Below are 115,343 nucleotides of genomic sequence, written 5' to 3'. Positions count from 1 at the left end.
AATGGGAACCGCTCCTGGATCGAAATTGAAGCGGGACAGCCCATTGAATTAACGGGGCAGCCGCCGCAGCTTATGAAGCTAAGCGGTGACCGCAAGCAATTAACGCTGGACAGCTTTCATTTCTCGGAGCCGCAGGTGTTGTCCCTCTCCATCGGCGGGAAGCTGTTCCAGCTTATTCTGGTGAACGGAGATATGGCCGACTCTGCTTGGCGGTTCGCCGGGCCGTCTGGGACAAGATGGGCGCTCGGCTACCCGGATATGGATGTCACTCGCGAAGGGCAAATTATGGCGGCGGTAAGCCGGAGAGAGCATGGGGTGCTACTTCTAGGCAACTGGGAGAATGCCACTGCTCCGCTGGACGAATCGCCTTATGTACATCTTGAGAAACCTGAATTAAGCCTAGTCGCTACATCGTCCGTTGCCTTAGCGCCTTCGGAAGACCATGTGTACTCCGGGGTTCCGCTGGATTTCTCCAGTATGGAGGTGCCGTATGGCTATCTTCTATATACCTGTGATTTCGAGCAAGGGCCGGGTGAAGTGAGAACGGTGGTTATTCCTAAAGTCCAGGATACGTTCAGAGTGTATGTCAATGGTGAGGCGTCCCAATTGGTCCGCCAGGTTGGAGCATCATCCCTGGAGCTTAAGCTGAAGCCTAATGAGACCAACCGGCTGCAATTGCTTGTGCAGAATATGGGCCGTTTGAATTTCTCCCCGTTTCTCGGCGAGTTCAAAGGGATTCAAGGTCCGGTATTTCTGGATGGCAATTCAGTTGACATGCGCGATCAGTGGCAGCATGGAGCGCAGTCGCTGCATCTTGGACAGGTCTGCAGCGTAGAGCCGGGCACTGTACTGCAACGGACCTTCACCATTCAGGGTCAGGACCGGGCCATTCTGGTAGGCGCGATGAGCGGAGAGCTTACCATTAATGGTCAGGCCATTGATATTACCGGGTATAAGGATTGGTTCATGTTCCACACGCTGGACATCTCCGCCTATATCCGTGAGGGACTTAACACCATCGAAATGAAATATATCAAATCGCCGATAGACCGGCTGGAGCTGATCAGCTACCATTCGCAGAATGAGCTGAACGGCTGGTCCATTCAAGATGCCAATCTGCTTGAGCATAGCGCAGTTCAAGACCAGCAGTCCGGCAATGGACCGGTGCGCCACTCTTTTCATTTCAATAGACCGGAATGCCCGGAAGCGGTCCATGCCAGGCTGAAGCTGCGGCTGACCGGAATGAGCAAAGGTTATGTGAAGCTGAACGGAACGGATATTGGCCGTTATTGGGGCATTGGCCCGCAGGAGGATTACAAGCTTCCGATGGCTTGGCTGAAGGAGACGAATGTACTGGAAATATTTGATGAAGAGGGAAGATCGGCAGCCGGTGTGAAGCTGATCTTCGATGAGCACTCCAGTATGAGGTGGGTAACGCTGGGATAAGACAGTGATTCTGGTGTGGGAAGTCTCCTGTTCGAGCCATAACATTTTGGAGAAGAAAGTGGGACGGACCGTAAAGTCTTTATTTTCCTAAAAGGATACATTTAGCCGGGGTAACGGACTGTAAAGCGCCTATCGCCTCTTCGTCAGGTATAATCTAGGGTGAATGTCTACCCTTAACGGCTCTGAAGTCCGTTCACTTGCGGAAAAATGACTTCCAGCGGAAATAAGAGCGGCTCGGTCCGTTACAAACAGGCAGACTCTTCCGATTAGGAGATGATTCTTGTTCACGGGGTCTGATACGCCTGACAGCGTGATTTCCACGCCTTACTCCGTTTGGCGGAGTATCGTTTAAACGCCAACATTTATAGTCTGAAGATCTACTAGAGGTGTCCTGAGCCATTCATCGTGGCCTATGGGCACCTTTTTCATTGTGCAAACCCAGACTTGCTGGAATTGCCGTGCAGAATAAAAGCTTCGTCTTCTTGAGATATTAAACAACATATCCCAAATCGCTTAAATAAAGGTTCGGCGTGAGGAGGACGGGGGATGATATCGAAATGCTTGGCCGAAAATGTGCAGCAGATTAAGATTACCTTTTCCGATTGCACCGATCTCACGCTCATTCCCTGGAGCTACGGTCCGGAGCTTGCGCATGGGGCCTGTTCTGTCTATTTTGAAACACTGGTTCCGCATGATCATTTGAATTATATGAAATCAGCGATGCAGGATCTGGTCACACATGAGGTGGGCACGGCGGAATCGGTCACTCCTGAGGAGGTAATCCGCTATTTCGGGAAGCATGGCGTAACCGCCTATTCCGCCAAGGTATTGAATACAGTGGATCAAATATATGACCAGATATTAAGCGGAGCTTTGGTGATTCTATTCGATCATTGGGAGCAAGCGATCAGCTATGCAACGAATGGGCTTCCCTACCGGCAAATCAGCGAGCCCATCACAGAACCGGTTGTCCAAGGTCCGCATAACAGCACAATTGAAGAATTGAACATCAACATCGGCCTGATTCGCGGTTTGCTGAAGTCACCGAAGCTGAAATTCGAGTACTTCACAGCGGGAGAGGTGAGCCAGAGGCAAATAGCCTACGGTTATCTGGATGGAGCCGTCAATCCTGAATCACTGTCGGAATTCAAGCGGCGCATTGCGGACATCGACACAGAAGAGATTCTGGAAACCTCTTATTTGGAGGAATGGATCAGGGACTCCGCCTATTCGCCTTTTCCTCAAGTGCGCTATACGGAACGGCCGGACACGGCGGTAGCTGCCCTGCTGGATGGAAAGATTATCGTAATGGTGAACGGAACGCCGACCATATTAATCTGTCCGGGCTTGTTTTTTGAATTTCTGGTGTCCAGCGAGGACTACTATCAACAAACGGCCTTTACTTCATTGATTCGGATACTCAGATTTGCCGCATTTGTCATTGCCCTCCTGCTCCCGAGTCTGTACATCGCGTTGTCTACCTTCCATTCCGAGATGATACCGACCGTTCTGCTGCTGGCTATTCTCGATACGAGGGAAGGCATTCCTTTTCCAGCGTTTGTGGAGGCTCTGATCATGGAGATTTTTTTCGAGTTCCTCAGGGAAGCCGGAATCAGATTGCCCCGTCCGGTAGGCTCTGCCGTCAGCATTGTCGGTGCGCTCGTCATCGGCCAGGCTGCGATTCAAGCCAAAATTGCTTCCCCGGTGATGGTTATTGTCGTGGCCCTTACGGGCATTGCATCGTTTGTGCTGCCTCAGTACAGCATGGCTATCACCATCCGTATTTTGCGCTTCCCCCTGATGATTCTCGCCAGCACATTAGGCGGGCTTGGCATTATGTTCGGACTGCTCATGACACTTCTGCATCTGGTCTGCCTGCGCTCATTGGGCCAACCCTACCTGGCGACCCTGGCGCCGCTTAATATTACCCAATTACGGGATGTGTTCATTGTGGTCCCGCGGCAAATGCTGCTTCATCACCCGCGAAACCGGCATTTGCATAAGAGGAGAGGAGCGAAATAACTATGTTACCGCGGCGCATCGCTATTATTTTCTCCATTGCTGCGGTCTTTCTGCTGACAGGCTGCTGGGACAAGGCGGAGCTGGTGGAATACGGGTATGCGCAAGCGGTAGCGGTTGACCTTGGCGAGGGCGGGGAATTGAACCTGACTACCCTTTTTTACAATCCATCGGGATCAGGGGAGACGCCAGGAGCCGCGAAGCCGCCGCCCAAAGGGATTACTATCCGAACCAAAGGCAAGAGCTTGAATGAAGCAATAGAAGATATCCCCATTCATTTCGGAAGAAAAGCTAAATTGGATCATATGCGTGTGCTTATCTTGGGGGAAGAGCTGACCCGGCAGCAAGGGGTAGAGGACCTGCTCGATTTTTTGATGCGGGATAATGAGATTAGAAAAACCATACTTGTGCTGATTGCAGAGGGAAAGGCCGGCGAATATTTAGAAATCAAACCATTCATTGAGAATACCATTGGCCAGCAGTTGAGAAGAATGGAAGAAGCGAGCGCAAAATTTTCCTCCAAAACCTCAAAAGTTCCTCTGCTCGATCTGGCGCTTCAATTAAAAAGCGAAACGAAAGTTACGACGGTTCCTTATGTATTCAAAGACAAGGATTCCGATGAAATCTCTACTGCCGGAGTGGCTCTGCTTAAGGAAGGGAAGATGGTAGACGCCATCATGCAGCCGGTTGACACCCAGGCGTTATTAATGCTGCTTGGAAAATACAGCAAAGGCGTTGTTGAAATTGCGGATAAGGAAAGCTTTCAGGTTCTCTCCGCAAAAACAAAGATAACAACCCGTAGCTCAGGCGACGATGTTGTTGCCAGCATACATATCAAGATCACAGGCGCAATCAGCGAGCTTCACCGTTCTTCCGTCACCACCAGAGCGGAGCAAAATAAATTTACAGGAAAAGCCCAAGACAAGCTTCAGGCCGATCTGCGGAAGACGATCACCTATCTTCAGAAGGAGCAATTGGATGCGCTTGGCATCGGGAACCGGGTTTATCAACAAAATCCGGCATTATGGAAACGCTGGAAGGGGACCTGGGGCGGGCAGTTTGCCCAGGCTGAATTTATAATCGCAGTTGAGATTGATATTGTGAATACAGGAATGCAGGCGGGTGCGCCGCTATAGATAAAGGAGATAACCATGCTTGCGAAATTGATATTCTTCATAAGCTGCAATACGGTAATGCTGGCTATGGATCTTCCCAAGTGGAAAAGGATCAGCCGCAGAGCACGTATCCTGTACCTGCTGCTTATGCTGCCTATCGTGTATCTGGGGTTAATATACGCAGCAGATCTCCCCTGGCCAAATCTTGACGAGCTAATTGATTTCTTTCTGCTCACTCCGTCCAGAAGACTCGCCGCCTGGTTCAGACCTCCGGGCTGAACCAGGTTCATTCATAACCGTGGAGGAACCCATGAAAAACCAAGAAAGCATCAGTGCGCTCCAGCTTGCCGTTCTGTTTCTTTCCGGAATGACCGGATCGTCGATTATTCTGATTCCTTCCCCGCTGATTAATGCCGCCAAAAACGGAGCCTGGCTCTCCTTCTCCATCGCTTGGGTTATGGGATTCCTTCTGCTGTGCTGCATGCTGTACTTGCATAAGCAATATCCGGGCATGACCTTTGTGGAATACAGCAATCAGGCGCTGGGAAAATGGCTGACCTGCTTGCTGATGATCCCTTTTGCCTGTGCGCTGTTCTGGCAGAACACCGCTATCGTGATTGAAATTAGCGGGTTCTTCAACAGTACAATAATGACCAACACGCCCGTCACTGTAATCAATACCTTGTTTTTTGTATCGGCCGCCGTAACCGCCCGGGCCGGAATTGAAGTGATGGCCCGGATGTTTTTCATTTTATTGATTATGATGTATGGGTTTGTTATTTTGGTTGTGGTCTTGGCCTCCGGCAACTACCATCCTGAATTTCTGCAGCCGGTTATGGCAGACGGGTTCAGACCGATTCTGCACGGAGCCTATATCATATACGGTTTTCCGTTTACAGAGGTTGTGCTGTACGCTTCAGTTCTTCCGTTTGTCCGTAAGGACGAGGAGCGGGTTCTCGGTAAATATATGTTCATTGCGCTTGTTATTAACGGAGTTATATTAATGATCTCTGTCCTTTGCACCATTTTGGCTCTAGGGCCTTTAGCGGGCGAGATGAGTTATTCGCTGTATCAGTTGGCCAGGCTCATCTATGTTCAGGAGATTATTGAAAGGGTCGAGCCGATCATCGGCTTCTCATTAATCGCCGGCTCGTATATGAAAACCTCGATTATGATATTTATTTTGACAAATGTATTGTCGCAAGTATTTAAAGTAAAGGATTACCGCGTGGTAACCTTCCCCGTGACGCTTCTCTGCCTGCTGCTCTCTATTACCATGTATCACGACCAGGCTTCCTTCAACGAGGATGGATATATGGTGTGGACCCTATTCGATAATCTGGCTTATGTGCTTCCAATGATATTGATCGCAGCCGTTACCCTGCTCAAAAACCGCAGCAGCAGCACTGGATGAACGTGGCGTTTCCCTTGATATGGAGTGCAAGATTTGACAAGGGAAAATATACTCTGTATTCTGGTACTATAAAAACTATTTCAGTACCGAATTACAAAGGAGGCGTTCATCAATGGACAATATCTCAATCATACATGGCAAAATCGACTCGGCGGCCGGAGGCAGACTGAACAGCATGGCGCTGGACTATATGGCGTATCCCCTTGTCGGCTCTAAGGACTCAAGCCTGGTGGAGAGCACCCTGCAGAAATTATGGAGGCTCGGGTTCAACCGTTTCAGCCACCGGTATGCTTTTGAAGCGCAGATCAACCAGAAAACACTCGGGCTGGTCACCTGCTTTCCGGTTTCCGTTATGAATAAGCTGGCCTGGCCCACTACCCGGGAGTTAATTAAGCTGCGTAAATGGAAGCTGGTCAAGCACTCGCTTTTAAATTGGCGGGAATTGTGGTTCATGTTATCCTTGAAGGAGGGAAGATTGGATGAATACCATATCGGAAGCCTGGCTACATTGCCGGAAAGCCGGGGAACGGGCATCGGCTCGAAATTAATTCATTTTGCAGAGGAGAAGGCCAGGCTGAGCAACTATGATAAGCTCTCGTTAACCGTGAGGCAAGAGAACAGCGGGGCGGTTAATCTGTACGAGAAGCTGGGCTTCAAGATTACGGATGCCATAGATAAACAGCCGTATCATCTGTATCGTATGGTGAAACCACTTCCACGTCTGTTGACTTGAGGTGCTTGGCTATGGATAACAACGTATATTTGAAGATTTTGAAATTATTCGGGTCCAAGGGCCCGCGGTTTACAACGGAGGATCTGGCAAGAGAACTGGGGACGAGCAAACGTACTGTATATGCTTATTTTTCGAGCAAAGATGAGATGATAGAGAAGGCAATAGATTTTGTGTTTACAGAAATCATTAAGTCGGATACGGATATCCTGGAGAATCAGGAGCTTTCGACGCATGAGAAAATAAAGCAGTATTTTCAGAACATTCCCGACGCTTATTCCATTGGCACCATTATCCGTCATATGGAGGATCTTCAGCGGCACTATCCTAATCTGCACGAGAAGGTGAATCATCATCTGAATACCATCTGGGATGACGTTATTCAGTTGGTTGAAGAGGGGATACAGAAGCAAGAACTGAAAGCAGTGGACACGGTAGTGCTCAAGCTAATGCTGAATGAAACCCTGAGAAAGCTGCTGGATTATGAATTCATTGCGAGGAATCAGGTCAGCTTTGAATCGGGAATAAAAGCGATGAGCGATATTATATTGTATGGTTTGATGAATTACGACCAGACCCAAAGATGAAGACTATTGTGCAACTGACATAGCCCCCGGATAGGCAGGTCAAATACTTGTCCCGGGGGCTAGAAATCTGTCCGGTAAGTACGTATAATTAGTTAATAAAATTAACTAACTATAACAAAGAGGATGATCATGAAATCACAATCTGCAGGTACGCCCAGAGCTATGCGCAGTTTGAATGAAGCGCTGATTCTGGACAAGATTATTACCGGCGGGCCGCAATCGCGGGCGGATCTCAGCCGTCAGATCGGGTTAAGCAAACCGACGGTTTCATCGGCCATCGCTCACTTAATCGGGCGCGGACTGGTCAGGGAGACGGGGAGGGGAGATAACACCCAGGGACGAAAAGCAACCTTGCTTGAGTTCAACACCAAATGCTTCTATGTCATCGGCGTTGACCTGGGAGCTACCCGGATCAGGATCGCGCTGGCAGACATGGGGGGACAGATTTGCCATTATAAGCAGCTTGCAGTGCCGAAAGACAGCATGGCGGATATGGAGTTTGAAGCTTTGCTTGTGCAGGGGATTGCAGAGCTGCTTGAGGAATCCGGGGTTGCATGGGAGAACATCAAAGCCGGAGCGGTTGGAATTCCGGGTATCGTTGATCCTGCAAGCGGCGAAGTATCTCAACTGGTAACACCGCTTAAGGGTCTGGAAAATACGCTGTCACGCACAAGCCTGGCGCGCCTGTTCCCGGTGCCGGTCATGACCGAGAATGATGTGAATCTGGCTGCGCTGGCTGAGCATTCCAGCTCCGGTGAGACCGGGAGTTCCTCACTCTTATATTTCTCCATAGGAGAGGGGACCGGAGGGGGCATTATTCTAGGCGGTCAAATCTTTCGCGGCCTGGGCGGCGGGGCTGGCGAGCTTGCCGATATGAAGCTCGGCGGCGAGCGGCTGGAGGATGTTCTGTCCGCCAGCGGACTGCTGCGGCTCGCCTCCCGAATGGCCGGGGAGCAGGGCGTGGATCAGCATCACTTGCCGGCTGAATTCTCAGGGTCTCCTGAGACCTTGTTCGAAGCGGTCCGAAGCGGGGATTCCTGGGCACAGTCCGTCATCGAAGCTTACTGCGCAAGGCTGGCAGAAGCGTTGACCACTATCTGCGCTGTGCTTGCGCCTGAAACGATAATCCTCGGCGGCGGACTCGGCGGGAACGGAGATGTTCTGCTCCACCGGCTGGAGTCCGGAATAAGCGGCCTGAACCGCAAGCCGCGGCTGCTTGTTTCGCGGCACCGGGAAAAGGATGTCGTTCTCGGAGCCATACAAATTGCGGCTCAGGCGGCGTTCCGCCACATTCGCGAAGCTTAAGGCTGCATTTTATCATATTGGTGAGAAAACGGGAGGTTAGCATGTATGAACATTTATATCGCAGGCATTGATGTTGGCGGAACCAAGACGCTGATTTGCCTTGCTGACGAAGGCGGTACAATTCTTGCGCAGCATAAGCTAGAGACGCGGCTTACACGTGATCCGCAGGTGTTTTTCCAATGGTTATTTGGCGAATTGGAGCAAATCTGCAGGATGAACGGCGGCTCGTTGTCCTCGTTACGCGGCATTGGGCTCGGGTTCCCCGGCGTAATGAATGAATCCACAGGAATTCTTTCCAGCGCCCCTGCCTTGAATTGGCCTCTGGTGGATATCCGCCCTGACATCGCAGCCCATTATTCCGGGATTGTAGTGCTTGACAATGATGTGAACATGGCTGCGCTTGGAGAATATTGTGCCGGAGCCGGGGCCAACGCTGAGAGCTTAATGATGGTGACTGTTGGAACGGGGATCGGCGGCGCTTTAATTCTGAACGGAAGGCTGTACAGAGGCGCAAGCTTTGCGGCCGGGGAGATCGGTTATCTGATTCTTGAGCCGGGCGCTGGGCGTTCATCTGTCCTTTCGGAGAACAGTGAATTCGGACCTTTTGAAATGGAGGTGTCCGGAACGGGGATTGGGCAGAAGGCTGCGGATTATCTGCTTGAGGACAGCAGCGATTCTATGATGCGGCAAATGGCGGACGGCGGGCAGGTCCGGGCGGAGCATGTTTTTGCTGCGGCGGCTGAGGGGGATGCAGCAGCAGTGCAGATTCTGAAGCAATCCTATGAGCATATGGCCGTTGTGATCAAGAATATTTCGATTACCCTTGATCTTGAACGGATCATTCTTGGCGGTGGAGTTGTCGAGAAGAATCCGGGATATGTAGATGAAATCTCAAGCCGGGTGAGCCGTTACGCTCCCCATACGCCGCTGGTGATCAGACAGGCTGAGCTGGGCAATCAGGCCGGAGCGATTGGGGCCATGGCGGCAGTAAGAGACAGGCTCACTGCAAGTAAATAAACCTATTGAAAGCGGGGTTTTCTAAAATGGAATTCACATCTAAAGAACAGTACTCCTTCTCGACCTGCTGGAATATCAAACGCCATGAATCCGGCGATTCGATGATTCACGAAATCAAGTCACTCGGATTTGGCAGAGTTGAGCTTAACTACAACGTGACTTATGACATGCTGAAGACGATAGAGCCGCTTATCGAGCGCGGGGAAATCGGTATCTCCAGTGTGCATAATACGTTTCCGCATGTACCTGATCCTGACTATGGTACGGATTCCGTTCTGCTTGGCTTTGAAGATAAGGAGCGGAGGAACAGAGCAATTGAGCTGCTGGTTCAGTCGGCGGAGTATGCCCACCGCTACGGGGCGGAAGCCGTTGTGGTACACCCGGGAGAGGTCCCTTTTGACTGGGACATTGATCATCACCTTAAGGAAATTTACAACGCTGAGGGTCGTGAATCTTCCGCTTATCAGACGCTCTGGTCTGAAATGCTCCAGCGCCGGGAAGCCTTGAGTGACGTTTATCTCCGGCGTATCCGCGATAGTCTCGAAGAGGTCTGCGAGCAGTCCGCAAGACGGGGCTATGACGTCAAATTCGGGATTGAGACCCGCTCGCGCTGCAATCAGATGCCAACGCTCGCGGAGGCAAGAAAGATCATATCGGGCCTAAGCGGAGCGCCGGTCGGGTTGTGGTACGATATCGGCCACGGCATGATGATGGGACGGATGGGACTCTACGACAATGTGAACGAAGCAAATGCAATGATCAAGGATATTGTAGGGGTTCACATCCATGAAACCATTGGTCTGTCGGATCATTGGTGTCCATATGTGCACAGCGGGGATGCAGAAGGCTTCGATTCCTTCCTGGATATTATTGCACAGGCTCCGGTTAAGGTGTATGAGCTTAAGGCCGTCTGCACTCCAGAGAATATTGAGCAGAGCCACCAGACGATTATTTCTAAAATTGCCCAGCGCGCTGTGAAAGCTTAGGCGCGGGAAGACGGAGGGAACTGTAGCAGATGTTCAAGAGAATAAGCGCTATCAATGATAAGTGGACCGATGAATCGCTTCAGCGTCAAATCACGGACCGGAGCAACCGCTATTTCGGCGGTGTGCGTGATCCATATACCGGTGTTGCCTGGCCGAGTCACACCGGTACGGCCCAGTTTATTGCCGTATGGGCCGCTTCCCTGGTTAATCCTGTGTCGCAGTATCATCACGATGAAGCTCTGCTGGAGAAGCTTCAGGAGGGGATGGATTTCATGCTGCGGTTCCAGCATGAGGACGGCACGATCTCACCGGGCTGGACCAACTATCATTCCCCGCCGGATACGGCGTTCGTGGTGGTTGGCTTAGCCAACGTGCTTACGCTATTGGAGCAGCAGACTTGGGAGCCTCTGGCCGCTGTCACCGAGCAGATCCGGTTATTTCTTCAGCGGACGGTTCCGGCGATGCTGACCGGAGGCGTTCATACCCCGAACCACCGCTGGGTGCTTACCGCTGCTCTCGGCTCCTTGTACCGCATTTTCGCACTGGAGGGCTTGAAGCAGCGGGCGGAGAAGTGGCTTCAGGAGGGAATGGACATTACGCCGGATGGCGAGTGGACCGAACGGAGCAACGGAATCTACAACACAGTCAGTGACATTATGCTCTACTACGCGGCGCAGGATTTGGAGCGTCCCGAATTGCTGGAGCCGGTACGCCGGAATCTGCGAATGATGAAATATCTGGTGCACCCCGATGGTGAAGTGGTCACGGATTATTCGGGACGCCAGGATTTCGGCAGCGTCTTCTCGCTGGCGGATTATTATCTGTGCTACAAGCTGATGGCGGAGCATGACCGTGATCCCGAGTTCGCGGCGCTTGCCGAGCTTGCCGGCAGCGCCGTTACCCATCCGGGTTCGCTGCCGAACAATATCATGCTCGGATTTCTGCTGTATCCGCAAATGCAGGCAGCCGCCGTGCAGCCGGAGGAACTGCCTGTACATTACCGCAAGGTAATCAATGGAGCCTTCAACCGGGAGGAGCTGCTGGGCAAAATCGGGAAAGCCGGCTACGGCGGACCCGTCCGCCACAGCAAGCAGCATACCGAATTCGGCGCTCCGGTTGCCCGCATTCGGAGCGGGGCCACAAGTGCAACGGTAATGACCGAGGCTTCCTCGCATTTCTCACTGCGGCACGGCAAGGCCCGGCTGCTCGGAGTTCAGCTCGCTTCAAGCTTCGAGCCTGGCTTGATTACCATGCAGTCGCTGGAAGAAACGGCTTCGGGCTTCCGCTTAAGCTCCACCGCGGAGAAGGGCTATTATGGACCCGTGCCGGGAGACAAGCTGCCGTCACTGTCCGGCTTCCCCGCCAGTCCCTGGTATCTGCTGCCTCACGGGGAACGGCCGCTCACCCATTCCCAGCCCAGCAAGGTCACGGTTCAAGTGACCGATCACAGCGGGGGATGGGATGTGCACTTTGCCCAGCAAGCGCCGTCGGATGTGCTGACGCAGATTGTGCTGCTGTTCGGCAAGGAAGGCAGCCTGGAGGGAACCGGCATCGTGCCTGTGCCGGAGATGAGAGACACTTCGTTCTGGGCATCCGGCACGATCCGTTATACCGCCGGGGAAGATTGGATGGAGCTGGAGCAGGGGGCTCATGAGCATGAATTGGCGGATATCCGGGGAATGACCTACCCGGATGGCTGTCTGAAGGTCATCGTGACCCTGATTACACCGCTGGATTATACGCTGCGAATCCGCCTTTCCTAAGGGAGAGCGGCGAATAGATGACATGGACATGCAACCCGGAGGCATCCGGTGTGCATGTCTTTTTTGGATAAACGAGGAACTAAGCAGGGAAGCAGCAGAGGGAATTCTCAATGCTCCTTCAAGCGGTTGTAGGATTCTGCACCGTGAATATCCGCATGAACAGGAACCGGGTGAGCGGACCTACTACAATTAATTGCAGCGGCAATGCACAGATGAAATTGAGTCCCGCCGTAGAAAAGTAATGGGCGAGGAAGTTGCCGCTAAATCCGTAGTGTGTTAGTGTCCCGTATAGGGACATGCACAGCACCATTCCGCATACCATGAAGAAGGAGATCGTTAGTATTTTTTTGACCACCGGATCAGTTGGCTTGAGAAGTCTGAGAGCAATTCCTTTGGCTAATCTGCTGACCACGACCACATCCAGAAGCAGGCCGACAAGTAATGCCGGCACAAAGCCGGTCGCCACCTCAATAATGACTCTGCTTGACCAGCCTGAGAATAGCACCACATTGTAAATGCTCATGCCGAGCACCATCAACGTGCACATAATGGCTGTAAAGATAAAAGCTTCTTTTTTATTCTTGCCCATTGCTCAAGCTCCCTTGAAATTTAATTTTGTGACTGCGATGATCATACTAACAGACAATCGAATTATCGTCAACCAAGTTGACAAAAGTCTTTCTGGCAGAAATAAACTACAATGATCTTTATAATTGGAGGCTTTTGTGATGAAGAATTACATACTGGACCTGAATTTAATTGATCTCGTCAGTGAGAAGCATAAGGCTTTGCGGGAAGAGGTGAACAGACGGAACAGCCATCCGTTGAATCAGACGGAGACTCATATTCTGGCTAAGCTTGAGCTTCATAGCATGCTGTCAATTTCGGAAATCAGCAGATTAATCAACATTTCCCGCCAGGGCGCACAGAAATGCATCAACGGCCTGCTTGCCGAAGACTATGTCGAGAGTGTTCAGGTAGAGGGGAATACACGGGATAAGAACATAACGCTGACCGGAAAAGGGGCTGAGGCATGCCGGAGCATGCTGCAGATTAAGCTGGATATGGAGCAGCAGATCGCAAACAGATTAGGACCTGAGCAGGTGGAGCTGCTAAAGACGCTTTTGACGGAGGACTGGCTCTAAGCCGCCCGTTGAACACTGTGAATAATGTGATAGCTGTGGAGGATATGACCGCAAATTTGACTATTGCCGGAAGGACAATTATTATATAATTATGATAGTATATTCTATCAAATGATTGTTTCATCAATCATAAATTGACTTAATATGATCCATAGAGGAGCCGCTGATGAAAAAAGAAATGACGGCAGTCAAACAAACAAGACTTCATTCCATACTGGATGCGGCGACGAATTTACTGATCGAGAAACCGGGTGCGTCCATGAATGAAATTGCCGAGGCGGCAGGAATCGGGATTGCGACATTGCACCGTTACGTGGACAGCAGAGAGCAACTGATGGTTCACCTGGGATTTCGGGCCATTGAGGTGGTAAGCGAGACGATGCGAAGCGTTGCACTTAATGAAGCCAACAGTGAAGCTTACATCCCGGAGCTGATAGAAGCGCTGATTCCACTGGGGGATAAAATATATTTTCTCGCCCATGATGCCTCGGTTAACTATAACCCGGAAATTGATGCCGCGGACCAGAAGCTGAGAGAACCGGTCATGCATGTGATTGACCAGTTGCAGCAGCAGGGTTTTTTACGCTCCGATATGGATAAAGAATGGATCATGAACGTCCTGTACTCGTTGCTATTTTTAACCTGGCAGCAGGTGAAAAGCGGGCACATTGCAGTGAAATCCGCGGCGGCGCTGGTAGTAGACACTTTTTACAAGGGTGTTCAGACGAAGTCAGTTCAAGAGGCCAAGCGATAAACAGGAGGGGATTGTCATGTTGATTCAAAATATGCTGGGGAGCATCACCATTTCCAAAGAGGCGGTAACCAACATCATCGGCAAGGCAGCAGCAGGCACCGGCGGGATTGCTTCCATGTCCACAGGCATGGTCGAAGAAATTACCAGAAAGCTGAGCGGAACAGCCCTTCAAAGCGGCATTGAGCTTAGCGCTACAGAATCGGGACTCGATATTAATCTGAGAATTGTCGTGCAGTATGGCGTAAGAATGAATGAGGTGTGCAAGGAATTGCAGATGAATGTCCGGGAAGACGTTGAGAAGCTCGCCGGACTGTCCGCCCGGAGTGTAAATGTGAAAGTAGAGAAATGCATCGTATGAATATCCTGGTCACCTTAAATGCCGGTTACCTCAAGCCGCTGAAGGTGATGCTGAAAATCCATGATCGTGAATAATCCCGGTGAGGATTTTGCCATTTATCTGATGCATTCCAGCATGGGACCGGAGAAGCTTGAGTCCACTAGATCAGCATCAGAGCCTGTGGGCGAAATTATACATACAGGGGTGGGTGAAGAGAAACCGCAGCAGCGAAGTCGGCTCCATACGGACCGGAGAGCCGTTATTTTCAAGCAAACGCCACTTTTTGCGACTTAACGGACCGAGGGGACCTTATGGTCACTCCAAGGAATGTTTAGGCGCGGAATATTTCATCATAAGGTCCGTGGTGTCCGTAACTTATCCAAGCCGTGACTCTCATCCGAATGAAGCGCACCTCAGTCCGTAACGCCAGCTCGATTATTCATTGTTGGGGCTTTTTTGTCATGCCGCATTTTCCTGCTTGACCTTAGGTCTGACCTAAGGTGTATCTTGGAGTTAGGGCAGTTGCAGCGAAGGAGTGGGAAGAATGAAAAGTGAGATCACAATCAGTGAGCTAGCCAAGCTAATGAATGTGTCTGTGCATCAGATCCGTTATTTCGAGGAAAAAGAAGTGCTGATGCCTTCCTATACGGGCGATAATCAGTATCGAATGTACGGCATCGAGCAAATCTATCAACTGGCGCATATTCTGTTATTGCGTAAGCTGGGCCTGTCCGTGCAGTCGATCAAAGAATGCATGACGAGCTTTGGGCCGGAGCAGGTCCGGCAGGTGCTTCAGACCTCTTTGGCCGAAACGAATGCGGAAATCCTCCGGCTGCAGTCGCTTCAACGGTTTATCAGCAAGGTCCTTCATGAACACAAGGACTTCAGCCAAGAGAACACCGCTTACCAGGTGAAGTGGCGGGAACCGGTGAACTTGATGTTCTGGTTCGAGATGAGCTCACAATCTACGCTGCATGCCAGAGAGCTGGCGGGACAAGCCGGGCAGATTGCCAATCTGTTCGAAACGGACATTCACTTTGTATACGATGGTGCGGGCAACGTTTCACTGTATACGGAGGTCCGGGAGCAGGGCAGCCGGGTCTTGCCTGCGGGAGAGTATCTCATCTCCCAATTCGCAATTGAGCATGAAGCTGAGCTTGACCGGCAGATTGCGCGGTTCTATGACTATGCAGCAGCGCAATCCTATGCTGTGACAGGGCCGCTTGTTCTGATCGAGAAATCGTATCTCTCCCTGTTCAGTCAGGATAAGCTTCATTACGAGCTGCTGCTGCAGCTTGAAGCGGGCGTACCTGCCGAAGAGGGGAGTGCACCGTGACGAGCGCTCCTATCACCATTGAACCGATGGAGGCCAAATATAACCGGGAGGTCAGCTACCTGATTGCGGACGGGTTCAGCAGCAAGTTTGGCCGCTTGTCGAGGCTTGCCCATAACGAGCTGGCGCTATTTTTCGAAAGGCTGCTGGATGTCTTCCCGGAAGAAACCGCCAGTCAAAGAATGGTGGCGCTTCAGGAAGGAACGGTCATTGGAACCTTGTCCATCCAGTGGCAGCCGGGAGCAGGTGCGGGTGATGCTGCGGCCCGTTCTCTCACCAAATTTCAGCTAACAGAGGAAATGAATCAGTTCGGAAAATGGAAGGTGCTGAAGCTGGCAGCCGCTTTGTATTTCCTGAACCATAAGCCGCAGGCCGGAGAATGTTATATTGCCGATCTTTCCGTTCATACCTGGCATCGCGGGAAAGGGGTAGGCAAGCTGCTGCTGCAATGGGCGCACCAATACGCTGTGGGACAGCCATTGCTCAATTATCTGAGCCTGCACGTTTCCGGCAGCAATCAAGGCGCCAAACGCCTGTATGAGCAGCAATCCTTCCGCACCCATGAGAAGGAGATCAGCCTGCTGAGTTACGTTCTTTTTCATGAATGGAAGTGGGACTATATGATTTTGAAATTTTAGCTATAAGTTGAACTTGAAAAATCATAAAAAAGGTAGGCATGCGGAGGGGAAGTTTGGATACTTATGGGGCGTCAGCGTCCGCCTGAGAGCTTTCCGTAGGAAAGCTGGCCGTATGATTAGGCTATGTTTGGATTTCTACCGCGTCAGCGGTTTCAATCAGGAAATCCAAGCACAACAGCGGCCGGAAGTCCTAACATTCCCCGCAGTCATGACCAGCCCCCAATATATAAATACATGGTTCAACTTATACAGCATGAACTTTATTCTTGGAGGAAGCATCTATGAAAAGAAAAATTGGCATAACGCTCATCGGTATGATGTTGATATGTATAGGGGCAGTGCTCTACATACTGAAGCAAAACAGCTTTGACATGGTGGAGGAATCCATTGAGATCCCCTCCCCTCAGGGTAAATTGACAGGTACGCTTGTCCTGCCCAAGAAGGAGTCCGGCAAGCTGGGATTGGTGCTGTTCATTCATGGCGACGGTCCAATCAATGCTTCGCATGAGGAAGGGTATAAGCCGCTATGGGAGAAGCTTGCTTTCCAAGGGTATGCTTCCCTGTCTCTGAACAAGCGGGGCATTGACGGCTCTGAAGGGAACTGGCTCGATCAGAGCATTGACGACCGTGTAGAGGAAGCCCGCCAGGCGCTGGCCTGGGCCAGAATGCAGCCGATGATTGACGATACGCGTATCGGTGTATGGGGAGCAAGTCAAGCGGGATGGGTCATTCCGAAGCTTGCGGGGAAAGAACCGCTTGCCTTCAGCATTCTGGTATCCCCTGCCATCAACTGGCTGACCCAGGGCGAATATAACACCCGCGGGCAAATGGCAAAGGACGGACACTCTGAGGCGGAAATTTCCAAGCAAATCGCGTATGAACGGCAATTGAAGGAGCTTTTGAAGAAGGGCGCATCCTATGAAGAATATGCAGCCGCAGCGCATAAGGATGATGTGATGTCCAACGAACGCTGGACCTTTGTCAGCAAGAACTTCAGGGCCGATGCAACCGCCGATCTGCATAACTTCAATTCTCCCGTGCTCCTCCTCCTGGGGGATAAGGATATCAATGTGGATTGGAAGGAGACGGAACAGGTGTACCGGAAAGAGGTGAACCCTTCATCCTTGCTGTCGGTCAAGGTGTTTGCAGATACAGAGCATTCCATGCTGACGACCCAGACCGCAAATTCCGAATTCCGCGCCTTGCTCATCAGCCTGTTCGCGCCGAGAAAAATTACAGTGAACGGCTACATGGAGCAAATTGCACAGTTTCTGAAGGCGCTGCCTTGAAAAGCTTTAATTTCTAAAATACAACGATACATGCAAATAAAAATATCCCCTTCAAGTAGACGCTCTAAAAAACTTGTGTGGTACCATGAGGAGACGAGTGAACTTGGAGGGGAGTTCCATTTTGTCATAATATTAATATCTTAATTTACTAAAGCATTGGGACAATACCATAATTAAGGTTTGATGGTCATACTTTTGTCTCCGTAAATTGCCCTCCAGAATTTTGTGAGCCCATACTAAGCATTTATTGTAGTGCTCGGGTTCATACACACGTATTCTAAAATGGCAAAAATCCAAGTGAATCTGGTACTCCTCAGCCGAGGGTTCAATGCCGAGCAGACGTAATTGATCTCTGCGAATGGTTTCGGTTTGTATTTCTTGTGCATATCGGTGAATACTTGATATCTGATTGGGATGCTGTCTGTATATGTGCAACACATCAGGAAGATTCACTAACTGCGTAACTTCCGCTAGGCGATTCCATATTTCATAATCCTCGGCATGATAATAATACAAATACCTGATCCCGTGGTTCTCCAGTACGGATTTTCGGATCATAACGGTTGGATGAACGATTGAACAGTGGAATAACTGCCAGCATCTGATCTCCTCATGGTTCAAAGGCTTAGTGGTAACACCATCTATTCCCAGGAAACGAACCTGAGAACCGCAAACCCCGCAATGCTGATGAATGTCCATAAATGTCACTTGACGTTCTAAACGGTGGGGCAGAGCGATATCATCACCATCCATTCGGGCAATATACTCACCCGTGCATAAGTCAATGCCTTGATTTAAGGACTCAATTAATCCCAGGTTTATCGGATGCTCAATCACTCTTATCCGGCTGTCATTGAATTTTCTGATAATATCCAAGGTTCCATCCATTGATCCGTCATCAATAATAAGAAATTCGAAATCCTGATAGGTTTGCGTTAATATACTGCAGATTGCTTCTTCAATATACGGAGCCATATTATAAACCGGCATGAGAACTGATATTTTGGCCAATACCCTCACCGCCCATCTGTCTATTCAGAATTATTGTATGTGAGATACGTGCTCTATGAACTGTATACTTGTCTATTTAGCTGAATATAGTCCTGATTGTTTCATTTTTTCTTCCCATTCTGATATCCATCTGGGGTCAGGCTCGCAGGGGGGGCTTGACAATGGTGTGTTATAGTTATTATAGGAAGCACAACTGAGCTGCAGCTTTGTGGCGCTTTTATATCATCATATTGATAGTGTTATTGCGATGGTAATGATACGGACAATAAGAGTGGGGGTCAGCAAATGTTAGAATCTGGAGCCAAGGTGTTTTATCCGTTACAGGGGGCGGGCTGTGTAAGCTCCGTTGAGACGCAGCAGTTCATGGGTTGTCCAAGAGAGTACTATACAATCCACTTGCAGTTGAACAGCCTGATTGCGTATGTTCCGACAGACAATGCCGAGAAGATGGGTCTTCGCCGGCTGGCATCGCCAGATCAACTGGAGGAAGCGAGAAAGCTCTTTTTCTCCAAATCCGTCAAAATGCCTGACAATAACACGGACCGGAAACTCCTGCTGAAAAAGAAGCTGAATGCGGGGAGAATCTCTGATTTGTACCAGATTATACGAGATGTAAGCTGCTGTAAGGCGCATGGGATAAGAGTGAACTCGGATGACAAGTACATTATGGAGCAGACGATTCTGCTGCTGGAAAGCGAGCTGATGCTGATCAAGAAGGTTACTGCGGAAGAAGCAGGACTGCTGGTACGGGAAGATATCCGGCAGAGGGAAGCGGCTCTCGCAGACTAGACGCATAGTAACATTTGATAGTTCTACTCAAAATAATTCTCAATAGAATAACAATATATGGTAAAAAGACTTGACATGCATATGATAAAATTAATTTATGAAGAGTGAGACGCTGCTTGACCCGAGCTGATATCAGGAGGAGTTACGAATGCAGAAATATATAAGTGTCAGCGGAGCAAGGGAAAATAATCTGAAAGATGTTAGCCTTAGCATCCCCCGCAACCAATTTGTAGTTTTCACAGGCGTCAGCGGGTCGGGAAAATCGAGCTTGGCTTTTGATACGTTATATGCGGAAGGGCAAATGCGGTATGTGGAATCCCTCTCTTCATATGCCAGACAATTTCTGGGGCTGATGGGTAAGCCGGATGTGGATGCGATTGACGGCCTCTCCCCTGCGATAGCGATTGAACAAAAAACAACCTCCAACAATCCGCGCTCAACCGTAGGTACGGTAACGGAGATTTATGATTATTTACGTCTGCTGTGGTCCAAGATCGGAACGCCTCATTGCCCGTCCTGCGGGCGGATGATCAAACGCCAGTCCGTTGATGAGATTATGGAGCAGATCGGCAGATTGCCGACCGGAACGAAATACGAAATCCTGGCTCCTGTGATCCGGGGCAAAAAGGGCGGGCATCAGAAGGTATTCGAACAGGCCAAGCTGAGCGGGTATGCCCGCGTAAGGGTGGACGGTGAGGTTCATGATCTAATGAGTGAAATCCGCCTGGACAAGAATAAGCAGCATAATATCGAAATCGTTATTGACCGTCTGATTGTAAAAGAGGTGGATTATCAAAGACTTGCCGACTCGCTTGAGACAGCATTCGCCTTATCGGGAGACCTGGTGATCATCCATCAGACGGCCAGCGGTGAAGCGACGATGTTCTCCCAGAATTACGCCTGCCCTTACTGTACAGTCTCATTGCCGGAGCTATCTCCGCGATTGTTCTCCTTTAACAACCATGAAGGTGCATGTCCGGCCTGTTCCGGCCTCGGTTCACAGTTGAAGGTAGACCCGGGCAAGGTCATTCCCGACCTCAGCCGCTCGATCAATTCGGGCGCGATTGCGGCCAATGGCTGGAACAATGTGAAGACGAATTCTTTTTGCAAAATGTACTATGAAGCGCTGGGGAAAAAGTATGGCTTCGACTTCGATACCCCGCTGGAGCAGCTCTCCCAGGAAGCAATGAACGCCCTTCTGTATGGGACGGGTGGAGAGAAGCTTGAAGTATTCCATCCCAGTGAAGCTCTGAGAAAATATATTAAAGAATCCTTTGAGGGCATAGTCGTTAATCTGGAGCGGCGTTACCGGGAGACACAATCAGAAGAGATGCATAATGAGCTGGAAGAATACATGTCGGTTTTGCCTTGTCCGGCTTGTCACGGTGACCGGCTGTCGCCTGTAGTGCTTGCGGTCAGGATTGACGGGCTGAATATATCGGAATTCTGCAAATTATCTATAGATGCTGCTGTACAGTTTATTGGGAGCTTGAGCTTGTCTAAGGAGCATTCAGATATCGCCGATTCGATTGTGCAGGAAATAGATTCAAGATTCCAGTTCCTGAGGAACGTAGGGCTTAACTATCTGACACTTGCAAGAGCTTCGGGAACCTTATCCGGCGGCGAGAGCCAGCGCATTCTTCTGGCAACACAGCTCGGCTCCGGGCTTATGGGTGTGCTGTATATTCTGGATGAGCCTTCGATTGGCCTGCATCAGCGTGACAATGACCGTTTGCTTGCGGCTTTGGGAAAAATGCGTGATCTCGGCAATACCTTGATCGTAGTGGAGCATGATGAAGATACCATACGTCAAGCGGACTGGATCGTGGATATTGGCCCTTATGCGGGAACGAACGGAGGAGAGATCATTGCACAGGGCGCTGTGCAGGACATTATGGCTGAACCCCGGTCAATCACCGGTCAGTATCTCGCACATAAAATGCATATCCCGGTGCCGGAAACACGGCGCGCCGGAACCGGTAACAAGCTGACTATCGTAGGCGCAGCCGCCAACAATCTGAAGGGATTGGATGTGTCCATTCCGCTCGGGACCTTCACTTGTGTAACAGGCGTATCAGGGTCCGGGAAATCCAGTCTGATCAACGAAATCTTATATAAGAAGCTGGCTGCTGCCCTGAACAGAGCGCATACTGTTGCCGGAGCCCATTCGGGAATAGAGGGGCTTGAGCATCTCGATAAAATCATTAATATCGACCAGAATCCGATCGGACGCACACCGCGCTCCAATCCGGCGACCTACACCGGTGTCTTTGACAATATCCGTACGCTGTTCTCACTGACGAATGAAGCCAAGCTTCGGGCGTATGGCCCGGGCCGGTTCTCCTTCAATATTAAAGGCGGGCGCTGTGAAGCTTGTGCGGGCGAAGGGCTGGTCAGGGTAGAGATGCATTTTCTGCCCGATGTGCATGTGCCCTGCAGTGTGTGCAAAGGCCGGAGATACGGCCGTGAGACGCTTGAAGTCCGCTATAAAGGCAAAAGCATTGCTGACGTGCTGGATATGACGGCTCAGGAGGCTGTTGCTTTCTTCGGGAACATCCCCAGAATCCGTAAAAAGATCGAGGCGCTCTGCAATGTTGGGCTGGGATACATCAAGCTCGGCCAATCCGCGACCACCTTGTCCGGCGGTGAAGCGCAGCGGGTAAAGCTGGCGACAGAGCTGCTCAAGCCGGCGACCGGGTCCACGATTTATGTCATGGATGAGCCGACCACCGGACTGCATTTTGCCGATGTGCATCAATTAATTCATGTTCTGCATTCGCTGACCGATGCCGGCAATACCGTGGTGGTTATCGAGCATAACCTGGAGCTGATCAAGAATGCGGACTACATTATTGATCTCGGCCCCGAAGGGGGAGCCGGGGGCGGCGAGGTGGTCTGCACAGGTACTCCTGAAGAGGTGGCGCGGCATGAACGGAGCTACACGGGCCGGTATTTGCGAAAAGAGCTGGAAAAGGAGTATTAAGGCAATGAATCTGATAAAAAAGCAGGTTTCTCATGTCCGTTTTGGTTCTGGGACCGTATCAAGTAATGACGGCGGGCGGATAACGGTTGTGTTTTCTGGAGGGGCAGGGGAGAAAAGCTTCCTGTACCCGGAGGCCTTTGAGCATCATCTGAGTATTTCTGACCCGAACCTTCATGAGGAGATCATGAAGGATTTGCAAATGAAATCCGAGCAGGCTGCCGCCGAGAAGCTTCGTCAGGAGCAGCATTATATAGAAGAAATGAACAGGCTGGCGGAGGAGAAGCTTGCCTCCAAAAAACCCCCCCGCCGCAAAAAGCGGTAATCCCCCCCTGTAAGGGGCGAAGTAGCGGAGGGGAAGTTTGGATACTTACGGAGCGGAGCGGCCGGAAGTCCAAACATTCCCCGCAGTTACGTCCAGCCCCAAAAATAATAGCTTATATAGAGACGGCGATCTTTTCCCGGGTTACAATTGGAGAAGGTCGCTAAGTTTATGATAGGAGGCAGAATAATGTATCAATACAAGGATCGGGAATTTACAGAAATCCGTTTTGACGGGCAGGACTTGCGTTATGGGGAGCTTGTCCGCTGCACGTTTACAAAGTGTACCTTTATGAATACTTCTATGGACGAAATTGATACCAGCCATTGCCGGTTTATTGAATGTGATTTTAAAGGCGCTGCCTTAAATGCGTCCATCCACACCGAATCGGCCTTCGAGAATTGTAAGTTCACCGGCGCAAATCTGTTTGTGACCAAATTCATTACCTGTAAAATGACCGGATCGGACTTCGCGGGCGCTCAGATGGACGGCATTACGCTGAGCGGAGGCGACTGGTCCTACACGAATCTGAGGCACACTAAGCTGGGCAAGCAGGATTTGCGGGGGATTCGTTTTTTTGAGGCAGATCTGTCGGAAAGTGATCTATCAAAGGCGGACTTAAGAGACTGCGACCTGACAAGAGTTATGCTGGGTAAAGCCACGCTGACGGGAGCAGACCTGCGGGAGGCCAAGCTGGAAGGCATTGATCTAAAGGCACTGAATGTCAAAGGTGTACGGATGGACAGGGAGCAGGCGGTTCTGTTCTTACGTTCCTATGGCGCGAAGGTAGATTAAATACATAGTTGCTTCTACAAGAGAGGTGTTCCAAGCCATTCATCATTCCGGCTTTGGGACACCTTCTTTTTTTTATGGACACATAATGAACAAACCGATCAGTTATAATAGATAAATAGAGCTGACATGCAAGGAGATCCTATGAAAAATAGAAGCATTACGTTCAAGCTGTTTATGATCACGGTTTTGTTTTTTGCATTTTTTTATATGATGATTATTCTATCTCAACTGCTGCTGTTTAATAACTTTTACGAGAATCATAAATTGAACAAGGTGGAGCAGCGTCTGAAGAAGTTCGCCACCGATTATTCCCGCAAGGACTGGAGCTCAAGCCAGCTCACACGTGAAATGCTCAAATTCATGACCAGCAACAGAAGCCAGTTGGCGATTATGGATATAGATGGCAAGATGATGGTGGATGATCCTTACCATATGGTTGTAAAGCAGGATGACGGCCAGAAGATTCTTGTATCGTTATCGCTCTTTATGACCCTGTATGGGGATGAGTTCAGAGCTGCAAACATTCAGAAGGGAGACCGGATAACGCTTTTGGGAGATATTGAGCAACGGGGGAAAGAGAATGCCGGTGTGCTGTACCCCGAGAAGATTTTTCTGTCAAAATCAAAAGCGATTGGCCAGTACGAAGGAGAAGTCTCCTCCCGGCTCTCAGGAATTGTAACCGATATTGAAATGCCTTACTTCAAAATCTGGAATCAGCGTCAAGGTCTGCTCATGCTGGCGTTGTCCGAGACCTTCCCGTTATCCGGCGAATTAAAGAAGCGGCTGAATAATATGGAGACGCAGGAGCTGCCGTGGTTTGAATCCTGGAGCGGAACGAACAATGTAATTATTCTGCAGCCTGTACTGAAGAATAATGGGGACATGGAAATACTGTTCTCGGTTACCTCTATTCAGGAGATTGGCGATGCCAATGATGCGCTGCGCGAGTTCTTTATCTATTTGGGAATCGGAGGGTTCTTCCTTATTCTCATTCTTTCCTTATTCTTCTCCAAAATCGTGACCAAACCGCTGATTGCCTTGAATCAAATGGCCAAGCGGATGCTTAACTTCGACTTTTCGGCCGTCTCGCCAATACGCCAGAATGACGAGCTAGGCAGTCTGTCGGGCAGTATGCTGGAGATGTCCCAGAAGCTGGACAAGGCGCTTAGTGACTTGAAAGAAGCCAACGCCAAATTGCAGGAGGATATTGAGCAAAAACAGAAACTTGAAGTGCTCCAACAGAGCTTCTTCGCCAACGCTTCGCATGAACTAAAGACGCCGCTGAGTATTGTCAAAAGCTTCGCGGAAGGCTTGCAGGATGGTGTGAATGTTAATAAACGCGAGCACTATACTTCCGTTATTATCGAAGAAGCTGGCAAGATGGAAATGTTAATTAAGGACATGCTCGATTTGGCGAGGCTGGAGTCAGGGACCATTGAGCTGAGAAAAAGGATGTTTCTGCTCAGTGAGCGGGTTGAGAAGGTTGCTGACAAGCTGGTGTATCTGCTCAAGGAGAAGGAACTGGAGATTATCGTTGTGCCTGTGAATGAACAGCAGGTGCTGGCTGATCCGGAATGGATTGAGCAGGTCATTGTCAACCTGATTATGAATGCCATTCGCCATGCGGAAGAAGGAAGTGTCATTACAATTGAAATTCACAGCGACACCAGTACTATTCTCTACGTAGATAATATAGGTGAGGGCATACCGGAAGATCAGCTCGATCTGATTTGGGACCGGTTTTATCGGGGAGAGCCTTCACGCAGCCGCAAAACCGGCGGCACAGGGCTGGGTCTGTCGATCGCCCAGCAGATTCTCGAGATGCACGGCTTTGACTATGCGGCGGAAAATTTGCAGAACGGAGTCCGGTTCATTATTCATTTCAGCAACTGAACTCCAGTCTGAAGATTGAAAGAAGGGAACGTAGTGCCTAAGAAAGTGCTTATTGTTGAAGATGAGACCCGAATCCGGGAAATTATATCCGATTATTTCATTCAGGACGGCTGGGAGGTCATTGAGGCCGAGAACGGGATGGATGCGCTGGACGATTTCGAAACGTTATACCCGGATTTATTGATTCTCGATGTGATGATGCCCAAGATGGACGGGTTCGAGGTATGCCGGAAAGTACGCAGCCGTTCAGGAGTACCAATCATTATTCTCACAGCCAAGTCGGCGGATCATGACAAGGTGTACGGCTTTGAGCTTGGGGCGGATGATTATGTGACCAAGCCGTTCAGTCCCAAGGTGCTGATTGCCAGAGCCAACTCGCTGATGAAGCGCGTGATTGAAAATTATAAGCCCCAGGGGCATATGCTGGAATTCGGGTCTGCGGTGCTGAACACGTTGGCCCACAAGCTGGAAGTGGATGGCAGAGAGGTCGAGCTGACACCGAAGGAATATGAGCTGTTATTGCTGCTCATCAGTAATGAGAATGTAGTGATTTCGCGTGAGGCAATCATTAACCGGGTGTGGGGCATGGATTTTGACGGAGATCACCGGGTTGTAGATTCACATATTAAGAAGCTGAGAGCGAAGCTTGGATATGAGTCGAGCTTTATCCGCACGGTGATCGGGGCGGGATATAAGTTCCACCAAGAGATTAGGGATTAGCAAGGGTTCAGGAAGGAGAAGACATACATGATTTTGAAATATATTCCAACTATCTGCACTGTATTCAATTTAGGATCTGGAGCGGCTTCACTGATTTTTACGATCGAAGGATATTATAAGACAGCTTTCATTTTAATTTTAATCGCGGCTTTTTTTGATGTGCTGGACGGACTGCTAGCCAGATTAATGAACTGTACGAGTGAATTCGGCAAACAGCTCGATTCTCTGGCAGATCTGATTTCATTTGGCGCAGCGCCTGTTTTTCTGATTCTGCTGCATCATTTGGGGAGCTTACACGGAATAGAAGCCGTTGCAGCCATTGTATTTATAATATGCGGCGCTCTGCGGTTAGCACGGTTCAATATATCGGCATCCAGTACGGAATTTACGGGTATGCCGATTACAGCGGCGGGAGTCATTCTATCTTTCTTTTCTCTGACCAAACTGCGTATGGAACCGGCTGCAATCCTCGCCTTAATTGGCGCCCTTTCCTTTTTAATGGTTAGCCGAATCCGATTCCCATCATTGAAGAAGATATCTATCAGGAAGTGACAATCATGGAAATGGCTATACAATTCATCTCGCAATACGGTTATGCGGCAATTGTAGCCTTACTCGCTCTTGGTATTATAGGTCTTCCTATACCGGATGAGACACTAATGGTGTTTGTTGGATATTTAAGTTCTCTGCATGTGCTGAATTACTTGCTTGTGTTACTGTTTAGTTTCATAGGATCAGTAGCAGGGATGACGATCAGTTATACCATTGGAAGAAAGCTCGGCTACAGTATTATTCACAAATGCGGGAAATGGGTAGGCTTGACGCCTAAACGATATAGAAAGGTCAGAAAATGGTTTGCAAAATATGGAGTTTGGACGGTCTTTCTTTCTTATTTTATTCCCGGAGTCAGACACGCAGCAGGATACATATCAGGAATTACGGTGATGCCGTTTAAAAAATATATTTTGCTCTGCTGCATCGGCGCGGCTGTCTGGACTGTTTTGTTTGTGTCTATCGGTTATTTTGTGGGGAATAAGTTTTCCTTCTAAGGGGTAATGTCCACGATCTTCCAAATGATATTGAATATACATATATTCAATACTTGCATGGGAGAGGTGGTCCGTGATGAAAAAGCAGGTGAAGCCTGGCCGCAGACAAAGTCTTCCCCTCAGCACTGGACGGAAACGCAGCTTTAAGCCTATTGTGAAGGTTCAGCAGGATATCCATTTTGCGGTTATAGGCGACAGTCATGTGGGGTATGGGAACAGCTCGAGTATTTTCAAGAATCTTTTGCCGAAGGCTGTGAGCAGCGGGAATAAGAGGTTTGTTATTTTTGGCGGAGATAATGCGCAGGCGGGGGCCGATCATGGCAATCATGCGGATGAGTACTACAAGGATTTCAAAGATACGGTTACGGGCACACTTGGAACGATTCCTTACAAAGCGTCGATTGGTAATTGGGAGGCGAGCACCCGATCATTGTTCACCAAATATCTGGGGGCTGCTGCCGGACAAATGAACTTTCCGGGGACGCAGACCAAAGTGAAGTATGTTTGGCTTGATTGTGCTCTGGGTGTATTCAGTCCGGCCAGTATTAGATTGCTCAAAAATTTGGACGACAAGCATTATTACATTATTGATTTTCATTGGCCCCTGAAGATCGCCGGAATCACTGTAGATCCCAGCCATGTGTTAAGCGGGACGGAAACAAGCAAATTTTTTAATGCAATCCCATTAAAAGCAAGAGACAGGGTCCTGGCAATTTTCACTCATCACGGACATTTATTTTACCGGAAGCTTAACAATATTTACCCGGGTTACACCAAGACCAAATTTTTCGTCTGCGGCTGCTCGGGGGATTATAAATGCAAGCCGAACGGTGACAGGGGATACTACGATGCGGTTTTGACCATCAATGGGAGTAACTACAGCGTTAATGCCTTCCGGGTAAGTGTGACATAATAAACTAAAATCCATTTAGAGACTAATTATGTGTTAGTTAATATAACATAAGGTATAAATTACAGGCGTTTCTGGTATTCCGGGAGCGTCTTTTTGATGTGTTATGATGTTCTGATACGGAAGCCAGCGGAAATGGATTAGGGGGAATTACACGGATAAACCACCCAATCCGGGATCAAAATAAGATTAAACCCAGGCACAACGGGCATTTGTGCCCTATGTGGAAAGCAGTTTATTGTGGCGATAATTGTTTATTGCCCTCTCTGAAAATGATTTTGTCTTTCTGAAAATGGTTTATTGTGCAGTTTCATATTTACATGTAATACTTGGTGACATCGAAGGCGTCATGAACATCCGGCGAAGCATTCGATGGAACGTTAAGTAACATTATAAGGGGAAAGGTGATGAGAGAATGACAAAAGGTTGGTCAAAAAAATGGGCAAGCCCCGCATTGGCAGTCGTATTAATCTCCTCAATGCTGTTATCCGCATGTTCTTCCAAGGAGGATGCTTCCAGCGGGAATGCAGCGTCAGATTCCTCAAAGCCTACTACATTAAAGGTGGAGCTGTTTGACCGGGGGAATTCACCTGCCGGTTATACCATCACCGACAGTTATTTGACGAGACTTGTGCAGGAGCGCTTCGGCAAGCCGAACAATATTAATGTACAGTTCGTACCGGTGCCGCGTTCTGAAGAAATTCAGAAGCTGAACGTCCTGATGGCCAGCCAAAGTGAAGTGCCGGACATCGTGTTCACTTACGATTCGGGGACCTTTAACCGGTATGCAGAGCAGGGCGGTCTGACGGATCTTACAGATTTGCTGGATAAGGATGCACCTAATCTTAAGAAATTTCTGGGCGAAGATACTCTAGCCTACGGACAATATAAAGGAAAGCAATTCGCACTTCCAGGCAGAAGACTTGTGCTTGGGAAATATGCCGGCTACATCCGTCAAGATTGGCTGGACAAGCTGGGCCTGCCGGTGCCGCAGACAACAGATGAGCTGTACACTGCGCTGAAGGCATTTAAGGATAAAGACCCGGGCAATACCGGCGGCAAGGTTATTCCGTTCGGCGTGAGCCTGGCATCGGCCCAATATGAGCCGCTTCTCTGGTCCTTCATCCAGCCGCTCACCGATGAGCAGCGGTACACGCTCACCCAGCAGCTTGGCTCCAATGATTATCCAACCTTGCTTCCCGGCTTCAAGGATGGTCTGAAATTCATGAACAAGCTGTACAATGAAGGCCTCATGAGCAAAGACTTCGGCCTGGATAAAGACAAGAAGCAGCTATGGCAGAATCTGCAGAACGGTCTGCTCGGCTTTTATACCGAGGATGCCGGAGAGCTGTACTTCAGCGCAAATGGCGGCTATGAGAACCTGCAGGCCAATGTTCCCGGCGCTGTAATTACTCCGGTCGATGCCTTCACGAACTCGGAAGGCAAGCATGCCAAGCCGGCTTATGCGCCGAACGCGATGTATGTCATGATTCCGAAATCCAGCAAAAACGCCGAAGCGGCGCTGAAATATCTTGATTGGATGGCTTCCGGCACGAACCTGTTCGATATGCAGTTTGGGGTGGAGAACGAGAACTACACGCTGGTAAACGGAGTGCCTGTAGTGAAGCCTGATGCAACCCAGGAAGCGATGGACCGGATTTACAACTTCGGTGACCTTGCTGTCATCGTTAATGGTAAATATGCCGGAGACGATGCCAAGAATGAAGCGGCGTACATTGCACAGACACCAGAGAAATATCAGGCAGACATGCGCAAATCGGTAGAAATCTCCAATACGGACAACATTCAGCCGGTACGGTTCGACCATCCGATTGAAGCGGAAGCGAAATACGGCACGGCGCTGGCCGACAAGTTCCAGGAAATCATCGTTAAGCTGACTATGATCAAGCCGGATCAGTTCGACAGCACTTATGATTCGATGATGAAAGACTATATGGCCAGCGGCGGCCAGGCGATTCTGGACGAACGCACCGAAGCATACAAGGCAATGGGCTCCAAATAAAAAAAGCTGAATGACGGCGGGATTAAGGTGGAGAGGGAGCCGGGGCCGGCTCCCTGCCATCCGCTGCCGCAGGGCGGACGAGGAGAGTGAAGGCAGTGAAGAATTCCGTTTACTTACGCAGACACTGGCAGTTGTATGCAATACTGATGCTGCCGGTCATTTACTTCATTATTTTTAAATACGGACCCATGTACGGGGTGCAGATTGCCTTCAAGGATTTTAACTTTTTCCAGGGGATTGGCGGCAGTGAGTGGGTCGGGCTGGATGTCTTCCGGGAAGTGTTCCAGAACAACAATTTCTTCGTTGCACTGCGCAACACACTGATGCTGAATTTGCTGGACCTGATCGTATCTTTTCCCGCACCGCTGATTCTCGCCATTATGCTCTACGAGCTGAGAATTACCTGGTTCAAAAAATTCGCCCAGACGATTCTGTACATCCCCCATTTTATTTCATGGGTCATTATCGGCGGCATTGTGCTGCAGGTATTCGGAACCCAGTCGGGATTCATTAATAACCTGCTGACCGGCATGGGGCTGGAGGCCATTCCTTTTCTCTCCGATAAAAATTACTGGCTCATCACCTATCTTCTGATTGGCGTATGGCAAAGTGCAGGCTGGGGAACGATTCTGTACCTGGCGGCGCTGACCGGGATCAACAAAGAGCTGTTCGAGGCAGCGGAGGTGGATGGGGCAGGCCGGTTCAAGAAGATTCTGCATATCTCTTTGCCGGGTATTAAAACTACCATCGCCACACTGCTTATCATCAACCTGGGCAATATGATCTCCATCGGCTTCGACCGCCCGTTCATTATCGGCAACGTCGCAGTGCGGGAATATTCGGAAGTGCTGAGCACCTTTGTATACCGCATCGGCATTGAGTCCGGGCAAATTTCACTGGCAACGGCTGTAGGGCTGTTCCAAGCGCTGGTAGGACTGGTCTTCCTGCTCGGCTCAAACTATGCATCCAAGAAGCTGGCGGATGAGAGCATACTCTAGTCAAAGCGCCGGAACAAACAGAGAATGAGGGGGAAACTAAATGAGTGAGCGCGCAACCAACCGGGTATTCGATATGGTTAATATCCTGTTAATTACTTTCGTTGTTATCCTGTGCCTAATGCCTTTTATTCACATTATTGCGATATCCTTAAGCTCCAGCCGTCCGATTATGGCGGGACTGGTCAGCTTTTTCCCCAGAGAAATCAGCTTTGAAGCGTACACTCAGGTGTTCTCCGATATGTCCATGATCCGTTCTCTTGGCTTCACGATCTTTCTGACTATTCTGGCTACAGTGCTGTCTATGGCCATGACGATAGCCGTTGCGTTCTCGCTCTCCAAAAAGGATCTGCGGGGACGAAAATGGTTCATGCTGATTATTGTGATTACGATGTTCTTCAGCGGCGGGATTATTCCCGATTACATCCTCGTCCGCAATCTCCATCTGCTCGATTCGGTCTGGGCGCTGGTGCTGCCCGGGCTGATCAGCCCCTTCTATATGATTATCCTGATCTCTTTCCTGAACAGTATTCCCAAAGGTCTGGAAGAAGCGGCCGAAATTGACGGGGCCACCCATCTGGGTACCTTGTTCCGCATTATTCTCCCGTTGTCGCTCCCTGCGCTGGCTACGCTCAGCCTGTTCTACGCCGTGGGCCGCTGGAACGGATTCCAGGACGCTCTGATGTATATCAACAACACAGATTTATATCCGCTGCAGCTCAAGCTGTACCAGATGATCCAGAACAATCAGGTCAGCGATTTGATGCAGCAGGAGGGTCTTGGCATGAACAAGCTGATGCCGGAGAGCCTGAAGGCAGCCAGTGTTATTTTCACAACACTCCCGATTCTGATTGTATATCCGTTCTTGCAGCGTTACTTCATCAGCGGTATGATGGTGGGCGCGGTTAAGGGTTAAGACAATAGGAGGGGATACACATAATGACCCGTACAATGCTTGATCGGCTTACAGAACAACAGCGTTACTTGATTGTTCAATCCTTAGAGATGATGGACCCGCTCTATGATGAAGATATGGAGCTGCTCAAAGACGAAGAAGAGACAGGACACCACAATACCCGCAGCAGCGCACATTATGCGCTGGCTCTGCTGATCCGGAATAGCCCTGGCGATGTGCAGCGGGCCTGCAGTCTGCTGGACAAGGTGATGGACCTGCAGTATAACTGCCCGGACGAGATTTATCACGGCACCTTCCGCACCTCGCCGCAGGCGGTCTACCCTCCAGCGGGCAATTACGACTGGAAGAAGTTCGCGCCGGGGTTTGCCTTCTTCCTGAACGAGACGGTGGATAAGGTCGGCAAGGAATTAACGGGGCAGCTAGCCGGGCAAGCGGATTTGGCGGCGGCCGGTCTGGATGACAAGGCCATCAGACAATCCCTGCAGAATGCGGTGGATAAGGTGCTGCCTCCAGTATGGAAAAGCTACGATCCGAACTGGCGTGAGTTCATTGCCTGTACCTTTGCCGTGATCCTCGATGAATTCGAAGGCTCGATGCCGCAGGAGCTGGTTCGCCGGATGGACGAAGCCATGCTTGCTGCTGTCGGGGCTTCGATTGACCGGCGTCTGTCCGATGCCATCCCGATGAACTCGAATATCATCCTGATGCATATCTTTATTGTCCACTATTACGGGCAGCGGTTTGCGGACAGCGGCTGGACTGCACATGCGGACCGGGAGGCAGCGGAGGCTCTTGCCGCATACGAAGAATTCGGTTCCTTGGCCGAATTCAATACGACTACCTATTACGGTGTGGATCTGACTGTGCTGGGCATGTGGAGAGTGTACGGCAAGTCTTCGGCTATCCGCGAAACCGGAGGCAAGCTGGAGCAAGGACTGTGGGAGAATATCGCCCAGTTCTACAATCCGAATCTGGAAAATCTGTCGGGGCCGTTCTCCCGTGCCTACGAAATGGAGATGACCGGCCACAGTTCTATCGGTGTTTTTCTCTATCTGGCGCTGGGAGCAGGCTATGAACATTTGACCGCCGTTAACTGCGAAACCAGCCATGATCCGCTGATTGCGCTGGTGGGGGCAGACCTTCCTGAAGTGCTGCTTCAGCAGTTCAGGGAGCATAGCGGAGACCGCAGAACGGAGAAGCAGTTCCGCGAGCTGTGTGAGCGGGATAATCCTGAAGCGAACCGTAATCTGTGCACCGCAGCCGCCTGGATCGGGCGGGAGCGGATGCTTGGCGCCATGTCGGGCAGCCGGAACACGAACGGCCAGATGCATCCGGCGACGATCCACTGGAAGAATGCCGAAGGAGAGAAATGCTACCTGCGGCTGCTCCGCCGGGAGAAGGGCAAGGACTGGAACAGCCATTTGCGGGGAATTATTTTCGAGGCTGCCGTGGAGAAGGATCTGCTGACGGTGGAGGTAGAGCTGGACACGGATACGGAAATCGAAGTGTATTTTGAAGTCAGCGGCCCCGGACTGATCTTCGCTGAAGTGACTCCTCAACGCTGGAAGCTGCCAAATCTGGACTGTAAGGTTTCTGCTGTGGCCCCTGAGCCGGCTGTTATCTGGAACGAAGCGGACAAGCTGCTGGAAATTATCTATGCGTACCATCCGAAGGACGGAAATGTGAAGATGAATTTCACCTTACAGCTCGACCCGCTGACTCCATAGCACGGAGGAGCAGGCAACGGATGGCCTGAGCTTGCTTGAAAAAGCCGCCTGAGATAGACCTCAAGCCTGTTGTGGCGGGGTCTATCTTTTTAGGTGACTATCTTGTGATGAAGGAAGAATGCAACATGGAAAATGCGGCGATAATACCCATACAAGCCAAAATGGAGCTGCTGAAGCTCCGCTTGCTATATTTGATCACAGGTTTGGCGGGTGGACTGTTCAATCCTTATTTGACTACCTTGTTTGTTCACCAGGGTCTTGGGGCAGATATTGTGGGAGTGCTGATGTCAGTTGGCACGCTGCTGTCCATTCTGGTACAGCCGGTATGGGGGCTACTAGTGGACCGGTACCGTCAGACGAAGCTGGTGCTTATTCTGAGCATCTCCATACCCGCAATCCTTTCTTATTTGTACAGCTTGAAATTGTTCATTGTGATTGTGGTGGTGTATATCGTCTCCATTGTTTTCCAGGCCACTCAAAGCCCGATTGCCGATTCCTATGCGGTCTCTGCGGCGCGGAAGGGCCGCACCTCCTATGGAACCATCCGCAGTCTGGGCAGCCTGGGGACAGCGCTTGGAGGTTATGCCGGCGGCTTCTATCTGTCGGGCTTCGGAATTACTGAGCTGTGGATTCCTTTTCTGGCGCTTAGCCTTGCAGGAGCTGCGACAGTACTCAGCTTGTCCCGCAGCACGGAGCGGAATGCTGCCGCGCTCTCTTTGTCACAGGGCTTCAAGGAGCTGCTGGGCAACCGCATGTTCGTGATGTTTCTCGTTGCCTGTTTTTTCGTGAATCAGACGCTTACGGCATATAATTCCTTCTTCGTGCTTGCCTTTCAGGATGCCGGGGGCAGCTATTCTCTGGTAGGGACCGCCCTGCTGCTGGCCTCCTTGACCAATATCCCTTCCATGCTGCTGGCGGCCAGAATTCTCCGCAGAATCGGCCATGAACGCACGCTGCTGCTGGCGGCCTTTTTCTATGCGATGCGGTGGGGCATTCAATGGCTGTTTCCGGTTCCGGCAGTGATGGTCGGGGTTCAGGTGCTGCACGGCCTGTCCTTCGGCCTGTTCTATGTGGCTGCGGTAGAGTATGTCGCCAACGCTTCCGGCAAAAAAATGCAGGCGACCGGTCAAAGCATATTTAATATGGTATTCTCCGGCCTTGGGGGCATCGTGGGCAATCTGCTGAACGGCTATTTGTATCATGCGGGCGGCGCGCAGGTGATGTATCTTGCCTGCACGGTCAGTGCACTAATCGGAGCCGGCATGTTATATTGGATAAACAGAATTGCGAAGTTGTCTCCGAGGTTGTGACTTTATAAGCTGACTTAAGATAAAAGGACGGAAGTGATGGAGGGGAGGTTTGGATACTTACGGAGCGTCAGCGGCCGGAAGTCCAAACATTCCCCGCAGTTACGACCAGACCCATAACGGCTTATTTAACAAAGTCTAGGGGCAGGTCGCGGGTTCAAGTCAAGAGGGTGGGGGAGTTCATATGAAGCGGAATTGGTCCAGCAGAATGATGTTGTCCTACTTTCCTATTTTTCTGCTGACTGTGTCGATTCTCATCTTTCTCTCCTTTCTCATTGTAGGCGAGCTGTCGCGCAGTGAGACCAATAAGGCCAACCGGATCTCTACCGGCTTTGTGGTGGATTCCGTGCAGAATGCCCTGAGTGAAGTGGAGCTGGCTGTGCTGCAGGAGATGGAGACCAATCATGATTACAGTGATTATCTAAGCGGGCTGAGCGACCGGGGCGACCGTACCAAGCTGTACAGCACGGTGAAGGATATGAGGGGGATTCTGTACCGCAATCAGTTGATTGACTCCATCTACATCTACCGCAAGCTCGATGGGAAGGTGCTGACTCTGAACGGACTTATGGACAGCGATAGTTTTGCCGACCGGGATTATCTCAAGCAGGCGCTGACCGGGACAGATACAGGACAATGGAGTGAGGTCCGCAGGCTCCGGATGTTCAGCTCCGACCCGACCTCACGAGTGATCAGCATGTATAAGCGGCTGCCGCTGCCGTTCGGCTCCGAGGGGATGATTGTGGTCAATCTCAGCATGTACCGGATCGAACGGATGATTGCTGACATGACGAGCGGTCAGGTTTCCTTCATGCAGGTGGTTAATGATCAGGGAGAACTGGTCTATGCGGCTCACGGGGAGCAGGAAATTCCGCAGGGAAGTGTGCTCACCCGTATCCGTGTTAACAATGTGGGCTGGACCTTCGAGAGCGGCATCCGTGCGGGTGAGCTGTTCGCCTGGATGTCCGTGGTTTCTTATATCTGGATTATTATCGGGATTCTGACCGTGATTCTGGGCACATTGTACATCCTGTACATCACCCGCAAAAATTACCGGCCGATCAAAGCGATGATGAACCGGATTCAGGCGCTGCAGTTCCGTGAGGAGAGCCTGGATGTCACCTCAAGGAATGAGCTTGTCCTGATCGACCAGGCGCTCGAAACCCTGATTAATCAAACCATGGATTATCAAAAGCAGTATGATGAGAATCTGCTGGTGCAGCGCCGCCAGTTGTTCCTGGATCTTCTGGAAGGGGAAAGAATCACCTCTCTTGCGGACAGGCCGGAGCGCTTCACTCCGTTCACCGGGGATTCGGTGCAATTTGCCTATATTGCAGCCGAAATTAACCACTACGAGGAATTCCGCAGGAAATATCCGACGAAGGATCAGAATCTGCTCAAGCTGACGCTTATGAATTTGTTCCAGGAGCTGGCGGGTGAGGAGGGTCTTCAGGGCTGGGCGGAATGGGTGAGCGGCAACCGGATCGGACTGATTGTCAGCTCTGGAGAGAGCCTCAGCGCGAACAAGCAAGCTCTTCGCATATTGGCGGAGCGCTGCTTGAGGTGGGTCAGTGACAATCTGGGATTGTCGCTGGCTATTGGCGTAGGACCGGTTGTTGACGGGCTGGAAGCTGTTCCTGAATCCCGCTCGGCGGCGGATATGGCCCTGCAGCATAAGCTGTCGCTGGGCAGAGGCATGGTTGTGCTGAGCGACAGCCTGCCGGACAGAGCCTCGCTGCAGTCCTACAAATATCTGCAAATGCTCGGTGAAATTGTGCGGGAATTCCGTATTGCGGACGAGAACTGGCGGCGGAGGCTGGACGAGCTGTTCCTCTGGTTCAGCGAGGATCAGGTGAAGGATGAGGAGATTCACATGATGCTCCACACCCTGATTCAGATGCTGGACCGTGAGCTGGGACAACTGTCGGACAGCCTGAAGAGAATCTTCAGCGAGCCGAGCCTGCGGGGCTATTACAGCGAGATCGAAGCGGAAGCGACTTTGACGCAGGTGCAAGCCGTCATGCTGAAATGGCTCGCGGAAATTTACCGGATTTATGTGTCCGTCAATGAGTCCAAAAGCTACCGCGCGATGATCAGCGAGATGAAGATATATATTGAAGAAAATTTTGCCAACCCTGATTTGTCGCTCAAGCATCTAAGCGACCGGTTCCAGATTTCGGGCAAATATGCCAGCCATCTCTTCAAAGAGGAATTTGATATGAAGTTCGTGGATTTCCTGACCCAACTGCGGATGCAGCGGGCGGAATATCTGCTTGCAACAACCAGCGATAATCTGCAGGATATCGCGCAGCAGCTCGGTTATGCCAACTCCATCACCTTCGGGCGGGTATTCAAGCGGGTAGTCGGGGTCACGCCGGGCGATTACCGCAAGCTGAAGCTGAATCCGGGAGAGCCGGAGGAGAGCGAATAGAGCACTGAGAACTGTGCGAACGCTGCATTTGCTGGAATAGGGCAGCTCACCGCTGCTCCATATATGCAAAGAATGGTTTGGCCGCTGCCGGAAGGCAGCGGTCTTTTCGCCATTTCAGGCAATTTCCCATTCCCAGATTTCCTCAGTGATCGGAATCCAGGCGAGTCCCTGGTATAAGGAGCTATTCACTCATTCAATAATTCAGCCGATGATATACTTGGAATATACTGGTTGTCCAAGGCTGTTATTGAGAAGGCTCTGAAAGTAGGGAAGTAGTATGAAACGATTAGATAAGGTTATTTTAGGCGGTATTCTTATTATTCTTTGCATAATTTGCTATGGAGTAGGCCTTGCCGTTTTTAAAAAATTTGATGGGGAGATATTCAGCCATTCTAATGTGCCTGTAAGTGTTTCGATTATGTTTGTTATTTTGTTAATTGGGATTGGAATAACTCTGGGATTGTTGTTAGAGAGTTCAGGCAGAATCAGTACTGTAATCATGACGTGGCCGGGGGGCCAGCTTATTGCCATGGTTGTATTATATATCCTTGGAGTAGTATGGAGTCCCCTTTATGGGGTGGGAATGGCGCCTCTTATTTTGTTGCCGATAAATTTGATTGGCGGAGGGATATCCATAGGGTTTCTGATCACCAGATTGTTTATTAGGAAAGACGCAGCAATGGGCTTCCTTGTTGTAGTGATTATCAATTTAATCATTATCAGCCTTGTTGTTTTTGAAATATCCAGTGAGAGTTTGGCAGAGTTCATTATGTAAGCAAGTCAAAAAACAAGCGTCCATCCGGCTTTTCCGATAACGGACGCTTGTTTTTTTTACCCATGATTTCATTGCAAATCTCCGCTGTTATGTGATGCTGGCAGAGTGGCCTGCCTGTTCTGCGGGTGAACGCCGGGGGATTGCCAGCAAACCCAGAGCGACAACAATCAGCAGCAGGCAGCCCCAATAGGCGTTACGGTATCCGAACCACTGTGCCGCTGCCCCTCCCAGCAGGCTGCCTGCCAGCCGTCCGATGGTGGTCGAGTTAGAATATAGCGTTGAAGCGTATCCGGGCATTTCCGGCAGCAAATCCTGAATATAACTGATACCGATCGCAGAAATGACGGCTACAAAAAAGGCCAGCAGCACCTGCCCGGCGATAATCTGCCATAGAGCTGCTGAGGAAAGTACTACTATGTAATAGACGCTTCCCAGCGCGATTCCCCAGATCATAAGCAGGCGGGCGGAATATTTGGCGGATAACAGCCCCAATACAAGCATCAACGGAATCTCAAGCAATGCACATATACTGGATAATGTGGCAACATCCTGTGTGTTGCCTCCGAGAGTGTTGGTGATGAACAGCGAAATATTTAAATTGTTCATCCAGTGCCCGGAGTATAACAGCGTCAGCACCAGAAAAGGGACAAGCACCCCGGTGCTCTGATGCAGCTTGACCGGCTGGCGCGGGCTGCTGGCTGTTTGCTGCTGAACGGCGGCAGGGTTTTTTATAAAGCTAAGCATCAAAAGGGCATTTAGAAGAAAGACCAGCGTGGTGCTCATGAAGATGCCCTGAAACCCGAAATGGGCAATAAGAACTGAGCCGACCAGCGGACCGGCAATAAAACCTAAGGAAAACATCGAGCGAAGAAATGAATTGGCAAAGGCATGATCGGCGGACCGGCTGGCATTGACTGCCTCACGCGCACTGGCAAAAAGCTGCGGCATAGCCGGAGCACCGATGGCTGTGAATACGGTCATATAAAGCAGCAGCCAATAAAAATCATGAATAAACAGGTAACCGGCAAAAGCCAGCGCATTAAAAAGCATGGAGGCAACCATTAATTTTTTGCGGTTCAGACCGCTGTCGGAGCGCTTGGCAATCGCCATACTGAGCCAGACGCCGCTTACAATAGTCACTGCGGTGAAGATGCCAAATGTTCCGGCGGAGACACCCAGCTTTGTGGTGAAATACACTGCTAAAAAAGGTGCGCTAATGGAGATCGCCATACCCTGCAGCAGCATGCAAATCATAAAGACGGAATAGCTTGGAATCAGTAGAAGATTGCGGGTTCGATTCAACATAAACGTGAGAAGCTCCTTCAGGTACAGCTTGCAGCTATATCTTTTATTTGATTATAGTATAGTTAAATATCGGTGTTTACAGAATATTTTATCTGCTTGAATACCTCTACTATTTGGCTGGATGGTGATAAGCTTGGACTTGAGGCTGCATGCCTGCGCGTATTCCTTTCATACTCTTCCGTTTAAAACTTCCTTTAAGCCGCCTCCCTTTTTTCTGCTCCGGCTGCAGGTGGTGGGCAGTTGCCAGGCGCTGGTGAACGGCAAAATGAAGCTCATTGAACCAGGTGATTTGCTGATTTACCGCCCCGGGGAGCCTTATCATTTAGAGGTGGGGGCTATGGACGGGAAAACTGAGAGCGGCGATTATTTTATGCTCTGCGAAGGCTCATGGATTGAAGAATGGTGGAAGGAGAAGACCCGGCCGATTCAGCAAAAAATTCATCTGGATGCCGGCATGCTGTCTTTATGGCAGCAGCTCAATATCGAGCATCACCGGCGTGTGCAGGATAATTCCGAGCTGATCCGTCATCTGCTTTGCGCTTTATGCTTGTCGCTTGACCGTCTGCCGGTGGATTCCGGCTCCCGTGAGGATGACCAGGGCCATTCTAATGAAATAGTGATGCTGATGCGGCGGTATATCAATGAGCATGCGCTGCGCCCGCTGCGGGTAATGGATGTTGCCGAGGCAGCAGGACTTAGCGTGTCCCGGGCGGTGCATCTTTTTAAGGAGCTGACGGGTTATACTATTATTCAATATGCGCAGGAAATCCGGTTGTCGAATGCCCTGGAGCAGATTCGCTATACCGACCTTGGACTGGAAAACATCGCCGGGAGCTGCGGGTTCGGCACGTATTCCTATTTTCACAAGGTGTTCAAGGCCAGGTACGGGTTATCTCCCAGCGAGGTCCGCAACCGTCCGCTTGAGCCTGGTCTGGAGGGGGTTTTTGCCACTGCCGGCACAGTGAACGGTGCCAACCTATCGCCGGATGCACGGAGGTTTTTGACGAGTTGAGGCGCGGCTGGACTGAACCCTCTACGTGAGACAAACAATCCAGGATAAGCGTAAAACTAATGCGCCGTTTCAAAAGGAGGGTGAGGAATTCATTGACATCCGCTGCCCGTTGACCCTATACTAATTCCCAAATAGGACGAAGCACGTCCCGTACTCATGCTACATGGGTGCGGGATTTTTTTGTGTCTAAGGGAAGGGGATTATCTGTTATGGGATTTCAAGAAGAGTATAGCGGATGGCTTGAGTATCATACGAAGCGAAGAAAGGGCGAACGCAAGGATAGGCTGGAACGGGGACATGGTCACGGAGAGCGAATGTTTTTGGAGCAGGTATGGTGGCCGATGATGGGTTCTTTGCGGGATTTGCATCCTGAATATGAGGTGGCGGACTGGCGGGGGAGACCTTATTTTGTTGATCTTGTCTGGAAGCCGGGACAGGTGAAGTTTGCATTTGAAGTGAAGGGCTATGGACCTCATGTGCAAAATATGGATCGCCGTCGTTACCGGCAGGAGCTAAACCGGGAAACCTTTCTTCAAATTGCCGGATTTAGGGTAGTAGCAATTCCTTATGATGACCTTGAAGACAGTCCGCAGCTTACGATTTCGCTGATGAGGTCGCTATTGGCCCCGTTTCTAAGCGGGAAGCACACGGTAGAGCCATTTACTCGTCTGGAACGCGAGATCATCCGGCTTGCGGTCTCCAGAGATGGAGTAATCCGCCCCGTTGATCTGGTCAAGGAGCTTGGAGTCAACCTGCGGACGGTTCGAAATGCGCTGCAGGCGCTGTCTGCAAAAGGCAGGCTCCGGCCTGTGCCAACGAATAGCGGCAGGAGAGTCTGCCGTTATGAGGTGATTCACTCATTCTCGGACGACCAGTTGTGGTGAGTGAGGGCCGGGTGGTCACATTTGGCTCCAACAACGGCAAAAATGCCGTTGTTGGAGCCGCCGTGGGCGATAGGCTTGTGAACAAAGGCAGAAATGCCGTTGTTGAAGCCGCTGCAGGCGATAAGCCCGTGAACAAAGGCAGAAATGCCGTTGTTGAAGCCGCTGTGGGCGAGTGGCGCGTGAACAACGGCAAAACTGCCGTTGTTGGAGCCGCCGCGGGCGATAGGCCTGTGAACAAAGGCAGAAATGCCGTTGTTGGAGCCGCCGTGGGCGATAAGCCTGTGAACAAAGGCAGAAATGCCGTTGTTGAAGCCGCTGTGGGCGAGTGGCGCGTGAACAAAGGCAAAACTGCCGTTGTTGGAGCCGCCGCGGGCGATAGGCCTCTGAACAAAGGCAAAACTGCCGTTGTTGGAGCGGCCCCTGCCGGGCTTCGTCCTCAGACGCAGCTACCCGCCCAAATCTCTAATTGTGAACTGATTTTTCTGTCAATTGTGCTGGTGTCGCTCCCTGGGGGAATCTTTTATGATGGAAAAGATATCTGAAACCGTTATCATAGAGATCAAAAGGAGTGTCTACTAGAATGGAAACAGCAATATATCCTTTTCAACAAATTGAGCTGCAACTGAATGAACGCGTTCAGGACCTGCTGTCCAGATTAACGCTGGATGAGAAGGTAAGCCTAATGCCACAATATCAAGCAGCCATCGAGCGTCTTGGAATCGGCGGCTACAAGCACGGTACGGAGGGGGCGCATGGCATTTCCTGGCTGGGCAAAGCGACCTCTTTTCCACAGCCCAGCGGACTGGCCTGCACATGGAACACCGAGCTGCTGCATAAGATTGGTGCGGCAATCGGCGATGAGGCCAGAGCGTTTTACCGGAAAAACCCCACAGTTAACGGCCTCACTCTCTGGGCGCCTACAGTAGATATGGAGCGTGATCCGCGCTGGGGCAGAACGGAAGAAGCTTACGGCGAAGACCCTGCATTAACCGGCCGCCTCAGCACTGCGCTGGTCAAGGGGATTCAAGGCGATCATCCCAAATACTTGAAAGCGGTAGCAACACTGAAACATTTCCTCGGAAATAATAATGAGATTAACCGTGGAGTGGATTCATCCAGCATTGATCCGCGCAATATGCGCGAGTATTATCTTGAGGCGTTCAAGCCTGCCTTCAAGGAAGGCGGCGCGCAGTCTATGATGACCGCCTACAACTCGGTGAACGGTGTGCCGGTAATCCTGCATCCTGCGGTCATGGAGATTGTGAAGGGCGAATGGGAAATGGATGTCTTTATTGTAAGCGATGCCGGAGATTTGTTCGGGATTGTGAAGGACCATAAGTATTATGAATCGTTTGCCCAGTCTATGGCTGAATCTATCCAGAACGGTATCGACAGTGTGACGGAAGAGACGGAAGAGACCATTAAGGTTATTCATGAGGCGCTGAATGAAGGTTATCTTACCGAAGCGGATCTCGACCGTGCGCTCTTTAATACCTTCCGGGTCCGTTTCCGTCTGGGCGAGTTCGATCCGGAGGAAGGCAACCCGTATGCAGCTATCGACGATTCCGTAATTCTCAGCAAGGAGCACAGTGAGCTGTCGCTGGAAGCGGCGAAGCAGTCCATTGTTCTGCTGAAGAATGACAATGCCGCCCTTCCACTCTGCAAAACAAAGCTGTCCAAAGTGGCGCTCATCGGACCGCTGGCAGATGAAGCCTTCCGGGACTGGTATTCCGGCACTTTGGCATATGGCGTTACGCCTTTGCAGGGGGTGAGCAAGAAGCTTGCCGGGAAGCAGGTTGCTTTTGAGAGCGGCGATGACCGGATTATCCTGACATCGGCGGCAAACGGTAGAGCCGTGGGAATGACCGGCGAGGATGGCAGGCTGGCTGTGCTGTATGATGCACCGGAGCGCGGGGAGATGTTCCGCCATACGGCCTGGGGCTGGACAGCCCATACGCTGAAGGCGACCAGCCGGGGACAGTATGTCACGCTGACAGACGCCGACACCCTGACTGCTTCTTCTGAGGAAATTTACGGCTGGTACGTGAAGGAAACGCTGAACCTGGTGCCGGAAGCCGACGGCGCTGTAAGTCTGCGGACCTGGAATGACAAGCGGATCTCTATTGATACTGAGGACGGGACACTGAGGGTTGGCGCAGAGGATGCCAGCGCAGAGGAACGTACCTTCCGCAAAAATATAGTCGTGAACGGCATCGAAGCTGCGGTTGCTGCCGCTAAGGCTGCTGAAGTTGCGGTCGTGTTCGTCGGCAACCATCCGCTGGTGAACGGCAAGGAGGAAATCGACAGACCGGATATTGTACTGCCGGAAGAGCAGGAGCGTCTGGTCAAAGCTGTACACGCAGCCAATCCCAATACGGTAGTAGTAATTGTAGGCAGCTATCCGATTTCTTCCACCTGGATTGATGAGAATATTCCGGCGGTGCTGTATACCTCCCACAGCGGACAGGAGCTGGGCAACGCGGTTGCGGATGTGCTGTTCGGCGACTATAGCCCGTCAGGCAAGCTGAATATGACCTGGTACCGTTCCGTGGACCAGCTTCCCGCCCTGATGGATTACGATATTATCAAAGGCAAACGGACTTACATGTATTTTGACGGCGAGCCGCTGTATCCGTTCGGTCATGGCCTGAGCTATACGCAGGTTGCCTACAGCAGTCTGTCACTGGAAGCCAAGGAGCTGGAGCAGGTTGGCCAGATTAAGCTGTCGGTCCAGGTTGAAAATACCGGCGGGACCGCCGGGGATGAAGTCGTTCAGCTCTATGTGCATGCCTTGTCCTCGCGGGTTAAACGTCCGCTGAAGCAACTGAAGGGCTTTGAAAAAATTCATCTCGCCGCAGGTCAAAAGCAGACAGTTTCCTTTACCCTGCCGGTGGCCGAACTGGCCTTCTGGGATGTAACGCGGGAGCAATATTGTGTGGAGACCGGCGAGTATGAGCTGATGATCGGCCGCTCCTCAGGCGACATTCAACTGACCGGCAAAATATATGTTCATGGAGAGACGGTTCCTCCGCGCAATCTCTATCAAGAGGTCAAAGCAGAGAACTATGACGATTATGAAAAAGTATATCTGGATGAATGCAAGGCGGGCGGCGCAGCCATTCATCCGTTAGCGGACGGGGCCTGGATCGCCTTCAAGGATGTGCAGTTTGACAAGGGCGCGACAGTGTTCCGGGGGCTTGTGTCCTCCGTGAAAGGCGGCAGCATAGAGATCAGAACCGGAGGTCCATCAGGAAAGTTGGCGGGTTCGCTTGAGATTCCGTCAGGAGGCGGGCTGCAGGAGTGGAAGAGTCTGAACGTTCTTGTGGGCATCGAAGACGGGAATACGGACGTCTATCTGAGCTTTACCGGCGAGGTTCTGCTTAGCCGCTTCAATTTCAGCGTGTAGAATAACTTTTCGTATCATAAAAGTGCCCCGTACCCTCAGATTATTCAGAGAATACGGGGCATTTTGCTGCGGATTTAATCTCCGCCTCCGCCGCCCCCGCCGGAATCCCCGCCGCCAGAACCGCCCCCATCATGACCCCCGCCGCCAAAGCCGCCGCTGTCATGACCGCCGTGGCTGTGACCGCCGTGACCGCTGCCCCAACTGCTGCCGCCACTGCTGTGGCCGTGATGCCCGTTGTTTCCATCATGATGATGATTGCCGGAGTGCGGCTTGTGGTTGTCGTCCGGAGTGAAATCCATTCCGGCACCGGTATAGAAAAAACTGTCTGCGGAATCATTCCTGTACCTTCCGTTTCTGCGTTTTTTGTTGCCGTTATCTTTTACAACAGCTTGAACGACGATGTAGACAATCACTCCAATAAAAATGATGCCAATGCCCAATAGTATCACTCCTAAAAGTTTATCTTCTTCGAATTACACCGTATAAAGCTCTCATCCGTTCTATAGAATTGTACCATATTATTGAAGCCTTGGGGCATTCTGAGCTGCTGCTCCTTAGAAGGTGATGCTCCGGTCCTGCCGGAACTCTTTTGGCGTCCTGCCGGTATATTTTTTGAACACTTTGGTAAAATAGCTCTGGTCGTTGAAGTGGAGCCGGGTGGCGATATCCGACAGAGTGATGCCCGGCAGCTCCATCAGGCGTTTGGCCTCCTCAATCCGTTCCCGCTGAATGTAATCGCTGACAGCAATGCCGTTCTCCTTCTTGAACTGCTGGGACAGATAGCTGGCGTTAAGTCCGGCGACTCCGGCGAGCGTGCTCAGCGTAAGCTCCTCATACAGATGGTTAAAAATATAATTCTGGCACAGCGCGGATGTGCGGGAGAGCTTGGAGCTGCGGTTATTCTTCACATGATCGGCAAAATCGCAGAGTGCGGCAAGCTGGGCACGGTCCACAGCCGGAATATCTGTCAGCTCCTCGATGTGCTGGATATGGAAGTCACTCAGTGTATAGGCAATTTCCCAGAACAGCCCTCCTTCAATCGCCGCGCGGGTTGCAAGCGTAATGGAGGAGACGGCGAGGTTCTTTTTGCTGCGAAGCTGGCTTTTCTTGGAGAGCCGTCCGAACTTCTCTTCGGAAAAGGTAGCCTGGGTCCGCAGCAGTTCATCTTTATTTCCATTACGGATGTGCCGGAACAGCTCACGCTCCAGCATCGGGTCATGGTGCAGCCAGGTGTTTTCGCGCCGGTAAGACAGATTAAGATCACTTCCTTCCTCCGGAAGCGGCAAGGGCGGAGAGGCCTGGTCTTGCAGCAGCTCGCTGAGGGACAAGGCTTGGCCTGTAACTAGCGTATGCAGCAGCATCGCGGCATGATAGAGCCGCATCCGGTCTATCACGGGCAGCCCTTGGTAATAACGCAGCCAGCCTTCCTGCCTTCCCGCCGGAAGGTTATGGTCGTGCAGCAGGCTTGCCGCGCTTTCACCGGTGAAGGGGGCGAACAATGAAGGCCCGACGATGATGGCCCCGGACTGCTTCAGCTCACCGGCAAGCGGGAGTACGATGAAATTTTCCAGGTAAGCTGTAGTGTGGATCAGTGGAAGGGCTGCTCCCGGTTCATGGTTGCTGATAGGGTTGGCTTGAAGGAGCTCCGTTATTTCGGCAAGCAGCCCTTTGCCGCCTTCAGCCGGAGGCCGGTCCTCGAACGGCTGCGGCAGCAATCCCTTGACTTCGCCCTCTGCATCCAGCCAAACCGCCGGAACCCGGCAGGACTCGAGTATTAGTCTGCAGATATACGGTATTCTTTCCTTTTTCGCTATATTATCAAGCATTGGTTCTGTAGCTCCCATCCAATGAAAATACCAAATATACAATGATAATGCCATAAATCTCTGGAGAAGTATATTAGAATGAAGAAAAGTAAGCACTTCCAAGGAGGACCATGATGACAACTGACATTCACAACCTGATTTCGCAAATGACGCTTGAAGAGAAAGCCGGGCTCTGCTCCGGGCTGGATTTCTGGCATACCAAAGGCATAGAACGGCTGGGTATTCCCTCGCTGATGGTCACGGACGGTCCGCATGGCCTGCGCAAGCAGGCAGAGAGCGCAGACCATCTTGGACTCCATAACAGTGTGCCGGCTACCTGTTTTCCCTCTGCGGCAGGACTGGCTTCTACCTGGAACCGGGAGCTGATCGGCCGGGTAGGCGAAGCGCTGGGCAGAGAATGCCAGGCAGAGAATGTGTCGATTCTGCTTGGACCAGGCGCAAACATCAAGCGCTCACCGCTGAACGGGCGCAATTTCGAATATTTTTCCGAAGATCCTTATTTGTCCTCTGAAATGGCCGCGAATCATATCAAGGGTGTGCAGAGCCAGGGCGTGGGTACGTCGCTGAAGCATTTTGCCGCCAATAACCAGGAGCACCGCCGCATGTCTACGGACGCTGTCATTGATGAACGCACGCTGCGGGAAATTTATCTGGCGAGCTTTGAAGGGGCTGTGAAGATGAGTCAGCCGTGGAGTGTCATGTGCTCTTACAACCGTGTTAATGGCGAATACGCTTCGGAGAGCGAAACACTGCTGACCCGGATTCTCCGCGATGAATGGGGTTTTGAAGGTTTCGTGGTATCTGACTGGGGGGCGGTCAATGAGCGGGTAAAGGCGCTGCAGGCCGGACTGGAGCTGGAAATGCCGTCCAGCGGCGGCATCGGCGACGCCAAGATCGTAGCTGCGGTGAACAGCGGCGAGCTGTCCATGGAAACGCTGGACCTGGCTGTTGAGCGGGTGTTGTCCTATGTTTTCAAGAGTGTGGAGCACCGCCGGGAGCAGGCAGCCGTTGATCTTGAGCAGCATCACCGTCTGGCCCGCGAAGTGGCCCGGGAGAGCATGGTGCTGCTTAAGAACGAGGACCATATCCTGCCGCTTGCCAAAGCAGGCACGCTGGCTGTCATCGGTGAGTTCGCCAAAAAGCCGCGTTATCAGGGCGGGGGCAGCTCGCACGTCAATCCAACCAAGCTGGATGATGCTTTTGCCGAGCTGCAAGCGGTGGCGGGAGATGCTGCAAGCTTCCTGTACGCGCAGGGCTATGAGCTTGACAGCGATGGGATCAATGAGGCGCTGCTGCAGGAAGCGCGGGAAACAGCGGCCAAAGCGGATGCGGCCATACTGTTCCTCGGCCTGCCGGACCGCTATGAGTCGGAGGGCTATGACCGCAGCCATTTGTCGCTGCCGGAGAGCCATATCGCACTGATCGGCGCGGTTGCTGAGGTTCAGGAGAAGGTTATCGTCGTGCTGAGCAACGGCTCTCCCGTGATTATGCCCTGGATCGGCAAGACCCAAGCGATTCTGGAGGGCTATCTGGGCGGTCAGGCCTTCGGCGGCGCGGTTGCCGATCTGCTCTTCGGCGAGGTGAGTCCAAGCGGCAAGCTGGCTGAGACATTCCCGGTGAAGCTGAGCGATAATCCGTCATTCCTGAATTTCCCGGGCGAAGGCGACAAGGTAGAGTACAAGGAAGGCTTGTTCGTGGGCTACCGCTATTATGATAAAAAAGAAATAGAGCCGCTGTTCCCGTTCGGCTTCGGTCTGAGCTACACGGAGTTCGAGTACAGCGGGCTGAAGCTGGATACAACCAGCATCAACGATTCGGAATCCGTGAATGTCAGCGTAACCGTGAAGAATACCGGCAGCCGGACCGGCCGGGAAATCGTACAGCTCTATGTCAGCGATGTAGAGAGCAGTGTCATCCGTCCGCTGCAGGAGCTGAAGGGCTTCCAGAAGGTGGAGCTGCAGCCGGGGGAAGCACGCGAGGTTTCTTTTACACTTGATAAACGGTCCTTTGCTTATTACAACGTGGAGCTTGGCGATTGGCATGTGGAGAGCGGAGGCTTCCAGCTTTCTGTCGGGTCCTCTTCACGCGATATCCGGCTGAGCGCTTCGCTTGAGGTGAGCTCCAGCACTGAAATTGCAGTGCACTTCCACCGCAACACAACAGTCGGCGACCTGCTGGACAACCCGCTTACGGCAGAGAAGGCGAAGAAATACAGCAGCATTTTTGGGCTGGAGGGTGCTATGGAGGACAACCCGGACATGTTCATTGCGATGATGAAATACATGCCGCTGCGTGCGATGATCGGCTTTGGACAGGGCAAATATACCGAGGCGGATTTGGCTCAGGATCTGCGGGAGATGAACGCGCTGGTAGCGAAGTGAATTTTCCTATAAAATTGGCCGTATTTTCTGATTAGTTAATGCAAAAGCAGCGATTCCCATTTGCGGATTGCTGCTTTTGTTTTTATTCGCCGATGTACAAGGTTAAAATAGTCCAATCCCTAATTGCCGGATTGTCCAATTCACCTGATCTCAATCTCAAGTTATAATGAAAGCGCAACCATTCGGCATTTGTTTTCATATCAATTGATGGAGCAATACAATTATAAAAAAACACAGCAATGGAGGTTTCAGATTATGTCTAATCTTAAGCTTAAATGGTTCTCCAGCACGGAGCAGGCGCCCTGGACTGAACGTGAAGTGCCGGAGCCGCAAGCTGCCGGAGCAGAGAACACTGCGGCGGCGAATCTGACGTTTACAGGCGATACTTATCAAACGCTGGAAGGCTTTGGCGGGTGCTTCAATGAACTTGGGTTTGCCGCGCTGGGTCATCTGCCGGATGATGAACGGGCCAAAGTGATGTATAGCTTGTTCCATCCCGAGGGAGAGCAGCGGTTCAGCATTTGCCGTCTGCCCATTGGAGCCAGCGATTACGCGCTGGACTGGTATAGCTTGAACGAAACGGATGGCGATTACGCCATGGAGCATTTCTCTATTGAACGTGACCGGAAGCTGCTGATTCCTTATATCAAGGAAGCTCTGGCGCTGAACCCGGAGCTTAGATTATTCGCATCTCCCTGGAGCCCTCCGACGTGGATGAAGTTTCCAAAGGCTTATAATTACGGAACGCTCCGCTGGGAGCCGGAGATTCTTGCCGCTTACGCGCTGTACTTCGTGAAGTTCGTGGAGGCCTACCGGGCAGAGGGGATCACCATTCACCAGGTGCATGTACAGAATGAAGTGGTTGCCGATCAGAAATTCCCGTCCTGTGTGTGGACCGGTGAGCAGCTAAAGATTTTTATCCGCGATTATCTTGGACCGGCCTTTGAAGAGCATGGACTGGAGACGGAAATCTGGCTGGGTACGATCAACGCCCCGGAGCCGTGGGATGAATGGCTGAAGAAGAAATCGAGCGATCATGATGCTTTTGCCGGGGTGGTGCTGGGTGATCCCGGGGCCTACAAGTACGTCAAGGGCGTTGGGTATCAGTGGGCCGGCAAGCATGCGATCCAGCGGACGGTGCAGAGCTATCCCGAGCTGCGGTACATGCAGACGGAGAATGAATGCGGCGACGGCGAGAACACCTGGTTTTACGCCAAGTATATTTTTGGTCTGTATCAGCATTATTTCATGAACGGCGTAAATGCCTATATCTACTGGAATATGGCACTTGAGCCGAAAGGGCGAAGCACCTGGGGCTGGGAGCAGAACTCCATGCTGACCATCGACCCCTCAGCGAAGCAAGTCATTCACAATCCAGAGTACTATGTAATGAAGCATTTCTCCCGTTTCGCTTCTCCGGGTTCGGTAAGAGCGGGAATACGGGGGCCGTGGAGCGGACATGCCGTAGCGTTCCGCACGCCGGAGGGCGAAAGGGTGCTCGTTATTTCCAATCCTTACAAAGAAGTCCGGATGCTGCATTTAGGCAGCGGATCAGATCAGTATTCCCTTCCGCTTGAAGCGGAATCGTTCCACACCTTTGTGCTTGGTGAATAGACAATTTTCTCATAGAACTAACGTCCGGTTTGCGGGGCGTTAGTTTTTTACTGCAAATATGCTGCACGCTGCAAGCTATCCTTCTATACTTAGCAAAAGGAAACGGTTTCTTTCGAAGGAAGGCGTGACCGGTTCTGTCTATATTAATCTGATCTGCCTTGGGTAAACTACGGCATGAGGAACAAGGAGGCTGGGGCGTGTTATGTATGCCAAATGGATGATGAAGCTGTCCGGTCCTTTCCGGCGCAGTATCCGCAATAAGCTCATTCTGACGATGATTCTGCTGGCCACCCTGCCTATTGTGGCGATAACGGGGCTTGCCGCCGAGAACAGCCGCCGCTCCATGGAGACCGAAGTCATTAATACGAATCTTTCCAATATGAAATGGACAGGCGTTTATTTGGGCGACCAGTTCGCCCAGCTTAATAATCTGATCTACACGGTAATGATCAGTCCGCACCTAAGCGATTATCTGGCAAGCGCGGGAGAGACTAATCTGTCCAGCCAGTTCACTGCACAGCGGAATATTATCGACACCTTGACGAATCTGTTCTACTCCGCCGGGAATCATGTGGTCGGAGTGGAGCTGTATTTGAAGGATTACAATAAGCTGTTCACGGTCAACGCCTCAAGGAGTGATATCCGGTCACCGGCAGTTGTTCCGGCTCCCTACAAGCAGTTGTTCGATCAGGACAAGGATTTCATGATCACCACGGACAGCAGGGATGGAAGCAAGTTTCAGCTTATCCGCAGCATTAACCGTTTTGAGAATCAGGAGAAGCTCGGCGGCATTTCGCTGGCAATCCGCTGGGGGATGCTTGATCAGACGCTGAACCTCCTGGGCAGGGGGAACGATCATACGGTATTTATTGCGGGAGCTGACGGCAAGGTGCTGTACCAGCCCTGGGGCAGCGATCCCGCTTCCGGGACCTTGTCCCGAATCGCTGACACCGGTGAGAGCCAGGGGTATTTTCGCAGCGACCATGAATATGTGTTCTACAATACCATTGATCCCGTGGGACTCAAGCTGGTCACCGTTATCCCTGACAGCTTCATTAACCAAAGTGCAATGGCGACCATGAACTTCGGTTTGATCGTAGGCGCTGTCTCTATAGGTGTGGCGGTCCTGCTTGCCGTCATTCTCGCCTGGCGGCTGGCTACGCCAATCGTTAGTCTTGCCCGCTCCATTCAGGGCTTCGGCATGATGAAGGAGCGGGGGGTGCGTCATAGCAACCGTGTGGATGAGATCGGCCTCTTGGAGACAAAGCTGGACCAAATGTCGCACCGCATCCGTGAGCATATCCGCACCGAGTATATGATCAGTCTTGAAAAGAAGAGCAGCGAGCTTAAGGCGCTACAGGCGCAGATTAACCCGCATTTTCTGCAAAATACGCTCCAGATGATTGGCAGCATGCTGTTCAAGAACAGTCCGGCGGAAAGCTACGGCGTGCTGCGCTCGCTAAGCGATATGTTCCGTTATATCATCCGTGAGCCGGAGGATCTTGCGCCGCTGCGGGCGGAGCTGAACCATTTGAACAACTACATGCAAATTCAGCAGCAGCGCTTCGCTGCCCGGCTGGACTATGCGCTCCAGGTGGATGAAGGAACGCTGAACAGCTTAATTCCGAAGCTTAGCCTGCAGCCTATTGTGGAGAATGCTTTTTTTCATGGCCTGGAGCGTAAGGAAGGCCCGTGGGAGCTGGAGGTCCAAGTGAGCCGCGACGGTGAGGACACGGTCATTGTCATCCATGACAACGGCGTGGGTATTGAGCCGGACAAGCTTGCCGAGCTGCAACGCAGGCTTAAGAAACGCAGCGGAGATTTGTGGACGCATGGCGAGCGGATCGGGCTGAGCAATGTCGCATCGCGGATTCATCTGCATTTCGGCGGCAGCTACGGCATCTCCGCCGAGAGCAGTGAAGGCCGGGGAACCACGGTCACTGTTAGAATTCCCTATAGTTGAGATTGTGGATTTTAAATACGGGGAGAGTGTCGGAGTGGAAGTTTGGAACTGGAAGAGCGAACGCGTCCGCCTTTAGGGTTGGATTTCTACCGCGAATAGCGGTTTAAAATCAGGAAATCCAACCATAACAGCGGCCGGAAGTCCAAACATTCCACGCAGTCACGACCGTACCCATTATAAATAACAAACCAAAAATTGAGATTGTGGATTTTTAAATACGGGGAGAGTGTCGGAGTGGAAGTTTGGAACTGGAGGAGCGAACGCGACCGCCTTTAGGGTTGGATTTCTACCGCGAATAGCGGTTCAAATCAGGAAATCCAACCATAACAGCGGCCGGAAGTCCAAACATTCCACGCAGTCACGACCGTACCCATTATAAATAACAAACCAAAAATTGAGATTGTGGATTTTTAAATACGGGGAGAGTGGCGGAGTGGAAGTTTGGAACTGGAGGAGCGAACGCGACCGCCTTTAGGGTTGGATTTCTACCGCGAATAGCGGTTCAAATCAGGAAATCCAACCATAACAGCGGCCGGAAGTCCAAACATTCCACGCAGACCCGACCGCACCCATTATAAATAACAAACCAAAATTGAGATTGTGGATCTATAAATACGGGGAGAGTGGCGGAGTGGAAGTTTGGAACTGGAGGAGCGAACGCGTCCGCCTTTAGGGTTGGATTTCTACCGCGAATAGCGGCTTAAAATCAGGAAATCCAACCATAACAGCGGCCGGAAGTCCAAACATTCCACGCAGTCCCGACCGTACCCATTATAAATAACAAACCAAAAATTGAGATTGTGGATTTTTAAATACGGGGAGAGTGGCGGAGTGGAAGTTTGGAACTGGAGGAGCGAACGCGACCGCCTTTAGGGTTGGATTTCTACCGCGAATAGCGGTTTAAAATCAGGAAATCCAACCATAACAGCGGCCGGAAGTCCAAACATTCCACGTAGTCACGACCGCACCCGTAATAGAGAACTCCCAATCTCAATCCACATACCCCCGAAAGGATGATCGCCATGATAAAAGTGCTGCTGGTGGATGATGAGAGCTGGAACCGGGATATAGTGCGGACGTTCGGCTCCTGGGAGGAGCATGGGATGGAGATTGCCGGCGAAGCCGAGGACGGACGGGAGGCGCTGCGCCTGACAGAGGAGCTGTCCCCGCAGATCGTTATTACCGACATGCGCATGCCCGGCGCGGATGGCGTCATGCTGATGAACAATCTTCATGCGGAATACCCTGAGATCAAGGTCATCGTGGTCAGCGGTTATGATGATTTCAATTATGCCCAGAATGCCATCCGGTACGGTGCGGTGGATTATTTGCTGAAGCCGATTGACCCTAAGGAGCTGAACGCTGTGCTGGATAAATGCCGGAGAGAGCTGGAGGAGGCGGAGCGGGGACAACGTGCATACGCGCTGGATATTGAGGTGTCGCTGTGCCTCTCCTCCTACAAGCAGTTGATGCGGGTGCACTTCAATGAATTGAACACCGAGGGGGTTAATTTGGTTCTGGCAGGGATACGCAGAGAGCTGGAGCTTGGGGGAGCCAAAGGATCTGCGGCATTCCGGCAGGCGGCCAGCGAGATGCTGCTGCTGTTGAAGGAGCTAATGCGGGGGAACCGGCTGGAGGATGAGCTGCTGAAGGCCGAAATATCTCATGATGCACTGGCTTCAGCAGCGGATGTCGAGGCGTATCTGAAGGCACTCTATGGGGGCAGTCTTGAACTGCTGATCGGGCAGCGCAAGTTCAAGAATAAGCTGAACCTTGATGAGGTGAGGCAGTATATCGACGGACATTTTGCCGAGGCGGTGACGCTGGAGGGGCTGGCCCGGGCTTTTTTTGTCAGCAAGGAATATCTAAGCAAGGTGTTCAAGCTGGAATACGGCTGCAACGTTACGGACTACATTCTCGGGTTGCGTATGGATAAGGCAAAGGAATGGCTGGCCGATGAGAATATTCCAATCAAGACGGTTGCCGAGCTTGCCGGGTACGAGGATGTAGGATATTTCTACAGAGTATTCAAAAAGCATTACGGCGTCGCTCCGGGTGAAATGCGCAAGCAGAATGCCAGTTTAAAAATGTCCAACTCCGAAGGGTAATTCCGTCCAATTAAACGCTTTCATAATCAAGGTACAATGAAAGCGTAAACAAAACATAGACATTGGGAGGTCTTACATCATGAAAAAGATGAATAAAGGTCTACTCTGCACGTTCCTCGCCGCTACTCTGCTTGCAGGCTGCAGCAGCAACAGCGGCAGTAACGGAGCTGCTCCAACCGGAGAAAGTACAGGCAGCGGCAGCGCTGCCGCCAAAAGTGTAACACTCAAAATGTTCATCGCACAGCCCCGCTTCAAGGAGCAATACGATAACTATATTGCCGAGTTTGTGAAGAAGGAAAAAGCGGACAAGAACATCGACGTCTCCGTGCAGCTCGAAATGCCTACGGCGGACAACGCCTCACAGATTCTGAAGACACGGCTTGCTTCCAATGATGCGCCTGATATTTTTGCCATTCATGCCGTTAACGAAATCCCATCCTACTATAAAGCCGGATATTTGGAGGATCTGAGCAGCCAGCCGTTTGTCGGCAAGCTCCTTGAGAGCGTTAAGCCTTCAGTGACCACTACAGACGGCAAGGTTGTAGCGCTGCCGCTGGAAACTCTGTCCTGGGGATATCTGTACAACAAGAAAATTTTCAGCGAGCAGGGACTGACTCCGCCGACAACGCTGACAGAGATGAAGACGGTCATCGAGAAGCTCAAGGCCAAAAAGATCACCCCATTCGTGCTCTCCTATAAAGAGTCCTGGATTCCGCAGCTCGTGCTGCCGCTTGCCGTGGGCGGGATGATGAAAACCAAAGATCCTGATTTCGTGAACAAAATGAACAAGGATGAAGGCTCCTTTACAGAGATGAAATCGGCAATCTTCGACGTGTTCGATCTGATCAACGCGAACGGTACGGAAAAAGCCACCGAGGTCGGCGGCGATGATGGCGCGGCAGCCTTTGCAGCAGGCAAGGGAGCTATGTGGCTGATGGGTCCTTGGTATGCTGAAACGATCCTGAAATCGAATCCTGATCTGGACTTCGGCGTAGCTCCGCTGCCAATCAACGATGATGCCAATGCGACCTTGATCAATCTCAGCGCTTCGACTTCGCTAGCCGTATCGCCAACCAGCAAGAACAAAGAAGTTGCGCTTGATTTCCTGAACTATGTGCTGGACGACCAGGCCTCCAATGCCTTTTTCCAAGCGCTCAAATTCAACCCGGTATCCACCGTTCACACCTATGAAAGCTATCCTTGGATCACTGAGGCTACCACTTATGTAAAAGCGGGCAAATCCGTGCAGGACCCGGCAATTCCGCAATCGGTCAAGGATGAAGTGGGCAAGGGACTGCAGGCGTATTATGCCGGACAAATGTCGCAGGATGACGTTCTGAAGGCGCTCGACAAAGCCTGGAAGTCCTACAACAAAGTTAACAAATAAGCTGCGGCAGGCTGCCAGGGATGGAAGAACAGTGGGATACCCCAGCTTCATCCATCCCTGTTTGCTGCTGCCCACATCATAGAGGGAGAGGAGCGGTTACTGTGCCGATTAAGAGATACAAAAATGTTCTTTCACTGCTTGCTTTCGTCGCGCCCGCATTTATCATCTACTTATTGTTTCTGCTGATTCCGACAGTTGGCGGTATGTATTACAGCTTTACAGACTGGAATGGACTGAATCCCAACTATTCCTTCATTGGCCTCGGCAACTTCATTGAAGCGCTGCGTGATGACCCGGATTTCGTCAATTCTCTGTTGTTTACGCTGAAATATGTGTTATTCATGATCGTTCTGCAAAATGTATTCGCGCTTGTGCTTGCTGTGTTCATTGAGACGAAGACCCGGACCAAAGGGTTCTTCCGTACCATTTTCTTCATGCCAAATATGATCAGTACCATTATCAGCGCCTTCATGTGGACCTTCGTGTTCTCTCAAGTGCTGCCGCAAATTGCCGAAAAAACAGCCATGTCCTTCCTGGATCAACTGTGGATCGGAGATCCTAAGGTATCCTTCTATTCGATCATAATCGTATCGCTGTGGAATGGTGTCGGCTATATGATGATTATATATCTGGCCGCCTTGCAGGGTGTGCCGCAAAGTCTTAAGGAAGCCGCTGTCATTGACGGCGCAAGCCCGTTCCAGACCTTCCGCAAGGTGACGCTGCCGATGATTACGCATGCGGTGACCATCTGCTTCTTCCTTACGCTTAACGGAGCGTTCAAGGTGTTCGAGGCGGTGTATGGCTTGACCGGCGGCGGTCCGGGACGCAGCACGCAGGTAATCACAATGAATATTTATGAAGAGGCGTTCTCCAACAACTTCCGTTACGGCTATGCCAGCGCCAAATCGGTTATTCTGTTCGTGATTATCCTGCTCTTCACCTTCATCCAGATTGGTGTCATGAAACGAAAAGAGGTGGAAGCATGAGACTAAGAAAAGGGGCTTCGCTATTCATCACGCTGTTTCTCTGTATCGGCGCGGTCATCTCCTTTTTCCCGATCTATCTGGCGATCATTAATTCTGTGAAAACCCAAGGCGAGATGTTCACCTCCTTCATGGCGCTGCCAACCAAGCTGCATTTTGAGAACTACAGCCAGGCCTTTGACAAAATCAACCTGCTGCACAGCACGTTGAACTCCGTGATTGTATCCGTGATCGGCATCGGCGGCATCATCTTCTGCGCGGCCCTGGCCGGCTACAAGCTGTCCCGGACCTCCGGCAAGCTGAGTGCTGCAATCTTCTCGCTGTTCATCGCTTCGATGCTGGTGCCGTTCCATTCGATCATGATTCCGCTGACCCGGATGGCCAAAACGCTGCATGTCAGCGGCAGCACCTACGGCTTGGCCCTGATCTATATCGGCCTTGGTGTGAATATGGCGATATTCCTGTATCATGGATTTGTGAAATCCATTCCCCGCGAGCTGGAGGAAGCGGCGCGCATTGACGGCTGCGGCGAGTTCCAGACTTTTTTCCGGATTATCTTCCCGCTGCTGGTGCCGATTACGGTCACGATTGCGATTCTTGATTTTCTGTGGATCTGGAATGACTTCCTGCTGCCGCTGCTGATGCTTACAGATTCCAACAAATACACTCTGATTCTATCGACGAACACACTCTTCGGGGAGTATAACAAGGAATGGTCGCTTATTCTGGCGGCATTGGTGCTGACGGCGCTTCCTGTAATTATCATCTACGGCTTCTTCCAGAAGTTTATTATGCAGGGGATTGCTGAGGGCGCAATTAAAGGTTGAGTTATAAGATAAACTTCAAAAGATTATGAATAGGGTTGAGTCGTACTGCGGGGACTGTTTGGACTTTCGGCCGCTGTTATGTTTGGATTTCCTGATTGTAACCGCGATTTGCGGTAGAAATCGAAACATAAAGGCGGACGCTACGCTCCTACAGTTCCAAACGTCCCCTCCGTACTTCTACCCTATTTTTTTATTTTAAAGTTCGCCTTATATGGGTGGGTGAGAATTATAATGACAAGAACAAAGATAAGAACAATGATAAGAGAATACACAAGGGAGGAAAAGAAAAAAGATGACTACACTTCGCTACGGCGTAGCATATTACGACGAATATATGCCTTACGAGAGGCTGGACGAGGATATCGCCATGATGAAGGCGGCGGGCATCAATACGGTCCGCATTGCCGAATCCACCTGGAGCACGCATGAGCCGCAGAATGGCGTATTCGACTTTACCTCCGTTGACCGGGTGCTGGATGCAATGCACGCTGCGGGGATTGCGGTGATTGTGGGAACACCGACTTATGCGGTTCCCACCTGGCTGGTCAAGGAGTACCCGGATGTTCTGGCTGTAACGCCAAAGGGACCGGGGAAGTACGGTGCGCGGCAGATTATGGACATTACGAGTGGAGCCTACCTGTTCCATGCGGAGCGGATTATCCGCAAGCTGATCGGCCGGGTCTGCAAGCATCCGGCGGTGATCGGCTATCAGACGGACAACGAGACCAAGCATTACGACACGGCCGGAGATAATGTACAGCTTCTGTTCGTCAAATATATGCGGGAGACCTTCGGAACGCTGGAGGAGATCAACAGCCGCTTCGGGCTGGATTACTGGAGCAACCGGATCAATAGCTGGGAGGATTTCCCTTCGGTAGTAGGCACCATTAACGGCAGCCTGGGGGCGGAGTTCGCCCGCTTTCAGCGTAAGCTGGTGACGGATTTTCTCGCGTGGCAGGTTGCGCTGGTGAACGAGTACAAGCAGCCGGGACAGTTCGTCACGCAGAATTTTGATTTTGAATGGCGCGGGCATTCATTTGGGGTACAGCCGTCCGTGGACCACTTTGCCGCGGCCCAGGCTTTTGATATTGCCGGTGTAGATATTTACCATCCCTCACAGCATGAGCTGACCGGTACGGAAATCGCCTTCGGCGGCGATATGACCCGCTCCCTGAAGCGCAGCAACTATCTGGTGCTGGAGACACAGGCCCAGGCTTTTCCCAACTGGACGCCTTATCCGGGCCAACTGCGGCTGCAGGCCTTCAGCCATCTCGCTTCTGGCGCGAACATGGTCGCCTACTGGCATTGGCACTCCATCCACAATTCGATAGAGACGTATTGGAAAGGGCTGCTCAGCCATGATTTCCAGCCCAATCCGGTGTATAACGAAGCGATCACCGTTGGCCGCGATTTTGCGCGTTTAACTGGGCAGCTTTATGGCCTGCGCAAGCCGAACAAGGTGGCGGTGATGGTCAGCAATGAAGCTCTGACAGCCCTAGAGTGGTTCAAGCTGCCGGACGGGCGGAGCTATAATGATGTCGTGCGCTGGCTGTATGACGGATTGTACCGGATGAACATTGAATGCGATTTTATTCAGCCGGATGATCCCGGTCTGTCCGCATACAGTCTGATCATCGTTCCGGCACTGTATGCGGTCAAGGGCGAGGCCCTGGAGCGGCTGAACGAATACGTGAGACGGGGCGGACATGCCGTGTACACCTTCAAAAGCGGATTCGCAGACGAAGTCATCAAGGTGCGCACAACGGTCCAGCCGGGCATCATCAGCGAGGCCTGCGGCATCGGCTACAGCATGTTCGTAACGCCGCATGAGGTGCGGCTGAAGAGTGAGCACGCCGCGGTCAGCGCAGAAGACAATCATGTGGAGTCGTGGATGGAGCTGATTACGCCGACGACGGCGGAGGTGCTGCTCCGCTACGATCACCCGCACTGGGGCGAGTACGCCGCAGTTACGCGTAACCGTTACGGACAGGGAACTGCGACCTATATCGGCTGCATGACGGGCAGAAAGATGGCGGACAGCATCCTGAAGTCGGCTGTGCAGGAGGCCGGATTATGGGGAGCCGACCAGGAGCTGGCTTTTCCGCTGATCGTCAAGACAGGCATTAATCAGCAGAACCGGAAGGTGCGTTACTACTTCAATTACTCTGACGCGCCGCAATCCCTTGTGTATCCGCATGGTCCTGCGGAAGAGCTGTTATCGGGACGGACAGTCGCGCCGAGGGACGAGCTTGAACTACCGGCTTGGGGACTAGTGATTCTGGAAGAACATGCGGCAACAGAGGGCGCTGATGAATAAGCTTTGGACATGTTAATGAATAAGCTCCGGATGCGCCCGAACCACAAAAGGGTTGCCTTTCGTTCCGTAATTTGCTAACATACGATGTAACATAATAATTGTTTTAAGTTTTCTAGGGTTCCGCAGCACTTTCAGGCTGGCAGGTCCGAGGGAAAACGCACGGAGTCAATATTCCGTGTCTACACGGAGGGATAAAAGCCCGGGAGGTATCGTCATTAGACGATGGCCTTCCGGGCTTATTTGTTTGCACAAGAGGAGGAGATTTGCAGATGAAGAACAACAGTACATGGATGAAAATCGCAGGGGCCGCCTGCCTGGAGGTTGCGTGGGTAACCGGATTGAAGCATGCTTCCGCTCCCTGGGAGTGGATCATCACGGAGCTGGCGCTTGTAATCAGCTTCTATACCATCTTCGTTGCCAGCTCCAGGCTGCCTGTAGGTACAGTGTATTCGGTATTTGTCGGACTCGGCACTGCGGGTACTGTCCTTGTAGATATGCTGTGGTTCGGCGAACCGTTCAAGCTGACTAAGCTGGTGCTAATATTGGTGCTCCTGACTGGGGTTATTGGCCTCAAGCTTATTACCGGAGATTCCCGGATGAAGGAGGTGTCATAACATGGCTTGGCTAATGCTGATCGCCGCAGGCTGCTTCGAGATGTTCGGGGTGGCTATGCTCGGCAAGCTGAATAGCGGGCGCACTTGGAAGACCTTCAGTTTGTTCTTGCTGGGCTTCGGAGGCAGTCTGCTGCTGCTGTCACAAGCGATGAAAAGTCTGCCGATGGGGACAGCTTATGCGGTATGGACAGGAATCGGCGCTTCCGGGGGAGCGGTGCTGGGCATGCTGCTGTATGGAGAAGGGCGTGACATACGGCGGATTATTTGTATCGTAATGATTCTCGGATCGGCTGTGGGCCTCAAGATATTAGGGTGAACATCTATGAACAGGTATAGCCCCGGACTAGTCTCTGGACAGTTGATCAATAGTTGAAATATGTACTGTTCGCCTGCGGCAGAAGCCTGATGCTCGGAACGCTGTCCATGAGTATTGCTGCGAACAAGGTCCAAAGACTTGGGAATAAGTGATCACAATTAAATTAAAAAAATGGACACTTGTACGATGTTTCGGAGGAGGCAACATGGTAAGTATATATGGTAGGTATATTAAGTTACCCAATCCATCGTAGAAGGAGACTTTCGCCAATGAATGCCAGTATATCTGATGCTACCCGCTTGCCGGATGGAACCTCTGTGCCGAGACTCGGGCAGGGAACCTGGAATATGGGTGACAGCGATGCCAGCCGGACCGAAGAAATCGCCGCGCTCAGATTGGGTGTGGAATTAGGATTGCAACTGATTGATACCGCCGAAATGTATGGGGAAGGGCGCTCCGAGGAGCTGGTCGGTGAGGCCATCCGGGGAATCCGCAACGAGGTGTTTCTCGTCTCCAAGGTATATCCGCATAATGCGGGAAAAGAACGGCTCACCCGTAGCTGTGAAGCAAGCCTGAAGCGGCTCGGCACGGATTATCTGGATCTCTACCTGCTGCACTGGCGGGGGAACGTTCCTCTTGAAGAGACGGTAGAGGGCATGGAGCAACTGGTAGCCTCCGGTAAAATCGCCCGCTGGGGCGTATCCAACCTGGATACGGAGGATATGCGGGAGCTGATGCACATCCCTGGCGGTGACCATTGCGCCACGAATCAGGTCCTCTATCACCTGGGCTCAAGAGGCATTGAGCATGAGCTGCTCCCTTGGCAGCGCAGCCACAACATTCCCGTTATGGCCTATTCTCCGCTGGCACAGGCCGGGACGCTCCGCAAAGGGCTTGCCGAGAATGAAACGGTGCAGGAGATTGCCCGGAACCACGGAGCGACTCCGCTGCAGGTTATGCTGGCCTGGAGTATCCGTGAAGGCAATATGATTGCCATTCCCAAAGCCTCCACCCGCCGGCATGTTGCGGAGAACGCGGCTGCGGCGAAGATCCGGCTTAGCAATGAGGAATGCTGGAGGCTCGATGATGCTTTTCCGCAGCCTTCCTGGAAGGTGCCGCTGGATATGCTTTGAGATTGGTTTGGGTAGAAGGGGCTGTCCCATCGCGGGGGCGGCCCTTTTATTTTGGTCCGGAACGGCCGCGGAGTGATAAACATCAGCATTCCTGCTGATCCGTTATGGACATGCCAATAATGTTAGATTAAGTTTGATTTTATAACTAAAAATAAAATAACAAAATAAATTAAGTATCCAAGTCCCATCTTGCAATTTATAATATAGTAATTGTTGTATAACATGTTTGTAGGCTTGCAGCAGCAGCGGAAGCTCTCCACTTCATGCTAACAAGAATAACAAGATTAACAGGAGGTTACTGATTGTATGACCAAGATTCAATTTCCGCAGGATTTCACTTGGGGGGCCGCCACAGCCGCCTATCAAATTGAGGGTGCCTACCAGGAGGACGGACGCGGGCTTTCGATCTGGGATACCTTTTCCCGCATTCCGGGCAAGGTTGTTAACGCCGACAATGGCGATACCGCTTGCGACAGCTATCACCGCTATCCTGAAGATATTGCGCTGATGAAAGAGCTGGGCATCAAGGCATACCGGTTCTCCATCGCCTGGCCGCGTATTTTTCCGCAGGGAACGGGCGAGGTGAATCCGAAGGGTCTGGCGTATTATGAGGATTTCGTCAATATGCTGCTGGAGAATGGCATTGAGCCTGTCTGCACGCTCTACCATTGGGATTTGCCGCAGGCGCTGGAGGATCAGGGCGGCTGGAGCAACCGCAGCACCATTGATGCTTTTGAAGGATATTGCGAGACGGTGTTCAGAGCCTTTCATGGCAAAATCAAACAATGGTACACGATAAACGAGCCTTGGTGCGCGTCTTTTCTCTCTTACTACTACGGCGAACATGCCCCGGGCAAAAAAGATTTGCAGACTGCCCTCGACGTAGCGCATCACCTGATGGTGGCCCACGGCAGAGCGGTACGAAAATTCAGAGAGCTGGGGATTGACGGCGTAATCGGCTACGCGCCGAATGTGACCTGGATGGAGCCATACAGCACCCGCCAGGAGGATATCGAAGCCTGCAGACGGCAGACCGGCTGGTTCCTGGAATGGTTCATGGACCCGGTATTCAAAGGCGAATACCCGTCCTTCCTGGTGGAATGGTTCGAGGCGGCCGGAGCGAAGCTGCATATAGAGGAAGGCGACATGGCGCTGATCAGCGAGCCGATTGATATTCTGGGCATCAACTACTATAACGGAACTGTGGCCCGCCACGACAGCGAAGCCGGATTGATGCAGCTTAGCACAGTTGACGTGGGGTACGAGCATACGGACATTGGCTGGCCGATCTACCCGCAGGGCTTCTACACTGTTCTCAGCCGCATTCATGAATTGTATGGAGATATCCCGATTTATATTACGGAGAATGGCGCCTGCTATAATGACGGACCGGTGGACGGTGTGGTGGCGGACCAGAAGCGGATTGATTTTATTCATAAGCATCTGATTCAACTGGAGCGCTGCATAACTTCGGGCATTCCGGTCAAAGGCTATTATTCCTGGTCGCTGATGGATAATTTTGAATGGGCTTATGGCTACACCATGCGTTTCGGTCTGATTCATGTGGATTATACTACGCTGGCAAGAACGAAGAAAGACAGCTTCTATTGGTATCAGGATACGATTCAGAACAACGGCGTTCATATTTAAAAAGAAGCAGGGACTACAAACACAATAAAAAACGGGCGGACCGGGAAGTATATTCCTGATCCGCCCGTTTTTCTTCCAAAGAGTACAGCAGCCGGGTCTAGCTGTTCTCCAGTATCGTCTGCAGGGTGGTGCGGTCCAGCCCTTCCACCAGCTTGATCAGCAGCTCCTTCGCAGCGGCATAATCATCGCTGTGGATGATGGAGGTGGCTGTATGGATGTAGCGCGAGCAGATGCCGATCACTGCGGACGGCACGCCGATACCGCTGACATGCACGGCGGCGGCATCCGTCCCGCCCTGGGAGACGAAATACTGATATTTGATCTTGTGGGTCTCTGCCGTATCCTGCACATATTCGATCAGTCCCCGGTGAGTGATCATCGTCGGATCGAAGATGCGCAGCAGAGCACCCTGACCGAGATGGCCGAAGGCCTGGCGGTCACCGGTCATGTCGGCGGCGGCGCTGGCATCAAGGCCGAAGAAAATATCCGGCTGCAGCAGATTTGCCGACGTCTTCGCGCCGCGTGTTCCTACTTCCTCCTGCACGGTAGCCCCGGCGAAGACGGTGTTCGGCAATTTTTTGCCGTGCAGCGCCTTAACCAGCTCAATGGCGAGTCCAACGCCATAGCGGTTGTCCCAGGCCTTGGCCATAATCTTCTTCGGATTGGCCAGCGGGGTGAACGGGCAGATCGGCACAATCTGCTGCCCCGGAGCCACACCGAAGCTTTGCGCTTCTTCACGGCTGTCCGCACCGATGTCAATGTACATTTTGCGGATGTCGCTTGGCTGTTTCCGCTCTTCGTCGCTCATCAGATGAATGGGGGTGCTGCCGACAACGCCGGTGAGCGTTCCTTTGGGCGTGATGATCTGCAGCCGTTGTGAGGCAACGGCTGCCCCAAGCCAGCCGCCCAGCGGCTGGAACCGGATCATGCCAGTGTCCGTAATGCCGGTAACCATAAATCCGACTTCATCAAAATGTCCGGCTACCATAATCTTCGGTCCATTGTCTTCACCGCGCAGCACGCCGAACAGGCTGCCCAGCCGGTCTTGTACGAATTCATCGGTGTAAGGGGACAAGGCATCCTTGAAGTATGCACGCAATTCGCGCTCGAAGCCAGGGGCTGAGGGGAATTCAGTCAATGTTTTGAACAGGTCGAGTGTTTCTGGATTCATTTACATATCTCTCCTTTACTAACAACTAGTATGAACATTGTCGCCCTGCTTGTCCATGATTCCGGTGCAAAATGAACACTGGGCACTACCTCTGCGAATACTATGCAATAGTGGCCCTGCTTGCAGGGGCTCTGGAAAGGAAGCGAAGCGAATGAGGGGAGCAGAAAGCATGCCCAAGACGGGAATACACGGCTTCTCCAGAAGTGTGCATGTCCGCAGAATGCAGAGATACCGCCGCCGGTACAGCCGGGAGCAGGAAGCTGTGCTTATTATCGTTCTGTTCTTGCTGCTGATCTTTGTACTGCTGTATTTTTCCTGAGCTGGGGGAGACATAACACGGCGGCATACGGCAAACAATAAGATTAACTTTTAACAAAGTAATCCGAAAGGGAACCAATCTGTGCTGAAGCACAGGCTTGAGGCTCTTTCCCATCCTGTTCAGGAGGTGTTCCCGTTTGCCGTCAAAAACTAAAAAGTCGGGTGTCAAGCTTCGGCTTGACACCTTGACTCCGAAGGATTATGAAGATTTGTCCAAGCCTTACGTCCCTTCCCGCCCTGTATTCAAGAACTGTGTCCGGGCTTTTCTGTCGGGCGGTCTGATCTGTGTGATCGGACAAGGTGTCCAGGAGGCCTTTATGGCAATTTTTAATATGACCTCCAAACAAGCTGCAAGCCCGACGGTTGCCGTGATGATCCTGATTTCCGTGATCCTGACCAGCTTTGGCGTATACGACAAAATCGCTCAATGGTGCGGTGCAGGCACTGCGGTTCCCGTTACGGGCTTTGCCAACAGCATGTGCTCCGCAGCGCTCGAACACCGTGCGGAAGGGCTGGTGCTCGGAGTCGGCGGGAATATGTTCAAGCTGGCCGGCTCTGTTATTGTATTCGGGGTGGTTGCCGCTTTTGTCGTTGGCGTTGTGTCTGCCATCATGGGCTGGGGAGGTGCGCATTAAATTATGAAGCAGCTTGGCAGCCAGACCTGGCAGTACACGACCCGCCCTGTTATTCTCGGCTCATCTGCGGTTGTAGGGCCGGAGGAGGGGGAAGGGCCCCTGACCTCCGATTTTGATTTTATTTACGATTCATTGAAAATGGATGAGAAGACGTGGGAGAAGGCTGAGCGCGCTCTTTTCGAAAAAGCCGCAAAGCTCGCGCTGATCAATGCGGCGGTGGAGGAGGAGAATCTGGAGTTTTTTGTCGGCGGTGATTTGATGAACCAGATTATCAGCAGCTCCTTCGCCGCCAGACAATTGGGTGTGCCTTATTTGGGGGTATTCGGAGCCTGCTCCACTTCGATGGAGAGTCTTGCTATCGCTTCGATGATCGTGGATTCCGGCGGCGGCAAATATGTGCTTGCGGGAACGTCCAGCCATAACTGTACGGTAGAGAAGCAGTTTCGCTATCCAACCGAATATGGCTCCCAGAAGCCTCCAACCGCCCAATATACTGTGACCGGCTCGGGATGCGCCGTGGTCGGACGTAATGACGGCTCCTCGGAGGGACCGCATGTTGTCATGGCGACAATGGGCCGAATTATGGATCTTGGGCTTAAAGACCCTTTTAACATGGGTGCTGCAATGGCTCCGGCGGCTGCGGATACCATAACCGCTCATTTCCGCGATACGGGCTTATCTCCCGGATATTACGATTTAATTGTAACCGGAGACCTTGCTTCTGTGGGCCTGCCGATTGCCAAGGAGCTGTTAGCTAAGGAAGGCATTCCGATGGAGCAGACAACGTTCCATGACTGCGGTCTGCTGATCTATGATCTTAATAAGCAGAAGTTCGTAATCGCCGGAGGGAGCGGCTGCGGCTGCTCTGCGACAGTGACGTACGGGCATATTCTCAAGCGGATGAAGAAAGGTGAACTGAAGCGGGTGCTGGTGGTCGCCACCGGAGCTTTGCTGTCACCCTTGTCTTACCAGCAGGGGGAGACCATTCCGTGCGTGGCTCACGCCGTGGCCCTGGAGATGGGAGGTGAGGGGGCATGATTTATTTATGGGCCTTTCTGGTCGGGGGGGCCATATGTGTCATCGGCCAGTTGATGTTTGATGTGCTGGCGCTGACACCCGCCCATACCATGAGTACGCTTGTAGTGCTGGGAGCGATTGCCGACGCTTTCGGGCTATATGATCCGCTGGTGAAATTTGCCGGCGCCGGCGCCAGCATCCCGATTACGAGCTTCGGGAATTCCCTCGTGCACGGAGCGCTGACCGAACTGCAGCGTGACGGCTGGATTGGAGTAGTCACAGGGATTTTTGACGTGACCAGTGCGGGAATTTCGTCCGCTATTGTGTTCTCGTTCCTGGCGGCACTCGTTGTGCGTCCCAAGGGCTAGAAGCAGCGGTCCCGCTGCGCTGTATGTTTCATTAAGAAGGCCGCCGTCAGGCGGCTTTTTTTAAAATATAAGGATTTATCTGTTTTACGCCATAAATCATCCCTTTATTTCTCGTTGAAATATTAGGTTTAAAAATAAAATAAACTTAATTATTGTTAAAAACCTGTCGAATAATGACGATATAGAAGTGAGAAAATAGGTTTCATATACTATGACGGGGGAAGTGCGAGAGTGCAAAATCAAAGACTGACAGAAATTATTTGGATGCGAAACAAGATTATTATCAGCGTCTTCTGGGCTGTGGCCGCGATTGGCGTGATACTGGCCTTTCAAGAACCGGATTTGTGGACAACCAGTGCGGTTGCAATTCCGCTTAACGCTGTTTTAACTGTGCTTAACCTGAAGAAGAAGGGAGTCCGTGTCATTCCGTGGGTGTTCACCGGCATTCTTACATTATTATCGGTTTATTTGAACTTGGAGACTGTTAGTATTCCAGTAGCGGTCCTGCTCTGCTCGATACTGCTTTTTTACCCGAGCTATGAATATTTTGCGGCCGCGGCTGTTGCGAATGCTATCAATATATTTGTTCAGCTTCAAATGGGGCATTCGGGAACCGGCGCTGCTTCAACCTTGTTGGACTATGTAGATTTACTGGTCGTGTTTGTTATGATCAGCGCCGTATTGCTGGGTGTATCCTTGCTGAACCGCAAATTGTTTCTTCAAATTGAGCAGCATCGCAATAAGGTGGAGGCTTCCGGCGAGCAGGTCGAGTATCTTTTGAACCGTGTAAAAACGGCAGTGGACGGCCTGTTTGCCTTTACGGGCAATTTCAAAGAAGAAGTAGAGATGGTGGAAGCCATCACAAGTGAAGTAGTCATCGGCTTCCAGGAGGTGTCCAAAGGCATTGAATACCAGGCAAGCAGCATTGCGGACATTACGGAATCAATCTCGGTATCGGATCAGCACATCCGGGATGTGGCGGGCTATTCGCAGGAGATGAAGCTGTTGTCTGCGGAAACGGCGGGAGCCAGCGAAGCGGGAAGCGGGAATATCTCCATACTGACGGGGCAATTTGCCGAGCTGCAGGAAGTGATGGACAGCACCTCGCAGCAGATGCAGGAGTTCTCTAAGCGCAGTCGTGATATGCATGAAATGCTGGAGGGAATTACACAAATCTCGCGGCAGACCAATCTGCTGGCATTGAATGCTTCTATTGAAGCGGCCCGCGCTGGAGAGCATGGCAGAGGGTTTGCCGTCGTAGCGGGAGAGGTCCGCAAGCTTGCCGAGAACTCCGGGCAGACGGCCGACTCGATCAGTGAGGTGCTGGGCAGTCTGCAGCAGGAGACAGAAAAAATCATTGCGCAGTTTGAACACAGCCGTGACATTCTTCAGATCGGTACCGAATCTGTGCAAAATACTGAGCAAACGTTCAAGTCCATCCAGTCCAATGCCCACAAGGTGCTGGCGCAGGCCGGGGATGTGGAGCAAAGCTCATCGGGTATGAAGCATTTCTCCGAGAAAATCGTTACCGAAATCACGGAATTCTCCAGTGTTACGGAGCAATCCAGCGCCGCCACGGAAGAGATTCTGGCTGGTGTGGAGGAGCAGCGCCATATGACCCATCATATGGTGGAGAGCTTCAAGCAGCTTGAAAGCCTGATTGTCAGCTTGAACGAGCTTGTCTCTGAAAAAGCAAAGTAAACCTATTTAAGCTGAACTTAAAAACATCATAAAAAAGGTAGGAGTGCGGCCGGAAGTCCAAACATTTCCCGCAGTTACGGCCAGACCCCAATATGAAAATCCTAAGTTCAACTTAAATAGAAGAAAACTCCAGATAAGCCGGATGCTGCTTGGATTAAGGCTGTGCTAATGCGCGGATGGTCTTGATCACCAGCTCCGGCTCATCATGAATAACCATGTGGCCGCTTTGCTTCGCGACAATCAGCTCGCTGTTGCTTGAAATCTTAAGCATCTCTCTTTGGCCGGCCTGCCAGATGGCCTCCAGCTTGCTGCCGCTTTCGGCGGAGATGCCTACGGATGGATAGTCCTGAGAAAGTCCGCGGGCAATAACTTTTACGGGAAGATCGCCTAAATGTTGACCGCGGATGGCATCCTCTGTCGATGAGGCCAGCTTGGCTTCTTCTTCTTTCGCTGTAAAAAAGCTTGATTTGGCAATAACATTGATAAATTCCTCGCGGTCCTCCTTGGCCACTAGCCCTTCCAGAAGCTGATTGCGGAACAGCCTTAAAGCGCCTGAGTTCTTCAGCAGACTCAGCAGAGCTGCGGGCGGATTGCCGCTGAATTTCTCCTGCTCCAGAATTTCCTTCGTGTCCCGTTCATCATTTTCCGGTCTTGCGTCAATCAGAACAAGTCCGCTCACCTCATCGGGGTAGGTCTGTGCGAACAACCGGACGTACATTCCGCCGAGAGAATGGCCTACCAGCAGATAAGGACCTTTAATTCCTTCATGTTCAAGTGCAGCATGCAGCTCGTTCACAATATTGCTTCCCGTTCTTTCCACGGTGGCTGCCTCGCTCCAGGCATAACCTGCCCGGTCATAGCTGACTACCGTGGCGAATTTGGCCAGCTCCTGCGGGATGTCACGCCAGGAGAGGCTGGTCTCCCCGCTGCCCGCTTCAAGAATAATGGCAGGTGAACCGGTACCCGCCTGATTGATATGGAGCCGGTAACCGCCCACATCCACCAGCTTGCCGGGAGGCGGATAATCCTGAGCGGCTTGCTTGGAGGCAATCCATTCATAGAAGAAGCCGGAAGTGAGAATGAGGGCAATTGCGAACAGCAGGGTGAGTAAGATCCGTTGAATCTTTCTTTTGACGGGGGAAGCTTGTTTCCTTGGCACTTCTGGGTACGCTGCATTCATTGTTGTCTAATCTCCTTCTTTATTTGGTACATTGTATTATAAAAATCATTATAGCACGATGTATTATAAAAATAAAATCAGGTATAATGGAACCATGCCAAAAATTGTTGATCATGATAAACAGAGACTTATCGTCGCGGAAGCCGCACTGCGGATCATTCAGGAATCCGGTCTTGAACAGGCTACTGTCCGCAATATCGCCAAGGAGACCGGGCTGTCTGTCGGCTCCATGCGTCATTATTTCAGCTCGCAGGTGGAGCTGTTTGCCTTCTGTATGAATCTGTACGTGGAGCGTATAGAGCAGCGGGTTCAGGAAATGACCTTCGAGGGGCCTTTGCTGGAGGATTTAAAGAACGCATTATTGCAGTTTTTGCCGGTTAATGAGGACAGAATCAAAGAAATGGAGGTCTGGTTTGCCTTTAACTCCAAAGCGTTAGTCCATCCGGAGCTACAGCAGCTATCCAGTGAAATGCAAAAGAAGCTGTATAAGGCCTCGCGGGATGTTGTTCAGACACTGATCGACAGCGGCCTGGCCAGAGCGGGAATAAAGGCGGAGCTGGAAGCGGAGAAGCTGTATGCCCTGGTAGACGGACTTGCTTATCATCAGCTTATGCAGCCGGGCCGGCTCTCTCCGGAGCAGCTTGAGGAGATCGTTGAGCAGCAGTTGGGCACATTGTGCCACAAGTCTGAATGATTCGGGGGAAAAGCCATTTATGGCTTTTTTTGCTTTTAAATAGTTTCAGAGGAAGTTGACTTCCATAAAAATGTACTTTGGGGTCTCTGATCATGTAAAATATAATTATTCTGCTTATTCTGACATAGGAGGTTCACCCTATATGCCCGTACGTCAAGAATCCATGCAAATTATGAACGCTGTCCGCAATAATCTTGAATCCTGCATTCTAGGTAAAACATTTGAAATAGAGCTGCTCCTTACCGCTCTCCTTGCCGGCGGTCATGTCCTGATTGAGGATGTGCCGGGGACGGGCAAAACCCAACTGATACGGGCGCTGTCCAGATCCATGTCCGGGGAATACCGCCGGATTCAGTGCAATCCCGATATTCTGCCAAGCGATATTACCGGTGTGTCCGTCTATCATCCGCGCGATGAAATGTTTCATTTCCGCCCGGGTCCGGTCATGACAAATATTCTGCTTGCCGATGAGATTAACCGGGCCACAACCAAAACGCAGTCTGCGCTGCTGGAGGTCATGGAGGAGCGGAATGTAACGGTGGATGGCGAGACCTATCCGCTTCCGCATCCGTTTATGCTCTGTGCGACGCAGAATCCGATTGATTTCGAGGGTACCTACACGCTGCCCGAAGCCCAGCTTGACCGCTTCATGCTGCGGATCAGCCTTGGCTACCCGGATAGCGAAACCGAGAAGAGTCTGCTCCTGAGCCATCAGGAGGGCCAGCCGGTGGACAGGCTGTCTCCCGTGACGGGCATGGAGCAGATTGCTGCCATTCAGGAGGAAATCCGTTCTGTCTATATCAGCGATCCGGTCCTGAACTATTTGCTGGATGTGGTGCGCCAGACCCGGGAGCATCCGCTGGTGCTGCTGGGGGCAAGTCCCCGGGCCTCCTTGTCGTTCATGATGGCCTGTAAAGCGTATGCTTTCCTGCAGGAGCGTGATTATGTGCTGCCCGATGATGTGAAGATTCTGACACCCTATGCCCTGGGGCACCGCATTCTGCTGCGGCCGGAATCGCGTCTGGACAACGTTAGTGTGGATTCGCTGCTGCAGAAGCTGCTTCAGAGTATTCACGTACCAGTCACGATGAGGCAGTAACATGAAAAGCTATCTGTCTGAGGCGGCGGCTGTCATCCAGCCCAGGAAGTTCGCCGGTATACTCGCAATTTGGGGCATTACACTGCTGTATGTGCTTTTTCAGGGCGGCAAAACCTCCTTCATGCTGTTTATTATGGTTACTGTATTGCTGCTGTACCTAATTATCGGGGGTCTGGGCGGGGTACGCCGGGCCAAAGGCACACGCAGCCTTTCCTCTGAGCAGGACAAGCCTGATTTAATATATGCGGGCGGATATCTGCGGGTGAAGCTGAACATCACGATTCCGGGCTTCCTGCCGTTGCCGTACGTAGTAGTCAGAGAAATTCTGAAACGCCATAACGGCGAATCCTGGGTATTCGAGGAGAGTCTGGTTCCCAGCCTGAAGGGGAGGGGAGAGCTGCTGTTCCAGACTCCTGCCCTGGAACGTGGTCGTTATACCTTCGAGGGAACGGATATCCTTGCCGAGGATATCTTCGGACTTGTGGAGCATAAGGGAACCTTTCTGGCAGAGGGACAGTTCCGTGTGCTGCCCCGCGCGGTGTTCGTGCCGCGCTGGCAGCTCTATGAGCGGAGGGCGCGGCTGGCCGGACCTCAGGCGTCACTGGTTCCGTCGCGGCGGGAGACGACCCAGATCAACGGGGTCCGCGAGTACGTCTACGGCGACCGGATGTCCCGTATTCATTGGAACGCAACCGCCAAGACAGGCGACTGGAAGTCGAAGGAGTTCGAGCATGAGTCCGTTCCCAAAACAATGCTGATCCTGGACGGGAGCGCTGCGGCCTATGCCAGTTCCAGCCAATTCGAGCTGGCGGTTTCGATTGCGTCCTCGCTGCTGGGATTCGGCATCCGTGAGCGGATCGGCATCGGCCTGTGCTGTCTGGACAAGAACACCAAGGTATTCAGCCCGGCTGAGAGCGGAGCGGAACGCCAGAAGATGAACCAATATCTGATTGACATCAACGCCGAAGGCCGGGGACCGCTTATATCCAGATTGGAGAAGGTGCACCGTATGCTCCCCAAAGGCTCGTATTTTGTATTGATCAGTCCGCAGACCGGCCAGCCCGTGCTGGAGGTGCTGCGCTGGGCGGAGAGCCGCGGAATGACTCCCTCCCAGATTCATGTACAGGGTTCAGCAGCGAAGAACCGCACTCAGGAGTGGCTGGATGTGCTGAAATCACGCGGTGTTACAGGCTGCAGCGTGAATTCGCTCCAAGAGCTCCCTGCGGTGCTTGGAGGTGACAAACGGAAATGATACGCTGGTGGAATGGCATTAAATCATCCTGGCACCATTCTTTCGGCCTGCTGTGGCTAATGGTTATAGCCCTGCAGTGGGTCTCGTACACAGAGCCCTTCTGGCTTGAGGAGACTACTTCAGCAGTTCTGCTTACACTGGCGGTGGCAGCGGTCATTGAAATCCTTTTACCCGTAAAACTGATCTATCGCCTGCTTCTCGAAGCCGCGGCAGCGGTCTATCTGACCTACCGCATGGTGCTTCATTATGGGGGCTACGTCCCTAATCCTTGGCTGCAGACGTTACGCGACCGGGTGCAGGAGATGCTCTCCAATATGACACCGTATATCTGGTTTGCCCTTGGGGCACTCGTTCTGCTGTTGCTGTCATCCTGGTGGGTGACCTCGAAACCGCGGATTCTAATGTTTATTGGTATGAATATTGCCGCGTTTGCGGCGCTGGACTCTTTTACTACTTCAATTCTTTGGCGGGAAGTAGCCTGGACGGTATTTGCCGGCATGGGCTGGCTCGTGACCCAGCATCTGCGCAGCTTCCAGTTGCATTATCCCCGGGGCTGGACCTATCTGCTGAAGTATCCGCTCAAGGTGGCAGTTAATGTTGCTATTATTTTTTCCCTTGTGATTATTACCGGCGTGAACATGCCCGAAGTGCGTCCGACGCTGACTGATCCCTATACCGCATGGCAGGAATGGAAGGGGGGCGGGGGCGGAGGTACCGCCTCCGGTACCTCCGGCGTGGCCGACAGCGGGACCAGTACAACTTCCTCGGGGGGCACAACCTCCGGCTACAGTACGGATGACAATAATCTGGGCGGGGGCTTCAACTTTGATTATTCCCCGATTATGACCGTTAATTCGGATATGCGGACTTATATGCGCGGGGAGACCCGCAGCATGTATTCAGGCTCAGGCTGGATTGATGATGACACCATCAAACGGGGGCCGTTTGTGGGGGCTCAGGTGGGTCAACTGCTGGAGCAGAAGGTTGCATCCAAAGTAGAGACCCGGGAGCTGAAGATCAGCGTGAAGCTGCTGGGGAACAATTCGTATCCGGTCCTATTCGGCGGATATTCGATTTCAACCGTGAACTCCATCAATGGCGAAGCTGCCGGCAGCGGCCTCTTCTGGAGAAGCGAAGGCAGCGAGCTGTTATGGAACACAGCTTATCCCCGGGAATATGTGCTGACCTCGCAGGTCCCCGTTGTTCCCGTGGACGAACTGAACAAGATGACCTATGAACAACTGTACGGCCGGGAAGAAATTGACGACCAGTATCTCCAACTGCCGCAAAAGTTCCCGGAGCGGGTTAGAGCTCTGGCGCAGGAGGTAACGTCCCAGGGAAAGACGCCTTATGAGAAAATATCGCTTTTACAGCAGTATTTGCAGCAAACCTTTCCCTATACCAATCAGCCGGACCTCTCGCGCCGCAAAAGCAAGGATTTCGTGGAAAGCTTCCTGTTCGAGGTTATGGAAGGGTATTGTGATTACTATTCCACTGCGCTGGTTACGATGGCCCGCTCCCTGGATATTCCGGCCCGCTGGGTCAAGGGTTATGCGCCAGGCGAGCAAGCAGAGCTTCCCGACAATATCGCCATGCAGCAGGGAGCTGCTATGCTTAACAATAACTATACGATTACGAATGCGGATGCCCATTCCTGGGCTGAGGTTTATTTCGGAGAGTACGGCTGGATTCCGGTTGAGGCTACGCCGGGCTTCAATACGCCTCTGCTGACGCAGAGCCAGGAGACAACGCCGGAGAATGCGGCCGTTCCGGAAGAAGAGACCAAGCCGGAGCAAGCTGATGTGAATAAGGGTACGCAGGAGCAGGGATTTCATATGGGAGCCTGGATAGTGGCGGCAGCTTCGGCTGTGCTGCTGTCATGGCTCGGCTTCCTGCTCTGGCACTACCGGATGAGCCTTCGTTTCATCCTTGCGCGGCTGCGCTACGGCCAGCCTTTGTCGCCGGTGCAAAAAGTTGAGGCGGAAACGGCGCGCTGGGTAAGGTATGCCCGCAGGAAGGGCATGCTGAAGGAAGAGCATGAAACGCTGCGCGAATCTGTGGACCGCTGGAGACAGGAGCGTCCGGCTTCTGCCGGCAATCTCTCGGCGCTGCTTGAAATGTTCGAACGGGCCAAATACAGCCCGGAGGTTGTTGAAGACAAAGACTGGCGCAGCGTGTATACTGAAGCTTTGCGGCTTCGCCAGAGCATAAAGTCCGGCAAATAAAGCTATGCAGCAAAAAATACAGGCAGCCGGTTCATTTGCGAAGCGCATAGAGTATGATATAGTTTGTCGTATGAAATCGAGGTGAACGTATTGTTTGAAAGATTAATGCCCAAACTCCGGGTGAATACGGTATTTGATATTGCTCTCGAGGAGCTGTACGCCCGCGGATACCGGGGCATCATCACGGATCTGGATAATACGCTGGTCGGCGCCAAAGCGCCTCTGGCTACCCCGGAGCTGATTTTGTGGTTCAAGAAGGTGAAGGAGCTTGGCTTCAAGCTGATCATCGTGTCGAACAACAACATGAACCGGGTGTCACGCTTTGCCGTGCCGCTTAATATTGAATATGTGCATCAGGCCCGCAAGCCGAAGAGCACTCCGTTTCTAAAGGCGATGAAGCAGATGGGGCTTACACCCGAGCAGACGATTGTGGTCGGCGACCAGATGCTTACCGATATATTCGGCGGCAACAGGCTGGGACTATATACGGTGCTTGTGCTGCCCATCTCCGTCAAGGATGAAGGCATCGGTACAAGAATCAACCGCCGGGTAGAGCGGATCGCTCTGACAAGGCTTCGCAAGCAAGGATTGTGGCATGAGGAGGATAAATTTAAATGAATCAAACGAAAGAGGATCAGCGCCCTGTGAACTGCAGCGGCTGCGGCATCAAGCTGCAGACCGCGGACAAGGAGCTTCCGGGCTACATCCCGGAGGTTGCCTTTGAACGGGAGCCCGTCATTTGCCAGCGCTGTTTCCGCATTAAGAATTACAATGAAGCTTCTTCGGTTTCCGTGGATCAGGATGAATTTCTTCGTTTGCTGAGCGGAGTAGGGGAGAAGAATGCGCTTGTGATTCATATTGTCGATCTTTTTGACTTTGAAGGCAGCCTGATTTCAGGCTTGCAGCGGTTTGTCGGCAATAACCCGGTTATTCTCGCAGTGAACAAAGTAGATTTGCTGCCGAAGGTGACGAACTGGAACAAGCTGCGGAACTGGATGCAGCAGCGCTGCAAGGAGCACGGCCTGCGGACGGCGGAAATTGTGCTATGCAGCGCAAAACGCAATCAGGGCTTTGACCGCCTGCTGGAAGCGGTGAGCGAGCTGCGCGGACAACGCGATGTCTATGTCGTAGGCGCTACCAATGTGGGCAAGTCCACCCTGATTAACCGCCTGATCTCCGACTACAGCGATCTGGAGGAGGAGCTTACAACTTCGCGTTATCCGGGGACGACCCTGGATATGGTGAAGATTCCGCTGGATGACGGCCACTATATTATTGATACGCCGGGCATTGTGTATCCTTGGCGTTACAGCGAGCTGGTGGAGCGCAAGGATCTGGGGGCGGTAATGCCGGAGAATCCGCTGAAGCCGGCGGCATACCAGTTGAACGAAGGCCAGTCGCTGTTCTTCGGCGGATTGGGACGGTTTGATTTTGTGCAGGGGGCACGGCAGTCCTTCACCTGCTATATCAGCGGCACGCTGAAGATTCACCGCACGAAGCTGGAACGGGCGGATTCGCTGTATCAGGAGCACCGCGGCGAGCTGCTGTCTCCTCCGGGAACCGCTGATATGGACAAGCTCCCGCAGTGGCAGCGCCATGAATTCCGTATTGGCCGGAACAGCCAGACCGATCTGTCCATCTCGGGTCTGGGCTGGATCAAGGTGAACGGAAGCGAAGGTGCGGTAGTGGCGGTCCATGTTCCGCGCGGGGTCAAGGTGCTGACCCGTCCGTCGCTGATCTGATCTTAGGAGGGCGGCGAAGCTGTGACAAGCGCAAATGGCAATGACATGAATAAGGATATTCTGCTGGGGGTAATGGGTGATCCCATCGCCCAATCCAAATCCCCCCTTATGCACGGAGCGGCGCTGAAAGCGCTGGGCATCCCGGGAGCCTATGTCCCGCTGCATATTGCGCCGGACCAGCTCAGTCAAGCGCTGAGCGCGATACGCACACTAGGGTTCCGTGGAGTGAACGTTACGATCCCGCATAAGGTTGCGGTGATGGAGTACCTGGACAAACTGGATGAAAGTGCGGTTGCCGTCGGCGCGGTCAATACAATTGTCAACGACAATGGCATTCTTACAGGATTCAATACGGATGGTATCGGATATGTCCGTTCCCTCAAAGCAGAAGCCGCACCGGACTTGTCCGGGGCCCGCATACTGGTCATTGGCGCCGGAGGGGCGGCAAGAGGGATTGTCACCGCATTGCTGCAGGAGAATCCTTCCGCAGTGCTTATCGCCAACCGGACTGCGGACAAGGCGAAGGAACTGGCTGAGGCATGCCGCGGCAAAGAGAAGGCCAGCGGAATTGGCATGAACGAGATTGGTGAACATATCGGAGGAATGGATATTGTAATCAATACAACCTCCGTAGGCATGTACCCCCATATAGATGAAACGCCGATTGATCCCGGATTGCTGCCTGCCGGTATAATCGTGAGCGATTTGATATATAATCCGTTGCGAACCCGGCTGCTGTCGGAGAGCCTTAAGCGAGGCTGCCGGATACACGGCGGGCTGGGCATGTTCGTCTACCAGGGCGCTTATGCACTTGAGTACTGGACCGGACGGACAGCACCGGTGGACATTATGCGTCAGACCATACTGGATTGCCTGGGCGGCAGCGCTGAATAAATACAAAGCAATTATATTATGTTAATTAAGGAGTTTGTTCATTTATGTTAACTGGAAAACAAAAACGCTATCTTCGCTCTTTGGCACATCATCTCGACGCCGTGTTTCAAGTCGGCAAGGGCGGTGTCAACGATCATTTGATCCGCCACATCGAAGAAGCTATCGAGAAGCGTGAGCTGATGAAGATCAGCGTACTGAACAATAACGCCGATGATCCGAAGGAAATCGGGGCCGCGCTTGCGGAGCAGTCAGGATCTGAACTGGTGCAGGTTATCGGCAAGACGATCATTTTGTACAAGGAATCACGTGACAACAAAACCATCGAGCTGCCGCGCTGAGGCGGAGCCCGCAAGCTTGCGGGAGATGGCAGTTTACCCTGATAATAAGAGGAGGTAGACCTCTTGAGAGTCGGAATTATGGGAGGGACCTTTGATCCTCTTCATATCGGCCATATGATGGCAGCGGAGACCGCGAGGGAGTCCTATGCGCTGGAAGAGGTGTGGTTCATGCCTTCGCATATTCCACCCCATAAGCATGAAGCCGGTGCAACGGGAGCGGAGCGTCTGGCGATGGTGCAGGATGCGGTCAGGGACCATGAAGCTTTTGACATTCTGGATCTCGAAATTGCCAGAGGCGGTGTATCCTACACGTTCGAGACGATCGCTATTCTGCAGGAGAAATTCCCGCAGCATGAATTCTTCTTCATCATCGGTGCGGACATGGTGCAGTATTTGCCGAAATGGCATGGGATTGAGGAGCTGGTGCGGCGTCTGACCTTCATCGGTGTGGGACGTCCGGGTACTCCGCTGGATCTTGCGGCGCTTCCCGGCTTTATTGCGGAGAAGGTTCTGCTGGCGGATATGCCGCTGGTGGATATCTCGTCAACGATGCTCAGAGCCCGGGCCGCTGAAGGCAAATCCATCCGTTATATGGTTCCTGAGGCTGTATATGATTATGTTCAAAGGAGTGGATTGTATGGCATTCACCCGCGAAGCGCTGATTGAATCGGTCTCCGCACAAATGCCCGAGAAACGCTGGAAGCATACGCTTGGCGTAATGGAGTCGTCAGTGAAGCTGGCAGAGCGTTACGGCGGAGATCCGGTTCGTGCGGAAACGGCGGCAATCCTGCATGATGTGGCCAAGTATTGGCCGGTGGAGACAATGAAGGAGATCATTGAGCAGAATGGATTGTCGGCGGAACTCTTGAAGTATGACAAGCAGCTCTGGCATGCCGAGGTAGGCGCTTTTGTTGCTGAGAAGGAATATGGAATAACCGATCCCGGGGTGCTGGGGGCGATCAAATTCCATACCTCAGGACGCGAGAACATGAGCCTGCTGGAGAAAATAGTCTGCCTGGCCGATTATATTGAGCCGGGGCGGGATTTTCCCGGGGTGGATGATATACGCAAGAAGGCGAAGGTAAGTCTGGAGGAAGGTCTGGTCGCCGGGTTTGACTCCACGATCAGTCTGCTGCTGCAGAAGCGCAGGATTGTGTTTCCGTTAACGGTACTGGCCCGCAATGACCTAGTAAGAATATTGGAGGATAAAAGATGAGTGTAGAATCAGGCAAGCTCCTGCAATTGGCCCTCAAAGCCGTAGAAGATAAAAAAGCAATGAACGTGGTTGCGCTGGACCTGCGCAGCGTGTCGCCTATTAGTGACTATTTCGTCATCTGTCACGGGAATTCCGATACCCAGGTGCAAGCGATTGTCACCGAGGTTCGCAAGGTCGTTCATGAAGCCGGCGGCATGGTCCGCGGCATTGAAGGAATGGATGCCGCACGCTGGGTGCTGATGGATCTTGGAGACGTTATCGTGCATGTCTTCCACCGCGACGAACGCGATTATTACAATATTGAGCGCCTGTGGTCCGACGCCAAGGTTGTGGAGACGGTATGAGTCTGATTGCCGGAACTACAGTTACGCTGGAGGTCTTGCGGGAGGTATCTCCTTATGGCTATTTCCTGGGCGCAGGGGACCAGGATGTTATGCTGCATTACACGGAACTGGTTGGCAGCAAGCCTAAGATCGGGTCCAAGGTTGAGGTGTTTATCTTCTTCGATACGGAGGACCGCCTGGCGGCCACGATGAAGAAGCCGCTTCTGACTTTGGGGGAAATGGCTTTGCTGGAAGTGGCGGACATTCATCCGCGTCTCGGCTGCTTCCTGGAAATGGGGCTTGGACGCCAACTGCTGCTGCCGATCCGTGAACTGCCGGAGCTTATAGAGCTGCGTCCGCAGGTTGGGGACAGGGTGTTTGTCATTATGGAGCATGACAAGCAGGGACGCCTTCGCGCCAAGCTGGCCGGAGAGCAGGAGCTTGCTCCGCTTGCGTTGCCTGCACCTTCCTCGTGGATGGGCCAGATGGTTAAGGCCAGAGTGTACAAGCCGCTGCAAATGGGGACCTTTGTGCTGGTGGACGGCGGAGTGCTGGGCTTTGGGATCATTGGGATGGTCCACTCCTCCGAACGCAGCCGCCTGCTGCGGCTGGGTGAGGAGTTCGAGGCCCGGGTGTCGCATATCCGCGAAGACGGCCGTGTGAATCTGTCCATGTCCCAGCGTAAGGAAATCGGCCGGGATGTCGATTCAGCGGCGCTGCTGGACTTTTTGCAGGGACGTCCGGGCGGAGCGATGCCTTATTCGGATGCCACGCCACCGGAGATTATTAAGCAGCGTTTCGGCATCAGCAAGTCGGCGTTCAAGCGTGCGCTGGGTAAGCTGATGAAGGAAGGCATCGTGACCCAGAAGGAGAACTGGACGTACCTTGCCCGCAAGGAAGAGGATGAAACCGCTCCAGAGCAGGGCGAGGAATAACGAAAAGTCTGTAAATTAAATGCTTGTATAGAAAGCGGTGTACGCCAGTGTCTTCCTATGGGAAATTTGCTTATGTGTACGATGAGCTTATGGCGGATATGCCGTATCCGGATTGGCTTGCCTTCGCGGAGACGGCATGGAGCAAATACGGCAAGCCGCTTACCGTTGCTGAGCTGGGCTGCGGAACCGGGAGCATTACGATCCCGCTTGCCGCAGCAGGGTACCACATGACCGGAATTGACTTATCTTCCGATATGCTGTCCGTGGCTCAGATGAAGATGGAGCGGCATCCGCAGGGGCGCCGGTTCCTGCGCGAGGGCAGTGTGCGCTGGGTCCGCCAGAACATGACGGAATGGGAGCTGCCGGAGCCGGTGGATGCCGTAATTTCCTTTTGCGATTGTCTGAATTATGTGCTGGAGGAGCAGGAGATCCGTTCTGTGTTTGCCCGCACCTTTACCGGACTCAAGGCTGGAGGCACCTTCCTGTTCGATGTGCATCATCCGAACACACTCGTCCGCTATGAAGAGGAGCAGCCGTTTATAATGGACGATCCTTCAGTATCGTATATCTGGACCTGTGAAATGGATGTTCCGCGCCGCGAGATCGAGCATCATCTGTCCATTTTCGCCCGCGAGGATAACGGGAGCGGTGTATACCGCCGCTTCGAGGAGACACATATTCAGCGGGCTTATGATCCCGGCTGGATGACTGAGGAGCTGCTGAAGGCGGGCTTCAGCGATGTGAAGGTGTTTGCCGATTTTGAATGGGTGGAGCCGGGCGACAGTGCCGAGCGGCTATTTTATGTAGCTGTGAAATCATAGCTTATGGAGGTCCTTACCCGGGCAGGGAAGGGCCTTTTGCTGTCCAATAAATAAGGAACCGGCCAGTACATGCTGTACAGGGCCGGCATCTTCCAACCTTTTTTAGCGGTGCTCGAATAAATCAATCGTTCCCAGCACGATGTGGGCCAGTCCAAATCCAAGAATACCTGTAGCGGCCATCTTATATCTGCTGCCCAGAAATGCTGCGCTGGAAGCAGTGACTACAGTTCCAAGAACGGCGGGAATCAAACCTTCACGCATTCGAAACACTCCCTTTTAGCTGGTATGAAAGACACTGTTAGTGTGGGTTAATGTGCAGCGGATTATTAGCAAAGCGCGTGTCCATTTATTGCAAGCTTGGTTCAGTTGTTAATCAAAGTGTACAAGGGAGTGTAAGCGAAATGGCTGAAGGGCCGTTCATCCTTTTAGCTGTTTTATCGCTTAGAATGAATTAAATGTAAATATTACATATGGAGGGAATTACGTTTGAACACTCACTACTATCTCAGTTGGTTTAATGGTTTTTTCCCGGAGAAGCTGGTCCAGTGTTTGCATAGGGATATAACAGACAACAAATCGCTTGTTATGATCAGTGCTCAACCGTCTGATTATGAGGGTGAACAAATTAACTTTGATGATATTCCTGAATGGACATGGCTGAATCAGGCTAATCTTATTTTTGATGAATATCATTTCATTGATTACCGTATGAAGAAGGAAGATGCCCAGCGATTCATTCACAACGCTTCTGTTATTTTTTTATGCGGTGGAGATCCTGTTCGGCAGAACGATTTTTTGGCGGAATACGAATTATCGGATGTAATTAAGATCAGCAATGCCGTTATCATGGGGGCCAGTGCTGGTGCGTTGAATATGGCTGCCAAATGGTTAACCTCAGAAAACGCCGGAGATAAAGTTGAAACAAGTTCTATTTATGATGGTATTGGCTTTGATCATTTTGCCTATGAATCTCATGCTAAACGCGACTACGCCACGTTTGTTCAAGGCTACCTGTTTCCCTTGTCTGAAAAGATTGATGTGTATGCGGCGGAACAGGAGAGCGCTATACGTGTAAAGGACGGCAAAATAGACATAATGGGTCCTGTATATTTAATTTCCCGCTCAAAAATTCAGACATTGGCTGAGACGCTCTAATGAGGGTGGGTGGCTGTGAACTAACAGAATTAATTGTTGGGCAGAAACGATATATTTGTTTAGACCGCCTTCAATGGCGGTCTTTCTATGTTCCGCGGATGCTGGCTGCTCATTGTATTAGCTAACGGTAACGTTAGTTAAACTTACCAAGGAATCTGGTCCCGGGCGCAGTCGCCCTCTTTTTCGTTACGATAGTTTAATAAAGGCACCGCATATTATTTTCTTATAAATAGCTGCTTTATTTTGTTTGGACTATAATCCATAAAAATATAAAAAGATTTATTTATTTTAAAAATTCTAATTGACTATCTGTTGATACTGTAGTTAAAATAAAACCGAGAAAAGTCGAGATTCGATTTTCTATTTATAATTATTTAAAACAAAACCCCTCTGCATTTTTTTAGAACGCACTGAAAGCGTTTTATATTGTGCGGTGAAGAAGGGAGGTTGGGAGAAGACAACTATACCCGTTGCGTGATTGTTGAGTATTCATCCGGTTAGTAATATTTACACTTTTGCATTGGAGGAATTTATACTTTGAAAAAGAACATTGGCAAATTCACTGCTTCGCTGCTTGCGTTGGCCCTGGTTGTGCCTTCAACGATGATTTCCGCAGCCGCGCCTGCAAGCGATTTCAAACAGCTTGGGCAGGTTGCGCAGAAGCAGGTGACCGATTATACGGGCCACTGGGCGCAAAAGGAGTTTCAGACATGGGCGGATAAAGGACTAATCTCCGGTTATGGCAATGGCGTGTACAAGCCTGATCAGGACATCACCCGGCTGGAGTGGGTGTCACTTGTAAACCGGGTTTTTCATTTGCAGGCTGAAGCTGAAGTCAATTTCACTGATGTTTCAGCATCCATAGCAAGCGATATCCAAAAAGCGGCGGCTGCCGGGTATGTATCAGGCTACAGCGATGGCACGTTTCGCCCGGATCAGACGGTAAGCCGCCAGGAAGCGGCTGTGATGCTGTTCAGACTGTTCAAGTTAACCGCTCCGGCAGGCGGCCCCTCACCAAAAGATGCTGCGGATTTGCCGTCATGGAGTCAGGAAGCGGTGCTGTCCTTGTTCGGGGAAGGATACTTGGGCGGCTATGCGGACGGCAGCTTCAGGGGAGAAAAGTCCGTTACGAGAGCTGAAGCCCTGCGCATGATCGGCAGTCTTGCCGGGGAAATTGCCAATCAAAGCGGTACACTTACTGGCGTTACAGCCCGCAATATGATCATCAGTACTTCCGGTGTCGTATTGAAGGATTCCAAAATCTCCGGGAACCTGTATTTGACCGAAGGCATTGGGGAAGGCGACGTGACGCTGGACAATGTGGACGTAGGCGGCAAGGTATTTGTGAACGGCGGAGGCGAGAACAGCGTAACGCTGAACAATACCGCGATCCCGGAGCTGGTTGTGAATAAGCAGAACGGTAAGCTCCGGGTCCTGACCCAGGGAACGAGCACGGTGAATAACGTCCGGGTTCATTCCGGTGTCAAGCTGGAGGAAGAAGCTTCAGCGACTGGCGGAGGCTTTGGCCCGGTTGTAGTTGAGGGCACATTGCCGGCACAATCAGCGGTTCAATTTAGCGGCAGCTTTCCATCCGTAGATGTGAGGGCGCTGGGCGAGCCATCGCTGTATTTGAACAAAGGCAGCATCGCTGAAATGACAATGAATCAAAAAGCGGAACTGCATGTGGAAGCCGGTGCGGAAATTAAAAATCTCATTGCCAACGGGAGCTTCGTGATTAATGTTCAGGGTGCCGGAAAAGTGTCCTATAGCGATAAATACAGCAACAATATCAAATTTGTGACTCCGGGCGCTGCGGCATCCCCATCCCCGGCAGCTACAGCTAATACAGGCTCCGGCGGCACCTCGGCAACACCTGTAGCAACGCCAGCAGCAACACCTGTAGAATCGCCCGCAGCGACACCGGCTTTAACACCAACAGCCACACCGGTCGCTACAGCCACACCAACAGCAACTGCAACACCGGTACCAACGCCGGTACCAACGCCAGTGTCAACTGCACCAGCTTTTACAAACGTATCAGTACACGATCCTTCCATAGTCAAGGATGGCAGCACCTATTATGTGTTCGGTTCACATATTGATGCCGCCAAATCCAGTGACCTGATGAACTGGACACGGTTCACTAACGGTTACACCACGCCGGACAATGTTCTGTACGGGGATCTTTCCAAGAATCTTGCAGAATCCTTTGCCTGGGCGGGAGAAAATGATTCTGACAGCACGAACGGTTTTTCCGTGTGGGCACCGGATGTTTTTTGGAATAAGGATTATAAGAATGCAGACGGCACACAGGGTGCTTACATGCTGTTCTATTGCACCTCCTCCACCTATATCCGTTCGGCAATCGGTTTTGCCGTTTCCCAGAAGATCGAGGGACCTTACACCTATGGCAATACGGTCATTTACTCCGGGTTTACGCTGACGGAAGCTTATGATGCCAAGAGCAAGATTAACAAACAGTGGGAAAACACGAACATTCCTGCGCTGATCAAAGACGGAACGCTGGAAGGGATGAATCCGAACTGGTTCGATGCGGCGGGTGCATATAAGAACAAAGTATACACGAACGCAATTGATCCGAATGTGTTCTATGACAAGGAAGGCAAGCTGTGGATGACTTACGGCTCGTGGTCGGGCGGTATTTTCATTCTGGAGATTGATCCTGTTACTGGTAAACCTAAGTATCCGGGAAAAGATGGAACAACAGCCGACGGCAGGCTGATCGACCGTTATTTCGGAACCCATATTTCCGGCGGCAATACAAAATCGGGTGAGGGTCCATACGTAACCTACGATAAAAATACCGATTATTACTACCTGTACGTAACCTACGGCGGTCTTGCTGCCGATGGCGGCTACAGCATGCGGCTGTTCCGTTCCAAGAACCCGGACGGTCCGTATAAAGATGCAGCAGGACAGGATGCGGCGCAGCCGAACCAGACCAATAATGCGGCATACGGCAACAAGCTGCTCGGCAACTTCATGTTCACGAATGTGAACGGCGATCCGAATTTCCAAACCTACGGTTATGTGTCATCAGGACATAACTCCGTATATTACGATGCGGAGAAAGGCAAGCTCTTCAATTTCTTTCATACCCGCTTCCCGCTGCGCGGCGAATCGCATGAGCTGCGGGTGCATCAAATGTTCATGAACGAGGACGGCTGGCCGGTGGTAGCGCCGCACCGCTATTCTGGTGAAACGATCGGCAAGGTTCAGCAGAAGGAGCTGGCCGGAGCCTATCAATTCATTAACCACGGCAAGGATGTTACAGCAAAGATCAAGCCTACCGTGGATATGGAGCTGAACGAAGACGGAACCGTCACCGGATCGGTGACCGGAACCTGGGAGCTGAAGGGCGATTATTATGCTCACCTGCTACTCGATGAGACCGTGAACGGCAGCAAGGTGCAGAATCTGTACAAGGGTGTATTCGTGAAGCTGTGGGATTCGACCCGTCAGGCGAAGGTCATGACGTTCACGGCCATGTCGGAGCAAGGAGTCGCAGTATGGGGCAGCCAGCTCGAAAGCCTGAGCGATGAGCAATTGGTAGCCAATGTTGCGAAGGGCTTAACCTTAGGCGACACAAGCAAGGTTTACAGAAGCCTTACTCTGCCGGTAGAAGGTGTTCACGGAGCAACGATTACATGGTCATCCTCTAACAATGCTGTAGTTGGCAATGACGGGAAGGTTACCCGGCCGGAGCATGGAAGCGGGAATGCTACTGTCGAATTGACAGCTACAGTCAAGCTGGGCGCGGCAACGGCAGCCAAGGCCTTTACGGTTGTTGTCGTAGAGCAGAGCGGCAGCTTGCTGGAGGACGGCCTGGTGGCCGCATATGACTTCGAGGACAATCTCGCTGAAGCCGGAGAGCGTGCTGCAAAAGGCGAGGTGACCGGGAACCGGGCCAATAATACGGGCGGAACCATTAATTATGAGGCTGGAAAAGATGGCAAAGCAGCCAGATTCGACGGCAGCTCCGGTGTCCGCCTTCCGGACGGACTGATTCATGGCAGCGAGTATACCGTGAGCATGTGGCTGCGTCCGGACACCTTGACACCGTTTACGACAGCGTTCTTTGGCGCAAAATCGGATGCGAACTGGATTAGCCTGTTGCCGTACGGGAATGGCGGAGCTACGACACGCTTGTGGTTCGGCAGCGAGGCTTGGCTCGACGCGGATCTGGGCGTGCAGATCGGGACAGGCCAGTGGTCGCATGTGGCCTTCACCTATGATGCCGGAACCGTCAAAATGTATCTTAACGGTGATCTTAAATCTACCGGAACCGGATTTACGGATGTATTCAGCGGGGAGGACGGGGTATTCGCCCTTGGCGTCAACTACTGGGATGTTCCGTATCAAGGGATGATCGACAAGCTGCGTGTATATGAAAAGGCATTATCCGCAGAAGCCGTAGGCTGGCTGGTGAATGGTGAGCCGGATACCAATGTCAAGGTAAGCTCTATAACCTTCGCTGCGGCGCAAAAATAAATAGCGGTGAGAAATACTTTTACACCTGTGGCAACCATCCTCCCCGCCAACGCAGCCAATAAGGCGCTCGTATGGAGTTCAAGTAATCCTGCGGTAGCGGCAGTTGATCCGGTGACAGGAGCTGTAACGGCGCTGAAGCTTGGCGAAGCTGTGATTACGGCAGCCTCGACAGACGGCAACAGCGTGAAGGGCAGTTATGCTGTAAAAGTTACAGACGGAAAAGTGGCGCAATATAGCTTTGAAGGCAATTTGAATGATTTCTTGCAATTGTCCGGTGCAGGCAGTGTCGCCGGAGCAAAGCTGGATAGTCCGACAGTCGGAAGCATCACTTACGGCAACGGCATTGCCGGTCAGGCAGCGGTCTTTGATGGGAAATCCGGCATCGTGCTGCCCAAGGGATTGATTAACAGCAAATCTTATTCTGTATCAATGTGGCTGAAGGCTGATCAGCTTACGGATTATACGACGGCTTTCTTCGGAGCGGCATCCGGCAATCGGTGGATTAGCTTCGTTCCGCAGAGGGGGGCCGATAAAACGCTGCTGTGGTCCGGCGAGAAGTGGTACGATGCGCTTACCGGCATGCAGATTCCGGCCAATGAATGGACGCACGTGGCGTTCACAGTCGATGACGGCACAGTGAAGGTCTACATCAACGGGGTAGAGAAGTTCTCAGGCAAGAATTTCCCGAATGTGTTCACGGATAATAACGGCGTATTTGCGCTGGGGATCAATTATTGGGATGTGCCATTCAAGGGCATGATTGACGAAGTGAAGATATATAACAACAGTCTCACCGCAGATGAAGTATTGGCTGATTATAACGTGAACTGACAGAAATATATCAAAGCGCAAACAAGCGGAGTCGCATATGACTCCGCTTGTTTGAAATATAAGGTTTTATATGGTTATGGGAGTTACTCGCCAGTCGAGGTGGTGAGATTTTTCTCTCCGTCTCCAACCTCATGTACATCGTATAGCACCCGCGCCAGCAGATCCTGGCTGTAGTTGCCGAAATGCTTGCCGTAAATGGTCAGTCCGCGTTTGTTGACCGGCTTGTCGGTAACGGCGATGCGGAAGGTCAGCTCGCTTTTATAATCCAGCTTGATATCATCCAGCGTAATATCCGAGATGCGGCAGCCGTCGATGAAGCTTCCCTCATTGTTGATGCGGATAAGCTTCAGCATTCCGTATTGATTGAGATGGGGCGGCCACCAGTCAGGATTGAAGGTACCGCGGGTATCTCCGAAATCACCGGGGCTGGTCCAGAACCCAATTTCGATACCGTTTACATAGAAATACAGATCCGAAGGGTAGTTGTCGCTGAAGCCGGGGGCCTCTGAACCAATCTCCATAGAGAACTGAATTTCACGGAAGGTTTGGTTGGCCTTCAGATAGTTCGGAATCCGGTATTCCAGAAATCCTTCCGCCATCCAGATAATCTCGGAATCAATCCGCTGGGGATCGGCGAAGTACCGCGGTTCGTCGAAGTCGCCGATAATGCTGTTCTTCGTAGCGAGTCCGCAGGTAGGCACCGCCTGGTAGTTGCTATAATGTCCTACCTGAATCTCAACCTCATACAGGTTGTTAACATCCTTGCTGCGAAGATCCACCATAAGCTTATCCTTGTTCAGATAGCAGACCTTCTGGATGCCGTGTTTGCCTACGGAGGTATTGATCTCAATCAATCCGCTTTCTTCCAGCTTCTTAATATGCATGGTGATGGCGCCATTGCTGAGATTCAGCCTTTTGGCAATTTCATTCAGGTTGAGTTCCTGGTTACCCGCGAGCAGCTCCAAAATCTGAATCCGGATCTCCGAGCTGAGTGCCTTGAAGATATCAATGCCACTCATTAAATCTTTAATATAAATCATAGTTTCAGTACCTTCCTCCGCAAACGTCATTAGAAAAAAACTATTTTATAAAATTATAAACTAATTGATCTAAAAAGGAAAGCCTCCTTCCTTTATTTGTTATATATAATTAAAATTAAGATATAATCTAGAGTGATCTTAATTTTATTTTTATATTTATTTGAATAAAAAAGGGGATTAATATCTGAAAACAAGCGAATTATTTCAGAAAATACGCTTTTTTTATGTTTAGTTTGAATGTATATAAATAGTTTTATATTTTTGTGTTTACTTTCAGGTTTATATATGCTATTTTATAACTGTAAGCGAATACATTCAAACATTTTTTAATTATTTAACTAATATGCGAAATGAGGGGTAATCGCTTATGTAATTCACTACATTATTTCATTAGGAGGAAAAAGTGTGAAGAAAAAGTGGGGTTTATCATTATTATCGCTTGTTCTTTTATCAACATTATTGGCAGGCTGCGGGAACGATGACAAAAAGACGATTACGTTCTGGACGCCGCTTACCGGTGATGACGGTGCTTACATGGATCAACTCGTGAAGGACTACAATGCGACAAACCCGGAGATTAAAGTAAAGCATGTAGTCACTGCGGATATGTATACAAAGATTTCTACGGTTCTGAACTCCGGTAAAGGCGTGCCGGATTTGTCGATTATCCACGCTGACCGGATTCCCGGATATGTTAAGCAGGGTCAACTGGAGCCAATGACAGCAGTAACAACGGCACAGCCTGAAATCAAGCAGGAGAATTACCTGCCGCAGGCCTGGTCAACCGGAACCATTGACGGAACCCAGTATTCCGTACCTCTCGATATTCACAGTAACGTAATGTACTACAATAAAGATTTGCTCAAGAAGTACAATGCGGAATCCTTCCTCGATGATAATGTCGTTACCATTGATGAAATGCTGTCCTTGCAAGGCAAAATGCAGGAAGGCGATTATGTCGTAAATGACGCGTTGCTCGGCTGGGTAATTCTTGGGCAGGTTCAGGATCTCGGCGGTGATATCCAGGAGAACGGCAAGCCTGCCGTTGACACTCCGGTAATGAAGCAAGCCTTTGAAAATGTGAAGAAAATCAACGATGCCGGTCTGATGACGCCATTTGGCGAAGACGGATACCTGATGTTCCAATCCGGAAAAGTGCTGTTCTCCACAGACGGTACATGGAGCTCAACGGCACATGCCAAGGTAGAGGGCCTCAACTTCGGTGTAACCAACGTGTATTCGCCAACCGCGGATAAGTTCACCAACAGATCCTCTTCCCACATGTTCGCTATGCTGAAGAATAAAGACAGATCCGAGGAAAAGGTAGCAGGCATCGGCAAATTCCTGGAATACATCCGCGAGAATTCAATTGAGTGGGCCAAAGCGGGACAAATCGTAGCCAGTAAGAAGGTTAACGAAAGTCCGGAATTCAAGAACTACATGCAGTCCTTCTTCACATCCAATGAAAAAGAAATTAAATCTCTCTACATCTACACTTATGAATACTATCCATACATTGCCGAAGCAATTGATACGTATTGCGGGGATATTGTCCGCGGCAACGTTGATATTGATGAAACCTTGAAAACAATGCAAAAATTCGTAGAGGATAAAATCGCCGAAGGAACGGGCGGAGCCGCCAAGTAAAACAGAAACGGAAATGATTGTATGAAGCAATGTGCCGGATTACGGCACATTGCTTCATGCCAAAGGAGAAAAGAATGCCTATGAAAAAGAAATTAAATTTGGCGCCTGTTTTCTTTGTAGGACCCCATATCATCTTATTTGCTGTATTTATTTTGCTGCCGACGTTCTACGGGATATATGCGTCTTTTACGAAATGGAATTTAATGAATGAACCGGTCTGGGTCGGATTGGACAACTATAGGACCATCCTTTTCGACAGCAGTTCTACTTTTCATACGCAATTTAACAACGGTCTGAAGAACACCTTCATATTTGTTCTGCTGAGCGTTCCGCTGTTAATTATCCTTCCGCTGCTGATAGCCGTTGCGCTGGAGCATAAGAAGGTAAAAGGAAAAAGCCTGATCCAGTCCATTCTCTACATTCCGGGCCTGATCTCGATCTCTGCGGGCGCATTGATTTGGCTGCTTCTCTTCAACAAGCAGCTTGGGATGGCCGGCAACGTGTTCGGTTCCAATGTCTCCTGGCCGGCACACCAGCCTTATGCCTGGATTCTCATTATTATCATCACGATCTGGGGCGGCGTCGGAGGCAACATGATTATTTACCGTGCCTCGATCAGCGGGGTGGCCCAGGATTTGTATGAATCAGCGGAAATAGACGGAGCGGGACCAATCCGCAGATTTGCGAGCATTACGTTGCCTTCCATTCGTTTCCCGCTCATTTATACCTTTGTCATGACCACTGCAGGCGCCTTCAATGTATTCGGCCAGCCGCTGATGATGACAAAAGGCGGACCGAATCAGAGCACACATGTACTGATGATGTATATTCGCCAACTGGCTTTCGGAAACGGAGAATCCATTGCGGGAATGGCGTCGGCGATGGCGGTATTGCTGGGATTGGTAATCTTGGTCATCTCTGCTCTGCAATATTATGTAATGAACCGTAATGCGGCTTAAGTATTGATCAAGCATGGCCCAGCAATTGAAATTGAAAAGGCAGGTGTACCCGTATGGCAAACCAGGTGGCAGAGCAATACAGTAAAAGTCCGCTTGTAAACGGACAAAGCAGCGGGAAGAGCAAGGGTTCTGGCATAAGTGTTTCAAAATATATAGCGTATCTGTTCTTGATCGTGCTGTGTGTAATTTGGATTATCCCTGTTGTTTTCGGAATCACAACCTCTTTCCGTTCCCAGACCGAAGTAGTTTCTTCGGGGTTCAGGATGTTTCCGAAGGAATGGATTTTTGATAACTTTGTTGCTATTTTGGAGAACACCTCTACGGCTCCTATCCTGCGTTGGCTCATGAACTCCTTGTTTATTGCCACGTTGCATACGTTTTTGGTGGTTGTGGTCATCTCAATAACCGGCTACGGTTATTCGCGGATGAAATTTAGAGGAAGAGACACACTCTTTTTCACTCTGCTGGGGATTTCATTTTTTCCCGGGGTAGTGAATCTGATTCCTTCCTACAAAATTATTGACGCATTGGGCTGGGTCAACACCTCCTGGGCGATGATTATTCCGGGTCTGGCCGGCATGGGCAATATCTTTCTGGTTAGACAGTTTATGAGCGGAATCCCGAAGGAGCTCGATGAATCGGCTCATGTGGACGGTGCGAGTCATTACCGAATTTACATGTCGATCATTATGCCATTGATTAAGCCGGTGCTGATCGTATGCGCCTTGTTCTCGTTCACGGGGTCATGGAATGACTTCCTGTGGCCGGTTATCGTATTCACGGATGTTGACAAAATGCCGGTAACGGCAGGACTTCTTTTGCTGCAGGATATCTATGGAAACTACCGTATGATCGGGCAATTGATGGGATCAGCAATTCTGGCGATTATTCCTACCTTGCTGTTGTTCCTATTCGCGCAGAAGTACTTTGTTCAATCCATTAATCTGAATTCAGGGATAAAAGGCTAAATATAAAGCTTCTCAAGGAGAGAGAAACTATGACTGCAAAGCTTACCATCCAATCTGATCATCCTAAAAGTAAAATCAATAAAAATATCTATGGACATTTCGCCGAGCATCTCGGCAGATGTATCTATGAAGGCATTTGGGTCGGCAAGGATTCGCCTATTCCGAATACGGACGGCATCCGCAGTGATGTCATCTCCGCGCTGCGCAAGCTCGATATTCCTGTGCTGCGCTGGCCTGGCGGCTGCTTCGCCGACGAATATCACTGGAAGGACGGCATCGGCCTTCACGAGTCCCGCAAACGCATGATCAACACCCACTGGGGCGGAGTGGTGGAGAACAACCACTTTGGCACCCATGAATTTTTCCGGCTCTGCGAGCTGCTGGATTGTGAGCCGTACATCTGCGGCAATGTTGGCAGCGGCACCGTTCAGGAAATGTCGGAATGGGTAGAGTATATGACCTTTGACGGGGAATCTCCAATGGCGAACTGGCGTGCCGATAATGGGTGCGAGCAGCCGTGGAGGCTTACATATTTTGGCGTGGGGAACGAGAACTGGGGCTGCGGAGGCAACATGCGTCCGGAATATTATGCAGACCTGTATCGCCGTTACCAGACGTATGCGCGTAATTATGGAGATCACAAGCTCTATAAAATCGCCGGGGGCGCCAATGTGGACGACTACAACTGGACGGAAGTGCTGATGCGCGAAGCCGGACAGTTCATGGACGGTCTCAGCTTGCATTCCTACACCATCCCGGGAAGCTGGGAAGAGAAGCGTTACGCGCTTGGCTTCGATAACGGCGAATGGTTCGAGACCATGAAGAAATCCCTCCATATGGACGAGCTCATTACCCGTCATTCCGCGATTATGGACAAATACGATCCGGAGCAGCGGGTAGGATTGATTATAGATGAATGGGGAACCTGGTTCCTGTCCGAGCCGGGCACAAATCCCGGATTCCTGTATCAGCAGAACACCCTTAGGGATGCGCTCGTAGCAGGAATACACCTGAATATTTTCCAGAATCACAGCAGCCGTGTGCGGATGACGAATATTGCTCAAATGGTGAATGTACTGCAGGCGCTGATCCTGACCGAAGGCGACAAAATGCTGCTAACGCCTACTTACCATGTCTTCGAGATGTATAAGGTGCATCAGGAGAATGAGCTGCTGGAGGTAGCTTTTGAGAGTCCGGTCTACAGCATGGGAGAGGATTCTATTCCGCAGATAAGCGCATCAGCCTCCCGCGATGAAGCCGGCAAGCTGTACATTTCCCTCTGCAATCTGAGCCATGCGGACAGCGCAAGCCTCACTATTGAGCTTGCCGGAATTTCGGCTGGAACCGTAACCGGGCAAATTCTGACCCATACGGACTTGAATGCCCACAACACCTTCGAGTCGCCGGAGACCGTTGCTCCAACCGCATACAATGGAGCAGCTCTGAAGGACGGAGTACTGGCCTGCCAGCTCCCACCGGCATCCGTTGTTGTCCTGACTATAAGTGCAGGGCAATCGCTTAAGAAATGAACTGAAAACAGGGAAAACAAGGGAAACCGTAAGGTAGGCTGGTTTGATCAGAAATAGCGGCAGAAATGCCGTTGTTCAAGCAAGAACGGGTGGTCCGGTCAGAAATAGCGGCAGAAATGCCGGTGTTGAAGCAAGATTGGGTGGTCCGGTCAGAAATAGCGGCAGAAATGCCGTTGTTCAAGCAAGAACGGGTGGTCCGGTCAGAAATAGCGGTAGAAATGCCGTTGTTCGAGCAAGAACGGGTGGTCCGGTCAGAAATAGCGGCAGAAATGCCGCTGTTGGAGCAAGAACGGGTGGTCCGGTCAGAAATAGCGGCAGAAATGCCGTTGTTCGAGCAAGAACGGGTGGTCCGGTCAGAAATAGCGGCAGAAATGGACCTCTGTCAAGAAAGTGGACACTATTTAAGAGCAAGCACTTAGATTCTTGTAGTACTGGGACTCAAACCGGTCTGGTGATAGATAACCTAAAGAACCATGAATGCGTTTCCGGTTGTAAAAGAGCTCAATATACTCAAAGATTTTCTGCTGTGCTTCTTGCTTGGTCTTAAACCGGGTACGGTACACACACTCTTTTTTCAGCACACTGTGGAACGACTCGATACACGCATTATCGTAACAGTTTCCCTTTCGACTCATACTTGCCTTCATTTTGTAGGTGACGAGCTGCTCGCGGTACTCCGTAGAAGCATACTGCGCCCCCTGGTCGGAATGATGGATCAACCCTTCCGGTGGTTTCTTTGCCTTATAGGCTTCCTGTAAGGCTTCGAGGACTAATTCTTTTTTCATGTGGTCGTACAGCTTCCAGCCCACGATCTTTCGAGTATACAAGTCCATAACGCTCGCTAAATACAACCGGCTTTCCTTGCAACGAATATACGTAATGTCTACCATCCACACCTTGTTCGGAGCCGTCGTCACAAAAGTCTGATCCAAATGATTGGGGGCAATAGGATACTCGTGGTTGGAGTCTGTCGTCTGCACCTTATATTTTTGCGCGCTACAGGAACGAAGCCCTTGCTCCCGCATAAGCTTGCCTACCAGGCGCTCAGACACCTTCCACCCTTCCTTCCGAAGGATATCGGTAAGTTTAGGGCTTCCGTAGACGCCGTTATGGTCGTGAAAAAGCCACGTGAGGCGGGAAGTAAGGGTCTCTCTTCGCTTCTGGATGCTATTCTCCTGACCTTTTTGCGCTAGCCATTTGTAATATCCGCTCTTTGACACCTGAAGGACTTGGCACATCTTCTCTAATCGGAAGGTGGAGCGATGATCTTCGATAAATTGGAAAGTTAGTTTCTTTCCTTGCTGAAGATGTGCACGGCTTTTTTTAAGATGGCGAGCTCTTCTTTCAGATCCTGAATTTCTGCTTCTTGTTGTTTTAAAAGCTTGGCCTGCTGCTGGACCGTTTCCCCAACGGCTGCAGGCTCATGTTTCCATTGACGATATTTACGCATCCATTGGCGCAGCGTTCCCACGGGGACCCCCAGCTCCACGGATAACTCCGGAATCGACTTCGTTTGGCCCTGGATGAACTGTACCGTCTGTCGTTTGAAGTCTTCATTATAGCTCTGTCGTACTTCTTTCATTCTCGGACACCTCTTTCGTGTAAGCTCATTATCTCATGTTCTTACATGGTGTCCACTTTCTATACTAACCGCAGAAATGCCGTTGTTGAAGCAAGATTGGGTGGTCCGGTCAGAAATAGCGGCAGAAATGCCGTTGTTCGAGCAAGAACGGGTGGTCCGGTCAGAAATAGCGGTAGAAATGCTGCTGTTGGAGCAAGAACGGGTGGTCCGGCCAGAAATTACGGCAGAAATGCCGTTGTTGAAGTGAGGAGGGGAAGTTTGGATACTTACGGAGCTATATCGGCCGGAAGTCCAAACATTCCCGGCAGTTACGACCAGACCCAATTGATAGATATGATGTTCAATTTAAATAGAACCAAAGGAGAAACCGTTATGTGCAAGAATAGAGAGTACAGCAATCCGCTTGTGGAGCAGCGTGCCGACCCTTGGGTATACAAGCATACGGATGGTTATTATTACTTTACGGCATCGGTGCCGGAGTATGACCGGATCGAGGTGCGCAGGGCTGCGTCTATAGAAGGGCTTAAAGAAGCAAAGCCCGTTGTAGCTTGGCGCAAATACGAAACCGGGCCGCTGAGCGCCAATATCTGGGCTCCCGAGATCCATTATATCTCCGGCAAATGGTATATCTATTTCGCAGCCGCACGAACGACGGAAACCAAGGAAGGACTGTTCGATCACCGCATGTATGCGCTGGAGAACGAGTCGGCAAATCCGCTGGAAGGCAAGTGGGTAGAGAAGGGCCAGGTCAAGACAGCCTGGGAGACCTTTGCCCTGGATGCCACCGCGTTTCAGCACAAGGGAGTGCTCTATTATGTATGGGCCCAGAAGGACCCGGATATTCCGGGGAATTCCAACCTGTACATTTCGGAAATGGAGAATCCATGGACGCTGACCGGACGGCAGACGATGATCGCTACACCTGAGTATGCTTGGGAGATCATCGGCTTCAGCGTGAATGAAGGTGCGGCTGTTCTCAACCGCAACGGCAAAATTTTCATCAGCTTCTCAGCCAGCGCTACCGATCATAACTACTGCATGGGACTGTTGTCTGCGGACGAAGACAGCGATCTGCTGGATGCCGTCTCCTGGAGCAAGCACCCTGAGCCTGTATTCAAGACCAGCGAGGAGAACGGACAGTACGGTCCGGGGCATAACAGCTTCACGGTCAACGAAAATGGTGAGGATGTGATGATCTACCACTGCCGCAACTACAAGGAGATCACAGGCGATCCGCTCTACGATCCGAACCGCCACACCCGCGCCCAGGTCCTGCACTGGAATGAGGACGGCACGCCGAATTTCGGAGTGCCGGTGAAGGACAGCGGGAAGTAAGGAATTAAGGAAGTTAAGGCTTAACTTTGTGTTCAATCGGCAAGTGAATAGCCATTATAGTTAATAAGAGTGTTCCGTCCAGCCTGCTAAGGGTGGGGAACACTCTTATTTTTTTAACAAGTTGACGGAACCCTTCTCCCAGGCTGCCTGAGGAAGTAAGAAACCACTTTAACTGTACTTCCTGCAGCTATCAGGAGCTAAAATGACTGTTTTTAAGATATAATTGTAATGTTGCAATTATTTTTCACTAATTAGCTGAGTCTGGCTATATCCGGCATAGGTAAGTGCACAGAGTGCAACTAAAAGCAAAGTTGTCTCCAAAAGCGGATTTTTAACTGTATGAAGTGCAAGTAGCATGAAAGATCGAATTGCTTCGGAACTCTCGGGTCCCGGGACTACGCGCAAAAAAGACCGCATCCGCCCAACATGGACGAATGCGGTCTTTTAACAAAATATAAATGAGTTACGGAGTGTACTGCTGAACGATGGATGTCACCCGGCCGTCCTGAATGGTAATGTGGTAGGGCGACTGGCTCAGATCAAAAATGTCGGTTTTGGCGAACTCTTGGATGAACTTCTGGAGGGTGATGCTTTCGTTCCAGTGAATGTCCAGGTCCCCGATGTTTCCGGTATGATCGTAAATTTGCATGGTCACCTTGGCATTGTCCGCAATCGGGTAAGAGGTGAGGGTGTCGCTGTCGTTCACAATATAGTAGCCGTCAGGTGCTCCGCCAATCTCTGCCGCTCCTTCAGGATCGCGTTCGGCAAAGATACGGTCGGCGGCGGCTCCTTCGTACCATTCGATTTCGTCGGCTGTAAGGATGGTGTGACCGTCCTTGGACTGAAGTGCGTGTATATAAACCGTCAGGTTCTGGGTTTTATCGCCACTTTTCGCATCTGCACGTGTACCCGTAGTGCTTGCCGAAGTCACCAGGGAGAGGAACAGCAGGACCAGCACAGGAAACAGATAAACCGATTTTTTCTTTAACATAATAATTTCCCCCTTAAGATTGAATATGACCCGGTGAAAGCCTATATTCTTATTTACCCTTTGTGGTGATTCTCAAATCGGGTTTGTACCTTTATTAACGATGAATTGGCGGATAAGGTTGCAAAAATTTTTGGAATCAAAAGTGGAAAAGTTAGGCATGAAATAGAACCGCTCCGGGGCATATTAAACTATCCAGATTACGGCACAGGGGTGAATGGGAAACATGGCGGCGATATGGCGGATTTATAAAAAAGATTGGGTCAACCTGTTCAAAGCTCCGGTAGCCCTGCTGCTCGTTGCTGCGCTTGCGGTGCTGCCCTCCGTCTACGATTGGGTGAATGTTGCTGCGGTGTGGGACCCGTACAGCAATACATCGGGAATTAAAATTGCTGTTGCCAGCCTAGATCAGGGAGCCGCTGTGGACGGAAAAAGCTTCAACATCGGGGGTGAGGTGCTGGAGAGCTTGCGCGGCAACAAATCGCTGGGCTGGACGTTCACAGATGCCGAATCGGCGGTGCAAGGGGTGCGGCGCGGGGACTATTATGCCAGCATTATCATTCCCGCAGCGTTCTCACAGCGGATGGCGGGGGTCCTCGCAGGTAAGCTGGTAAAGCCGGAGATGGATTATACCGTAAACGAAAAAATCAATGCAATTGCGCCAAAAATCACTGCGAAGGGCGCTTCCGCCATTACAGCACAGATCAGCGAGCGGTTCACAGAAACGCTAAGCAGTACGGTGCTTACGGCCCTTAGAACCATCGACCGCGAATTCCAGACCGAGCTTCCGGTTATCCGCAAGGTGGAGCAGGGCTTATTCAAGCTTGAGGCCAGTCTGCCGGAGCTTGAAAAGGCTGGAAAACTGGTGCTGAAGCTGCAGCAGGACTGGCCGCAGCTTGCTGGCTCCGCCGGACGGATTGCCGCGCTTACGGACAAGCTGCCGGAGGTAGAGCAGGCAGGTAAGGCAGCGGAGCTGCTGGACGAGCATTGGGGGCAGATCAGCGATGCTGCGGGCAGACTGCAGGAATTACAGGGCAGACTGCCCGAACTTACGCGTGCGGGGCCGCTGTTGTCCGGGCTGGATGCGGATCTCCGCAGGGTGGAGCAGGTGCTGGACCGGGCCTCGGACCGACTGGACGAGGCCGGGTCGGTTGTAGCTTCGGCTGCCCAGGCACTGCCGAAGACCGGTCACATCGCTGCAGCGGGGCCCGCCTTCGGCAAGGAGCTGCAGCAGTTCCTTGAGCGGAACAGCGCGGCCTTCGCCGCGGTTCCGCAGGTCGTGCAGCAGAATCTCTATCTGCTGCAGCAAAGCGCTGACGCCGCCGCCCTGCTGGCGGGCCAGCTCGCGCAAAACAGCACGCCGCCGGGCGCAGCGGCGGCAACAGGGCTGCAGCAAGCCGCAGACCGGCTGACCGCCGGCAGCGGCGCGCTGCAGCACACGGCGGCTCTGCTCGCCGCCGTGAACACCCTCGCGCCCGGCGCTGTGCCGGGCAGCGGGCTCCGCGCCCTGGCCGGGGCGCGGGCCGGTTTTGCCGCCGGCGCTGCGCAGGCGGCCAAGCTTGCCGCCGCCCTGCGGGACGGCGGCACAGCGGACCCCGCCGCGCTGACGCAGCTCGGCGAGCAGACCGCCCGGAGCGCTGCGGCGCTGGACGGTCTGCTCTCGCGCTACAGCGCGGAGGGGCTGCCTGCGCTGCAGGGCACGCTGCAGCAGCTCACGTCCGTGGCGGGGACTGCCGCCACGGCCTTGCAGGAGGCGCCGCAGCGGGTGGCGGCGCTGGACACGGTGCTGGATGAAGCGGGGACCGCCATCCAGTACGGGCAGACCGGGCTGGCCGCGCTGCGGGACAATCTGCCCGCGGTTGCGGGCGAGCTACGTGCGGCGGCAGCGGGAATGAGCGGCAGGCTGCCGGCGTTCAGCGATTTCGTGACGAAGGTGCTGCCGCGCATCCAGAGCGCGCTGCCCGCCGCCGGAGAAGAAATTCATGCAGCGGCCGAATTCGCCCGGAAGGATCTGCCTGGGGCGGAGGAGAAGCTCCGCCGCGCGTCGCAGTTGATTACCTCCGGGCTTCCCCTTGCGGACAAGGGAGTGAACCGGGCGGCAGAGCTGGTGAGGGATGATCTTCCCGTTCTGGAGAATGCCGTCCGCCGGGCCGCCAGTACGGTCCGTGAGATCAAGCAGGATGTCAATCTGGAGGAAATCGCCAAGCTGCTGGGCGGAGATATTAAGGGGATCAGTGATTTCCTCGCAAGCCCCGTGGTGATGAAGGAAAAGGCGCTATATCCGATCCCCAATTACGGCTCAGCCATGACGCCGTTTTACGTGGTGCTCTCCTTGTGGGTTGGCGGCACGCTGCTCGTTTCCTTGCTGCGGACCGGAGTCGATACCGGAGGAGCAGCATACCGCCGCTATCAGCTTTATTTTGGCCGTCTGCTGACTTTTCTTACCATAGGCATCCTTCAGGCTCTGGTAGCGGTGCTGGGGAATATCTATCTGCTAAAATGCTATGTTGCTGACAAGCTGTGGTTTGTGCTGTTTGCCGTCCTGATCAGCATCATATTTGTGACGATTGTGTTTACGCTGGTTTCTGTTTTTGGCAGCCTGGGCAAAGGGATAGCTATTGTGTTCATGGTGCTCCAGTTCTCCAGCTCCGGCGGGACCTTCCCGGTCAGCACCACCGGACGTTTCTTCCAAATCCTGAACCCGTTTATGCCGTTCACCTATGCGATCAGCCTGATGAGGGAATCCGTTGGCGGCATCCTGCCGGCAGTTGCCATCCGTGACGCGGTTGCTTTGATTCTGTTCGGCATTGCCGCTCTGGTGCTGGCGCTTACCCTTCAGAAGCCGCTGGAACGGTTCATCCGGCGCTCGGCAGAGCAGGCGGAGAAGTCGAAGCTGATCTCTTAATCTCTAGATTTGACCCTGGAACGGCTTATCTCTCTGCTGTCAACCACTTTTGAACGCGCCAACGGATATTGACCTGGGTTATATTAGCGCCTAAGATATAGGAATATCTGGATGATAGTTCAAATATATGGTTGTCTAGGGCGGTGTTTGCGTGGAAGCAACAGCTACAATTCAAGATGAGCTGGATAAGTACTTGAAAAGAGAAGGCATCACGATTAATCAGTTTGCCGGAATATCCGGGGTCAATTCGGGTACACTCAGCAGTATTATAAATGGAAATCGTCCCATTGCGATGAAGCAGCTTGACCGGATTACAGCGGGTATGGGCCTTGCTGAAGGGGATTTTTATGAGCTGTACATAGATGAATGTGTGATTCACTCCACCCCCGACTGGCGGCGGCTGGGACCGTTCCTGCAGCGCTGCGCGGAGCTGGACAAGCTGGAATGCATCCGCCGGGTGGTCCAGAATATTATGGATAATATTTCGTATGCCCAGGTGCTGTTCGACACGGCAGAGGAATTCTTCGGCCAAGGCAAGCGGCAAGCGGCGGCTCTGCTGTACGAAGGTGTGGCGGAGAGTGAGAAATACCAGCATTCAGAGCGGCTGGCGGTGTGCCAGTACCGCTTGTTCACGATTGCCCTCGGAAAGGACCAGGATGCCAATCTGCGGACAGCCATGCATTTTGAGTATTTTGTAGAGCGGCTGGATGAGGTGGATCAATTAAATGCACTTAAGGATTTGGCGAATATCTACGCTTCGCTTGGGCGCTGGAATAAAGTCGATGCAATAGCGGAAGAGCTGGGGCGCAAGGCAGCCATTCAATATCAGAACAAATATCATAAAATCAGCCGTCGTGCGGCACACAAAGAACCGGCAAGACCCCTGTGCTTTTACATCCTGTATTCACATTTGCTCCGCTCAGCCGTCTGCGATGAGCGCGGCGATTACAAGCAGGCGCTGCATTATGTCTCGCTTTATGCAGAGGCCGGCTGGGTGAAGGAGGATACAGAGGAAGCCCGGCAGATTAAGGACCAGTTCAAGGAATGGGCTGAAGCGAATACATATCTGTATCGTCTGATGTCTGGACAAACGGAAGTGCTTGCGGATTATGTCGGGTTCATTGCCTCCAGGGAGAATGAGATTGTGCCGGGGTTAATCAAAATTATGCAGGCGGCCAACCGTTTTCATTTTTCGGTGGATGACATTATCGAGCGGTTTCAGCCGTTTCTGGGCTTTAAGGAGCAGCGGACCCTGATGGGGAAGCTGAATATCCAGGTGAGCACTGATAAATATAAGACCCTGCTGTTCGAGCTGGCTGTGTATTATTTAGATACGCAGAGATACAAGGATGGTATCGCTTACTTATTCCAAAGTCTGGAATGCTCTGTTAAAATAAACAGTGACAGAAGCATCATTCAATGCGTAGGGTTATTTGAGCAATACAGACATCTCAGCTCCGTTGAGGAACAAGAGCAATATAAACTTCTTATTGGCGAGGTGCGGACGATTAATGAAGAGAAAATTAGCGCTGCTGCTGGCAGCAGGTAGTCTTCTGCTGGCGCTGGAGGCTCCGGCTCTTGTGCTGGATACAGCCTCCACCCAGTCGGTTTTTGAGCCTCTCACACATGGAGTAGGGGCGGAGTAATTCTTTCTGTGCCGTATGCGCCCTATGCGGCCGGCGGGCTAATCTGCCGCCTGCTTGGGGAAAGAACGGGCAGCACAAATGCACCCTCATCTTCACGGGAGGGTGTATTTGTGCAAGTATAAGAATTCATAGGCTTTCGCTATAAAATTTCCACCGGAAGCCGTATTATCTCGCCGGAGCAAAACCGGCCACCTGCCGGAGGATGCCCTCGATCCGCTCCAGCGTGTCCGGCTGGAGCGTGTGATCCACGGCCCGGGCGTTCTCTTCCACCTGCTCCGGCTTGCTGGCCCCGATCAGCGCCGAGCTTACACCCGGCTGGCGCAGCACCCAGGCCAGCGCGAGCTGTGACAGCTTCAGGCCCAGCTCTGAGGCCACTTCGTCCAGCTCAGCTACGACGCTGAGCACGTCATCCCGCAGGTAGCTGCGGATGACGCCGTTCACTGCGTCGTCTGCACCTCGTGTGCCGGCCGGCGGCTGCTGGCCCGGCTTGTATTTGCCGGTCAGGATGCCCTGTGCAAGCGGCGAGAAGACGACTTGGCCAAGCCCTTCCCGGCTGGACACCTCAAGCACTTCCTCTTCAATGTAACGCTCGAACATGTTGTAGATTGGCTGGTTTCCAGCCAGCGGACGCAGATTTAACCGGCGGCTGATCCCGGCGGCATGGGAAATTTGCGATGCAGACCATTCGCTGACAGCGGAGTAGAGGATTTTGCCCTGGGAAGTCAAGTCATCCAGCGCGCGCAGGGTCTCTTCTACCGGAGTCTCCGTATCGTAGCGGTGACAGAAATAGACGTCGATATAATCGGTGCCGAGACGCCGCAGGCTTGCTTCGCATTGCTCCATGATATGCTTGCGGGATAAGCCGCGGTCATTCACACCCTCCCCCATAGGGAAATAGACCTTGGTGCTAAGTACATAATCCGACCGCTGATAGGAGCGGAGCGCGGCGCCAATCGCTTTTTCGCCTTCACCACGGTTATAGGCATTTGCTGTGTCAAAGAAATTGATACCGCATTCAAAAGCCTTGGCAACACAGGCATCCGCCGCCTTCTGCTCCGCCGCCGTGCCGTAAGTGAGCCAGCTTCCGAGGCCGATCTCGCTGACCTTCAGTCCGGTATTGCCCAATCTTCTGTATTTCATATTTGTCATTTCCTCCCTGAAAAGTTTCTGTTATGATGAGGAACAGTCGTGTTAATAGTATCATATCGGCCTAGTAAAAGGTAAGCGTATTCAGTAGATTCCATCCGATTTGTATGCATATTGGCTGTGGGACGGCGTTCATCCGACAACGGCCGGCCATGACTTGCTCGCACGGCAATGACTGAGCGTAGTCGGGAAAAGCGGCATCCTGAACGTATGAGCCGCAGGAGCGGACTTGCCTGTTCATTGCCTGTAACTGACCTCAGCTTCAGCACAAACAAGCCACTCCGGTCTCCCGGGGTGGCTTGTTTCGCGCCGTGACTATGTATATTTGTGCGCAGGCTTCAGCCTGTGAGCTGATTCAGGATCAGGGCTCCCGCCCCCGTAGCTACCGCGTTATCGCTTAAGGCTCCCTTGGTGAACCGGACACTGCACTGCTCCCGGTAATAGGTCTTCTCAAGAGCAACACGTGTGGCCTCCTGATAGAAATAATCGGCTGCCGAGAATAAGGGGCCGCCCAGAATAACCTCCTCCGGGTGGAGAATGTTAATCAGATTCGCGAGGCCGATTCCGCAATAGACCGCAGCCCGTCCAAAAATTCCGGTGACCATAGGGTCTCCTGCCTGCAAGGCTTCGATCAGATGGGAAAAATCAATGCTCTCCGGGTTAGGCGCCAGCTCGCGGAGCAGGGTGTCTTTGCCGAGCTTCCACTCCGCGCGGGCCTGCATTTCCAGTGTACGGATAGAAACATAGGATTCCCAGGCTCCATCATTGCCGCCTGGATGACGTGAAGGAATGCCGGCATTCTCGATAATCATTTGCCCGGCTGCGCCTTCAGTATCAATTACGCTGTACAGAATCCGGCCTTCGTTCATAATGGCCGAGCGCAGGCCGATTCCGGCATGCAGGTAGAGCAGTTGATGCAGCCGCAGGTTGCCGCCTGCCCAATATTCGCCGAGCAGCGCGGTGTTAGCGCCGTTATCCAGGCAGACCGGCACATCCAGAAGCTGCTCAAGCTGTTCCTTGATATGCACCTGCGACCAGCCCGGTGCAGTAAACCCTGCCGGATGTTGGATGATTCCTTCCTTGCGGTCCAGGGGTCCAACCGCCCCAATGCCGAGTCCGATAACCTGGCTGATGTCAACGGAGGCCTGCTCCAGCATACGCAGCGCCTGGGAATGTACGGCTTCCACCAGAAGCTCCGGTGTGGTGTGTTCATCCATTGTCCATGTATACTCATCCAGCAGGGATAGATGAAGATTCATAAGTGCAAGCTTGGAATGCGTGCGGGAAATTTCCAGCCCGAACACATAGCCGAAGAGAGGATTGGTTTCGTATAGGGTGGGTCTCCGGCCTCCGGTTGATTCGCCGTAGCCGACCTCAGACAAGAGGCCTTGGGCAAGAAGCTCATCCAGGATGCGGGTCAAGGTGCTGACGGTAAGCCCGCTCTCCTCCAGCAGCGTTTGTTTGGATACCGTACCCTGTTTTCTGATAGACAAATACATATCTTTGGTTCTGGAGCTTGAAATAACTTCATGAATAGGCTGCACAGGGGGTCTCTCCTTATAACATACATATAACGATTAGGCACAGCCGGTAATTCCGACTAAACCTGTTACTACAATGCCATAAAAGAGAGAGGCCCGCAACCTATATAAGATGAACTAAAGATTAAGAATATCCACATGGCTGCCTTCTGTTCATTAAAAAAAGACTTCGAACGCCGTCCCGATCGGATGGGCCATCCAGGGGAGCGACTGGAAAAAGCAAATAATAGGAAAGTTATGGACTTAAGTTCCTGGTGAAACAGAGGGCGAGTAAAATACGTCACAATGCATATGCTGAATTTTGTCCCAAATGCCGGGATTGGTCGTGTCTGGAGAGCGGTGCTCCAGAATGGCCTGATATAGTGCGGTTTTTTGTTCCAAGTGGGCAACGTGCAGTTTGGCTTCTTCGAGCTTAGCGAGCGCCGCTTCTTTATGCTCCATCATGAGTGTGCAGCGTTGCAGAATGGTTGAATCCCCTTCGAGGCAGAGATCGACGTACATTTTAATGACATCAATCGGCATCCCGGATTGCTTGAGGCATTTGACGCCATGCAGCCAGTTGATTGATTCTTCGTCGAACATCCGAATGTTGTTTTGATTGCGCTGTAGGCTTGGCACCAGGCCTTTATCTGTGTAAAAGCGCACGGCGTGCTCGGTGAGTCCCGTTATCTGGGCGGCTTCTTTGACCGTATGCATGTAATCCTCCTTGGAAAATAAAGTGTTGATATGACTTGACTTCGTGTAACACGAAGGCGATAGGCTTATTATAATGCAAATCGGCCGTAAGCGAAATCCTCGCTGTGGTGCCCGATTCGGGAATTTGCGGCCGTTTGCCGGTTTACATTTGAACAATGGGAGGAATTACAATGCAAACAGTAACATTGAACAACGGTGTGAAAATGCCGATCATCGGCTTTGGTGTCTACCAAATTCCTGATGCTGAAGAATGTGAGAACGCGGTATATGAAGCGCTGATGGCCGGTTACCGCCTGATTGACACTGCCGCTGGTTACCTGAACGAGGAAGCGGTCGGACGCGCGATCAAGCGCAGCGGCGTTCCGCGGGAGGAACTGTTCATCACGACCAAGCTCTGGGTTCAGGATGCCGGCTATGAGAGTGCCAAGCTGGCGTTTGCCAAATCCTTGAAGAAGCTACAGCTCAACTATCTTGATTTATACCTTATTCACCAACCTTTCGGCGATTACTACGGCGCTTGGCGCGCGATGGAAGACCTGTACCGCGAAGGCAAGATCAAGGCGATCGGTGTCAGCAACTTCCTGCCTGACCGTCTGATGGATCTCATTGTGCATAACGAAATCGTGCCCGCCGTCAACCAGGTCGAAACGCACCCGTTCTACCAGCAGATCGGGAGCGCCGCTTTTATGAAAGAGCAGGGAGTGCAGCACCAGTCGTGGGCGCCGTTCGCTGAAGGGCTGGGCAACATGTTCGGTAACGAAGTGCTGACCTCGATTGCGGAAAAACACAACAAGTCCGTTGCCCAGGTCGTATTGCGCTGGCTCGTACAGCGCGAAATTGTTGTTATTCCAAAATCGGTGCGTAAAGAGCGGATCGTCGAAAACTTCGACATTTTCGGTTTTGAGTTGAGCGCGGACGATATTGAACAAATTTCTGCCCTCGATACGCGGGAAAGTCTTTTCTTATCGTACCACGATCCGAAATTCGCCAAGATGCTGGGCACCTTAAGAGTCGATCTGTAACCTTTGATCGAACCGTAAGTTCATCGCGCGTTTATCCCATATCTATTAAGAAAGGGCAGGGCGGCGGACCTGTCCTTTCTTTGTGACTATTCGTAAGCAATAAAATTTGTTAATGCCTCGCCGGAAACTGCTAACGATGTGCACTAAACTAAATGCAACCGGCCCCAATGTGGGACCTCCTAACCGAACCCTATAGCGGCAAGTCCCGCCGCCGAAACATTTGGATGCCTACAGCAAAGGCCGTGAGGCCGGTCAGCAGCAGCCAGAGGGAGATTTGCATAACCTCTGCCGTTCCCTGAACGATATGGGCGGGGCGGTAGAAGCTGAACAGGGTGAAGAATCGCAGGACGTCCAGCTTTTCACTGATTTTGCCGAGTAGATCAATGGTGAAGAAGCCGAAGGTAATCGCCCCGGAGATGCCGAGCGCTCTCTTCTCGTCGTTGCACATGCAGGAGACCAGGAAGCAAAGCCCGCCGATGGCGAAGAAGAGCAAAAAGGCAACGGTGTTGAGCTCAGTGAAACGGCCCATGTCAAATGCATATTTGGTGCCCAGAAACCAGTATTTTCCGGCAAACCCGGAGAGCAGGGTTACCGCCATAATGATAAACAAGGATGTCACAAGCACTATAGCCTGCGTGAACGCTACCTTTCGACGCGTGGTCGGGGTAGCCAGCAGATACCCCATAGAGCCGCGGTCCACCAGCCTGGCTATGAGCTGTGTGGACATCTGTACGCAAACGATGGACAGAATCAGCACCAGTATGAGGCCGTAATATTCCCCGGAGATAAAAGCCTCCGCACTCGCAAAACTGCTGCTCAGCCCGAACGCCCTGCCAACCCCCTCCGGCATGGCCTGGACAAGCTCATCTATTGCCTTCGTGCTGCCGCCCAGACCGGGATAGAGCCAGATCATGAACAGCATGTAAAAGGCAGAGCCGCAGGCGTAGTTCATAATGCCCTTCAGATTCACGCGCATCATTTCCTTATAGAGTGGGAAATTCATTGTACCTTCGCCTCACGATCATAATAGTTCATGAAGATGTCTTCCAGATTCTGTGTAGAGATATCTATGCTGCGGACAGCATAGCGGCCCAGCGCCTGCGTGAATGCATTATAATTGCCCTGCACTGCGATTTGCACCCGGTTCCCTTCATGGAAGGCTACCTCCAGACCGGAAGCGGCGAAATGTGCGGCATCTCCGGGAGTCTCGAAGACAACCTCAAACAGCTTCCGCTGCATCGACTGCAGCTCATGGATATTTTTCACAGTGACGATACGTCCGTCCTTGATAATTGCGGCCCGGTCGCAGGTGCGCTCGATCTCCTGAAAGCTGTGGGAGGACATCAGGAAGGTCGTTCCGGCGGCTTTTTCCTCCAGCACCAGCTCGATAAATACCCGCTGCATCAAAGGGTCAAGGCCGGAGGTTGGTTCATCGAGAATAATCACTTCGGGACTGTGCATGAAGGCTGCGACAATGCCTACCTTTTGCTTCATGCCCTTTGACATTTTGCGGATTGGCGTGGAGACATCGAATTGGAGGCGCTGGATCAGCCGCTCCCGTTTACTGTTATCCTTCACTCCCTGCATCGAGGCCATGAAATCCAAAAAGCCCTTGCCGGTCATACCGTCAATAAAGTTGATCTCGCCGGGCAAATATCCGGTAAGCTTCTGCACCGTTCCCTGTCCCTTCCAGACGTCCAGACCGTTAATCGTGACGGAGCCGCGATCCGGCCGCATGAACCCCATAATATGCCGGATGGTTGTTGATTTTCCCGCGCCATTTGGACCCAGGAACCCGAACACCTCGCCTTTATTTACAGTGAACGATACATTGTCTATGCCTCTCCCGTTAGCAAAACGTTTGCTTAACCCCTCAACCTTCAGCATGCCGCCACCCCCGCCAAAAATAATGAAATATTATTGATTGATTATTTCATATGTTATAATATTCGCGTGATAACACGAAGTCAATACAGTTATGAAATAATTTGCGATAAATATTTCAAAATAATACATTATATTATCGGGTTAGGGTGAAAGTCATGAACGGCTTTGAGAAAAGATCGGCTTTGATCAAAGACAAAATTATGAAGACGACAATGGAGCTGCTGAAGACATGGGAAGTTAAGCGGCTGCGGATTGCGGATATTGCCAAGGCGGCGAGTGTGTCTCAGGTGACGATTTACAATTATTTTGGCAGCAAGGAGGCGCTGATCGGCGAGTCCTTTAAGGCTTTTATTGAGGATTCCATCCGTGAGTTCGAGGAAGAGATGCAGCAGAAGAAATCGCTCAAGGAGCGAATGACTTATTTTATTGTAAAGGATAAGGAAACCTACTCCAGTCTGCCGCCGGCGCTCGTCAAACAGCTCATGATCGACGATCTCGTTATGTATCAGTATATTCAGCAGCAATATGATGACCGGCTCGTGCCCCTGATGGTTCAAATGGTAGAGGAAGGCAAAGCGGGCGGGGAAATTTCGCCGAAGGTTTCCGTAGAAGCGGTGCTGCTGGTGATCCAGATGTATATCAAAAGCTCGGGAGAAATGCTGGACAGTGTAGAGAAGCATGAGGACAAGGAGAGGTTTCTGGAGGAGCTGTTTCATATTTTTTTCTACGGGCTGTGCGGACAGGAGGCTGCGGAGTAAGGCGGAGGGGGTGGCCCCGGCTGGAGCGTACAAGCTCTATGGCCTGGAATAGACGATCAGGAAGCCGGGGCCCATTGCCGATCTAAGAGTATGCGATGCTAGAGCAGCGTTTTGAAGGTATGACGGATCACATCTCCGCGGCTGATAATGCCTACAAGGACACGGTTTCGTTCCACCGGGACTTTTTTGATCTGCTTTTTGCCGAGTATGGTGGCGATTTTCTCGATATCCTCGTCCCAGGAGACGGTGATGACCTTCTTCTTGGCGATAGCCATAACATTCAGATTTAGCAGCCTGCGTGTCCGTTCCTCGAACTCGTCATTATCCCCAATGAACACATTGATCTGAAAAAAAGAATCGACGATAATATCCTCATGTCTGCCGATATAGCGCATGATGTCACCGTCGCTCAAATACGCGACAATTTCATTTCTATCATTAACTACCGGCATGCCGCTGATCCGGTACTGAATGCATTTTTCGATAAAGGTCTGCACCGTATCGTCTTCCTTTACTTTGTAGACCTGTCTGATCATAAACTCGTGAGCCTTCATAAAATGTCCCTCCGCAAGTTATCATTCCGGCAAATAACTTGTATAATGAAAGTATATACTTGTATTATACAAGTAGAAGGAACATTGTCAATGACGAAAGAAAAGAAGGTGCATCCCGCATGGAGAAACGTTCCATAGAAATGATTGAGCTGGAGCTGGCGATGCTTGTCCGCCGTCTGACTTCCATGACAACCTACAAAAAAATCGGCAATCTGGACCGTGCGGCTTATCTGCTGCTGCATCAAATTGCTTTTTACGGATCTGCCGGGGTGAAGGCACTGGCGGATGAATTTCATCTCGATATCTCAACGGTCAGCAGGCAGGTGGCGGCGCTGGAACAGAAGGCATACATCGTGCGGGTCCCCGATCCGGTAGATGGACGGGCTTTTTCGCTGCAGATTACAGATCTGGGGAGCGAGGTTCTGGAGGAGAACCGGCTTGCACGCCAGGACACAATCGGGAAGCTTCTGCATGCCTGGAGCGAGGAAGAGGGAGCGGCCTTGGGGCAGCTTTTGCAGAAATTTAATGCCTCATTTGAAGAAGAGAGCTGAAAAAATCACAGTTGAAATCGCGGAGATCGGCTATGCTGGGAACAATTATAACGGAATCAGGAAGGACGGGGAGGCTGTAATGCTGACGATCACTAGAGCCGGAGCAGAGGCACTTGAGGACATGTGCAGACTGCTGGGCGAGCTATTCGCAATGGAGCAGGATTTCTCCGCCGCTGTCAATATCGACAAGCAGAAAGCTGGTCTCACCTTAATTCTGAATCATCCGGACCGTGGGGTGCTTCTGCTGCTGAAGCGGGAGGAGCAGGTTGTAGGGATGGTGAATCTGGCCTTTGGCTTCAGCACCTTTGAAGGCGGACCCGTAATCATGCTGGAGGATTTTATTATATCTGCGGCGGAGCGGGGGAAAGGGAGCGGCCGGTTTTTTATGGACGGGATTGTGGAATATGCCCGGGACAATGGCTTTCTGCGGATCACGCTGCTCGCCGATGCCGGGAATGCGCGCGCGCTGCATTTTTACGAGGCTGCGGGCTACCGGTACTCCAAAATGAAGTGTCTGCGGCTCACGCTGAACTGAGTTTGGAGGGGGTGGAGAGTGCGGAGAGGTTGGAGCCTCCGGGGCGGGCTGCCTGTCCAGCGAGTTGTTTGTCCGGGATAAAGGCGATTGCCCGGGATAATCTGCTGTATGTTCTGCAACAGATTGTCTTCAAATCCGCCTAATGACAGCTTCTGCTGTATTCTGTGCAGCAGATTTCTGCGGTGGTGCCCTCTCGGGCCGAAATCCGGGGAATTGATTGCACGAAATACAGCAGAGTGAGATTTACCGCAGAAATACATATTTTCTATTGCAGAGAATACAATCACAGATGCCAGGTATCCCCTGAATTGAAGTGGAGTAAGAGGAATGTGCCAATACGCTGCCGAACGGGATTAGGGCGTGGAGACCCTGCCGCAGGCGTATCAGGCCCTGCGAACAGAACCATCTCCTGATCGGAAGAGACTAACCGTATGTAAACGGACTGAGCGGCTCTTATCTCTACCGGAATTCATTTTTCCGCAAGTGAACGGACTCCAGCGTCTTTATGCGCGGACATTCAGCCCACATATATGTGCCGAAGAGGCAATAAGCGCTTTACGGTCCGTTCGCTTGGCTAAATGTACCCCTCTCGGATAAATAAGCGCTTCACGGTCCGTAAGGATCAGGGGAGGACGGATATGACGACCCCCTCTGTCTCCGAACTGCAATGGATATGACGACCTCTTCTGTCTCCGAACTGCAATGGATATGACGACCCCTCTGTCCCCGAACCGCAAAGGCTGCGTTCTAAGGCACTGATTTAGAACCTGCTGCTGATCTAGTGTTCCATTCAAGGAAATAGCGGATTGCCCTTCATGCCCACCCACAGCTCCGACTGCTCAAGCTGGGCGGCAAGCTGCAGCAGCAGCTCCTCACGGCCCTTGGAAGCCATAACCTGGACGCCGATGGGCAGTCCTTCCGGTGTAAGGTGTACCGGCACACTCATCGCCGGCTGGCCGGTCAGATTGGCAAGCTGCGTGAAAGGGGTGTAAGTCAGGCTGGGCTCGAACATTTCATAGATCATCCTCCGCTGCTCTTCCTTGGGCAGCCCGCTTACGTGCAGCAGATTATCAATTTCCTCCGGCTGCTGGGTAAGCTCCCCGACCTTGGGCGCGGAATTGGCATTGGCAGGCGTGATATAGAGGTCGTAGCGTCCCAGCAGAGCCGCCATTTGCGCGGCAGCTACGTCCCATTCGTTCAGACTGTGCACAAATTCGGCTGCGGTGACCTTCTTGCCCGCTTCACCCAGCACCCAGGTTACGATATCAACCTCACTTGCCTTAATGCTGCGGCCTAGTCCGCTCTCCAGCGATTGGAACATCGCCGCCACTTCTCCGGCATTCATCGTATAATAATTCTCCATCAGCCTCACACCGTTTACCGGGCTCAGCCTTTCTTCCACCTCATGTCCCTCTGCCTGCAGCCACTTTACGGTTTTTAACACGGCTGTTACAGCTTCTGCTGCGACGGGCGTTCCGACCGGAGAGGCCGTCGTGAATGCAATCCGCAGCTTCCTCTGCATGGGCTTCGGGAGATCGTCCAGATATACCCCGGGATACAGCGGGGTCTGGAAAGCGGCCTCCGGCTGCAAGGTCTGCAGCAGATCAAGCATCGCTGCGCTGTCGCGCACCGACCGCGTCAACGCGAAGTCGATGGAGGCACCCTGCCACTGGCGGCCGACCCCCGGCCCTACCGGCGTGCGTCCGCGTGTCGGCTTCAGCCCGAACAGGCCGGTGAACGAGGCCGGGATACGGATCGAGCCGCCTCCGTCGCTGGCTCCCGCTGCCGGCACGATCCCTGCGGCAACCGCCGCCGCGGCGCCGCCGCTTGAGCCTCCGGGCGAGAATTCAGTGTTCCACGGATTTCGCGCAGGCCCGTGCAGCAGGGGCTCGGTAATATTTTTGAGCCCGAATTCAGGGGTGTTCGTGTGGCCGAGCGGAATAAATCCGCCGCTTCGAATCCGGGCCACAAAGTTCGAATCCCTCTTGGCGATATGGTCCTTCATCAGCAGTGCGCCGGAGGTAAGCGGTTGTCCGCCGATGGCCTGCGAGATGTCCTTCAGCAGGAAGGGTACTCCGGCAAACGGCCGGGAGCTGTCTTGGACCGGCATCTCATCGGCCTCTTTCAGTGCGGCCTCCCGGCGGGTGCGGACCACCGCATTCAGGAGCGGATTCACTTCGTCCATCCGGGCGAACGCGGCTTCGGCAAGCTCTCGCGGCGAGACCTCCCGCGCTTTGACCAGCGCTGCAAGACCCAACGCATCATATGTGGAATATTCGGAAATCTTCATGATGTATAACCTCTTTCCGGCAGGGATGCCATAGCTGCAATCCGCTGAACTGTATTATTTGAACGGGTGAAGCTTATGTATCAATTGCGAACAAGCAGACACACTCCCTGCATTATACACCAGTAGATCGTCAGACTCGAAATGTTGGAGTTCAAACGATCTCCGCCGAACGGATTAGAGCGTAGAGATTACGCTGCGCTTATCAGGACCCGCGAACAGAACCATCTCCTGTTCGGAAGAGTCTGCCCGTTTGTAAACGGACTGAGCCGCTCTTATGTCTACCCGAAGTCGTTTTTCCGCAAGCGAACGGACTCCAGTGCCTTTATGGGCGGACATTCACTCCAAATATACCTGCTGAAGAGGCAATAAGTGCTTTACGGTCCGTTGGCTCGGCTAAATGTATCTCTTTCGGGAAAATAAAGGCTCTACGGTCCGTCAGGAACAGGAGGATGGATTCGACGAATCCTCTCTCCCCGAACCACAATTCGTTCTAAGTCACAGCTTTAGAACCGGTGCTGTATCCGATGATGGGGAGCGAAGCTATAGACAAAGGGAGTGTGGTCAGCCGCGGCGGCTGATCGCACTCCCTAACAAAGGTCTAGCCTGGTATTTCCAGAGCTTAAGGCTCTAAACCGGACACCAGTGTGCCGTTCTGGTACAGGGTGACATGATTCCAGAGGCTGTAGGCTGTCTTGGCCGCATCAAAGGAATAGTCGTTGGTCTCGTTAAAATTGCTCCAGTCGCTTTTGAACAGACGAAGCTGGATATCTCCGGTCTGCGCTCCGGCCGGGAGACTGCCCGCTCCAGAGGTAAAGCCGACTTCCGCGTAGGAATCCGCACCCGCGGCATTTGCGGTCCCAAAGGTCAGCGTCACGTTCGCCGCACCAAGCTGGGCCCAGTCAATAGCGCCGCTAAGCGGCTGTGATCCGTCTTTGGTGAAGTAGTAACGGATCTTCAGCCCGCTTAGGCTGACGGCGGAGCTGCCGTTATTTTTAATATAGAAATGGGGCTTGATCTGGCTGTCGGTAGCATTTGTATCCGCAGTCCGGTAATACAGCGCAAGCCCTCCGGTAGGCGTCGAGGTTGGCGT

At 51.8% G+C, this 115,343-nt stretch carries 104 protein-coding genes, 1 pseudogene and 1 riboswitch (2 of these 106 cut by a window edge); of the genes and pseudogenes, 85 read left to right on the top strand and 20 right to left on the bottom strand.

The window, feature by feature from the left end:
- From B212_RS0119080 to B212_RS0119030, 11 genes are all read left to right on the top strand, one after another.
- Positions 1-1,446: the 3' portion of a beta-galactosidase gene (locus tag B212_RS0119080; protein ID WP_019912599.1), read on the top strand. Its footprint begins 1,278 nt before the window's first position; only the last 1,446 of its 2,724 coding nucleotides appear in the window; the start codon falls outside the window, past its left edge; the stop codon is at positions 1,444-1,446.
- A 546-nt stretch (positions 1,447-1,992) separates the two neighbouring features.
- Positions 1,993-3,468: a spore germination protein gene (locus B212_RS0119075; protein ID WP_019912598.1), complete on the top strand. Its 1,476-nt coding sequence runs from the start codon at positions 1,993-1,995 to the stop codon at positions 3,466-3,468.
- 2 nt (positions 3,469-3,470) lie between these two features.
- Positions 3,471-4,601, top strand: coding sequence for a Ger(x)C family spore germination protein (locus tag B212_RS0119070; RefSeq protein WP_019912597.1), 1,131 nt, complete (start codon positions 3,471-3,473; stop codon positions 4,599-4,601).
- A gap of 15 nt (positions 4,602-4,616) precedes the next feature.
- On the top strand, positions 4,617-4,859 hold the full coding sequence (locus B212_RS31870) for a hypothetical protein (RefSeq protein WP_019912596.1): 243 nt from the start codon (positions 4,617-4,619) through the stop codon (positions 4,857-4,859).
- A 31-nt stretch (positions 4,860-4,890) separates the two neighbouring features.
- The gene (locus tag B212_RS0119060; RefSeq protein ID WP_019912595.1) at positions 4,891-5,994 is read left to right on the top strand and encodes a GerAB/ArcD/ProY family transporter; all 1,104 of its coding nucleotides are present in this window, start codon (positions 4,891-4,893) and stop codon (positions 5,992-5,994) included.
- A 112-nt stretch (positions 5,995-6,106) separates the two neighbouring features.
- On the top strand, positions 6,107-6,727 hold the full coding sequence (locus tag B212_RS0119055; protein ID WP_019912594.1) for a GNAT family N-acetyltransferase: 621 nt from the start codon (positions 6,107-6,109) through the stop codon (positions 6,725-6,727).
- A gap of 11 nt (positions 6,728-6,738) precedes the next feature.
- Entirely contained in the window at positions 6,739-7,311 is a 573-nt protein-coding gene (locus tag B212_RS0119050) for a TetR/AcrR family transcriptional regulator (protein ID WP_019912593.1), read from the top strand.
- Between the two features lie 129 nt (positions 7,312-7,440).
- A complete protein-coding gene (locus B212_RS0119045; RefSeq protein ID WP_019912592.1) occupies positions 7,441-8,616 on the top strand; it encodes an ROK family transcriptional regulator in 1,176 nt (391 codons plus the stop codon).
- A gap of 45 nt (positions 8,617-8,661) precedes the next feature.
- A complete protein-coding gene (locus B212_RS0119040; RefSeq protein WP_019912590.1) occupies positions 8,662-9,633 on the top strand; it encodes an ROK family protein in 972 nt (323 codons plus the stop codon).
- A 26-nt stretch (positions 9,634-9,659) separates the two neighbouring features.
- Positions 9,660-10,619, top strand: coding sequence for a sugar phosphate isomerase/epimerase family protein (locus B212_RS0119035; protein ID WP_019912589.1), 960 nt, complete (start codon positions 9,660-9,662; stop codon positions 10,617-10,619).
- A 29-nt stretch (positions 10,620-10,648) separates the two neighbouring features.
- Positions 10,649-12,382 (top strand): hypothetical protein, encoded by a 1,734-nt coding sequence (locus B212_RS0119030; protein ID WP_019912588.1) that lies wholly within the window; start codon positions 10,649-10,651, stop codon positions 12,380-12,382.
- A 118-nt stretch (positions 12,383-12,500) separates the two neighbouring features.
- Here B212_RS0119030 and B212_RS0119025 read toward each other — a convergent pair whose 3' ends face one another.
- The gene (locus tag B212_RS0119025) at positions 12,501-12,971 is read right to left on the bottom strand and encodes a DUF2798 domain-containing protein (protein WP_019912587.1); all 471 of its coding nucleotides are present in this window, start codon (positions 12,969-12,971) and stop codon (positions 12,501-12,503) included.
- Positions 12,972-13,110: 139 nt separating this feature from the next.
- Between B212_RS0119025 and B212_RS0119020 the strand changes: the two genes are divergently transcribed.
- The 7 genes from B212_RS0119020 (at position 13,111) to B212_RS0118990 (ending at position 17,878) form a co-directional block, all read left to right on the top strand.
- Entirely contained in the window at positions 13,111-13,527 is a 417-nt protein-coding gene (locus B212_RS0119020; protein ID WP_019912586.1) for a MarR family winged helix-turn-helix transcriptional regulator, read from the top strand.
- 166 nt (positions 13,528-13,693) lie between these two features.
- Positions 13,694-14,281 (top strand): TetR/AcrR family transcriptional regulator, encoded by a 588-nt coding sequence (locus tag B212_RS0119015; RefSeq protein WP_019912585.1) that lies wholly within the window; start codon positions 13,694-13,696, stop codon positions 14,279-14,281.
- 16 nt (positions 14,282-14,297) lie between these two features.
- On the top strand, positions 14,298-14,639 hold the full coding sequence (locus tag B212_RS0119010) for an Asp23/Gls24 family envelope stress response protein (RefSeq protein ID WP_019912584.1): 342 nt from the start codon (positions 14,298-14,300) through the stop codon (positions 14,637-14,639).
- Positions 14,640-14,699: 60 nt separating this feature from the next.
- A complete protein-coding gene (locus tag B212_RS35070; RefSeq protein WP_019912583.1) occupies positions 14,700-14,912 on the top strand; it encodes a hypothetical protein in 213 nt (70 codons plus the stop codon).
- 250 nt (positions 14,913-15,162) lie between these two features.
- Positions 15,163-15,954 (top strand): MerR family transcriptional regulator, encoded by a 792-nt coding sequence (locus B212_RS0119000; protein ID WP_019912582.1) that lies wholly within the window; start codon positions 15,163-15,165, stop codon positions 15,952-15,954.
- Positions 15,951-16,589, top strand: coding sequence for a GNAT family N-acetyltransferase (locus B212_RS0118995; RefSeq protein ID WP_019912581.1), 639 nt, complete (start codon positions 15,951-15,953; stop codon positions 16,587-16,589). The genes B212_RS0119000 and B212_RS0118995 overlap by 4 nt, the downstream gene beginning before the upstream one ends.
- 281 nt (positions 16,590-16,870) lie before the next feature.
- Positions 16,871-17,878, top strand: coding sequence for an alpha/beta hydrolase family protein (locus B212_RS0118990; protein ID WP_019912580.1), 1,008 nt, complete (start codon positions 16,871-16,873; stop codon positions 17,876-17,878).
- Between the two features lie 132 nt (positions 17,879-18,010).
- Here B212_RS0118990 and B212_RS0118985 read toward each other — a convergent pair whose 3' ends face one another.
- Positions 18,011-18,889, bottom strand: coding sequence for a glycosyltransferase family 2 protein (locus tag B212_RS0118985; protein WP_019912579.1), 879 nt, complete (start codon positions 18,887-18,889; stop codon positions 18,011-18,013).
- Between the two features lie 285 nt (positions 18,890-19,174).
- Between B212_RS0118985 and B212_RS0118980 the strand changes: the two genes are divergently transcribed.
- The 16 genes from B212_RS0118980 to B212_RS0118905 all read left to right on the top strand — a co-directional run bounded on the left by B212_RS0118980 (position 19,175) and on the right by B212_RS0118905 (position 38,521).
- Positions 19,175-19,678, top strand: coding sequence for a CarD family transcriptional regulator (locus B212_RS0118980; protein ID WP_019912578.1), 504 nt, complete (start codon positions 19,175-19,177; stop codon positions 19,676-19,678).
- Positions 19,679-19,826: 148 nt separating this feature from the next.
- Positions 19,827-22,661 (top strand): excinuclease ABC subunit UvrA, encoded by a 2,835-nt coding sequence (gene uvrA, locus B212_RS0118975; protein ID WP_019912576.1) that lies wholly within the window; start codon positions 19,827-19,829, stop codon positions 22,659-22,661.
- A gap of 4 nt (positions 22,662-22,665) precedes the next feature.
- Positions 22,666-22,983, top strand: a complete 318-nt coding sequence (locus B212_RS0118970; RefSeq protein WP_019912575.1) for a hypothetical protein — start codon at positions 22,666-22,668, stop codon at positions 22,981-22,983.
- Between the two features lie 186 nt (positions 22,984-23,169).
- Positions 23,170-23,775, top strand: a complete 606-nt coding sequence (locus B212_RS0118965; protein ID WP_019912574.1) for a pentapeptide repeat-containing protein — start codon at positions 23,170-23,172, stop codon at positions 23,773-23,775.
- Positions 23,776-23,916: 141 nt separating this feature from the next.
- The gene (locus B212_RS0118960) at positions 23,917-25,668 is read left to right on the top strand and encodes a sensor histidine kinase (RefSeq protein ID WP_019912573.1); all 1,752 of its coding nucleotides are present in this window, start codon (positions 23,917-23,919) and stop codon (positions 25,666-25,668) included.
- A gap of 33 nt (positions 25,669-25,701) precedes the next feature.
- Entirely contained in the window at positions 25,702-26,388 is a 687-nt protein-coding gene (locus tag B212_RS0118955) for a response regulator transcription factor (RefSeq protein ID WP_019912571.1), read from the top strand.
- A gap of 27 nt (positions 26,389-26,415) precedes the next feature.
- Positions 26,416-26,940: a CDP-diacylglycerol--serine O-phosphatidyltransferase gene (gene pssA / locus B212_RS0118950; protein ID WP_019912570.1), complete on the top strand. Its 525-nt coding sequence runs from the start codon at positions 26,416-26,418 to the stop codon at positions 26,938-26,940.
- A gap of 5 nt (positions 26,941-26,945) precedes the next feature.
- Complete coding sequence (locus tag B212_RS0118945; protein ID WP_019912569.1) at positions 26,946-27,437, top strand: DedA family protein; 492 nt, start codon at positions 26,946-26,948, stop codon at positions 27,435-27,437.
- 76 nt (positions 27,438-27,513) lie between these two features.
- Positions 27,514-28,350: a metallophosphoesterase gene (locus B212_RS0118940; RefSeq protein WP_019912568.1), complete on the top strand. Its 837-nt coding sequence runs from the start codon at positions 27,514-27,516 to the stop codon at positions 28,348-28,350.
- 412 nt (positions 28,351-28,762) lie between these two features.
- Positions 28,763-30,370 (top strand): extracellular solute-binding protein, encoded by a 1,608-nt coding sequence (locus B212_RS0118935; protein WP_019912566.1) that lies wholly within the window; start codon positions 28,763-28,765, stop codon positions 30,368-30,370.
- Positions 30,371-30,465: 95 nt separating this feature from the next.
- On the top strand, positions 30,466-31,368 hold the full coding sequence (locus tag B212_RS0118930; RefSeq protein ID WP_019912565.1) for an ABC transporter permease: 903 nt from the start codon (positions 30,466-30,468) through the stop codon (positions 31,366-31,368).
- A gap of 40 nt (positions 31,369-31,408) precedes the next feature.
- Positions 31,409-32,281, top strand: coding sequence for a carbohydrate ABC transporter permease (locus B212_RS0118925; protein WP_019912564.1), 873 nt, complete (start codon positions 31,409-31,411; stop codon positions 32,279-32,281).
- A 23-nt stretch (positions 32,282-32,304) separates the two neighbouring features.
- Complete coding sequence (locus B212_RS0118920) at positions 32,305-34,008, top strand: hypothetical protein (protein WP_019912563.1); 1,704 nt, start codon at positions 32,305-32,307, stop codon at positions 34,006-34,008.
- Between the two features lie 107 nt (positions 34,009-34,115).
- The gene (locus B212_RS0118915) at positions 34,116-35,318 is read left to right on the top strand and encodes an MFS transporter (protein ID WP_019912562.1); all 1,203 of its coding nucleotides are present in this window, start codon (positions 34,116-34,118) and stop codon (positions 35,316-35,318) included.
- Positions 35,319-35,499: 181 nt separating this feature from the next.
- Positions 35,500-37,746, top strand: a complete 2,247-nt coding sequence (locus B212_RS0118910) for a helix-turn-helix domain-containing protein (RefSeq protein ID WP_019912561.1) — start codon at positions 35,500-35,502, stop codon at positions 37,744-37,746.
- 277 nt (positions 37,747-38,023) lie between these two features.
- Positions 38,024-38,521, top strand: a complete 498-nt coding sequence (locus tag B212_RS0118905) for a hypothetical protein (RefSeq protein WP_019912560.1) — start codon at positions 38,024-38,026, stop codon at positions 38,519-38,521.
- An 87-nt stretch (positions 38,522-38,608) separates the two neighbouring features.
- On the opposite strand, the gene B212_RS0118900 is transcribed toward B212_RS0118905, so the two are convergent.
- A complete protein-coding gene (locus tag B212_RS0118900) occupies positions 38,609-39,826 on the bottom strand; it encodes a sugar efflux transporter (protein ID WP_019912557.1) in 1,218 nt (405 codons plus the stop codon).
- A gap of 133 nt (positions 39,827-39,959) precedes the next feature.
- Here B212_RS0118900 and B212_RS31865 point away from each other — a divergent pair, with 133 nt between their 5' ends.
- The 4 genes from B212_RS31865 (at position 39,960) to B212_RS0118880 (ending at position 45,128) form a co-directional block, all read left to right on the top strand.
- Entirely contained in the window at positions 39,960-40,838 is an 879-nt protein-coding gene (locus B212_RS31865) for a helix-turn-helix transcriptional regulator (protein WP_019912556.1), read from the top strand.
- 209 nt (positions 40,839-41,047) lie between these two features.
- A complete protein-coding gene (locus B212_RS0118890; protein ID WP_019912555.1) occupies positions 41,048-41,722 on the top strand; it encodes a hypothetical protein in 675 nt (224 codons plus the stop codon).
- A complete protein-coding gene (locus B212_RS34605; protein ID WP_036668314.1) occupies positions 41,719-42,264 on the top strand; it encodes a hypothetical protein in 546 nt (181 codons plus the stop codon). Before B212_RS0118890 ends, B212_RS34605 begins: the two co-directional genes overlap by 4 nt.
- Positions 42,265-42,302: 38 nt before the next feature.
- The gene (locus B212_RS0118880) at positions 42,303-45,128 is read left to right on the top strand and encodes a glycoside hydrolase family 3 protein (protein ID WP_019912553.1); all 2,826 of its coding nucleotides are present in this window, start codon (positions 42,303-42,305) and stop codon (positions 45,126-45,128) included.
- A gap of 74 nt (positions 45,129-45,202) precedes the next feature.
- On the opposite strand, the gene B212_RS0118875 is transcribed toward B212_RS0118880, so the two are convergent.
- Together B212_RS0118875 and B212_RS0118870 are read right to left on the bottom strand one after the other, a co-directional pair.
- Positions 45,203-45,568 carry a hypothetical protein gene (locus B212_RS0118875; protein ID WP_019912552.1) on the bottom strand — a complete coding sequence of 122 codons (366 nt, stop codon included), beginning with the start codon at positions 45,566-45,568 and terminating at the stop codon, positions 45,203-45,205.
- 114 nt (positions 45,569-45,682) lie between these two features.
- Positions 45,683-46,954, bottom strand: a complete 1,272-nt coding sequence (locus B212_RS0118870; protein ID WP_019912551.1) for a helix-turn-helix domain-containing protein — start codon at positions 46,952-46,954, stop codon at positions 45,683-45,685.
- A 113-nt stretch (positions 46,955-47,067) separates the two neighbouring features.
- Here B212_RS0118870 and B212_RS0118865 point away from each other — a divergent pair, with 113 nt between their 5' ends.
- The 12 genes from B212_RS0118865 (at position 47,068) to B212_RS0118810 (ending at position 64,247) form a co-directional block, all read left to right on the top strand.
- Positions 47,068-49,335, top strand: a complete 2,268-nt coding sequence (locus tag B212_RS0118865; protein WP_019912550.1) for a glycoside hydrolase family 3 C-terminal domain-containing protein — start codon at positions 47,068-47,070, stop codon at positions 49,333-49,335.
- 255 nt (positions 49,336-49,590) lie between these two features.
- The gene (locus B212_RS0118860) at positions 49,591-50,949 is read left to right on the top strand and encodes a glycoside hydrolase family 30 protein (protein WP_019912549.1); all 1,359 of its coding nucleotides are present in this window, start codon (positions 49,591-49,593) and stop codon (positions 50,947-50,949) included.
- 202 nt (positions 50,950-51,151) lie between these two features.
- Entirely contained in the window at positions 51,152-52,912 is a 1,761-nt protein-coding gene (locus B212_RS0118855; RefSeq protein WP_019912548.1) for a sensor histidine kinase, read from the top strand.
- Between the two features lie 1,022 nt (positions 52,913-53,934).
- Entirely contained in the window at positions 53,935-55,020 is a 1,086-nt protein-coding gene (locus tag B212_RS0118850) for a response regulator transcription factor (protein ID WP_019912547.1), read from the top strand.
- Positions 55,021-55,099: 79 nt separating this feature from the next.
- A complete protein-coding gene (locus B212_RS0118845) occupies positions 55,100-56,407 on the top strand; it encodes an ABC transporter substrate-binding protein (protein ID WP_019912546.1) in 1,308 nt (435 codons plus the stop codon).
- A gap of 101 nt (positions 56,408-56,508) precedes the next feature.
- Positions 56,509-57,393, top strand: coding sequence for a carbohydrate ABC transporter permease (locus B212_RS0118840; protein WP_019912545.1), 885 nt, complete (start codon positions 56,509-56,511; stop codon positions 57,391-57,393).
- On the top strand, positions 57,390-58,217 hold the full coding sequence (locus B212_RS0118835; RefSeq protein ID WP_019912544.1) for a carbohydrate ABC transporter permease: 828 nt from the start codon (positions 57,390-57,392) through the stop codon (positions 58,215-58,217). Before B212_RS0118840 ends, B212_RS0118835 begins: the two co-directional genes overlap by 4 nt.
- A 292-nt stretch (positions 58,218-58,509) precedes the next feature.
- Positions 58,510-60,534 carry a beta-galactosidase gene (locus B212_RS0118830; RefSeq protein WP_019912543.1) on the top strand — a complete coding sequence of 675 codons (2,025 nt, stop codon included), beginning with the start codon at positions 58,510-58,512 and terminating at the stop codon, positions 60,532-60,534.
- A 101-nt stretch (positions 60,535-60,635) separates the two neighbouring features.
- A riboswitch (guanidine-I (ykkC/yxkD leader) is annotated at positions 60,636-60,742 on the top strand.
- Between the two features lie 61 nt (positions 60,743-60,803).
- Positions 60,804-61,148, top strand: a complete 345-nt coding sequence (locus B212_RS0118825) for a DMT family transporter (RefSeq protein ID WP_019912542.1) — start codon at positions 60,804-60,806, stop codon at positions 61,146-61,148.
- A 1-nt stretch (position 61,149) separates the two neighbouring features.
- On the top strand, positions 61,150-61,464 hold the full coding sequence (locus B212_RS0118820) for a DMT family transporter (protein ID WP_019912541.1): 315 nt from the start codon (positions 61,150-61,152) through the stop codon (positions 61,462-61,464).
- Positions 61,465-61,733: 269 nt separating this feature from the next.
- Entirely contained in the window at positions 61,734-62,597 is an 864-nt protein-coding gene (locus B212_RS0118815) for an aldo/keto reductase (protein ID WP_019912540.1), read from the top strand.
- A 306-nt stretch (positions 62,598-62,903) separates the two neighbouring features.
- Positions 62,904-64,247 (top strand): GH1 family beta-glucosidase, encoded by a 1,344-nt coding sequence (locus B212_RS0118810; protein WP_019912539.1) that lies wholly within the window; start codon positions 62,904-62,906, stop codon positions 64,245-64,247.
- A 97-nt stretch (positions 64,248-64,344) separates the two neighbouring features.
- Here the strand turns inward: B212_RS0118810 and B212_RS0118805 are convergent, their stop codons facing one another.
- On the bottom strand, positions 64,345-65,418 hold the full coding sequence (locus B212_RS0118805) for a M42 family metallopeptidase (RefSeq protein WP_019912538.1): 1,074 nt from the start codon (positions 65,416-65,418) through the stop codon (positions 64,345-64,347).
- 151 nt (positions 65,419-65,569) lie between these two features.
- Between B212_RS0118805 and B212_RS34600 the strand changes: the two genes are divergently transcribed.
- The 5 genes from B212_RS34600 to B212_RS0118780 all read left to right on the top strand — a co-directional run bounded on the left by B212_RS34600 (position 65,570) and on the right by B212_RS0118780 (position 69,457).
- Positions 65,570-65,737 (top strand): hypothetical protein, encoded by a 168-nt coding sequence (locus B212_RS34600; RefSeq protein WP_019912537.1) that lies wholly within the window; start codon positions 65,570-65,572, stop codon positions 65,735-65,737.
- Positions 65,738-65,921: 184 nt separating this feature from the next.
- Positions 65,922-66,371 carry a stage V sporulation protein AC gene (gene spoVAC, locus B212_RS0118795; RefSeq protein ID WP_442950119.1) on the top strand — a complete coding sequence of 150 codons (450 nt, stop codon included), beginning with the start codon at positions 65,922-65,924 and terminating at the stop codon, positions 66,369-66,371.
- A 3-nt stretch (positions 66,372-66,374) separates the two neighbouring features.
- Entirely contained in the window at positions 66,375-67,409 is a 1,035-nt protein-coding gene (gene spoVAD, locus B212_RS0118790) for a stage V sporulation protein AD (protein WP_019912535.1), read from the top strand.
- Positions 67,406-67,756 (top strand): stage V sporulation protein AE, encoded by a 351-nt coding sequence (gene spoVAE / locus B212_RS0118785; protein ID WP_019912534.1) that lies wholly within the window; start codon positions 67,406-67,408, stop codon positions 67,754-67,756. Before spoVAD ends, spoVAE begins: the two co-directional genes overlap by 4 nt.
- 231 nt (positions 67,757-67,987) lie before the next feature.
- Positions 67,988-69,457: a methyl-accepting chemotaxis protein gene (locus B212_RS0118780; protein WP_019912533.1), complete on the top strand. Its 1,470-nt coding sequence runs from the start codon at positions 67,988-67,990 to the stop codon at positions 69,455-69,457.
- A 154-nt stretch (positions 69,458-69,611) separates the two neighbouring features.
- Here the strand turns inward: B212_RS0118780 and B212_RS0118775 are convergent, their stop codons facing one another.
- The gene (locus B212_RS0118775) at positions 69,612-70,637 is read right to left on the bottom strand and encodes an alpha/beta fold hydrolase (protein WP_019912531.1); all 1,026 of its coding nucleotides are present in this window, start codon (positions 70,635-70,637) and stop codon (positions 69,612-69,614) included.
- Between the two features lie 94 nt (positions 70,638-70,731).
- On the opposite strand from B212_RS0118775, the gene B212_RS0118770 reads away from it, so the two are divergent.
- The 13 genes from B212_RS0118770 (at position 70,732) to B212_RS0118710 (ending at position 82,176) form a co-directional block, all read left to right on the top strand.
- The gene (locus B212_RS0118770) at positions 70,732-71,331 is read left to right on the top strand and encodes a TetR/AcrR family transcriptional regulator (RefSeq protein WP_019912530.1); all 600 of its coding nucleotides are present in this window, start codon (positions 70,732-70,734) and stop codon (positions 71,329-71,331) included.
- Positions 71,332-71,473: 142 nt separating this feature from the next.
- Positions 71,474-72,430, top strand: coding sequence for an AAA family ATPase (locus B212_RS0118765; protein ID WP_019912529.1), 957 nt, complete (start codon positions 71,474-71,476; stop codon positions 72,428-72,430).
- 1 nt (position 72,431) lies between these two features.
- A complete protein-coding gene (locus B212_RS0118760) occupies positions 72,432-73,682 on the top strand; it encodes a DUF58 domain-containing protein (RefSeq protein ID WP_019912528.1) in 1,251 nt (416 codons plus the stop codon).
- Positions 73,679-75,907, top strand: coding sequence for a DUF4129 domain-containing transglutaminase family protein (locus B212_RS0118755; RefSeq protein ID WP_019912526.1), 2,229 nt, complete (start codon positions 73,679-73,681; stop codon positions 75,905-75,907). Before B212_RS0118760 ends, B212_RS0118755 begins: the two co-directional genes overlap by 4 nt.
- Positions 75,908-75,997: 90 nt before the next feature.
- Positions 75,998-76,525 (top strand): YqeG family HAD IIIA-type phosphatase, encoded by a 528-nt coding sequence (locus B212_RS0118750; RefSeq protein ID WP_028530922.1) that lies wholly within the window; start codon positions 75,998-76,000, stop codon positions 76,523-76,525.
- Complete coding sequence (gene yqeH / locus B212_RS0118745) at positions 76,522-77,649, top strand: ribosome biogenesis GTPase YqeH (RefSeq protein ID WP_019912524.1); 1,128 nt, start codon at positions 76,522-76,524, stop codon at positions 77,647-77,649. Before B212_RS0118750 ends, yqeH begins: the two co-directional genes overlap by 4 nt.
- Positions 77,650-77,670: 21 nt before the next feature.
- Positions 77,671-78,543, top strand: a complete 873-nt coding sequence (gene aroE / locus B212_RS0118740; RefSeq protein ID WP_019912523.1) for a shikimate dehydrogenase — start codon at positions 77,671-77,673, stop codon at positions 78,541-78,543.
- A gap of 44 nt (positions 78,544-78,587) precedes the next feature.
- Complete coding sequence (yhbY, locus tag B212_RS0118735) at positions 78,588-78,881, top strand: ribosome assembly RNA-binding protein YhbY (RefSeq protein WP_019912522.1); 294 nt, start codon at positions 78,588-78,590, stop codon at positions 78,879-78,881.
- A 63-nt stretch (positions 78,882-78,944) separates the two neighbouring features.
- The gene (locus B212_RS0118730; protein WP_019912521.1) at positions 78,945-79,547 is read left to right on the top strand and encodes a nicotinate-nucleotide adenylyltransferase; all 603 of its coding nucleotides are present in this window, start codon (positions 78,945-78,947) and stop codon (positions 79,545-79,547) included.
- A complete protein-coding gene (gene yqeK, locus B212_RS0118725) occupies positions 79,519-80,097 on the top strand; it encodes a bis(5'-nucleosyl)-tetraphosphatase (symmetrical) YqeK (RefSeq protein WP_019912520.1) in 579 nt (192 codons plus the stop codon). Before B212_RS0118730 ends, yqeK begins: the two co-directional genes overlap by 29 nt.
- Positions 80,094-80,441 (top strand): ribosome silencing factor, encoded by a 348-nt coding sequence (gene rsfS / locus B212_RS0118720; protein ID WP_019912519.1) that lies wholly within the window; start codon positions 80,094-80,096, stop codon positions 80,439-80,441. The genes yqeK and rsfS overlap by 4 nt, the downstream gene beginning before the upstream one ends.
- Entirely contained in the window at positions 80,438-81,355 is a 918-nt protein-coding gene (locus B212_RS0118715; protein ID WP_019912518.1) for a CvfB family protein, read from the top strand. Before rsfS ends, B212_RS0118715 begins: the two co-directional genes overlap by 4 nt.
- A gap of 47 nt (positions 81,356-81,402) precedes the next feature.
- Entirely contained in the window at positions 81,403-82,176 is a 774-nt protein-coding gene (locus B212_RS0118710) for a class I SAM-dependent DNA methyltransferase (protein ID WP_019912517.1), read from the top strand.
- 102 nt (positions 82,177-82,278) lie between these two features.
- Here B212_RS0118710 and B212_RS0118705 read toward each other — a convergent pair whose 3' ends face one another.
- Positions 82,279-82,437, bottom strand: a complete 159-nt coding sequence (locus B212_RS0118705) for a hypothetical protein (RefSeq protein ID WP_019912516.1) — start codon at positions 82,435-82,437, stop codon at positions 82,279-82,281.
- Positions 82,438-82,662: 225 nt separating this feature from the next.
- Here B212_RS0118705 and B212_RS0118700 point away from each other — a divergent pair, with 225 nt between their 5' ends.
- The 3 genes from B212_RS0118700 (at position 82,663) to B212_RS0118690 (ending at position 88,674) form a co-directional block, all read left to right on the top strand.
- A complete protein-coding gene (locus tag B212_RS0118700; RefSeq protein ID WP_019912515.1) occupies positions 82,663-83,331 on the top strand; it encodes a Type 1 glutamine amidotransferase-like domain-containing protein in 669 nt (222 codons plus the stop codon).
- 537 nt (positions 83,332-83,868) lie between these two features.
- Complete coding sequence (locus B212_RS33930) at positions 83,869-87,843, top strand: LamG-like jellyroll fold domain-containing protein (RefSeq protein ID WP_019912514.1); 3,975 nt, start codon at positions 83,869-83,871, stop codon at positions 87,841-87,843.
- Positions 87,844-87,849: 6 nt separating this feature from the next.
- Positions 87,850-88,674 carry a LamG domain-containing protein gene (locus B212_RS0118690; protein WP_084673317.1) on the top strand — a complete coding sequence of 275 codons (825 nt, stop codon included), beginning with the start codon at positions 87,850-87,852 and terminating at the stop codon, positions 88,672-88,674.
- 83 nt (positions 88,675-88,757) lie between these two features.
- Here the strand turns inward: B212_RS0118690 and B212_RS31855 are convergent, their stop codons facing one another.
- A complete protein-coding gene (locus tag B212_RS31855) occupies positions 88,758-89,714 on the bottom strand; it encodes an ArsR/SmtB family transcription factor (protein WP_019912512.1) in 957 nt (318 codons plus the stop codon).
- Positions 89,715-90,119: 405 nt separating this feature from the next.
- Here B212_RS31855 and B212_RS0118680 point away from each other — a divergent pair, with 405 nt between their 5' ends.
- The 5 genes from B212_RS0118680 to B212_RS0118660 all read left to right on the top strand — a co-directional run bounded on the left by B212_RS0118680 (position 90,120) and on the right by B212_RS0118660 (position 95,236).
- On the top strand, positions 90,120-91,361 hold the full coding sequence (locus tag B212_RS0118680) for an extracellular solute-binding protein (protein WP_019912510.1): 1,242 nt from the start codon (positions 90,120-90,122) through the stop codon (positions 91,359-91,361).
- A gap of 80 nt (positions 91,362-91,441) precedes the next feature.
- Positions 91,442-92,320 (top strand): carbohydrate ABC transporter permease, encoded by an 879-nt coding sequence (locus B212_RS0118675; RefSeq protein ID WP_019912509.1) that lies wholly within the window; start codon positions 91,442-91,444, stop codon positions 92,318-92,320.
- A 53-nt stretch (positions 92,321-92,373) separates the two neighbouring features.
- Entirely contained in the window at positions 92,374-93,288 is a 915-nt protein-coding gene (locus B212_RS0118670; RefSeq protein ID WP_019912507.1) for a carbohydrate ABC transporter permease, read from the top strand.
- 29 nt (positions 93,289-93,317) lie between these two features.
- Positions 93,318-94,817: an alpha-N-arabinofuranosidase gene (locus tag B212_RS0118665; protein ID WP_019912505.1), complete on the top strand. Its 1,500-nt coding sequence runs from the start codon at positions 93,318-93,320 to the stop codon at positions 94,815-94,817.
- A gap of 65 nt (positions 94,818-94,882) precedes the next feature.
- On the top strand, positions 94,883-95,236 hold the full coding sequence (locus B212_RS0118660) for a hypothetical protein (RefSeq protein WP_019912504.1): 354 nt from the start codon (positions 94,883-94,885) through the stop codon (positions 95,234-95,236).
- Here the strand turns inward: B212_RS0118660 and B212_RS0118655 are convergent.
- Together B212_RS0118655 and B212_RS0118650 are read right to left on the bottom strand one after the other, a co-directional pair.
- A pseudogene (locus B212_RS0118655) lies at positions 95,219-96,106 on the bottom strand (IS3 family transposase); the annotation flags it as partial. The gene B212_RS0118660 and the pseudogene B212_RS0118655 sit on opposite strands and share 18 nt — an antisense overlap.
- Positions 96,103-96,399, bottom strand: coding sequence for a transposase (locus B212_RS0118650; RefSeq protein ID WP_019908958.1), 297 nt, complete (start codon positions 96,397-96,399; stop codon positions 96,103-96,105). The gene B212_RS0118650 and the pseudogene B212_RS0118655, both read right to left, overlap by 4 nt.
- An 82-nt stretch (positions 96,400-96,481) precedes the next feature.
- On the opposite strand from B212_RS0118650, the gene B212_RS35065 reads away from it, so the two are divergent.
- Together B212_RS35065 and B212_RS0118640 are read left to right on the top strand one after the other, a co-directional pair.
- Complete coding sequence (locus B212_RS35065) at positions 96,482-96,646, top strand: hypothetical protein (RefSeq protein WP_019912503.1); 165 nt, start codon at positions 96,482-96,484, stop codon at positions 96,644-96,646.
- A 125-nt stretch (positions 96,647-96,771) separates the two neighbouring features.
- A complete protein-coding gene (locus B212_RS0118640; RefSeq protein WP_028530920.1) occupies positions 96,772-97,734 on the top strand; it encodes a glycoside hydrolase family 43 protein in 963 nt (320 codons plus the stop codon).
- A gap of 463 nt (positions 97,735-98,197) precedes the next feature.
- Here the strand turns inward: B212_RS0118640 and B212_RS0118635 are convergent, their stop codons facing one another.
- A complete protein-coding gene (locus B212_RS0118635; RefSeq protein ID WP_019912501.1) occupies positions 98,198-98,725 on the bottom strand; it encodes a hypothetical protein in 528 nt (175 codons plus the stop codon).
- Positions 98,726-98,948: 223 nt separating this feature from the next.
- Between B212_RS0118635 and B212_RS0118630 the strand changes: the two genes are divergently transcribed.
- The 3 genes from B212_RS0118630 to B212_RS35750 all read left to right on the top strand — a co-directional run bounded on the left by B212_RS0118630 (position 98,949) and on the right by B212_RS35750 (position 103,273).
- Positions 98,949-101,627, top strand: a complete 2,679-nt coding sequence (locus B212_RS0118630) for a YhgE/Pip domain-containing protein (RefSeq protein ID WP_019912498.1) — start codon at positions 98,949-98,951, stop codon at positions 101,625-101,627.
- A gap of 151 nt (positions 101,628-101,778) precedes the next feature.
- A complete protein-coding gene (locus B212_RS0118625) occupies positions 101,779-103,176 on the top strand; it encodes a helix-turn-helix domain-containing protein (RefSeq protein WP_019912497.1) in 1,398 nt (465 codons plus the stop codon).
- Entirely contained in the window at positions 103,139-103,273 is a 135-nt protein-coding gene (locus tag B212_RS35750) for a hypothetical protein (RefSeq protein WP_019912496.1), read from the top strand. The genes B212_RS0118625 and B212_RS35750 overlap by 38 nt, the downstream gene beginning before the upstream one ends.
- A gap of 165 nt (positions 103,274-103,438) precedes the next feature.
- Here B212_RS35750 and B212_RS0118615 read toward each other — a convergent pair whose 3' ends face one another.
- The 3 genes from B212_RS0118615 to B212_RS0118605 all read right to left on the bottom strand — a co-directional run bounded on the left by B212_RS0118615 (position 103,439) and on the right by B212_RS0118605 (position 106,656).
- Positions 103,439-104,413, bottom strand: a complete 975-nt coding sequence (locus B212_RS0118615) for an aldo/keto reductase family protein (protein WP_019912495.1) — start codon at positions 104,411-104,413, stop codon at positions 103,439-103,441.
- Between the two features lie 344 nt (positions 104,414-104,757).
- Positions 104,758-105,963 carry an ROK family protein gene (locus B212_RS0118610; protein ID WP_019912494.1) on the bottom strand — a complete coding sequence of 402 codons (1,206 nt, stop codon included), beginning with the start codon at positions 105,961-105,963 and terminating at the stop codon, positions 104,758-104,760.
- Positions 105,964-106,203: 240 nt separating this feature from the next.
- On the bottom strand, positions 106,204-106,656 hold the full coding sequence (locus B212_RS0118605; RefSeq protein WP_019912492.1) for a MerR family transcriptional regulator: 453 nt from the start codon (positions 106,654-106,656) through the stop codon (positions 106,204-106,206).
- Positions 106,657-106,826: 170 nt separating this feature from the next.
- Between B212_RS0118605 and B212_RS0118600 the strand changes: the two genes are divergently transcribed.
- Positions 106,827-107,678 carry an aldo/keto reductase gene (locus tag B212_RS0118600; protein ID WP_019912491.1) on the top strand — a complete coding sequence of 284 codons (852 nt, stop codon included), beginning with the start codon at positions 106,827-106,829 and terminating at the stop codon, positions 107,676-107,678.
- Between the two features lie 190 nt (positions 107,679-107,868).
- Here the strand turns inward: B212_RS0118600 and B212_RS0118595 are convergent, their stop codons facing one another.
- Positions 107,869-108,681 (bottom strand): ABC transporter permease subunit, encoded by an 813-nt coding sequence (locus B212_RS0118595; RefSeq protein ID WP_019912490.1) that lies wholly within the window; start codon positions 108,679-108,681, stop codon positions 107,869-107,871.
- Positions 108,678-109,565 (bottom strand): ABC transporter ATP-binding protein, encoded by an 888-nt coding sequence (locus B212_RS0118590; RefSeq protein WP_019912489.1) that lies wholly within the window; start codon positions 109,563-109,565, stop codon positions 108,678-108,680. Before B212_RS0118590 ends, B212_RS0118595 begins: the two co-directional genes overlap by 4 nt.
- A gap of 155 nt (positions 109,566-109,720) precedes the next feature.
- Between B212_RS0118590 and B212_RS0118585 the strand changes: the two genes are divergently transcribed.
- Positions 109,721-110,323, top strand: coding sequence for a TetR/AcrR family transcriptional regulator (locus B212_RS0118585; protein WP_019912488.1), 603 nt, complete (start codon positions 109,721-109,723; stop codon positions 110,321-110,323).
- A gap of 98 nt (positions 110,324-110,421) precedes the next feature.
- On the opposite strand, the gene B212_RS0118580 is transcribed toward B212_RS0118585, so the two are convergent.
- Positions 110,422-110,877, bottom strand: coding sequence for a CBS domain-containing protein (locus tag B212_RS0118580; RefSeq protein WP_019912487.1), 456 nt, complete (start codon positions 110,875-110,877; stop codon positions 110,422-110,424).
- Positions 110,878-110,996: 119 nt separating this feature from the next.
- On the opposite strand from B212_RS0118580, the gene B212_RS0118575 reads away from it, so the two are divergent.
- Together B212_RS0118575 and B212_RS0118570 are read left to right on the top strand one after the other, a co-directional pair.
- Complete coding sequence (locus B212_RS0118575; protein WP_019912486.1) at positions 110,997-111,428, top strand: MarR family winged helix-turn-helix transcriptional regulator; 432 nt, start codon at positions 110,997-110,999, stop codon at positions 111,426-111,428.
- A 79-nt stretch (positions 111,429-111,507) separates the two neighbouring features.
- Positions 111,508-111,963, top strand: coding sequence for a GNAT family N-acetyltransferase (locus tag B212_RS0118570; protein WP_036669674.1), 456 nt, complete (start codon positions 111,508-111,510; stop codon positions 111,961-111,963).
- Positions 111,964-112,753: 790 nt separating this feature from the next.
- On the opposite strand, the gene B212_RS0118560 is transcribed toward B212_RS0118570, so the two are convergent.
- Together B212_RS0118560 and B212_RS31850 are read right to left on the bottom strand one after the other, a co-directional pair.
- Positions 112,754-114,253, bottom strand: a complete 1,500-nt coding sequence (locus B212_RS0118560) for an amidase (RefSeq protein ID WP_019912482.1) — start codon at positions 114,251-114,253, stop codon at positions 112,754-112,756.
- Between the two features lie 619 nt (positions 114,254-114,872).
- Positions 114,873-115,343 carry the 3' portion of a cellulase family glycosylhydrolase gene (locus B212_RS31850; protein ID WP_019912481.1) on the bottom strand. Its footprint extends 1,173 nt past the window's final position, so the window shows 471 of its 1,644 coding nt (coding positions 1,174-1,644); its start codon lies beyond the right edge, outside the window — the gene reads right to left on this strand; its stop codon occupies positions 114,873-114,875.

Source organism: Paenibacillus sp. HW567, assembly GCF_000374185.1.
Lineage (GTDB): Bacteria > Bacillota > Bacilli > Paenibacillales > Paenibacillaceae > Paenibacillus_AQ.
Note: the sequence above shows the minus strand (reverse complement) of the source record. Positions and strands in the feature narration are given on the sequence as shown.

Excerpts from the sequence above, each read along its gene's own strand:
- B212_RS0119075 (WP_019912598.1), top strand. The coding sequence starts at position 1,993 with ATGATATCGAAATGCTTGGCCGAAAATGTGCAGCAGATTAAGATTACC.
- B212_RS0119070 (WP_019912597.1), top strand. The coding sequence starts at position 3,471 with ATGTTACCGCGGCGCATCGCTATTATTTTCTCCATTGCTGCGGTCTTT.
- B212_RS31870 (WP_019912596.1), top strand. The coding sequence starts at position 4,617 with ATGCTTGCGAAATTGATATTCTTCATAAGCTGCAATACGGTAATGCTG.
- B212_RS0119060 (WP_019912595.1), top strand. The coding sequence starts at position 4,891 with ATGAAAAACCAAGAAAGCATCAGTGCGCTCCAGCTTGCCGTTCTGTTT.
- B212_RS0119055 (WP_019912594.1), top strand. The coding sequence starts at position 6,107 with ATGGACAATATCTCAATCATACATGGCAAAATCGACTCGGCGGCCGGA.
- B212_RS0119050 (WP_019912593.1), top strand. The coding sequence starts at position 6,739 with ATGGATAACAACGTATATTTGAAGATTTTGAAATTATTCGGGTCCAAG.
- B212_RS0119045 (WP_019912592.1), top strand. The coding sequence starts at position 7,441 with ATGAAATCACAATCTGCAGGTACGCCCAGAGCTATGCGCAGTTTGAAT.
- B212_RS0119040 (WP_019912590.1), top strand. The coding sequence starts at position 8,662 with ATGAACATTTATATCGCAGGCATTGATGTTGGCGGAACCAAGACGCTG.
- B212_RS0119035 (WP_019912589.1), top strand. The coding sequence starts at position 9,660 with ATGGAATTCACATCTAAAGAACAGTACTCCTTCTCGACCTGCTGGAAT.
- B212_RS0119030 (WP_019912588.1), top strand. The coding sequence starts at position 10,649 with ATGTTCAAGAGAATAAGCGCTATCAATGATAAGTGGACCGATGAATCG.
- B212_RS0119025 (WP_019912587.1), bottom strand. The coding sequence starts at position 12,971 with ATGGGCAAGAATAAAAAAGAAGCTTTTATCTTTACAGCCATTATGTGC.
- B212_RS0119020 (WP_019912586.1), top strand. The coding sequence starts at position 13,111 with ATGAAGAATTACATACTGGACCTGAATTTAATTGATCTCGTCAGTGAG.
- B212_RS0119015 (WP_019912585.1), top strand. The coding sequence starts at position 13,694 with ATGAAAAAAGAAATGACGGCAGTCAAACAAACAAGACTTCATTCCATA.
- B212_RS0119010 (WP_019912584.1), top strand. The coding sequence starts at position 14,298 with ATGTTGATTCAAAATATGCTGGGGAGCATCACCATTTCCAAAGAGGCG.
- B212_RS35070 (WP_019912583.1), top strand. The coding sequence starts at position 14,700 with ATGATCGTGAATAATCCCGGTGAGGATTTTGCCATTTATCTGATGCAT.
- B212_RS0119000 (WP_019912582.1), top strand. The coding sequence starts at position 15,163 with ATGAAAAGTGAGATCACAATCAGTGAGCTAGCCAAGCTAATGAATGTG.
- B212_RS0118990 (WP_019912580.1), top strand. The coding sequence starts at position 16,871 with ATGAAAAGAAAAATTGGCATAACGCTCATCGGTATGATGTTGATATGT.
- B212_RS0118980 (WP_019912578.1), top strand. The coding sequence starts at position 19,175 with ATGTTAGAATCTGGAGCCAAGGTGTTTTATCCGTTACAGGGGGCGGGC.
- uvrA (WP_019912576.1), top strand. The coding sequence starts at position 19,827 with ATGCAGAAATATATAAGTGTCAGCGGAGCAAGGGAAAATAATCTGAAA.
- B212_RS0118970 (WP_019912575.1), top strand. The coding sequence starts at position 22,666 with ATGAATCTGATAAAAAAGCAGGTTTCTCATGTCCGTTTTGGTTCTGGG.
- B212_RS0118965 (WP_019912574.1), top strand. The coding sequence starts at position 23,170 with ATGTATCAATACAAGGATCGGGAATTTACAGAAATCCGTTTTGACGGG.
- B212_RS0118960 (WP_019912573.1), top strand. The coding sequence starts at position 23,917 with ATGAAAAATAGAAGCATTACGTTCAAGCTGTTTATGATCACGGTTTTG.
- pssA (WP_019912570.1), top strand. The coding sequence starts at position 26,416 with ATGATTTTGAAATATATTCCAACTATCTGCACTGTATTCAATTTAGGA.
- B212_RS0118945 (WP_019912569.1), top strand. The coding sequence starts at position 26,946 with ATGGAAATGGCTATACAATTCATCTCGCAATACGGTTATGCGGCAATT.
- B212_RS0118940 (WP_019912568.1), top strand. The coding sequence starts at position 27,514 with ATGAAAAAGCAGGTGAAGCCTGGCCGCAGACAAAGTCTTCCCCTCAGC.
- B212_RS0118935 (WP_019912566.1), top strand. The coding sequence starts at position 28,763 with ATGACAAAAGGTTGGTCAAAAAAATGGGCAAGCCCCGCATTGGCAGTC.
- B212_RS0118925 (WP_019912564.1), top strand. The coding sequence starts at position 31,409 with ATGAGTGAGCGCGCAACCAACCGGGTATTCGATATGGTTAATATCCTG.
- B212_RS0118920 (WP_019912563.1), top strand. The coding sequence starts at position 32,305 with ATGACCCGTACAATGCTTGATCGGCTTACAGAACAACAGCGTTACTTG.
- B212_RS0118915 (WP_019912562.1), top strand. The coding sequence starts at position 34,116 with ATGAAGGAAGAATGCAACATGGAAAATGCGGCGATAATACCCATACAA.
- B212_RS0118910 (WP_019912561.1), top strand. The coding sequence starts at position 35,500 with ATGAAGCGGAATTGGTCCAGCAGAATGATGTTGTCCTACTTTCCTATT.
- B212_RS0118905 (WP_019912560.1), top strand. The coding sequence starts at position 38,024 with ATGAAACGATTAGATAAGGTTATTTTAGGCGGTATTCTTATTATTCTT.
- B212_RS0118900 (WP_019912557.1), bottom strand. The coding sequence starts at position 39,826 with ATGTTGAATCGAACCCGCAATCTTCTACTGATTCCAAGCTATTCCGTC.
- B212_RS0118890 (WP_019912555.1), top strand. The coding sequence starts at position 41,048 with ATGGGATTTCAAGAAGAGTATAGCGGATGGCTTGAGTATCATACGAAG.
- B212_RS0118880 (WP_019912553.1), top strand. The coding sequence starts at position 42,303 with ATGGAAACAGCAATATATCCTTTTCAACAAATTGAGCTGCAACTGAAT.
- B212_RS0118870 (WP_019912551.1), bottom strand. The coding sequence starts at position 46,954 with ATGCTTGATAATATAGCGAAAAAGGAAAGAATACCGTATATCTGCAGA.
- B212_RS0118865 (WP_019912550.1), top strand. The coding sequence starts at position 47,068 with ATGACAACTGACATTCACAACCTGATTTCGCAAATGACGCTTGAAGAG.
- B212_RS0118860 (WP_019912549.1), top strand. The coding sequence starts at position 49,591 with ATGTCTAATCTTAAGCTTAAATGGTTCTCCAGCACGGAGCAGGCGCCC.
- B212_RS0118855 (WP_019912548.1), top strand. The coding sequence starts at position 51,152 with ATGTATGCCAAATGGATGATGAAGCTGTCCGGTCCTTTCCGGCGCAGT.
- B212_RS0118850 (WP_019912547.1), top strand. The coding sequence starts at position 53,935 with ATGATAAAAGTGCTGCTGGTGGATGATGAGAGCTGGAACCGGGATATA.
- B212_RS0118845 (WP_019912546.1), top strand. The coding sequence starts at position 55,100 with ATGAAAAAGATGAATAAAGGTCTACTCTGCACGTTCCTCGCCGCTACT.
- B212_RS0118835 (WP_019912544.1), top strand. The coding sequence starts at position 57,390 with ATGAGACTAAGAAAAGGGGCTTCGCTATTCATCACGCTGTTTCTCTGT.
- B212_RS0118830 (WP_019912543.1), top strand. The coding sequence starts at position 58,510 with ATGACTACACTTCGCTACGGCGTAGCATATTACGACGAATATATGCCT.
- B212_RS0118825 (WP_019912542.1), top strand. The coding sequence starts at position 60,804 with ATGAAGAACAACAGTACATGGATGAAAATCGCAGGGGCCGCCTGCCTG.
- B212_RS0118820 (WP_019912541.1), top strand. The coding sequence starts at position 61,150 with ATGGCTTGGCTAATGCTGATCGCCGCAGGCTGCTTCGAGATGTTCGGG.
- B212_RS0118815 (WP_019912540.1), top strand. The coding sequence starts at position 61,734 with ATGAATGCCAGTATATCTGATGCTACCCGCTTGCCGGATGGAACCTCT.
- B212_RS0118810 (WP_019912539.1), top strand. The coding sequence starts at position 62,904 with ATGACCAAGATTCAATTTCCGCAGGATTTCACTTGGGGGGCCGCCACA.
- B212_RS0118805 (WP_019912538.1), bottom strand. The coding sequence starts at position 65,418 with ATGAATCCAGAAACACTCGACCTGTTCAAAACATTGACTGAATTCCCC.
- B212_RS34600 (WP_019912537.1), top strand. The coding sequence starts at position 65,570 with ATGAGGGGAGCAGAAAGCATGCCCAAGACGGGAATACACGGCTTCTCC.
- spoVAD (WP_019912535.1), top strand. The coding sequence starts at position 66,375 with ATGAAGCAGCTTGGCAGCCAGACCTGGCAGTACACGACCCGCCCTGTT.
- spoVAE (WP_019912534.1), top strand. The coding sequence starts at position 67,406 with ATGATTTATTTATGGGCCTTTCTGGTCGGGGGGGCCATATGTGTCATC.
- B212_RS0118775 (WP_019912531.1), bottom strand. The coding sequence starts at position 70,637 with ATGAATGCAGCGTACCCAGAAGTGCCAAGGAAACAAGCTTCCCCCGTC.
- B212_RS0118770 (WP_019912530.1), top strand. The coding sequence starts at position 70,732 with ATGCCAAAAATTGTTGATCATGATAAACAGAGACTTATCGTCGCGGAA.
- B212_RS0118765 (WP_019912529.1), top strand. The coding sequence starts at position 71,474 with ATGCCCGTACGTCAAGAATCCATGCAAATTATGAACGCTGTCCGCAAT.
- B212_RS0118760 (WP_019912528.1), top strand. The coding sequence starts at position 72,432 with ATGAAAAGCTATCTGTCTGAGGCGGCGGCTGTCATCCAGCCCAGGAAG.
- B212_RS0118755 (WP_019912526.1), top strand. The coding sequence starts at position 73,679 with ATGATACGCTGGTGGAATGGCATTAAATCATCCTGGCACCATTCTTTC.
- yqeH (WP_019912524.1), top strand. The coding sequence starts at position 76,522 with ATGAATCAAACGAAAGAGGATCAGCGCCCTGTGAACTGCAGCGGCTGC.
- yhbY (WP_019912522.1), top strand. The coding sequence starts at position 78,588 with ATGTTAACTGGAAAACAAAAACGCTATCTTCGCTCTTTGGCACATCAT.
- yqeK (WP_019912520.1), top strand. The coding sequence starts at position 79,519 with ATGGCATTCACCCGCGAAGCGCTGATTGAATCGGTCTCCGCACAAATG.
- rsfS (WP_019912519.1), top strand. The coding sequence starts at position 80,094 with ATGAGTGTAGAATCAGGCAAGCTCCTGCAATTGGCCCTCAAAGCCGTA.
- B212_RS0118715 (WP_019912518.1), top strand. The coding sequence starts at position 80,438 with ATGAGTCTGATTGCCGGAACTACAGTTACGCTGGAGGTCTTGCGGGAG.
- B212_RS0118705 (WP_019912516.1), bottom strand. The coding sequence starts at position 82,437 with ATGCGTGAAGGTTTGATTCCCGCCGTTCTTGGAACTGTAGTCACTGCT.
- B212_RS31855 (WP_019912512.1), bottom strand. The coding sequence starts at position 89,714 with ATGATTTATATTAAAGATTTAATGAGTGGCATTGATATCTTCAAGGCA.
- B212_RS0118675 (WP_019912509.1), top strand. The coding sequence starts at position 91,442 with ATGAAAAAGAAATTAAATTTGGCGCCTGTTTTCTTTGTAGGACCCCAT.
- B212_RS0118670 (WP_019912507.1), top strand. The coding sequence starts at position 92,374 with ATGGCAAACCAGGTGGCAGAGCAATACAGTAAAAGTCCGCTTGTAAAC.
- B212_RS0118665 (WP_019912505.1), top strand. The coding sequence starts at position 93,318 with ATGACTGCAAAGCTTACCATCCAATCTGATCATCCTAAAAGTAAAATC.
- B212_RS0118660 (WP_019912504.1), top strand. The coding sequence starts at position 94,883 with ATGCCGTTGTTCAAGCAAGAACGGGTGGTCCGGTCAGAAATAGCGGCA.
- B212_RS0118650 (WP_019908958.1), bottom strand. The coding sequence starts at position 96,399 with ATGAAAGAAGTACGACAGAGCTATAATGAAGACTTCAAACGACAGACG.
- B212_RS0118640 (WP_028530920.1), top strand. The coding sequence starts at position 96,772 with ATGTGCAAGAATAGAGAGTACAGCAATCCGCTTGTGGAGCAGCGTGCC.
- B212_RS0118635 (WP_019912501.1), bottom strand. The coding sequence starts at position 98,725 with ATGTTAAAGAAAAAATCGGTTTATCTGTTTCCTGTGCTGGTCCTGCTG.
- B212_RS0118630 (WP_019912498.1), top strand. The coding sequence starts at position 98,949 with ATGGCGGCGATATGGCGGATTTATAAAAAAGATTGGGTCAACCTGTTC.
- B212_RS35750 (WP_019912496.1), top strand. The coding sequence starts at position 103,139 with ATGAAGAGAAAATTAGCGCTGCTGCTGGCAGCAGGTAGTCTTCTGCTG.
- B212_RS0118615 (WP_019912495.1), bottom strand. The coding sequence starts at position 104,413 with ATGAAATACAGAAGATTGGGCAATACCGGACTGAAGGTCAGCGAGATC.
- B212_RS0118605 (WP_019912492.1), bottom strand. The coding sequence starts at position 106,656 with ATGCATACGGTCAAAGAAGCCGCCCAGATAACGGGACTCACCGAGCAC.
- B212_RS0118600 (WP_019912491.1), top strand. The coding sequence starts at position 106,827 with ATGCAAACAGTAACATTGAACAACGGTGTGAAAATGCCGATCATCGGC.
- B212_RS0118595 (WP_019912490.1), bottom strand. The coding sequence starts at position 108,681 with ATGAATTTCCCACTCTATAAGGAAATGATGCGCGTGAATCTGAAGGGC.
- B212_RS0118590 (WP_019912489.1), bottom strand. The coding sequence starts at position 109,565 with ATGCTGAAGGTTGAGGGGTTAAGCAAACGTTTTGCTAACGGGAGAGGC.
- B212_RS0118585 (WP_019912488.1), top strand. The coding sequence starts at position 109,721 with ATGAACGGCTTTGAGAAAAGATCGGCTTTGATCAAAGACAAAATTATG.
- B212_RS0118580 (WP_019912487.1), bottom strand. The coding sequence starts at position 110,877 with ATGAAGGCTCACGAGTTTATGATCAGACAGGTCTACAAAGTAAAGGAA.
- B212_RS0118575 (WP_019912486.1), top strand. The coding sequence starts at position 110,997 with ATGGAGAAACGTTCCATAGAAATGATTGAGCTGGAGCTGGCGATGCTT.
- B212_RS0118570 (WP_036669674.1), top strand. The coding sequence starts at position 111,508 with ATGCTGACGATCACTAGAGCCGGAGCAGAGGCACTTGAGGACATGTGC.
- B212_RS0118560 (WP_019912482.1), bottom strand. The coding sequence starts at position 114,253 with ATGAAGATTTCCGAATATTCCACATATGATGCGTTGGGTCTTGCAGCG.